Below are 112,658 nucleotides of genomic sequence, written 5' to 3' on the forward strand. Positions count from 1 at the left end.
ACTGCAACGAATCGACCACATGACTGAGTTATCCCTTTGGCGCTCGATCGCCCGGCTCAAACACTATGTCCGGCCCATCCTCCCCCGGCTGATCCTGGGATTCTTCAGCGCCCTCGGCGCCAGCCTGGTGGCACTGGCCATTCCCCAGGTCTTGCGCGGCCTGGTGGACACCATCCATACCGGCGGCCGCCCCTCGGAAGTCTGGGGCCCCGCCGTCGTCATTGCGGTGCTGGGCGTGGCCGAGGCCGGGCTGGTGTACCTGCGGCGCGTGTTCGCGATCGCGCCCGCCACGGACGTGGAGATGGGCATGCGCACCAGCTTCTACCGGCACGTGCAGCATCTGCCGGCCGCCTTCCATGACCGCTGGGGCTCGGGCCAGCTGCTTTCCCGCTCCATGGCCGACCTGGGACTGATCCGGCGTTGGCTGGCGTTCGGCTCCCTCATGCTGGTGGTCTCCTTCGTGACGGTGGTCGCGGGGCTGGCGCTGATGTTCGCGCTGAACCAGTTGCTGGGACTGATCTTCCTGGCCGCCGCCGTGCCCCTCGTCTGGCAGGGGTTCCGGTTCCGTACCGCATTCGGCGCTTCCTCCCGGCTGAGCCAGGACCAGGCGGGCGACCTCGCCACCACCGTGGAGGAATCGGTGCACGGGATCCGGGTGCTCAAGGCCTTCGGCCGCGGCAAGTACGCGCTGGAGAACTTCCACGGCCAGGCCGAAGAACTGCGCCAGACCGAACTGGCCAAGGCCCGCACGCTGTCCAAGTTCCTCGCCACCGTCGTGTCGCTGCCCGATCTGGTGCTGGGCGCCGCGTTGGTCATCGGCATCATGCAGGTCTCCGGCGGGCACATGACCGTCGGCGACCTGGTCGCCTTCTTTGCCACCGCCGCCGTGGTGGCCGGTCCGGTGGAAGCGATCGGTTCCCTGATGGGCATGACGCTGACGGCGAAGACCGCACTGGACCGGCACTTCGACGTGATGGATACGAAGAACACCATCATCGACCCGGACGTTCCCGCACCGGCCGGCCCCGTGCGCGGGGAACTGCGCCTGTCCAACGTAGTCTTCCGCTATCCCGACGCCGCCGCGGACGCGGCCCCGGTCCTCGACGGCGTGGACCTGCACGTGCGCGCGGGTGAAACCCTGGCGCTGGTAGGGGTCACCGGCTCGGGCAAGAGCACCCTGCTGCAGCTGATCCCGCGGCTTTATGAGGTCACCTCCGGCGCCGTGTTACTGGACGGTACGGATATCCGTCATCTCCCGCTGGCCGAGCTGCGCGCCCGCGTGTCGGTGGCCTTTGAGGACTCCACGCTGTTCTCCACCTCGGTCCGCGACAACGTGCTCCTCGGTGCCCGCCCGGGCCGCGAAGATCCCGAAATCCTCCTCTCCCGGGCGCTCGAGGTGGCGCAGGCCGGGTTCGCCTACGACCTGCCGCAGGGCGTGGACACGCGGATCGGCGAGGAAGGACTGAGCCTGTCCGGCGGGCAGCGGCAGCGGATCGCGCTGGCCAGGGCCATCGCCGCGCAGCCGGCCGTGCTGGTGCTGGACGACCCGCTCTCGGCCCTGGACGTGCGGACCGAAGAAGCGGTAACGCAGCGGCTGCGGGAAGAACTGCGCGGCACCACCACCGTGATCGTGGCCCACCGGCCCTCCACCGTGGCGCTGGCCGACCGGGTGGCGCTGCTGCAGGACGGACGGATTACTGCGGTCGGCAGCCACTCGGAGCTGCTGCGCAGCAGCACACACTACCGGTACGTGATCGCCTCGCTGGCGGCCGAGCCCACCGTCGAAGACGTCCTGGATGCAAAGGAAGCCCGATGAGTTCCATGACCGGAGTCGCCGGCGAAGACAACATCAACCTGGACCAAACCGACCGCAGAGCCGTCAGGCGGCGCTCCCTGCGACTGCTGGGCGAACTGGTGTCTCCGCACAAGCGGCTGTTCGCGCTCTCCATCGTGCTGGTGGTGGCGAGCAACGCCGCCCGAGCCGCCGGTCCGGTACTGGTGGCCTTCGGCATCAACAATGCGCTGCCGGCCTTCACCGGCGGCAACACCATGCCCCTGGTGCTGGTCGGCGCCGCCTACGCCGCCGTCGCGATTGCCGGCGGATCCCTGCTGGCGGCCTACATCTACGTCACCGCCCGGCTCAGCCAGGCCATGCTGCTGGCCCTGCGGGTCCGGGTCTTCCGGCACACCCAACGGTTGAGCCTGGAGTTTCACGAAACCTACACCTCCGGCCGGATCATCTCCCGGCAGACGTCGGACCTGGAGGCGCTGCGGGAACTGCTGGACAACGGCGTCACCCAGCTGACCTCCGGCGTGATGTTCATGCTCTTCACCGCCATCAGCATCGCCGGACTGGACTGGAAGAGCGGGCTGATCATCCTGGTCGCTGCCATACCCATCGCCTTCGTCACCCGGTGGTACCAAAAGGGCTCCGAGCTGGCCAACCGCGCCTCCCGGGTGGTGTCGGCCCGGCTGATCGTGCACTTTGTGGAAACCATGACCGGCATCCGGGCCGTCAAGGCCTTCCGCCGCGAGCACGACAACTCCGAACGCTACAACAAGCTGGCCGCCGACTACCGCGGCGCGACCCTGCGGAACATCAAGTACTTCGGCGTGCTCCAGCCGGTGCTGAACGGCGTCGGCAACCTGACCGTGGCCGTGGTGCTGTTGATCGGCGGCTTCCGGGTACTTGACGGCGATCTTGCCATCGGCACCCTGATCGCGGTGCTGCTGGCCACCAAACAGGTCTTCCGCCCCACAGAACAGATCGCCATGTTCTACAGCTCCTTCCAGTCCGCGGCCTCCGCGCTGGAGAAGGTCTCCGGGCTGCTGGAAGAAGAGCCCACTATCGTCCCCCCGGACCGCCCGGTCCCGCTCAAGGACGCCCGCGGGGCAATCCGGTTCAGCGATGCCGTCTTCGGCTACGGCGACGGGCGGGTGGTGCTGCCCATGCTGAACCTGGACATTCCCGCCGGCCAGACCGTCGCCGTCGTCGGGCAAACCGGGGCCGGCAAGTCCACCGTGGCCAAACTGATCGCCCGCTTCTATGACCTGACCTCCGGGTCGCTCACCCTGGACGGGATCGAGCTGCGGCAGCTGTCCAACAAAGACCTGCGCCGCGCCGTCGTGATGGTCACGCAGGAAGCGTTCCTGTTCAGCGGCAGCGTCGCGGAGAACATCGCCCTGGGCAACCCGGAGGCCAGCCGTGCGCAGATCGAGGACGCCGCCCGCGACGTCGGCGCCCACGACTTCATCCTGTCTCTGCCCGAGGGCTACGACACCGACGTGAACAAGCGCGGCGGCCGCGTCTCGGCCGGCCAGCGGCAGCTCATCTCCTTCGCGCGCGCGTTCCTGGCCGACCCGGCGGTGCTGATCCTGGACGAAGCCACCGCGTCGCTGGACATACCCAGCGAGCGCCAGGTCCAGGAGGGGCTGCAGACGCTGCTGGGCAACCGCACGGCACTGATCATCGCGCACCGGCTTTCCACCGTCGAGATCGCCGACAGGGTGCTGGTCATCCACGAGGGCCGGGTGGTCGAGGACGGCTCGCCGGCGGAACTGATCGCCGGCAACGGCCGCTTCGCCCAACTGCATGCGGCGTGGAGGGACTCGCTGGTCTGACCGAGGCCTAGCCGGGCCGCGTCCGGTCTGACCGAGGCCTGCCCGGGCCCTCGCCGATTTCTCCTTTGGGGGCTGTCTCCGCTATCCTTGAACAGTTGCTTTCGCGGCCGTCACGACGACGGCGGGGGCGACGGTATCGGGGTGTGGCGCAGCTTGGTAGCGCGCGTCGTTCGGGACGACGAGGTCGCAGGTTCAAATCCTGTCACCCCGACCAATCACCGGGAACTCCCGCTGCTCTTCGGAGCGGCGGGAGTTCTTGCTTTTCCGCTCCCGGAACCGGTTTGTACCGGACGAAAGTTGTGAACCCGGCCCAAAAGCGGGAAGTATGGACCCATGGGGTCTCTGCAGCGCTCGGCGCTCATCGTAGGGGCCGGAATCGGCGGGCTCGCCACTGCGCGGGCCTTGCAACGAACCGGCTGGAAAGTCCACGTGGTCGAACGTGCCGGAACGCTGCAGCAGCTGGGCACCGGGCTGACGATCTGGGCCAACGGGACGCGCGCCCTGCAGCGGCTCGGCGTGCTGGACGCCTTTGAAGAGGCCTCCCTCCCGGTCGGCGGCAGCTCGCACGACCAGTTCGGCAACGTGCTGTCCACGTTCAGCAGCGACGACCTCCGGCAGCGCTACGGCCACCCGCTGCGTTCCATCCACCGCTCGGACCTCACCACGCTGCTGAACGACTCGCTCTACGTCAACACGGTGCATCTGGGTTTGCAGGCGGTGAAGTTCCGGCGCGATCAGCACGGCGGGACGGTCACGCTGAACAACGGCGGCTCCCTGCACGCGGACCTGGTGGTCGGCGCCGACGGCCTGCGCTCGCTGGTCCGCCACGACCTAATCGGCGACGGCGCCCCGCGGGCCTCCGGCATCACCGCCATGCGCGCGGTCTGCCCGATCGGCGACCTCGATCCGGGCTGGCTGCCCTGGGGCGAGTCCTGGGGCAACGGGGAGGTCTTCGGCATGATCCCGCTGCCGGGCGGCCTCATTTACTGGTACGCCACCATGCCCAACCACGTGCTGGCGCAGGACGACGAGGTCCTCTGGCGCACCCTGGCCCTGCAGCGCTTCGAGGGCTGGCACCCGGCCGTCCGGGCGGTCATCGGCGCCACCAAGAGCCAGGACATCATGGCGCACGAACTGTTCGACCGGAAACCTGCCGCCGTCTGGTCCGGCAGCCACGCCACCCTCGTGGGCGACGCCGCGCACCCCATGCTGCCGTTCCTCGGCCAAGGCGCAAGCCAGGCCCTCGAGGACGCGGTCGCGCTGGCCGGCGCGCTGAACGCCGACTGGAACATCACCACGGCCCTGCGCAACTACGAACGGGCGCGGGGCCCGCGCACCGCCAAGGTGGTCGAGCGCTCGCGCAAGATGGCAGCCATGGCACGGCAGCAGAAGCCGTGGAAGCAGAAGCTCCAGCGGACGGTGATGAGCAAGGCGCCGCAGGCCCTGGTCTTCAAGCAGTTGGACGACGTCGTCGGTCGCGTCGACAAGTGACCCGGGGGCCCCGCGGCACCCTCTCCCATTGACTCTGCCCGCGCCCCGTATTGGAATGGAAGATAACTCCGTCAGCAGGGGTGCCGATGTTCCTCGCAGAGTTCGCGCAGTTGGCCGTCGCCACGGCCGTGCTGGCTGCCGTGGTTTTCCTGACCTCCTACGCGGTGGAACGCGGCCTGCGCCGCCGCCCCGATCCGGACACCGCGTTCTGGTACTGCTTCTCCGGGCTGTGCTGCGCCTTGGCCGTGGTGCTCGCCGCCGCGGCCGTCTTCCCGTCCGCCGTGCCGCTCTGGCTGCTGCTCGCTGCCGGCTGCGCCGCGCCCGCCGTCTGGCGGATCAGCCGTACGGCCGCCGCCGCCATCCGCTACCAGGACAGCCGGGACTGGCATGAAGCCGCGGCCCGGCACGACGGCCTCCGGTCCCGCTGGCTGGCCTATGAACTGGATCCGGCGCTGGCCATCGATTACCCGGACATGTCGGACGTCTCACGCCCGGCCACCGCTGCCATGCTCCGCGCCCTGAAACGTGCGGACGCGCTGCGTTCCCTAGGTCCGGCCGACGACGGCGGTGCCGGCGGCTATCCCGCGGCCGTCGCCGAAGCCGCGGCCCGGCTGGCGGACGCCGAGCTCGCGGCCGGACCCTCTGGGCGCGGCCGGGAGCACCCGGCACGGCCCCGCGCCGCTGCGGATCAGGCGAATGTCCGGCCGGTGAGCCGTTCGTAGGCTTCGACGTAACGCGCCCTCGTCTTCTGCACGATGTCCTCCGGCAGGGCCGGCGGCGGAGCGTCCGAGTTCTTGTCCCAGCCGGAGGCGGGCGACGTCAGCCAGTCGCGCACGAACTGCTTGTCGAACGACGGCTGCGCCCGGCCCGGCTCGTAGGTGTCCGCGTCCCAGAACCGCGAGGAGTCGGGAGTCAGCACCTCGTCGCCCAGCGTGATCTCCCCCGTCGTGGGATCGACGCCAAACTCAACCTTGGTGTCCGCCAGGATGATTCCCCGCTCCCGGGCGATAGCTTCGGCGCGCGTATAGATCTGCAGCGTCTTATCGCGCAGCCGGGCCGCGGTCTCCGCGCCGACGGTCTGGACCACGGCGTCGTAGGTGATGTTCTCGTCGTGCTCGCCCACCTCGGCCTTGGCCGAGGGGGTGAAGATGGCGGGCTCCAGCCGGGAGCCGTCCACCAGGCCTGCCGGCAGCGGCAACCCGCACACGGTCCGGGATTGCCGGTATTCGGCGAGGCCCGACCCTGTCAGGTAGCCGCGGGCGATGCACTCCACCGGGTACATGTCCAGTTTCTTGCAGACCATCGCCCGGCCGGCCACCGCGTCGGGCACCTCCGTGGACACCACGTGGTGGGCCACCGGGTTGTCCCCCTGGGCGAGCTGTTCGAACCACCACAGGCTCAGCTGGGTGAGGATCCGTCCCTTGTCCGGGATCTCGCTGGACAGCACGTGGTCGTAGGCGCTGATCCGGTCGCTCGCCACCACCAGCACGGTGTCGTTGCGCCGGTCCAACAGGCCTTCGGCGGCAATGTCGTCGCTGGCCGTCTCCACCTGCTGCGAAGCGGCCGGAACGTACAGGTCGCGGACCTTGCCGGAGTAGACGTGCTTCCAGCCGGGCAGTTCGAGTACTTCGGGGGCAAATGCCATGGTTGACGTCCTCAGTCTCTCTGTGCGCCGGCCCGGGAGTTCGTGCCGGACGCGGGCACCTTGATCTTGCCTTCGGCCGCCAGCAGGGCAATGTCGCTGCGGTACTGCGCCCCCTCCAGGCTGATGGCGTCGATGCCTTCGTAGGCACGTTCGCGGGCTTCCACCAGGTCTTCACCCAGCGCGACGACGGCGAGCACCCGGCCGCCGGCGCTGACCACCTTGCCGTTCCCGTCCAGGGCGGTCCCGGCGTGGATCACGTGCACGTCGGTCAAGGCATTGGCCTTCTTCAGGCCGCGGATCCGGTCCCCGGTGCGCGGAGTTCCCGGGTAATTCTCCGCGGCCAGCACCACCGTGACGGCGGACCGCCTGGACCAGACCAGCTGTTCACTGTCATCCAGTTCCCCCTTGGCGGCCGCCAGCAGCAGCCCGCCCAGCGGTGTGCGCAGCCGGGCCAGTACCGCCTGGGTTTCCGGGTCCCCGAAGCGGGCGTTGAATTCGATCACCCGCACGCCGCGGCCGGTCACGGCCAGCCCGCAGAAGAGCACGCCCACGAACGGGGTGCCGCGGTGGGCCATCTCGCGGATGGTCGGCAGCGCGACGCGGTCCATGACTTCGTCCACGAAACCGGGCGGCAGCCAGGCCAGCGGCGTATAGGCGCCCATGCCGCCGGTGTTCGGGCCCTCGTCGCCGTCGAAAATCCGCTTGAAATCCTGCGCCGGTACCAGAGGGATGGCGCGTTCGCCGTCGGAAATCACAAACAGGGAGACTTCCGGGCCGTCGAGGAATTCCTCGATGACCACGGAACCGCCGGCGTCGAAGCAGGCCTGGGCATGTGCCAGGGCGGCGTCGCGGTCTTCGGTCACCACCACGCCCTTGCCGGCCGCCAGCCCGTCGTCCTTGACCACGTAGGGAGCCCCGAACGAATCCAGGGCCTCGGCCGCTTCGGCGGCGTTGGTGGCCACGTGAGCCATGGCGGTGGGCACGTTCGCCGCGGCCATGACCTGCTTGGCGAAGGCCTTGGAGCCTTCGAGCCTGGCCGCTTCCTTGCTGGGGCCGAACACCGGGATCCCCGCCGCGCGCAACGGGTCGGCCACGCCGGCGGCCAGCGGGGCCTCCGGGCCCACCACCACCAGGTCGGACTCCAGCCGCCGGGCCAGCTCGGTCACCGCCGCCGGGTCGCCCGCATCCACCTGGTGCGTGGGCACGATCTGCGCGATGCCGGCGTTGCCGGGGGCGGCATGCACCTCGGTGACAAAGGGATCGGCCAGCAGGGAACGGATTATTGCGTGCTCGCGGCCGCCGGGGCCGATCACAAGTACCTTCACAAGGAACTAGCCTACTGGTCGCGGGGCGGAGCCTCGAAGTTGTTGCACCGGCCCCTAAACTGGGTCCATGCCCGAGACATTCAAAGCCGCGGACGCCGTGGAACTGGCCGTCGTCGAACGCAACGGTTTCATCGAGTCCCGCCATCTGGGCTCCGCGGTGGTCATGGCCGCCGACGGCACCGTGGTGACCGAACTCGGCGACATCAGCGCACCGATCTTCCCGCGCTCAACGCTCAAGCCGTTCCAGGCCCTGGCCGCCATGCAGTCCGGCGTCCCGCTGCGCGGCGACCAGGTGGCCCTGGCCTGCGCCAGCCATGTGGGGTCGCTCGAGCACATGGACGTGGTGGAGGGCATGCTCAAGGCCGCCGGCCTGACCGACGCCGATCTTCGCTGCCCGCCGGCCTGGCCGCAGGACGAGCAGGCGCGCGGCTGGCTGGTCCGCACCGAACGCGGCCAGCAGCGGCTGTCCTTCAACTGCTCGGGCAAGCACGCCGCCTTCCTCTGGGCCTGCGTGGAGAACGGCTGGAACACCCAGACCTACCTGGAACCGAACCACCCCCTCCAGTGCCGCGTGATGGAGGTCCTCGAGGAGTACGCCGAAGAAAAGATCGAGCACATCGCCGTCGACGGCTGCGGCGCCCCGGCACCCGCGCTGTCGTTGACCGGCCTGGCCCGGGCCGTGGGGAAGCTGGCGAAGGCTCCGGCGGACAAGAACGCCGATGCCCGCGCCGCCACCATCGCCACCGCCATGCTGGACTACCCGTGGGCGGTGCACGGCTGGGGCCAGGAAAACACCGTGGTGATGGAGCAGCTGGGGGTCCTTGCCAAGTCCGGCGCCGAGGGCGTGATGGTGATGGCCACCCCCAATGGCGTCTCGGTGGCGGTGAAAATCCTGGACGGCAGCGGCCGCGCCGGTTCCCTGATCGCGCTGACCCTGCTGGCCGCCTGCGGCGCCGTCGACGTGGAGAAGGTGGGCCCGGTGCTGGAGGACGTGGTCAAGCCCGTCCTCGGCGGCGGCCAGCCGGTCGGCAGGCTGCGGCTGGCGCCGCCCATGGTCGCGCTGCTGGACTGAGCCCCGGAAGGACCTGAATCGATGGGAGTACGACGCCGGATCCCGGCTCGGGAGGGCGACGCCGCCGTGGGTGCGTGGCGCGGCGGGGCCACGGACCGTCAGACCACTGCCACGGCGGTACGGTACGCGTTGGAGGAACTGGCCGAGCGTGCGCCCGGCAACAGCGTGGAGGTGCGGGTGCCGCCGTTCGGCGTCGCCCAGTGCATCGAGGGCCCCAAGCACACCCGGGGCACACCGCCGAACGTGGTGGAAACCGACCCCGCCACCTGGCTTGCCCTGGTGACGGGGGCGCTCGGGTGGGACACCGCCGTCGCCGAGGGCAGGGTCGCTGCCTCCGGGCTGCGGGCCGAACTGGCGGACAGGCTGCCGCTCTTCGCCCGGTAGGCTGGAACGTATGACTTCTGAGCAAGAACCGGCTCGCGACCGCAGACCCATCGAGCCGGAGCGCCGCGACGTCACCGTTCGCCGGGCGCCGAAGTATGCGCCCTTCATCGCCGTCTGGGCCGTGCTGGGCGTCGTGCTGGCCGCCGTGTCCGCCTACACCGGGCCGGAGAACGCGGAGTTCACCCGCGGCACCGTTTTTGCCTTCCTGGCCGTGCTGTTCGGCTTGGCCGGCATCCTGGTGGGATCGTTGCTGTTCCTGCTCATCGACCGGGCCAGCGTCAAACGCGCGAAGCACCTGACGGCAGTTGCCGAACCCGGGCAGGAAGACTCCGCGGACCCGGCTGCGGATCCGGGCCCCGCCGACGTCCCGGAGACGCCCCGCGATCGGGACGGGAGCACCCCCGTCACCCGCGAACGGGACCGCGAAACCGGGGCCGGAACCGAGGGCGCAACCGGGGGCGAAACCGGGGGCGGAACCGAAGGCGAACGCCAGGCGTAACCTGCCGGCGGGCCCCCGTAATCCCCGTCACCCCGGTGCGGCCGCGCGCCGGGCGCATGAGAGAATGGGCGGGTGGCACGCGGTGACGGAAAACTCTCCCATGAACTTCTTCCCGGCGAAAAGGGACCTCAGGACGCCTGTGGCGTTTTCGGCGTCTGGGCACCCGGCGAAGAAGTAGCAAAACTTACCTACTACGGCCTGTACGCCCTGCAGCACCGCGGACAGGAGTCCGCCGGTATTGCCACCAGCGACGGCAAACGCATCAATGTCTACAAGGACATGGGCCTGGTGTCCCAGGTCTTCGACGAGACCACCCTCAACACGCTGAGCGGGCACATCGCCGTCGGCCATTGCCGCTACTCCACCACCGGCGGCTCCACGTGGGCAAATGCGCAACCGACGCTGGGCGCCACCGCCACCGGCACCGTCGCGCTGGCCCACAACGGCAACCTGACCAACTCCGCGGAGCTGTACGAGAAGGTGCTGGAGAAGTTCGGCAAGCCCGACCGCGGCGAGCTGGCCCAGGGCAACACCACGGACACCGCGCTGGTCACCGCGCTCATGGCCGGCGAGGAGGGCCAGACCCTCGAGGAACGCTCGCTGGAGCTGCTGCCCAAGCTGCGCGGCGCCTTCTGCTTCACCTTCATGGACGAAGGCACGCTGTACGCCGCCCGCGACCCGGCCGGGGTGCGCCCGCTGGTGCTGGGCCGGCTGGAGCGCGGCTGGGTGGTCGCCTCCGAGACCGCTGCGCTGGACATCGTGGGCGCATCCTTCGTCCGCGAAGTCGAACCGGGCGAATTCATCGCCATCGACGAGAACGGCCTGCGCTCCCAGCGCTTCGCCGAGAAAAAGCCTGCCGGCTGCGTCTTCGAATACGTCTACCTGGCCCGCCCGGACACGTCCATCAACGGCCGCAGCATCCACGCTGCCCGCGTGGAGATGGGCCGGAAGCTGGCCAAGGAACACCCGGCCGAGGCCGACCTGGTGATTCCGACGCCGGAATCCGGGACCCCGGCCGCCATTGGCTATGCCGAGGCGTCGGGCATCCCCTACGGCCAGGGACTGGTCAAGAACGCCTACGTGGGCCGGACCTTCATCCAGCCCAGCCAGACCATCCGCAAGCTCGGCATCCGGTTGAAGCTGAACCCGCTGCGGTCGGTGGTGCAGGGCAAACGGCTCGTGGTGATTGACGATTCGATCGTCCGCGGCAACACCCAGCGTGCCCTGGTCCGGATGCTCCGTGAAGCCGGTGCGGCCGAGGTGCATGTGCGCATCTCCTCTCCGCCCATCAAGTGGCCGTGCTTCTACGGCATCGACTTCGCCAGCCGGGCCGAGCTCATCGCGAACGGCATCGGCGTCGAAGATGTCAGGGCGTCGCTCGGCGCCGACAGCCTGGGCTACATCTCCGAAGAGGGCATGATCGAGGCGACCGAACAGCCGCGCGAGCGGCTGTGCACCGCGTGCTTCACGGGCGAGTACCCGATCGAACTGCCCACCGCCGACCGCCTGGGCAAGAACCTGCTGGAACGCGGCGAGGCGGACCAGGAACACGGCTCGTGCGACCCCGGGCCGGATTCGGACCTGGAGAAGCTCCTGACCGCCGACGACAAGAAAGAGCGAGTATGACCTCCCCCGAACAGGGCCAGATCACCTACGCCAGCGCCGGCGTCGACGTAGAGGCCGGCGACAAGGCCGTCGAGCTGATGAAGGGGGCCATCAAGGCCACTCACAACGCCAACGTCATCGGCGGGGTCGGCGGTTTCGCCGGCCTGTACGACGTTTCGGCACTGCTGAAGTACCGCAAGCCCCTGCTGGCCACCTCCACCGACGGAGTGGGCACCAAGGTCGCCATCGCCCAGGCCATGGACATCCACGACACCATCGGCTTCGACCTGGTCGGCATGGTGGTGGACGACATCGTGGTGGTCGGGGCGGAACCGCTGTTCATGACCGACTACATCGCCTGCGGCAAGGTGGTCCCGGAGCGGATCGCCGACATCGTGCGCGGCATCGCCGCCGCCTGCGAGGTGGCCGGCACCGCGCTGGTGGGCGGGGAGACCGCCGAGCACCCCGGCCTGCTGGGCGAACACGAATACGACGTTGCCGGCGCCGCCACCGGCCTGGTCGAGGCCGACGACCTGCTGGGCCCGGAACGGGTCAAGGACGGGGACGTCGTCATCGGCATGGCCTCCTCGGGCCTCCATTCCAACGGGTATTCCCTGGTCCGCCGGGTGATCAACCATGCCGGCTGGGCGCTGGACCGCCAGGTCAGCGAATTCGGCAGGACACTGGGCGAGGAACTCCTGGAGCCCACCCGCGTCTACGCGGCGGACTGCCTGGATCTGGCACGCTACCAAGCAGCCGGCGTCCACGGCTTCAGCCATGTCACCGGCGGCGGCCTGGCTGCGAACCTCGCGCGCGTGCTGCCGCAGGGACTCATGGCCACCGTGGACCGTTCCACCTGGGAGCTGCCGGCCATTTTCAAGCTCATCGGCGAACTGGGCAACGTCCCGCAGGCGGACCTGGAACGGACGCTGAACCTCGGCGTCGGCATGGTTGCCATTGTGGACCGCGCCGGTGCCGATGCCGCCCTGCAGCGCCTGAATGAGCGCGGCGTGCCAGCCTGGGTGATGGGCCAGGTCGGTCCCGCCGACCCGTCCCTGGGCGGCATCGATTATGTCCAGGGCGCCAAGGGCGTCGACGGCGGTGCCGTCCACCTGGTGAACTCCTACGCCTAGGCCCGCCCGGACACCGGACCGCCCCCGCACCGCGAACGCGACGGTGCGGGGGCGGTTTTGTCCGGCATACCGGCCGTCCGGTCAGGGTGGCACACTGGACGGATGGGTGCGTACGTGGTGGTGGCGTTCGTCAGGCCGGTGAGCGCCGGCTACACGTTCCCGCGCAGCCGGTGGCCGCTGCACATCACGCTGGCCCGCTTCGATACCCGGGGGCCGGCCGAGGCCGTGGGTTGGCGCGTCGGCCGGGCTCTCGCCGGACGACCGGGGTTTGACGTGCGTATCGGCGCCGACGACTTTTTCGGCCGGAACGGTTCCGTCCCCGTCTCGCTGGTACAGCCGGAACCACGGTTGCAGTTGCTGCACGAAGGCGTGCTGGACGCACTCGGCGAGGATTCCCATGTGCTGAGTCCGCACCATACCCGCCGGCATTTCCGGCCGCACGTCAGCCATCAGGCGGAAGGCCGCCTCCACGCCGGCGACACCGTCCATGTGGGCCAGGCGGCCCTGGTGGACATGCGTCCTGACGGAGACCCGAGGCATCGCCGGGTGATCGAGGTGTGGCCCCTGGCGGACGCCCCGGAACCACAGCAGTCCGGCACCTGAGTTCGGGAGTCCGGGCAGGCACTTCCGCGCACGCCAGGCGCCCCTGCTGCAGGCACTTCCGCGCAGGCCATGCGCCCCCGCTGGAGACCCCGAGAGGGTGCAGGAGGGTGAGGCTGGTGCGTGATCCCGTCCGGGAAGAAACGACCGAAGCCGGCTAACCTACGTTGCGGCTGCCGTGGTCTTCGTCGTCGTCGTACTGATCTGCGTACTTGTCCACGTAGTCCGAGTAGTCCGGCTCATATGGCTCCTCGGAAAACGTGTCGGAGTTATGGCGTTTCGCAGCGCCGAGTTCGCGCTGGAGTGCAGTCAGGTCAGTGGCCGGGCTGAAATACTTCATGTCCCGGGCCTGCCTGGTTGCTTTTGCCTTCTGACGGCCGCGCCCCATGGCGTGACCCCCTTTGTACGTCGATCCGGAAGTGGTCGCACGACTGGCGCACGAGGTCCCGGAATAATTGATCAATTCTGTCGTACCTATAGGGTACATGGTTTTCACGACCGCTCGTGGCAGGCGAACCGTGGCCGCGAGGGGGGCCTCCCGGCCCCCGAAAGGACTAAATCGTGCAGCAACGCGGGAATGTTGGCTAAAGTCATCGTGGACCGGTTCTCCCGTTCTCCCGGAAGACAACACGCACGGAAGGCAAGTTTCCCCATGAGCGAACAGGACAAGCGGCCTGACGACGACGGGAGGCCTCCGCTGGAGCGCCCCGAGAGCCTCGAGGTACCCGGCCCCAGCCTGCACGTCAGCGCGGATGAGGTGGAGCTGGCCGAGCCAACCCTGGGGCAGGCGAGCATCAGCGAGGATGCCGCGGCCGAGGCCGACCTGGCCAAAGCTGCCGCCGAAGCCGAAGAGGTGGAGAAGGAAGCCGATGCCGCCGGCCAACTGGTGGGCGGCACCCGGGAGGACCGCGCCGTCAAGGCCCGCGGCACCGCACCCGCGGGGGCGCCCGCCGGCGACCAGGGCCCGGCGGGCGACGCCCCGGCAGGCGACCGGACAGCGGAGGAAGCCTCGAAGCCCGACTCGCCTCACCCCGCCCGCGGGGCCACCGCCGTCACGGGCACACCGGAAACCTCGAAGCCCGACGCGGCCCGCAACCCCGCCCCCGGGGCCGGTGCCGCGACCGGGGCGCCGGCATCGCCGGCTGCAGCCGTCCCGCCGTCGGCCTGGGAGCCCGCGCCGCCCGGCACCGACGGCTCCGCGCCGGAGAAAAAGTGGTACTCCACCGCCGCCGACGGCCTGCGCCGCGGCGGCGCCAGTGACGAAGCGTCCGGCGGTCCCGCCGCGGGCCCGGCCCGGAAAATGGACTGGAAGCCGCTGGTCATCATCGGCGCGGTCGTCATTGTGGCCATCGTGATTATCGCCATGATCGTGTCTAGCCTGACCAGCGGCTCCCCTGCCGGCGGGGCGGCCAGTCCGGCGTCGTCGCAGACCGCCGCAGAGACGCCCAACGGGGACGGCGTCGTCGCGGAGAACGTCTCGCCGTTCGATTTCCAGCAGGGCCAGTGCTTCACCGACTTCGAGGCCGTCATGCGTGAAGCAACCGTCGTCACCTGCGACACGCCGCACGAGGCGCAACTGGTGGGCACCTTCTCCTACGGGGACGACGAAGAATTCCCGGGCGCCGACGAACTGAACATCAAGGCCCAGGAGGTCTGCACGGCCGTTGCCCTCAACGACTCCGCGGCCGACCAGCCGGATCTCAGGGACTCCTACGGCATGCCGTCGAAGGAGACGTGGGCGCAGGGCGACCGCCGGATCGACTGCTTCAAGATCGCCGAGGAGGGCCAGGAGATCACCGGGTCGCTGGTCGACCTGTAACCCGGCACGGAACAGTCCGGCGGTCCCGCCGTGGCGGGGCCGCCGTGGCGGGGCCGCCGTGGCGGGGCCGCCGTGGCGGGGCCGCCGTGGCGGGGCCGCAGGACTTCTTCCGCGACCCGGCCGGGCCGCTCAGGTCAGCCGCCCCGGACCGCCCCCACCTTCGACTGCACGATCAGCCCGCCGGCCCCGCCGTCGACGTCGAGCTCCGGCACATCCACCAGCACGGTGTCGCCGTCGCTGATCGCGCCCGCGAGCAGGCCGCGGGCCAGCTTGTCGCCGATCTCGCGCTGGACCAGCCGGCGCAGCGGCCGGGCGCCGTAGGCGGGATCGAAGCCGGTCAGGGCCAGCCACTCGCGGGCGGCGTCCGTGACCTTGAGGGTCAGCCGGCGTTCGGCCAGCCGCGCAGCCAGCGCCGCCACCTGCAGATCCACGATCCGGGAGAGTTCTTCGATGCTCAGCGGGTCGAAGATGATCACGTCGTCCAGCCGGTTGAGGAACTCCGGCTTGAAGCTGGCGTTCACCACGTTCAGGACCGCTTCGCGCTTCGTGTCTGCGTCCATGGTCTGGTCCACGAGGAACTGCGAGCCGAGGTTTGAGGTCAGCACCAGGATCACGTTGCGGAAGTCCACGGTGCGGCCCTGCCCGTCGGTGAGGCGTCCGTCGTCGAGCACCTGCAGGAGGATGTCGAAGGCCTCGGGATGGGCCTTCTCCACCTCGTCCAGCAGCACGACGGAGTAGGGACGGCGGCGGACGGCCTCGGTCAACTGGCCGCCTTCTTCGTAGCCCACGTACCCCGGAGGGGCGCCGACCAGGCGCGACACGGAGTGCTTTTCCGAGTACTCGCTCATGTCGATCCGGACCATGGCCCGTTCGTCGTCGAACAAGAAGTCCGCCAGCGCCTTGGCCAGCTCGGTCTTGCCGACGCCGGTGGGACCCAGGAAGAGGAACGAGCCGGTGGGCCGGTCCGGGTCGCTGATGCCCGCCCGGGCGCGCCGTACCGCGTCCGCGACCGAGGCAACCGCCTTGGACTGGCCGATCAGCCGTGAGCCGATGTGCTCCTCCATCTGCAGCAGCTTCTGGCTTTCGCCCTGCAGCATGCGGCCGGCCGGGATGCCGGTCCACGCGGAGATGACCTCGGCGATGTCGTCGGCGGTCACCTCCTCGGAGACCATCTGGTCCCGCCCCGCGCCGCCCTGTTCCTCGGCGGCCTGCGCCTGGGCCAGCTCCTTTTCCAGCGTCGGGATTTCCCCGTACAGGATCCGGGATGCCTCGGCCAGATCGCCCTCGCGCTGGGACTTGTCGGCCTGCGAGCGCAGCTCGTCCAGCTTGGCCTTCAGGTCGCCCACGCGGTTCAGCCCGGCCTTCTCCGCCTCCCACCGGGTGTTCAAAGCCGCCAGCTGCTCCTTCTTGTCTGCCATGTCGGCACGCAGCGCTTCCAGCCGTTCCCGCGAGGCCGCGTCGGTCTCGTTGGCCAGCGCCAGTTCTTCCATGGTGAGCCGGTCGACGGCGCGGCGCAGCTGGTCGATCTCCTCGGGCGCCGAATCGATCTCCATCCGCAGCCGGGAGGCGGCCTCGTCCACCAGGTCGATGGCCTTGTCCGGCAGCTGCCGGCCCGAGATGTAGCGGTTGGACAGCGTCGCGGCGGCCACCAGCGCGGAGTCCCCGATCGATACCTTGTGGTGCGCCTCGTAACGCTCCTTGAGTCCGCGCAGGATGCCGATGGTGTCCTCGACGCTCGGCTCCCCCACGTAGACCTGCTGGAAGCGCCGCTCCAGCGCCGGATCCTTCTCGATGTTCTCGCGGTACTCGTCCAGCGTGGTGGCGCCGATCAGCCGCAGTTCGCCGCGGGCGAGCATCGGCTTGAGCATGTTGCCGGCGTCCATCGAGCCTTCGGAGGCCCCCGCGCCGACGACGGTATGCAACTCGTCGATGAAGGTGACGATCTGCCCGTCCGAGCTCTTGATCTCTTCCAGCACGGCCTTCAGCCGTTCCTCGAACTCGCCCCGGTACTTGGCGCCGGCCACCATCGCCGCGAGGTCCAGCGACATCAGCGTCTTGCCGCGCAGCGATTCAGGCACGTCGCCGGCCACCATCCGCTGGGCCAGGCCCTCCACCACGGCGGTCTTGCCGACCCCGGGTTCGCCGATCAGCACGGGATTGTTCTTGGTGCGGCGCGAGAGCACCTGGACCACGCGGCGGATTTCCGCATCCCGGCCGATCACCGGGTCCAGCTTCCCGGCGCGGGCGATGGCGGTCAGGTCGGTGCCGAACTTCTCCAGCGCCTGAAACGTGTTCTCCGGATCGGCGGTGGTGACCTTCCGGTCTCCGCGCAGGCCGGGCAGGGCGGCGAAGAGTGCTTCGTGGGAGGCACCGGCGTCGCGCAGGATCTTCCCGACGGCGGCGTTGTCCGCCGCGAGGCCCAGCAGCAGAAATTCCGTGGACACGTAGGTGTCCCCCCACTTTTCCGACTCCTGCCGGGCGATCTGGACCGCTTGGAGCAGGCCCCGGGAGTACTGCGCCTGCGCCACGGAGGATCCCGACGACGACGGCAGGGCCTTGATCGCGGTGCTCGCCTGAACACTCACCGAGTCCGGATCGGCCCCGGCGGACTTCAGCACGGCTACGGCCACGCCGTCGCGCTGGTCCATCAGGGCCTTGAGCAGGTGGGCGGGCTCGATCTGCGGATTGCCCGCCGTCGAGGCGTTCATCGCCGCGGCCGACAGCGCTTCCTGGCTTTTGGTGGTGAATTTAGCGTCCAACGCATCTCTCCGTTCGCTCCGGAATGGATCTGGCCAGCCCCGTTAGTGCCGGCCCTGAAACTAAGTTGAGTGTAGTCCACTCAACTTTGAATGTAAAGTTATCCACAGGCTGCGGAGCGCGGCTCACCGCCTTCCGGAGCTCTGCTCCCCCGCCACCGAAGCGTCCTTGCCCGCCTCCATCTTGTCGCCCCGGCGCCCCTGCCCGGAAGGGCGTCCGGCGAATAGGCTGTAGCGGGGACGTGCAGGAGGCGGACGGAGGTGGCCCTGACGGAAACCATGTTGGAAACTGCCCGGCTGCTGCTGAACCAGCCGACGCCGGAGGACATCAGTGCCATGTTCCGGATCCTCTCCGACCGGCGCACCACGCGGTTCAATCCTTCCGACGCGCTCATCTGGAACGAGGAAGCCGAGGGCCTGTTCCAGCGCTGGGAAAGGCAGTGGGAGGACCACGGCGTGGGCTACTTCGCCGTCCGCCTGCCCGGCCGCGAAGACGCCATCGGCTTTGCCGGCGTCAAGCACGTGGCGCTGTCCGGCCGCCCGGTGCTGAATCTCTACTACCGTTTCGACCCCGCCGTGTGGCACCGCGGTTACGGGCGCGAGGCGGTGGCCGCCGTCGTCGCCCATGTCAACGAGTTTTTGGAACTGCCGCCGATCCTGGCGCTGGTCCATCCGGCCAACACCGCGTCCCGGCGCATCGTCACGTCGCTGGGGTTCGAACGGAACGAGGCCGCGGCGGTCAGCGGCCCGGACGGCTACCAGGACGCCTATGTGCTGAACTGGGACCGGCAGCTATAACATCCGGTCAAGGAGTCCCAGTGGAGATCATTCGCGCAGCCGCGCTCAAGGAACAGCGGTGGCGGAACGGCGGCGGCGTCACCAGGGAACTGGCGGCCGGTGACCTCGGCACGGACGGGCTCCCCGGTTGGCGGTTAAGCCTGGCGGACATCAGCTCGGACGGCAGCTTCTCCGAATATCCGGGCGTGGACCGAATATTCACCGTTGTGGACGGTGACGTCGCCTTCCTGACCGTGGACGGCAGCCAGCACCGGATGGAACGCTACCGCCCGTTCCGGTTCGACGGCGGGAGCAGCGCGGACTGCAGCCTGCCCACCGGGCCGTGCCGCGCGCTGAACGTCATGACCCGCCGCGGGGCCTGGGGCGCCGGCCTGCTGATCGTCGAGCTCTCGAAGAAACAGCCGCTGCGGCTGTCGGACGGGCAGTACCTGGTGCTGCTGCAGGGCCAGGCACAGGCGACGGCTGGCGACACCGCCCAGCCGCTGCATCCCTACGACGCCGTGGTCGGCTCGGTCGCGGCCGAGGTCAGCGGCCGCGGGTTCGCGGCACTGGTGTCGGTCTATCCCGCCGGGGACTGAGGCGGCCGGGCCCTGAGGGCGGCCGGGCCTTGAGGGCGGCCGGGCCTCCGGAGCCGGCTCCTTATTGCGCCGGTTCCCTACTGCGCGGCGGCGTCCTCGACCTTGACCGCGGAGACCTCGAACTCCAGCATCACGCGGTCCGACACGAGCATGCCGCCCGAGTCCAGGGCCGTGTTCCATTTGACCCCGAACTCCTGCCGGTCAATGCGCCGGGAGCCCTCAAAGCCCGCCCGGAGCTGCCCGCCCGGGTCCCGCTCCACGCCGATGAAGTCGATCGGAACCGCAACCTGCTTGGTGATGCCGCGGATGGTCAGGTCGCCGTTCACAATGAAGTTTGCGCTTTCCACCTGATCGATGCGGGTGCTGACGAACGTAATCTCCGGATAGTTCGGCGCATCGAAGAAGTCGTTCGTGCGCAGATGCTCGTCGCGTTGCGGGCTGCGGGTATCAATGCTGGCGACCTTGATCGTGACCTTGACGGACGAGTTGGCCGGGTTGTCCGCGTCGGCCTGGATGATGCCTTCCACGTCGTTGAACGCGCCCCGGACTTTGGTCACCATGGCATGGCGGGTGGAAAATCCGATCCGGGTATGGGCCGGGTCGAACCGCCACTCCCCGGACAGATCAGGAGATAGTTCGGACATGGCAGCGCTCCTCCTCTGGCACAGGCACTGCCTTCCCCAAAGCCAGATGGATGCGCCCGGCCGTCTCCTTCAGCCGCATGCGGCTCGTGTGGTAATTCCAACACATAATGGGACGCAGTGCACCACCTGGGCGCCTGAATTCCGGGGCCGCCCCGGCGACCCGCAGCGGCATCCGACCGGCGGAATCCGCGCCCTATCCCAGCCTGTCAGCGGTCAATAGACTGATGCCATGACCACCGCGAACGAGATGCCTTCATCGACGACACAGCTGCCTGTGGCCGATTGCTGGAAATTGTTCCGCAGCGCTGACTTCGGCCGGCTCGGAGTCGTCGTCGATTCCCACCCGGAGATCTTTCCGGTCAATTACGTTGTGGATCACGGCAGCATCGTGTTCCGCTCCGCCCCGGGAACCAAGCTCGACGCCGCCCTCGCCGGCGAAGTGGTTTTGGAGGTGGACGGCTTCGATCCGGCCACCGGCGTCGCCTGGAGCGCCGTCGCGCGCGGCAGCGCCCAGCGGATGAGCAGCATTGAGGACGTCCTGGAATCGGCAATGCTGCCGCTGTTCCCCTGGCAGTCGGGCGAAAAGAACCATTTCGTCCGCATCGTTCCCACGGTGGTCACCGGACGGCGTTTTGTGGTGCCGGCATCGGCCCGCCGCACGCCGGGGCTCAGCGACAGCCGCCGGCTGCAGATCGAGTAGCCGCCCGCATGGCCGGCCGGCCGCACCGACGGGTCAGCGCCAGGTGACGGGTCCCGGCTGATAGCCGGGAATGTAGCCCGGGAACGCCCGGTCGGTGGGCACGATCTGTTTGCCCAGCGGCGTCAGGGACACCGGAATCATCTTGAGGTTGGCGATCGCCAGCGGGATGCCGATGATGGTGATCGCCTGCGCCACCGCCGTCAGCACATGCCCGATCGCGATCCAGATGCCGGCGACCAGCAGCCAAATGATGTTTCCCAGCGTGGACATAAAGTAGGTGCGCCCGCCGCGGTCCACCACCATGCGGCCGAACGGCCACAGCGCGTAGCCCGCGATGCGGAACGACGCAATGCCGAACGGGATCGTCACGATCAGCAGGCAGCAGACGATGCCGGCCAGGAAGTAGCCCAGCGCCAGCCAGATGCCGCCGAACAGGAGCCAGATGACGTTCAGGAGTGCCTTCATCCCACCATTCTGGCCACGGACGCGCTCGGCCGCCATACGGGACGTCCCTGAGTGTCCCCCGATCTGCCGTTGGGGCGCGGGTCGTCGGTGGAGCATCGCAGCGCGGCCCCCGGCACGACGAAACTTCCCTGTCGAAAATTAAAGGCCGCAGGGCGGCCCCTTCCGTACGGAGGGGCCGCCCTGCGGCCTTCGGCTCTGCGCCCGGCCTAGCTGGTCCGGCGCTTTTCCTGCGAAGCCGGCGCCGTGGCGCGGCGCGGGCCGCGGCGGGCCGGACGCTCGGAAGCCGGAGTCTCCGACCGGAAGACCGGGCGGGTGCCGCCGGCCGTAGAGCGCTGCGGACCGCCGGCGGTGCGCGGCGCGCCGCCCGACCGGGCCGGGCCGCCGGAACGCGCCGGCCCCGCACTGCGGCCGCCTGCCGCGGTGCCCGACTGGCCGCGGCGCCCGGCGGTATCCGCCCCGGCGGCGCTGCGGTGGCTGCCGTGGCTGCGGGCCGCAACGTCCCGGCCGGCCTGGCCGCGGTTTTCGCCGCGGGCCGGCTGGCGCTGGCCGCTCTCCGGACCGCCGGCGCGTGCGGCGCCGGAGGCCTGGCGGGCTTCACCGGAGCGGGTCCGTCCGCCGCGGCCGCCAGACCGCATGGCCCGCTTGCGCTGGGCGTTGGCGCCGGTGGAAGTGCCGCCGCCGTGCTGCGGCAGGTTCGCTGCCTGCTGCTGGGCCCGCAACTGCGGATCGACCGGTGCGGCCACCTCGCCCACCAGTTTCACCAGCAGGTCCGAGGACGCGGTGACGCTTTCGAAGGCTACGTCCACGCCGGCCGCCTTCATCAGCTTGCCGACTTCCAGCCGTTGTTCCGGCAGCGCCAGGGTCACGACGGTGCCGTCGGAACCGGCGCGGGCGGTACGGCCGGAACGGTGCAGGTACGCCTTGTGTTCGGTGGGCGGATCCACGTGGATCACCAGTTCCACCTCGTCCACGTGCACGCCGCGGGCGGCCACGTCCGTGGCGACCAGCACGCGCACATGGCCGGAGGAGAACTCGGCGAGGTTGCGGTCGCGGGCGTTCTGCGACAGGTTGCCGTGCAGGTCCACCGCCGGGATGCCGGCGGCGGTGAGGGCCTTGGCCAGCTTCCGGGCGTGGTGCTTGGTGCGGGTGAACAGCACGCGGCGCCCGGCTCCGGCGGCCAGCCGGTTGAGCACCTGCTTCTTTTCGGAGGCATCGCGGGTTACGAGCACATGGTGTTCCATGGTGGTGACCGCGGCCTGCGGGTCGTCCACGGAGTGAGTCAGCGGGCTGGACAGGTAACGCTGCACCAGCTTGTCAACGCCGTTGTCCAGGGTCGCGGAGAACAGCATGCGCTGCCCGCCGGCCGGGGTGGTGTCCAGCAGCTTCTTCACCACGGGCAGGAAGCCCAGGTCGGCCATGTGGTCGGCCTCGTCCAGGACGGTGATTTCCACCGATTCCAGCGTGATGATCTTCTGCTTCATCAGGTCTTCGAGCCGGCCCGGGCAGGCAATCACGATGTCGACGCCGGCGCGCAGCGCCTTTTCCTGGCGTTGCTGCGAGACGCCGCCGTAGATCACCGTGGTGTTCAGGCCCAGCTCCGACGCCAGCGGCTCAATGGTGGCATTGAGCTGGGTGGCCAGCTCACGGGTCGGCGCCAAGACCAGGCCCAGCGGGCGTCCGGGTTTGCGGAAATGGGCGGCCTCGCGCTCGGCCAGCCTGGCGACCAGCGGCAGCGCGAACGCGAGCGTCTTGCCGGAGCCGGTGCGGCCGCGGCCCAGCACGTCCCGGCCGGCCAGCGTATCGGGCAGCGTCTCGGTCTGGATGGGGAACGGGGCGTCGATGCCATCGGCAGCGAGCTTCGAAGCAAGGGCCTTGGGCACGCCAAGGGCAACAAAAGTAGTCATAAGAAAGTGAGAATGTCTTCCGGTCAGTGTCCCCGCGGCAGGTTAGCCCAGGGTCGCCGAAGAAAAATCAGACAGTGCCAACCGCCCGGACCTGTCCGGTCACGTCGTTAGACGGAAAGCGGCGGCGCAATTGAAAGCGTTCATCGACGCAGGGAAACGCGTCAAAGTGCGCCTCCGAGTAGCACCAGTCTAGCAGCACGTCCGGGCCGCCCGCGCACGGGCGATACTCTGGTGGGGATGACCAGCGACTCCCCCACCCCTGATTTTCCCGCGAACGACGACGGTGCGCGCCTCGCGCAGCCCACCCACCTCGCCCGTCCGGTCAGCTTTGTGCGCCGCGGATCCCGGCTGCAGGGCCGCCGCCAGCAGGCCTGGGACGAATACGGCCCCAGGTTCGCCGTGGACCTCCCGCGCCACGGCGGCGACACCACCGTGGACCCGGACTATGTCTTCGACGCGGCGGCAGCCTTCGGACGCGAGGCACCCCTGATGGTGGAGATCGGATCCGGCCTCGGGGAGGCCGTCTGCCATGCGGCGGAGCAGCACCCGGAGTGGAACTTCCTGGCCCTGGAGGTCTACCGGCCGGGGCTGGCGCAGACCCTGCTGCGGATCGGCCAGCACGGCCTGTCCAACGTGCGGGTGGCGCAGGTCAACGCGCCTGACGCCCTCGCGAGCATGCTGCCCGAGTCCTCGGTCGCCGAGCTCTGGGTGTTCTTTCCCGACCCGTGGCACAAGACCCGCCACCACAAGCGGCGGCTGGTGCAGGAGAGCTTCGCGGACCTCGCCGCCCGCGTCCTGCAGCCGGGCGGAATTTGGCGCCTGGCCACCGACTGGTCCGACTACGCGATCCAGATGCGCCGGGTGGCCGACGCCTCGCCGGACTTTCGCAACCTGCATGCCGGCGAGCGCACCGGCAAGGACAGCCCGCTGACCCAGGTCTGGGAAAGCGGCGTGGAAGGCGTGGTGGGCGGCGCCCCGGTGCGCGAAGGCAAGATCCCGGTCAGTACCGGAAATGCCAGCACCGGTGAAGGCATGGATGAGCACGGCGGCTGGGCGCCCCGCTTCGACGGCCGGACCATGACCAGCTTCGAGCAGAAGGCCCACGACGCCGGGCGGATGATCTTCGACCTGGCCTACCGCCGGAACTGATCCCCGCCTGAGCTAAACCGCACTGGACCCCGCGGGCTCAGTCCGTAACCACTGCCGCCAGCGTTGTGTCCGCCCCGTTGCGCAGCTCCACCTGGACAATCTCGTCGGTGGCCATGGCGCAGGCTGCGGTGAGCGTGGCGCGGCCCGCCGGCGTCGCCTGCCAAGAGGCCACCTGGTAGGTGTAGCCGGTGTCTCCTGTCACCCAGAGGGTGAGTAGTCCGTCCCGCGGCAGCTGCTCCCCCGCTACCTGCATCTCGGTGCCCCACGCCTTGTGCACCAGCGCCAGCTCCAGCTGCAGGCCGCCGTCGGCGGTCATCACATAACTCTCCGTCGCCGGCGGCTGCTGCTGCTGGGTCAGCAACGGCCCGATGGCCGCCCCGGCGACCAGGCACACGCCCGCCACCGCCGCCACCAACCCGGCCCACCGCCGTCGCTCCTTCCGCCGCCGGCGGGCGAGTTCGTCCACCAGTTCCCGGGTGCGTTCCTCGACTTCGTGTTGCGGCGGTGCCGCCAGCTCCAAGGCGGCGTCGCGTGGCAGCGCGTCCAGCAGATCGGGCAGCGTTTCCAGCTCCGCGGCCTCCCGGCGGCACGCGGGGCAGGAGGCCAGGTGTTCTTCGAAGTCCGCCCGTTCGCGGCGGTCCAGTCCGCCCAGCACATAGAGGCCGAGCAGTTGGTGCTGTTCCTCGTTGGCATTCACTGCTGCCCCACCCCCATCTCGTCCAGTACGGCACGCAGGGCCTTGGCCGCGTAGAACGCCCGCGACTTCACCGTGCCCAGCGGAATGCCCAGCGACCGGGCGGCTTCGGACGACGTGAGCCGCTGGTAGTGCAGGGCGAGGATGATGTTGCGGTGCTCGGGGCTGATGCGTGCCAGCGCTTCCTCCATGACCACGCGGAGCAGGAGCCGCTCCAGCTGGTCTTCTTCGCTGGCCGGCTCGTCCTCGCCCAGGCCGGTCTCGCCCGGCCGCCGGGTGCGGCGCCGGTAGCCGTCGATAATGACATGCCGGGCGGTTTGGTAGAGGTAGCCGCGCATGTTGTCGGTTTCCGGGCCGCGCTTCCACACCCGCAGGATCGTCTCCTGCACCACGTCCTCCACCTGGTCCGCGTCGGAGGTCGCCGCGCGCACGAACCGGCGCAGCGCCGTGGCGTGGTCGCGGTAGAGGCGGGCCACGGCCTCGTCGTCCAATGCCACGGCCGCCTCCTTCCTCCCGGCAGCCCCGGCCGCCCCGCCGGCGGCGGACGTCCCAGTGCAGCGTCCCACGCGGCGTCCTACCGGGTACGACGACGGCGGCGGCGTTCCGGTTCATCCAGCCCGCGGGATCCACTCCGCCCGACGTTGAACCATTGTGGGTGCGGCCGGCGTCTTTGCCAATAGCGGGCCGCGCGCCCCGCGGCACGACGTTCCGGGCACCGCCCGGGAGACCGCAAAAGGAACCCCATGAAAATCACGCAGACAGCCGCGGCAGCCCTGCTGGCCGCCGCCATGATGGGCCTCGCCGGGTGCGGAGGAGGCTCGGGTACGGAAACGCCTGCCGGCCCGGAGGCACCGCCGGCAGGCGAGGCGCCGACGACGGGCGCCCCCGGAATGACCACGCCGGCGGCGCCGGAGACAGACGGCGGGGAGACCGGCGGCGCGCAGGCATCCGGCGCCGCCTCTACCCTCACGACGGCCGAATCCGACCTGGGCGAAATCGTGGTGGACGGCGAAGGCATGACCGTTTACTACTTCACCAAGGATGTCCCGGACTCAGGCGAGAGCGCCTGCACGGGCGACTGCCTGGCCGCGTGGCCGCCCGTGCTGGCCGAGGAAGAGCCGGAACTCGACGGGGTCACCGCGGAGGTGGGCCTCATCGACACCCCGGACGGGCAACAGCAGGTGACGCTGAACGGCATGCCCATCTACTACTGGGCGCAGGACAAGGCCCCGGGAGACACGACCGGACAGGGCGTGAACGACGTCTGGTTTGTGGTCGCCCCCGACGGCGAAATGATCAAGTAGCTCCACGCCGCCATCCTGCCCGCAGCCGCCTGCCCGGGGCCGGCAGCTGCGGGCGTCCGATCACAGGCGCCGGCCGGACGGGTCAGCGCTGCGGCCGCCAGACCATCAGCGCCTGGCTGCGCGGACGCGGCCGCTGGCCGCGGGCCAGCGTCACCACGTCGCCGGCGAGGCCGGCGGCGAACACCCGGCTGGAGTCGGTGCCCCGGCGCTGCCGTGCCATCAGTTCCTCGGAGAGGTCCCGGACCTGGGCCTTGAGCGCGGCGACCTCGTTTTCCAGCTGGAGGATGCGCTTGATCCCTTCCAGCGAGACGCCCTCCTGGGACAGCCTCTGGACCTCACGCAGGGTGTTCACGTCCTTCTGCGAATAGCGGCGCTGCCTGCCCCGCTGGCGCGACGGAGAGACCAGGCCGAGACGGTCGTACTGGCGCAGCGTCTGCGGGTGCATGTCCGCCAGTTCGGCCGCCACCGAAATCACGAAGATCGGCGCGTTCATATCGATGCTCATGGTGCTCTCCCTCCTGCGCTTCGCGCGTTTCCCCTCCGGACTGTCCCGACCTGTCGTAACTTCCCGCTACAGCCTGGCCTTGGCGGCAAGATTCCCGCGCGGGTCGGACCCGGCAGTCGCCGCCGCGAAGGCGTTAACCGCGTCTTCGGCCTCTTTCCCAAGGTTCTGCGGGACCACCACGTCGATGGTCACGAGCAGGTCGCCGGTGTTCTTCGAGGTCTTCACCCCGCGTCCCTTCACGCGGAGCGTTCGGCCGGAGGGTGTTCCTGCCGGCACCTTGACCTTGACGAATTCACCCGTCAGGGTCGGCACGTCGATCTGCGCGCCCAGCGCGGCCTCCGGGAACGTGACCGGGACGTGGATCCGGATGTTGTCGCCGTCGCGCTGGAAGAACGGGTGGGGCTTGACGTTGACGGTCACCATCAGGTCGCCCGCGCCGGCGGGGCCGGCCTGGCCCTTGCCGCGGACGCGGACCTTCTGGCCGTCTTTAATCCCGGCCGGGATCCGCACGTCGATCACTTCGCCGCTGGGTTCGCGCAGCCCGATGGTGGTGCCGTTGATGGAACCGGCGAAGGAAATGCTGGTGGTTGCGGTGCGGTCGGCGCCCCTGCGCGGGGGCTGCTGCTGCGGGAAACCGCCGAAACCGCCGAACAGATCGGCGAACTCCGGCGGCACGGTGCCCGCGGAGCCGGGGCGGGTGCGGGTGCCTTGGCCGAACAGGTTGCCGAAGATGTCCTCGAAGCCGCCCGCGCCCGGCCCGCCGGCGCTGCCGGGACCGCCGGCGCTGAAGCGCGCGCCGCTGCCCATGGCGCGGATCGCGTCGTACTGCTCGCGCTCCCCCGGGTCCGAGAGGACCGAGTAGGCCTCGGAGATGTCCTTGAACTTCTTTTCCGAACCCTCATCCCCCCGGTTGGTATCCGGATGGTGGGTCCGCGCGAGCTTGCGGTACGCCTTCTTGATGTCCGCGTCGGATGCGTCCTTGGAGACACCGAGGATCTTGTAGAAGTCCTTCTCGACCCAGTCCTGGCTAGCCATGCAGGCGCCTCCTTTCAGTTGTCACAAAGTCTATGGGCACCGGCGCCCCCGGACGGTGACGGGTTGGCCTCCGAGCGTCCGAAGGCCAACCCGTCATCAGGGGCTGGGCGCCGTGGCGCCCGCTGCCGGTGTCATTCTGCCGGTACGGCTACCACTACCTGGGCGGCGCGCAGTACCCGGTCGCCGGCCCTGTAGCCCAGGCGCAGGACCTGGCTGACGGTGTCCAGCTCCACCTCGGCGTCGGGCTGCTGCATCAAGGCCTCGTGGATGTTCGGGTCGAATTCGACGCCGGTCTCCTCGATGCGGGCCAGACCGTAGGTCTTGAGCACACCGTCCAGCTTGGTGGCAATGGCCGCGAACGGTCCGTCCGCGAGATCGCCGTGCTGGCGCGCCGCGTCGATGTCGTCCAAGACGGGCAGCAGCGAGTTCAGCACGCCGATGACGGCCATCTCGCCGGCCACGGCGCGGTCGCGTTCCACCCGCTTGCGGTAGTTCACGTACTCCGCCTGCAGCCGGAGCAGGTCGTTCTTCAACTCCTCGGCCTCCTGCGACGTGCTCCCCTGGGCAACAGATTCCCCGGCCGGGACCTCGGCCCCGTTCAGGATCTGCTCCGCCTGGGCCAGCGCGTCGGCGTCGGCGCCCTGGCCGGCCGCGGGGGTTTCTCCCGCGGCCTGCCCGGCGTTCCCGGCTGCTCCCGAAGCGCCGCGGACCTGTCCGGTTTCCGGATCGATCTTGCGGTTGTCGCGGAAGTTCACCGGCTCGCTCTGGTGTTCTTCTTCGTTACCTTTTTCCGCCATGGTTACTTCTTCTCGTCTTCGTCGACCACTTCGGCGTCCACGATGTCCTCGTCGGCCGCACCGGAGCCGGCATCGGAGGCACCGTCGCCGGCGGCCGCACCGTCACCGGCCGCGCCGGAGGCCTGCGCCTGCGAGTAGATGGCCTCGCCCAGCTTGGTCTGGGATGCCTGCAGCTTCTCGAACGCGGCCTTGACCTCGTCGTCGTTGTCCTGCTTTTCCAGTGCGGACTTCAGGGCGTCGACGTCGGCCTTGACCTCGGTCTTGACCTCTTCGGGCAGCTTGTCGTCGTTGTCGGCGAGCAGCTTGTCCACCGAGTAGGCCAACTGCTCGGCCGAGTTGCGGACGTCGGCGGCCTCGCGGCGCTTCTTGTCCTCGGCGGCGTGCTCTTCGGCCTCCCGCACCATGCGGTCGATGTCATCCTTGGACAGCGCGGTGCCGCCGGTGATGGTCATCGACTGCTCGGCGCCGGTGCCCTTGTCCTTGGCGGACACGTGCACAATGCCGTTGGCGTCGATGTCGAAGGTGACCTCGACCTGTGGCACGCCCCGCGGCGCCGGCGCGATGCCGGTCAGCTCGAAGGTGCCCAGCGGCTTGTTGTCGCGGGTGAATTCGCGCTCGCCCTGGAAGACCTGGATGGCCACGGAGGGCTGGTTGTCATCCGCGGTGGTGAACGTCTCGGACCGCTTGGTCGGGATCGCGGTGTTGCGCTCGATCAGCTTGGTCATCACGCCGCCCTTGGTCTCAATGCCCAGCGACAGCGGGGTGACGTCGATCAGCAGGACGTCCTTGCGCTCGCCCTTCAGGACGCCGGCCTGCAGGGCGGCGCCAACGGCCACGACCTCGTCGGGGTTCACGCCCTTGTTCGGCTCCTTGCCGCCGGCCATTTCCTTGACCAGTTCGACGACGGCGGGCATGCGGGTGGAGCCGCCGACCAGCACGATGTGGTCGATGTCGGAGACCTTGATGCCGGCTTCCGTGATCACGTCGTGGAACGGCTTCTTGGTGCGCTCGAGCAGGTCCGCGGTCAGGTCCTGGAACTTGGCCCGGCTCAGGTGCTCGTCCAGGTGCACCGGTCCCTCCGGGGTGACGGAGAGGTACTGCAGGGAGATGTTGGTGGAGGAGGCCGAGGACAGTTCCTTCTTCGCCTGCTCCGCCGCTTCCTTCAGGCGCTGCAGGGCGATCTTGTCCTTCGACAGGTCGGCGCCCTTGGACTTGGCCTGCTGCAGCAGGAAGTCGACCACCCGCTGGTCCCAGTCGTCGCCGCCGAGACGGTTGTCGCCGGAGGTGGCGCGGACCTGGATGGTGGAGAATTCGTCCTCGTCCTTGCCGACTTCCAGCAGGGACACGTCGAACGTGCCGCCGCCGAGGTCGAAGACCAGGATCAGTTCGTCTTCCTTGCCCTTGTCGAGGCCGTAGGCCAGGGCCGCCGCGGTGGGCTCGTTGACGATGCGCAGCACGTTCAGGCCGGCAATTTCGCCGGCTTCCTTGGTGGACTGGCGCTCGGCGTCGTTGAAGTACGCCGGCACGGTGATCACCGCGTCGGTGACCTTCTCGCCCAGGTAGGACTCGGCGTCGTGCTTGAGCTTCTGCAGGATGCGGGCGGAGATTTCCTGGGCGGTGTAGTTCTTGCCGTCGATCTCCACCTTCCAGTCGGTGCCCATGTGGCGCTTGACCGAGGCGATGGTGCGCTCGATGTTGTTGACGGCCTGGCGCTTGGCGATCTCGCCGACCAGCACCTCGCCCGACTTGGAGAACGCGACGACGGACGGCGTGGTGCGGCCGCCCTCGGCGTTGGCGATGACGGTGGGTTCGCCACCCTCCAGAACTGAAACAACGGAGTTGGTGGTTCCGAGGTCGATACCTACTGCACGAGACATACGCGTGTCCTTCCTTTGCGGCCGCCGCAACGGCCTGGATTACTGTGGGCGGCCCGACCCCCGGAGTATCCGGGTGGCGCCGCGGTGGGCGGCAGCCGATGTGAGCCTTCTGCACTCAAGTTTACTCGGACGACAGGCTTTGTCAATCAAGTTGAGCGCATCAGACTCAACTTCTGCTCCGCCGGGTCCCGTGGGAGGCCCCGCCGGGACAACTTGGCCGGCCACCAGATCTTCGGTCCGAGGTCGTAGGAAAGCGCCGGGATCAGCAGCGACCGCACCAGGACCGTGTCCAGCAGGACCCCGAACGCCACGATGAACGCCAGCTGGACCAGGAACAGGATCGGGATCACCGCGAGCGCGGCGAAGGTCGCCGCCAGCACCACGCCGGCCGAGGTGATGACGCCGCCGGTGGAGCCCAGCCCCCGCAGGATGCCGGGCCGGGTGCCCAGCCGCAGGGATTCCTCGCGCACCCGGGTCATCAGGAAGATGTTGTAGTCGATGCCCAGCGCCACCAGGAACACGAAGCCGAACAGCGGCACCGATGCATCCGCCCCCGGGAAGCCGAAGACATGGTTGAACACCAGCGCCGAGACCCCCAGGGCGGCGAGGTAGGACAGCGCCACGGACAGCACCAGCAGCACCGGGGCCAGGACCGAGCGCAGCAGCAGGATCAGGATGAGCAGGATGACGCCCAGCACCATCGGGGTGATCTTCAGCAGGTCGGCCTGCGCCGTCAGATTGGTATCCAGCGCCACCGCGGTGACGCCGCCGACCAGCGCGCCCGGATCGGCGCCGTCCAGCGCCCCGCGCAGGTCGGCGACGGTGCCCTCGGCGGCTTCGGAGTCCGGCACGTCCCGGAGCGTGGCATTGATCAGCACCCGGCCGTCCAGTTCCACCACCGCGTCGCCGCGGGTGTAAAACTCCGCGGACGCCACGCCCTCCTGGTTGCGGACCACATCCAGCACCTCGTCCCGTGCCGCGGCATCGGCGACGACGACGGCGGGGCTGCCGGTACCGGCGTCGAAGTGCCGGCCCAAGGCCTCCTGCCCGTCGGCGGAATCCGTCTGCACCATCACCAGCTCCGACTGCGGCACGCCGTGCGCCTGCAGTTGCAGCACGCCCAGCGCCCCGGCCACCAGGACCAGCACCGAAGCCAGCCACGTCACCCGCGGCCTGCGGGCAACCAGCCGGGCCACCTGCAGCCAGAGCCCGCGCAGGCCCTCGGTCCCGGCCACGGGGCGGTCGGGCCGCGCGCGGTGCAGGTGGTGGCCGGGACGGGGGACGATCGGCCAGAAGGCGGCGCGGCAGCACGGCGGGCAGGAAGGTCAGCGCGGCCAGCACGGCGAACACGATGCCGACCGCGGCGATCGGCCCGAGGCTGCGGTTGGAGTTAAGGTCCGAGAACAGCAGGCAGAGCAGGGCCAGGATCACCGTGGCGCCGGAGGCTGCGATCGGCTCGACGGACCCCCGGTAGGCGGTTTTCATTGCCGCCCATTTCGACTCCTGCCCGCCCAGTGCCTCGCGGTAGCGGGCCGTGAGCAGCAGGGCGTAGTCGGTGGCGGCGCCGATTACCAGGATGAACAGGATCCCCTGGCTCTGCCCGCTGAGCCGGATCCAGCCTTGCAGGGCGAACCAGTACACCACGAGGATGGCCGCATAGAGGGCGAACACGGAGGTGAGCAAAACCAGGAACGGCAGCAGGACCGCGCGGTAGACCAGCAGCAGGATGACAAACACGGCGCCCAGCGCCACGGCCAGCAGGAGCCCGTCGATCCCGCCGAAGGCCTCCACCAGGTCGGCGATGAATCCGGCCGGTCCGGTCACATAGCCGGTGGCGGAAGCCGGGAGTTCGGCCGCCAGCACGGCGCGCAGGCCGGCGACCGCCTCGCCGGTATCCAGGTCCTCGGGCACCGGGACGATGAACTGCACCGCTTCGAAGTCATCGGACGGAATCGGGCCGACCACCCCGGCGGCGCCACCTCCCGCAGGCCCGATGGCCTCCGACAGCTGTTCGGCCAGCGGGGCATACTCCGCCAGTTGCTGCGGCTGGAGCGGGTCGTCGAATTCGACCACGACGATGGCGGGGACCGCATCGGCATCCAGGAACTGCTCCTGCCATTCGCCCGCGGCGGTGGATTCGGCGCCGGCCGGAAGGAATCCCGCCTGGTCGTTGGTGGAGACCTCGGAGAGCTTGCCGAAGGTCGGTCCGCCCAGGCCCGCGGCGGCGAGCCAGGCAACCACAACCAGGGCGGGCAGGAGCATTCTGAGCCAACGGGCCATGGGAACCGGACCTCTGTCAGTCGACGGACTAAAACAAGCTCCACTATAGAGTAGTTCCAGCGTGGAGATAAGTCTCGGGTGAACTATCCTTGGAGAGGCTGCCGGAGGGAGGAACGTGGCGCACAGTGAAGAGCGGCTGCTGCTGTTGCTGCAGCAGTTCGTCGTGGAGAGCGAACGCTACATCGAAGCGGTCAGCCAGCGGGACGCCCTGCACCGCACCGACCTCAACGCCCTGGCCGCGATGGTCCGGGCCGCCGACGACGGCCGCACGGTGACGCCGGGCAGCCTGCGGAACGAGCTGCACCTCAGCTCGCCGGCGACCACCGCGCTGGTGGACCGGCTGGACCGCTCCGGCCACGTGAAGCGGACCCGCAGCGACACCGACCGCCGCAAGGTGCACCTGGAGCTGACGGACCTGGCCCGCGCCACCGGCGGCGCCATGTTCGCGCCGCTGGCCCGCAACATCGGCCGGGTGCTCTCCGACTATCCGGCGGAAGACCGGCAGCGGCTCGCGGCGTTCCTGGCGGACATCATCGCCGCCACCGAAACGGCCTGCGCCGAAGTCTCGTCGGCCGAGGTCACGTCGGCCGACAAATAGCGCAACATTCCGGCACGGCAGCCGCCTGGCCGCGGGGGCGCGGAGTAGTCTCCCACTATGAAGGACGAGGTCTACTCCCACGGACACCACAAAAGCGTGGTCAAAGCCCATGCCATCCGGACCGCCGAGGACTGCGCGGCCTACCTGCTGCCGGAGCTTAAGCCGGGGATGATGCTGCTGGACGTGGGCTGCGGCCCGGGCAGCATCACCGTTGACCTGGCCGAGCGGGTGGCCCCGGGACAGGTGACCGGATTGGACCGGTCCGACGATGTCCTGACCCAGGCGGCCGAACTCGCCGCCCTGCGCGGAATCGAGAACGCCACCTTCGTCGCGGGCAACATCTATGACCTCGAGTTTGATGACGACACCTTCGACGTCGTGCACGCCCACCAGGTCCTCCAGCACCTGACCGACCCGGTGGCCGCGCTCTACGAGATGCGGCGGGTGGTCAAGCCGGGCGGCATCGTGGCCGTCCGGGACGCCGACTTCCACGGCATGAGCTGGTACCCGGAACTGCCCGAACTCGACGACTGGATGGAGACCTACCAGCAGCTGGCCCGCGGCAACCGCGCCGAACCGGACGCCGGCCGGCACCTCATCGCCTGGGCGCAGGCGGCCGGTTTCCACGACATCACTCCGTCGTCGTCCAACTGGCTGTACGCCACCGAGGAGCAGCGCCGCTGGCAGGGCGAAGTCTGGTCGGAGCGGGTCCTGCATTCCGGCTACGCGGAACAGTCGCTGGAGCGGGGACTGATCGACCGGGCCGGGCTGGAACGGATAGCCCGGGGATGGCTGACGTGGGCCGCTGCCCCGGATGCGTGGTTCCTGATTCCCAACGGCGAGATCCTGGCCCGCAAACCCTGATCCCGCCGGCGGGACGGAAGGACTGATATGCCCGGGCACTACGACGTGATCATCGCCGGCGGCGGCCACAACGGCTTGGTGGCGGCCGCCTACCTTGCCCGCGCCGGGCGGAGCGTCCTCGTGCTCGAACGCGAAGACCAGGTCGGCGGCGCCGCGGTTTCGGCGGAAGTCTTTCCCGGCACCGGGGCCCGCATCTCGCGCTATTCCTACCTGGTCAGCCTGCTGCCGCGTCGCATCATCGAGGATTTGCGGCTGGACCTGCGGCTGCTGCGCCGGCGCTTCTCGTCCTACACTCCCCTGCCCGGGACCGCGGCGGGCCTGCTGGTGGACAACCAGGACCCGGACGCCACCCGCTCCTCCTTCGCCGCGGTGGGCGCGGCCACCGACTTCGAGCCCTTCACCGGGTTCTATCAGCGCACCGGCCGGTTGGCGCGCGCCCTCTGGCCCTCCGTCACCGAACCGCTGCCCCGCCGCTCCGAGGCGCGCAGCAGGGTCGGCGACGACGAGGCCTGGCACGACTTCATCGACCGGCCGATCGGCGAGGTCCTCGAGCGCAGTTTCGGCTCGGATCTGGTCCGCGGGGTGGTGCTCACCGACGCCCTGATCAGCACCTTTGCCGGCGCCCACGACGCCTCGCTGCAGCAGAACAAATGCTTCCTCTACCACGTGATCGGCGGCGGGACCGGTGACTGGGACGTGCCCGAAGGCGGCATGGGTGCGGTCAGCGCGGCGCTGGAAAAGGCGGCCCGCAGCGCCGGCGCGGAGCTGCGGACCCGGGCGCGGGTCACCTCCGTCTCTCCCGAGGGAGAGGTGACGTACGACGACGGCGGCGCGGGCGGCGTCGTCGTCTCGGCGGAACGCGTGCTCGCCAACGTCTCCCCCGCCGTCCTCAACGGGCTGCTCGCCGCCGCCGGCGCCGGGCCGGCCACCCGGCCGGAAGCGGCGCCGGAAGGCGCGCAGGCGAAGGTGAACCTGCTGCTGTCCCGGCTGCCGAAGCTGCGCGATGGCCTGGTGGCGCCGGAGGCGGCGTTCGGCGGCACCTTCCACATCAACGAGTTGTACTCGCAGCTGGAAGGGGCCGCAGCCGAAGCGGCCGCGGGCCGGGTGCCGGATCCGCTGCCCGCCGAGATCTACTGCCACTCCTTGACCGACCCCTCCATTCTCTCGCCGGAACTGCAGGCAGCCGGAGCCCACACGCTCACCGTGTTCACGCTGCAGACCCCGCACCGGCTGATCACCGAGGAGAACAACGACGCGATGCGGCAGCGGCTGCAGGACGCCGTGCTCGCCTCGCTCAATTCCGTGCTCGCCGAGCCGATCGAGGACTGCATCCTGCGCGATCAACGCGGAGAGCCGTGCATCGAAACCAAGACCACCCTGGACCTCCAGCGGGAGCTGAACCTGACCGGCGGCAGCATCTTCCACGGTCCCCTGGACTGGCCGTTCGCCGAAGACGACGAACCGCTCGACACCCCGGCGCGGCGCTGGGGCGTGGGCACGGCGCACGAGCGGATCCTGCTCTGCGGGGCCGGCGCGCGGCGCGGCGGCGGGGTCAGCGGCCTGGGCGGCCACAACGCGGCCATGGCCGTGCTCGAGTCCCGCTGACCGAAACCTGCCGGTCCGCACCGTAGGATCATCTGGTGCAAATCTCCTTATGGCTGGCGCTGCTCGGCGCCACCCTGGTTATCAGCTTCACCCCCGGCGCCGGCGCCATCAACACCATGAGCAACTCGCTCAACGCCGGCTTCCGCCGTTCCATCTGGGGGATCTTGGGCCAGCAGGCCGCCCTGGTCATCCACGTGGTGATCGTGGCGCTGGGCCTGGGCCTGCTGGTATCCAATTCGCCGATGCTGTTCGCCGCCATCAAGTACGCCGGCGCGGTGTACCTCATCTACCTGGGCCTGCGGCAGTTCTTCGCCAAGCCGACGGGCAGCGCGGAAATCGAAGAGTCGCGGCGCAACGAGCCCGCCTTCTCCATGTTCCGGCGCGGACTCTGGGTCAACCTGCTCAACCCGAAGGCGATCGTCTTCTTCCTGGCCTTCATGCCCGGCTTCATCCGGCTGGACCAGCCCCAGCTGCAGCAGTACCTGGTCCTGATCGCCACCGTGGTGGTGGTGGACATCCTCGTGATGTGGTTCTTCTTCGCTGCCGCGGCCCGGTCCTTCCAGCGCTTCACGCGGACCACGCGCGGGCTGATGATGATGAACCGGGTCTTCGGCACGCTGTTCATCGCCGTCGGCCTCATGCTGGCGTTCCTGTAGCCCGGTTCTCATAGACTCAAGGACATGTACCGCATCATCGCCGCCAGCACCGGCTGCCCCTGCCGCCGCGGCCCCGTCCGGGGGCATCCCCCGGTCCGGGCCGCCGCCGCGACCGGATGCGGGGAAATCCGTGCGCACTAAGCCCGTACTGATCGCCGTCGACGGGCGCTCGGGGGCCGGCAAGACCACGCTGGCCGTGGAACTGGCAGCGATGCTGCGGGTCCACCGCACGGTATCGCTGTTCCACCTGGAGGACATCTACCCCGGCTGGCACGGCCTGGCCGGCGGGCAGCAGCGGTACCTGGAAACCGTGCTGCGGCCCCTGGCCGCCGGGGACAGCGCGCACTGGACCGCCTGGGACTGGGAAGCAAACGGCGACGGCGCCTCCCGCACCACGGAGCCGGCCGACGTGGTGGTGTTCGAGGGCGTCGGTGCCGCCCATGCCGCTGCCCGCGGGCTCCTCGACGCCGTGATCTGGCTGCAGGCGCCCTCCGCCGACCGGCGCACCCGCGCCCTGTCCCGGGACGGCGATACGTATGAACCGTTCTGGGACGTCTGGGCGGAGCAGGAAGAGGCCTGGCTGGCCGGCGACGACGTCGCGGCGGCCGCCGACGTCGTCGTCGAATCCGGTCCCTCCGGCACCGATCCGGCGCAGGTGCTCCACGCGCTGGCCTCGGTGCCCGCCCTCGAACACGCCTTGGCCCCGGAGCGTGCCGCCCGCGAGGGCGTCCGCTTGGTCGCCGAACGCCTGGCCGCCTATCCGGACGCCGAAGAAATCTACCGGCGCCTGTACGCCGGCTCCCGCCGCAGCGTCTGGCTGGACAGTTCAAATACCCGTGAATCCGCCGACCGGAACCGGATCAGCGTCCTGGCCGACGATGGCGGAGCCTTCGGCGCCTGGGCCGAACACCGCAACGGCACCACCGTGGTCGGCCAGGGCAACGCCACCGCCCGGATCCGTGGCGGTTTCTTCCGCTGGCTGGACACCGTGTGGGGACGCCGCACCGTCACCCTGCCGGCCGGGGTCCCCGGGAACTTCGCCCTGGGCTGGCTGGGCTACCTGGGCTACGGGCTCAAGCGCGAGACCGGGGGCTCGGACGCCGGTGCCGAGGTGCGGGACGGGGCGCCGGATGCCGCTCTGCTGTTCGCCGGCCGGGCCGTCGTACTCGACCACGGGCGGCAGTGCACGTGGCTCCTCGCGTTGGCCGGCCCGTCCGCGGGGGACGACGCCGACGCTTGGCTCGCCGCTACCGGTGCGGTGGTCAGCGGACTGTCCCCGGCCGCCGGCCCCGCCCCGGCTCCGGCCGCGCCGCCACAGGCGCCGGAATTCCGTTCCCGCGACACGCGCGAGGCCTATCTGGCCAAAATCCGGGAAGCGCAGGCGGAAATCACCGAGGGAAACACCTACGAGGTCTGCCTGACCACGGAGCTGCAGGCGACTGCGGCGGAACCGCTGGATCCGCTGGACACCTACCTGGCCCTGCGCAGCCGCAACCCCGCGCCCTTTGCCAGCCTCCTGCGGTTCGGGCGGCTCACCGTGGCCAGCACGTCGCCCGAGCGGTTCCTGGGCCTCGACGCCCGTGGCCGGCTGCGGGCCGAACCGATCAAGGGCACGCGCCGCCGCCTCCAGGATCCCGACGCCGATGCCGCCGTCGTAGAGGAACTCGCCGGCAGCGCCAAGGACCGCGCCGAGAACATCATGATCGTGGACCTGCTGCGCAACGACCTGAGCCACTTTGCCGTGCCGGGCTCGCTGCAGGTCAGCCGGCTGTGCGCCATAGAGTCCTACGCGACGGTGCACCAGATGGTGTCCACGATCGACGCGCAGCTGTTGCCCGGGGCGGTGCGGGCGGAGGCCGTGGCCGCTGCTTTTCCCGCCGGATCGATGACGGGCGCCCCGAAGATCAGCACCATGGACATCCTGGATCGGCTGGAGACCGGACCGCGCGGCGTCTACTCGGGTGCCGTGGGCTACTTTTCGCTGGACGGGGCCGCGGACCTGTCCGTGGTGATCCGCACCCTCGTGATGGACGGCAACCGGTTGAGCCTGGGCGTTGGCGGCGCGATCACGGCCGATTCCGTGCCCGAAGACGAATGGGACGAGGTCCGCGCCAAGGCCTACGGGGTGCTCTCGGCGCTCGGGGCAACGTTTCCGGAGTAACGCAGTCCACCGCGGCGCACCCGCGGCCGGACTTCAAGCGGCAGATCCTGGCGGCGTTCATGGAGGGCAACAAGCACCGCCCCGAGCGGGGCCCGGTTACTGCAGCGTGGCCGTCAGCCTGGCCACGTTGTCCACGTAGCGCTGCCAGCGGGGCCGCTGCCTCCACTCCTCGAGCGTGAGCTCCCGGGAAATGACCCGATAGCTGTCCTGGATCTCCGAGACCTGCTCAACGATGTGGTCCCCGAGCATCATGACGGAGACCTCCATGTTCAGGGAGAAGGAGCGCATGTCCATGTTGCTGGAGCCGATGACCGCGACCTCATCGTCCACGGTGAAGTGCTTGGCGTGCAGCACCAGCGGCTTCGGGTAGCGGTAGATCCGCACGCCGGCCTCCAGCAGCGCCTGATAGTAGGACTGCTGGGCGTGATGGACCAGCAACTGGTCGCCGCGTTCGGATACGAACAATTCGACCTCGACGCCGCGCTGGGCCGCCGTCGTAATGGCATAGAGCAGCGAGTCATCTGGCACGAAGTACGGGCTGCAGATGGACAGCCGCTCCACCGCCGCGTAGATGAGCGTGTTGAACAAGCGCAGGTTGTTCTCGGTTGCGAAGCCGGGGCCGCTGGGCAGGGCCTGGCAGGTCATGGGGCCGGGCTCGCGGAAGGGGGCCGGGGTGAACAGCTCGCCTTCGAGCGTGTCGTCGGTTTCGCTGGACCAGTCGGTGGCGAACACCACGTTCAGCGCCGTGACGATGGGCCCTTCGTAGCGCGCCATCAGTTCCACCCATTTGCGGCCGATCTTATGGCTGGACGTGCGGCGGTAGCCGGGCTCGATCAGGTTCTGCGACCCGGTGAACGCCACCCGGCCGTCCACCACCAGGATCTTGCGGTGGTTGCGCAGGTCGATCCGGCGCCACTGGCCCCGGACCGGCAGCACGGGCAGCATGCGGCGCCAGTCGATGTCGGTGGTCTCCAGCCAGCGGCGGAACTTGCGGTAGCCGGCGACGCGGAGGGTGCCGATGTGGTCGAACAGCAGGCGCACGCGGACACCCCGGGCGGCGGCTTCTTCCAGGGCGGTGAAGAGCTTGCCGGTGGTTTCGTCGCGGCTCATGATGTAGAACTCGATGTTCACGAACTCACGCGCCTCGCGCACGGCCTCGGTCATCGCGGCAATGGACTCGTCGTAACCCGGATACAGCTCCACGTGGTTGCTGTCCACCATGGGGAAGGCGCCGAGCCGCCGGTTCAACTCTGCAGCCGAATGCACCCAGGCCGGGGCTTCCTGCTCGCTGGTCGGCTCCTTGAGGTTGCGGGTGGCGGCCCACACCCGGCCGTTGATCTCCGACTGCTTGGCGATCCGGCGCTCCGAGAGGCGGTACCGGCCGAACATGAAGAAGAGCAGCAGCCCGATCAGCGGGATGAAGAAGATGGCCAACAGCCAGGCCATGGCGGTATTGGGGCGGCGGTTCCCGGGAATCACGCCCAGGGCGATGACGCGGATGGCCATATCCACGACGCCCAGAATCACGACGGCCCACTCGGGGAATGTGCCCAGCCCCGCAAACGACCACAGCACGCGGCTGTTCCTCCCCTCCCGCCGTGTGCCGGCGCAATCCTCCCAGCCTACCCGGCGTTTGGGGGCGGACTCACTAAGCTGGAGCCATGACAGTTCTGGTGTTTTTGGACCCTGCCCACGAGGCGGGACGTGTCGCAGATGCCTCCCGGCCCCAGCTGATGGCCACCGATCTCGGGGCCACCCGCGGAGACGGCATCTTCGAGTCCCTGCTGGCGGTCAACGGGGTCCCGCGCAAGCTGCGGGCGCACCTGGACCGGCTTGCCGGCTCCGCCCGGGCCATGGACCTGCAGCTTCCCTCCCCGGACGCCTGGGAGCGTGCCATCGCGACGGCAATCGCCGAGCACCCGCCGGCCGAGGAGCTGGTAATCAAGCTGCTGGTGACCCGCGGCGTGGAAGGTGCACCCACACCCACGGCCTGGGTTCAGGCCTCGCTGCCGCCGGCGGCAGGGCGGCGCCAGCGCACCGACGGCATTTCCGTGCTGCTGCTCGACCGCGGGTACGACAGCTCGCTGGCCGAACGCGCCCCGTGGCTGCTCATGGGGGCCAAGACTCTCTCCTACGCGGTCAACATGGCGGCGCTGCGTTATGCGCACAAGAACGGCGCCGACGACGCCATCTTCACGTCCAGCGACGGCCGCGTGCTGGAAGGGCCCACGTCCACGGTACTGATGGCGCGGGTGCGCGACGGCGTGAAGACGCTGGTGACGCCGCTGCTGGAGAGCGGCATCCTGCCGGGCACGTCCCAGTCGGTGCTGTTCAAGGCGGCAGAAGCCGCCGGGTGGCAGCTGGGCTACGGCCCGCTGGAGCCGCACGACCTCTACGAAGCCGACGCCGTCTGGCTGGTTTCGAGCATCCGCCTGCTTGCCCCGGTCAAGAGCATCGACGGTAAGGAAATCCCCGTCTCCCCCGATCTGACCCAGGAACTGACGGCGCTGCTGGCCCAGGGCAGCCAGGAGGAGTAACCGGTGAGGAAACATCGCGCCTGACGCTGCCCCGACCGAGTCTTCCGAGGAGCCACCGCCCATGATCATGAAGCTTGAATGCGTCTGCATGCCGACCCTCGACGTTGAGGCCTCCGTCAGGTTCTATGCCGGACTCGGGATGCGGGAGTCCTGGCGGATCAACCGCAAGACGCCGGCAGGACTGGCATGGACCCTGGTGGGCATGCGTTTTCCGGACGGGAACAGTTCCGAACTCGTCCTCAGCGACAACCCCGACAACCGGCGCCTCGAGGTCGAAGTCTTCGTGGGCGATGTCCGGCGCGCCTACGAGGAGCTGTCTTCCAACGGCGGAGTGGAATGGATCGAGGCGCCCTTCGCCACCGAGTCGGGGCATGTGGCCGTGATGCGTGCGCCCGACGGCAACGTCTTCGTCCTGGTCGGTTCGTAGGACGCCGTCCTGCCGTCGGACTGATGAAAAATGCCCCTCGGCCTGGACGCCTTCCGGGATCGATACCCGCTTCGACCACCGCGTTGGTGCAGTGTTAGGGTCGATTGGACCGAAAGATCAGCATGCTGTCGTTCCGTCCGGGGCGGCAGCCCTGAGAAGGAGGACAATGAAGGCTCTGACGTGGCAAGGGAAGCGCTCGGTCAGCGTGGAGGAGGTCCCGGATCCGCGGATCCAGGAGCCCACGGACGCGATCGTGAGGATCACCTCGACCGGCATCTGCGGCTCCGACCTGCACCTCTACGAGGTGCTCACTCCGTTCATGGACAAGGGCGACATCATCGGACATGAGCCCATGGGGATCGTGGAGGAGGTCGGCTCGGCCGTCACGCACATCAAGGCCGGGGACCGGGTGGTCATCCCGTTCAACGTCTCCTGCGGCCACTGCTTCATGTGCCAAAAGGGCCTGCAGTCCCAGTGCGAGACCACCCAGGTCCGCGAGTACAACAACAATGCCCAGTTCCTGGGCTACTCGCGGCTTTACGGCTCGGTGCCCGGCGGACAGGCCGAGTACCTGCGGGTGCCGCACGCGGACTACGGACCCATCAAGGTGCCCCACGCCGGTGAGGACGAGCGCTACCTGTACCTCTCCGATGTGGTGCCCACCGCGTGGCAGGCCGTGCAGTACGCGGCTCCACCGGAGGGCGGTTCCCTGGCCGTGCTCGGCCTTGGTCCCATCGGCCAGATGTCCGCCCGGATCGGCCGGCACCTCGGCTACCGGGTGCTCGCGGTGGACCCCGTGGCGGAGCGGCGGGCAATGGCGGAGCGCCACGGCATCGAGACGCTGGACCTGCACGGCGACGTCGCGGACGACCTGCGGGAGCGCACGGACGGCCGCGGGCCGGACTCGGTGGTGGACGCCGTGGGCATGGAGGCGCACGGCTCGCCCGTGGCCGGCGCGGTCCACCAGGCGGTGGGGCTGCTGCCGTCCGCCGTGGGCCGCAAGGCGATGGAGGCGGCAGGGGTGGACAGGCTCGACGCGCTCTACACCGCCATCGACGCCGTCCGGCGCGGCGGCACGATCTCGATCAGCGGCGTGTACGGCGGGATGAAGGACCCCCTGCCGATGCTGACCATGTTCGACAAGCAACTCCAGTTGCGGATGGGCCAGTGCAACGTGAAGCGGTGGATCGACGATCTGCTGCCGCTGGTCGACCACCCGTCGGACCCGCTGGGCGTGCTCGACCTGGCGACCCACCAGGTTCCGTTGGAGCAGGCGCCGGAGATGTACGAGAAGTTCCAGAAGAAGGAGGACGGCTGCATCAAGGTGGTGCTCAAGCCGTAGTCCTAAACGGATCGGCGGACCCCGGCTGTCATGGGTCGCCGGGGTCCGCCGTACCGGTTCAAACGAAGATAAAGTTCCAGGTCCCGGCGGCCACGGCGGCGGCGGCGGCCGCGCCGGCGACGACCGCGCCGCCCAGCAACACCCACACATCCACCATGCTGTAGGTGGATTCGCGCGCCCAGGTCCGGGGCCCGGCGCCGAAGCCGCGGGCCTCCATCGCGACGGCCAGCCGGGTGGCCCGGCGGATGGCCTGCACGATCAGGCCGAACGCCTGGCCCGCGAACGCGCCCGCCTTGGCCAGCGGCCGGTTCTCCGCCCCGACACCGCGGGCGCGGCGCGCCAGACCGAGGGTGCGCCATTCCTCCACCAGCAGCCCCACCAGCCGCATGGCGGCCAGCGCTCCCAGCACGAACCGGTGGGGAAGCTTCAGCTTCTGCGCCAAGGCGTCCGCCAGGTCCGTCGGGTCGGTCGTCAGGAGCAGGAAAATGCCCGGCAGCGCAACGGCAAGCGACCGCAGTCCGATCGCAACGCCGCCGGCCACCGAGTCCTCGGTGAAGATCAGCGGACCGAACCGGAACAGCACGGCCCCGGTCTTCTCGGCCAGCAAGGCGGTTGCCCAGGCCCCGACGGCAGCCGCCGCAAGCAGCGGCCAGCCGCGCTTCAGCAGCAGCCATGGGCTGACACCCAGCACGGGCATCAGCAACAGTTCGGCGGCCAGCACCACGGAGGCGCTGACCCAGTCCACACTGAGCATGACCACCACGGTGACCAGGGCGGCGGCGGCCAGCTTCGATACCGGGTTGGCGCGGCTGAACGGGGAGGCGGCCAGCCGCGGGTTCATCAGGTCCATGCTCATGCTGCCCTCCCAAGCGGCTGGGCCGGGCGGACGCCGCCGTCCGCCACCCGGATGACGGCGCCGCCGAGCGCGGCGGTGAAGTCGTCGTCGTGCGTCACCGAGACCACGCTCCGGCCCTCGGCCACCAGCTCGGCCAGCAGCGTGACCAGTTCGGCCCAGGTGTTGGCGTCCTGTCCGAAGGTCGGCTCGTCCAGCATCAGGATGTCCGGGCCGGTGGCCAACATGGTGGCTACCGACAGCCTGCGTTTCTCGCCGCCCGAGAGGGTGAACGGGTTGGCCTGCAGCAGGCGGGTCAGCCGGAGCCGCTCGGCGATCGTGTCCACGCGCTGCCGGACGGTCGCCTCGGGCAGTTTGGCCACGCGGCGGGGACCGAATTCCAGTTCGTCGAGCACCGTGCCGGTGAGGAACTGGTGTTCGGGTTCCTGGAAGACGCTGCCGATCCGGGTCACCAACTGCGCGGACTTCCACTTCGCCGGGGACAAGGCGGCACCGCGCTGCAAGGCCGGCGTCGCCGAGAGATCCCCTCCCGCGGGTGCCAGCAGGCCGGCGAGGGTGAGGGCCAAGGTGGATTTGCCGGCACCGTTCGCGCCGGTGACGCTGAGCGCCTGCCCGGCCAACAGGTCCAGGTCCACCTCGCGCAGCACCGGCGCGGCTTTCCGGTTCCGCGACACGTCCAGTGCGGCCGCCCGCAGCAACGGCCCGCCCGGCGCGGGCGCCGCGGGCAGCTCCAGCCGCGGGGTATGACCGGGAACCCAGACGCCGGCCTCGATCAGCCGGGCGCGGGTGGCGCCCTCGGCGAGCACCGTGCCCGGCGGCCCGTCGGCCAGCACGCCGCCGCCGGCCGCGAGCACGATCACGCGGTCCACGACGTCCGCCCAGACCGCCACCCGGTGCTCGACCACCACCAGGGTGGCGCCGGTGCGGTCCAGCACCCGGGCCACGGCGTCCCGTACTTCCCGCACCCCGGCGGGGTCCAGGTTTGCGGTCGGCTCATCCAGCAGCAGCAGCCCCGGCCGCATGGCCAGGACGGAGGCCAGCGCCAGCCGCTGTTTTTGGCCGCCGGAGAGCGCCGACGTGGGATGGTCCAGCGGGACGGCCAGGCCGACGTCGGCCAGGGATTCGCGGACCCGGTCCCAGATCTGCCCGCGCGGCAGCGACAGGTTCTCCGCCCCGAAGGCCACCTCGTCACCCACCCGGGCCAGCACCAGCTGGCTCTCCGGATCCTGCAGCACGAGGCCGGCCCGGCCGCGGGCCTCGGAGGGGCGCACCCCCGCCACGCTCAACCGGCCGGTCTCCTCGCCTTCGCCCTCGTCGCCGAGGACGCCGGCCATGGCGTGCAGCAGCGTGGACTTGCCGGCCCCGGAGGCGCCCAGCAGCAGTACCCGTTCGCCCGGGGCGATGCTGAAACTGGCCGCGCGCACCGCCGGATCCTTGCGGCCGGCATGCCGCCAGCCCCACCCCTCGGCGAGGACCGGCACCGGGCCGGGCGCCGCCGTCGTACTCTGCGCTCCCATCAAACGGCTCAGGCGTCTGCCGTGCGTCCCGCGGCGAAGGAGGACAGCGCACCCGTCTTCGCCAGGCCCATGACCGCCAGCCATGGCAGCAGCCCGGCAATCACGACGCCGGACAAGGCGGCGAAGCCCACGTACGCCAGCTGCCACTCGGCGGCCCAGAGCATGTTGTAGAGGATGTTCTCGCTGATGGACAGCGCCAGGCCTGCGCCCAGGCCGGCCAGCAGCGCCACGCCCAGGTTGAACCTGCGGTACAGGAAGAGCAGGAAGACGACTTCGGCACCCAGGCCCTGGATCAGGCCGGAGACCAGGACGGTCATCCCGAAGCTCGTGCCCAGCAGCGCGGAGACAACCGCGGCCAGCATCTCGCAGTAGATGGCGGCGCCGGGCTTGCGGATGATCAGCCCGCCCAGCACGCCCGCCATCAGCCAGCCGCCGGTGTACAGCCCGGCGGAAGGCGGGAAGGCTATGGTCAGGCCCTCGATCAGCGGCCAGCCCGCCGACCAGGCCCAGAAGATGACGCCGACGGCCACGGCGACCACCGAGGCCACGACGATGTCCACTACCCGCCAGCCGTAACGCTGCTTCCGGGCAGGAGTGGGTGTGGCGGGTGCATTCGAAACGGTACTCATTGGAATCCTCCTGGTTGCAGGAGGGGAGGGCGGCCACGCGGCGCGCCCCGAGAACTCGACTCCCTTCGCCGGTACTAACCGGAGCAGGTTCGAGGGTCTGCGGTCTATCCGCACTCTCAGCGTCCCTCCCGGTCTCGGTGTGCACCGGCCGGTCGGACGCTCCCCTGTCGTCACTAGATGCTGTCTGGCAGCACGCACCAGTCTACACTCGCCCGCGGCGGCGCGGCATTCGGGGCGCAGACCCGGGGAAAATGCACGACGGCACACGGCCCGGGCGGGTGCCGGGCAGTAGGCTGGGAACCGGAACAGCAGTTGAGACGGGGCTGCGGCCCCGGAAGGGAGCGGGCATGAGTGTTGTGTTGAGGCTCTTGGGCACACTGGTGAGTATCGGCGCGGGCCTGGCAGCCAGCCAGTTGCTGGGGCTTGTTTGGAAGATGGTCACCGGAAAAGATGCGCCGAAGAGCGACGATGACCTGGAGAACAGCCTGCGGGCGGCGGTAGCCTTCGCCGTGGTGTCCGGCACCGTGGCGCGCGTGATCCAGGTGCTGACCAAGCGCGCCACCGCCAAGGCGGTCATCCGCTACGACAAGACCCGGGAAATGGTCTAAGCGGTCCCTCGAGGATTCCGATGGGGGACGGGCCGCGGGCCCGTCCCCCATCGCGTTCTGTTACCGGCCGCCGGCACCCGCCCAAGGCACGCGCCCCCGTTGGTCGGCAGGTTACCGCCCCTTGGTCGGCAGGTTACGGAGCGTCCGCGGGGCCGGCGCCGCCCCGGTCGGTCCGCCCGGGAACGGCCCCCGCCCCCGCGGTGCGCCGTTCCCCCGGCTTCCCGGCGTCCTGCCCGCCGGCGGCAGCACGGCTGCCGCCGTCGGCACCGGGACCGGCCAGCGGTGCGTCATCTGAGGACGCCGCGGCGTCTTCCCGTGCCGCCGCCTCCACCACCGCGTCGAGGTCGTCCACGCTGAGGATTTCCTTGCGCAGGTGTTTGGTGCGGTAGCCGGCCCGGCCCACCATGTGGGCGGAAACCGGCACGGTCAGCAACTGGAACAGCCAGGCTATGAGGAGCACGGGCACCGCCACCCAGCTGCGCAGCTGCAATCCCAGTCCAGTCAGCAGCAACAGCAGGCCGAAGACCTGGGGCTTCGTGGCCGCATGCATCCGCGAGAGCAGATCGGGAAACCGCAGCAGGCCGATGGCCGCGGCCAGGGACATCCCCGCGCCGGCGATCAGGCAGACGGCGGTCGCGATGTCGAGTATCAAGTCAGTGTTCACGGGGCCGCCCGTCCGTCACGAAACGAGCCACGGCGACCGAGCCGATGAAGCCGACAACGCTAATGACGACGACCAGCGTCAGGTTGTTCATGTGGCCGCCGGCGGCCATGTCCACGATGAGTCCGGCGCAGACGATCGCCAGCAGCACGTCTATGGCCAGCAGCCGGTCCAGCAGCGACGGCCCGCGGGCCAGCCGGATCAGCGACAGTACAGCGGCCCCGGCCAGCACTGCGCTCACGACGATTTGCGCGACCGGAATGACGTCCCCGTTCACACTGCACCTCCCCTGCCGGTACCTTCGGCCTTGACCATCGCCAGTTCTTCCTTCGTGCCCATCGTCCGGATCAGGCCGGCCTCGATTCGCCGCACCTGGGCGCGAAAACGCTCGGCGGCCTCCTCGGTGTCAACGTCGATCACGTGCAGGTAAAGCGTGGACGTCGAGCGGTCCACGTCCACCACAAAGCTGCCGGGGATCAGCGAAATGGCATGCCCGGTGGCAGTCACCAGCAGATCCGAGTGGCTTCGCAGCCGGACCGCCACCACCGCGTTGCGCAGCGTCGGGCCGCGGGTCAGTGCCAGCCACAGGACTTCGACGCTTGCGACCGCGACCTGCCACACGAAGGTGGCGGCGAAAATTCCCGCGGCCAGCGGATTGAAGCGCCCGCTGAGTTCGACCGGCGGCAGGTAGAACAGGTTCACGATGAGCAGCGCGATCAGCAGGCCGAAGATCAGGTTGCCCGGGCTGAAATCCTGCCAGAGGGAGCCCCAAAGGATGACCAGCCAGGCCAGCAGCGGCAGCTCGACCCAGATGGAGATGCGCGGTTTCCTCATTGGCCCACCTCCTGCATTGCGCCCTCACCCAGGACGGCCTCGACGTACGGGGTGCGCTGCAGCATCTCCCGCGCCGCCTGGTCGCTGAGCTCGAACAGGGGCCCGGCGAACACGGTCAGGGCAACGCCCATCGCCACCAGCCCGACCGTCGGCCAGACCATGGGCAGCGGCAGCAGCTGGACGACGCCGCGGCCGGTGAACCGCCCGTGCGGTTTGTTTTCCACGTGGCGGGTGGTCCGCAGTGCGGACCCGTCGGGTTTGGTAGCCACCAGGACCGGGTCCGGGTGCTCGGCGTCTTCGGGGCGGCGCCAGAACACGCGGTTCCAGACCCGTGCCATGGCCAGCAGGGTCAGCAGCGACGTGACCATGCTGCCCGCCACGAGCACCCAGGCGACCGGGGTGCCCAGTTCCACGCCGCCCTGCACCAGGCCGATCTTGCCCAGGAAGCCGGAGAACGGCGGGATGCCGGCCAGGTTCATGGCCGGGACGAAGAACAGGATGGCCAGCAGCGGCGACAGCTTGGCCAGGCCGCCCAGCCGGTCCATGTTCGTGGTTCCGCCGCGTCGTTCGATCAGCCCGGCCACCAGGAACAGGCTGGTCTGCACCGTAATATGGTGCGCCACATAATAGACCGCCGCGCCGAGCCCCACCACCGAGGACATCGCCAGGCCAAACACCATGTAGCCGATGTGGCTGACCAGGGTGAAAGAGAGCATGCGCTTGATGTCGATCTGGGCCACGGCCCCGAGGATGCCCACCACCATGGTCAGCACCGCCACGATCATCAGGAACGTGTTCAGCCGGTCGCCGGGGAACAGCAGTGTCTCCGTGCGGATCATGGCGTAGACGCCCACCTTGGTGAGCAGGCCGGCGAACACCGCGGTAACCGGCGCCGGCGCCGTCGGATAGGAGTCGGGGAGCCAGAAGGACAACGGGAATACCGCCGCCTTGATGCCGAAGGCCACCAGCAGCATCAGGTGCAGCGTCATCTGGGTGGCCGGATCCAACTGGCCGAGCTTGATCGCCAGGTCGGCCATGTTAATGGTCCCGGTGGCGGCGTAGATCATCGCGATGGAGACCAAAAACAGCACCGAGGAAATGACGCTGACAACGACGTACGTCACGCCGGCGCGGATCCGGGGGCTGGTGCCACCCAGCGTCATCAGCACGTAACTGGCCGTGAGCAGCATTTCAAAGCCGACGTACAGGTTGAAGAGGTCGCCGGTCAGGAACGCGTTGGAAACGCCCGCCACCAGGATCAGGTAGGTCGGGTGGAAGATCGAGACCGGGCCTTCTTCGTCGCCGTCGGTCATGCCCTGGCCGGAGGCGTACAGCAGCACCGCCAGGCTAACGGCCGAGGAGACCACCAGCATCAGGGCGGACAGCTCGTCCACCACCAGGGTGATGCCAAAGGGGGGAAGCCAGCCGCCGAGGTTCACCGCCTGCGCGCCGTTGGCCCAGGCCGAGGCCAGCATCACGGCTTCCAGTGCCAGCGTCACCGTCAGCGTGATGGCGCCGGTCCTGCGCTGCGCGTTGGGGTGGCGGATCAGCACGAACGCCAGGGCAGCACCCAACAGCGGCAGGACTACTGCCAGCGGCGCGATGGTGGCGGCGTTCACTGCTTTCTCTCCATCCGTGACCTGGTGGTGGCTGGCGTTTCCTCGGCTTCGTCGGGCGGGACGAACTCGGTGGTCTCGGCCGGGATTTCCGCGTCGTCCTCGGCGTCGAAGGTGGGCTGGTTGGCCACGCGGCGGTCCTCGATGTCGTCCTGCACCTCGTCCTGCCGCCCCAGCACCCAGGAGCGGTAAATGATGGCCAGCATGAAAGCGGTGACGGCGAAGGAAATCACGATGGAGGTCAGGATCAACGCCTGTGGCAGCGGATCGCTGTAGGCGTCGGCGGGGATGTCGCTGCCGAAAATGGGGGCAAGGCCCGCCGGGCCGCCGGTGCTGAGCAGCAGCAGGTTGGCGCCGTTGGTGATGAGCATGAGGCCGAGCATGACCCGGGTCAGGCTGCGTTCGAGGATCAGGTAGACGCCCACGGCGAACAGCACGCCCATCACCAGCAGCAGCGTCAGGTTCACGGTCACCGGGACACCTCCTCCTCGATCGTTGCGGGCACTTGCAGTTCGGCGGTCTTGCGGCGGCCGTGGGTCCGTTCCTCCGTGCGTTCGTCGATCTCGGCGCCGAAACTGCGCAGCACGTCCAGCACCAGGCCCACCACCACCAGGTAGACCCCGATGTCGAAGATCGTCGACGTGACGAACTTGTGGTCGCCGAAGACCGGGAGGCTGAATTCAAGGATCGCGCTCTGGAAGACCTGGCCGCCCAGGAAGAGCGGGACGACGGCGGTCAGCGCCGCGGCGCCAAGCCCCAGGCCCAGCAGCAGGCCGGCGCTGATGGGCGTGGCTTCGGCCAGTTCGATCCGTCCGCCGGCCAGATAGCGGACGGTCAGCGCGATGCCGGCCAGCAGGCCGCCGGCGAACCCGCCGCCGGGGAGGTTGTGGCCGGTCAACAGCAGGTAGACGGAGAAGATCATCACCGAGTGGAACAGGAGGCGGGTGATCACCTCGAAGATGATGGAGCGGCGTTCCGGCGCCAGGGTGCGGCCGGCCACCAGCCAGGCGTCGCGCGGGACGACGGCGAACTTGCGGGCCGTCGCCAGGGCCGCCGCCTCGCGGTCCGAGTGCGCCACGGTCTCGTAACCGCGCCCCACGGATCCGCTGGCGACGGCGTCCACGGGCTCCGGACGCTTCTCCCCGCGGCTCCGGATGAAGATCAAGCTGGCCACGCCGGTAGCTGCCAGGGCCAGCACGGAAATCTCGCCGAACGTGTCCCAGGCCCGGATGTCCACCAAAATGACGTTGACGATGTTCTTGCCGCCGCCGCCCTCATAGGCCAGCTGCGGCAGGGCCAGGGACACCGGATCGGCCGTGCGTGCCGCCATCGCCGTCATCGCGATCACTATCATCGTGAGGCCGAAAGCGGCGCCGATGATGGCGCGCAGCAGTTTGAAGCGCCCCGGCGTGCGCAGCCACAGTCGCGCCGGCAGGGACCGAAGTGCCAGCACGATAGCCACCAGGGAGACTGTTTCAACCAGCATCTGGGTCAGCGCCAGATCCGGCGCCCCCTGCATGGCGAAGATAAAGGCCAAACCATAGCCGGCCACCGAGACCATCAGCACCGCCATGAAGCGCTTGTTCGCGCGGATGGCACCCAGCGCTCCTGCCGCCACGATCAGCCCCGCGATGGCCTGCGCCGGGGTATCGAACCACACCACGCTCTCGGGCAGCGGAGCGTCCATCAGGACGATGGCGCTCAACGGAGTCACGATCGCCACGATCAGGATCACGCACAGGTAAAAGACCAGCGAGCCCCGCTGGGTCCGGCCCGTGACCCAGATGGCCACCTCGTCCAGCACGCCGATGATGCCGCGGTAGATCCGGTCCGCGTCCGGGATGAAGCGGATCCTGGCCTGGAAGGCCGCTATCGGAGTGCGCAGCAGGAACAGGGCGACACCGGCGGCGATGGTGACGGCGGTCAGCCCGAGAGCCGGCGTCACCCCGTGCCACAGCGCCAGGTGCGTGGCCGCGGTGTCCAGGGTGAAGAGACCGGCGTAGGGGGCGACGGCGGCTTCCACCGGGGCGGGCCAGAGCCCGAACACCACGGTGGCCACGGCGAGCACGGCGGGAGCCGCCAGGAAGGCCCACGGAATGGGCTTGAACTCGATGGCCGCGCGGCCGGGTTTGGCCGCGAACCCGCCCCAGACGAAGCGGGCGCTGTAGGCAAAGGTCAGGATGGATCCGGCCACCACGCCGGCCAGGAGCAGGCCCCCCACCCAGCCGGAGACTTCAGCCCGGTGGATGAAGGCTTCGTAGACCGACTCTTTGGCGACAAAGCCCAGCAGCGGCGGCAGGCCCGCCATCGACGCGGCACCGATGACGGCGACCACGAACAGTTTCGGGGCCTTGCGGTACAGGTGCGACAGTTCGCGGATGTCACGCGTTCCGGCCTGGTGGTCGATGATGCCCACCACCAGGAACAGGGTCGCCTTGAAGAAACCGTGGGCCAGCAACAGGCCCATTCCGGCCAGCGCGGCTTCCTGCGAACCGAGCCCGACCACCAGGGTCAGGAAGCCCAGTTGGCTGACCGTCCCGTAGGCGAGGATCAGCTTCAGGTCGTTCTGGCGCATGGCCTGCCAGCCGCCCACCAGCATGGTCAGCAGCCCGAGCCCCAGCACGACGCCGTGCCAGTAGTCGGTGCTGGAGAATCCGGGCGACAGCCGCGCCACCAGGTAGATGCCGGCCTTCACCATGGCGGCGGCATGGAGGTAGGCGCTGACCGGGGTCGGCGCCGCCATGGCCGCCGGGAGCCAGAAGTGGAAGGGAACCAACGCGGACTTGCTGATCGCGCCGATGAGTACCAGCAGGATGGCTATGTCGATGATCTGGCCGTGTGCCATCAGCGTTCCGGCTGCCGCGAGGATCTCGGAGATCCGGTAGGTGCCGGCGGTTTGGCCGATCATGAGCAGGCCAACCAGCATGGTCAGCCCGCCGAGAGTGGTAACCATCAGGGCCTGCAACGCGGACCGGCGCGCCGAGAGGCGGTGCCTGGCGTACCCGATCAGCAGGTAGGACAGGACGGTGGTGAGTTCCCAGAAAATGTAGAGCAGGATCAGGTCATCGGCGGTGACCAGGCCGAACATGGCGCCGCTGAAGGCCAGCAGTTGCGCACCGAAAGGACCGATGTCCGGATCGTCGGCCTTGAAGTAGCGGGCGCAGTAGAACAGCACCAGGGCGCCGACGCCCAGGATCAGGATGCACAGCACCGCCGCGAGGGTGTCCATCCGAAAGGCCAGTTCCAGCTGCAGGCCCGGGACCCAGGCGAAGACCTCCGACGGCGGGGCGTTCGGAGCGCCGTCCAGCGCCGCCTGGCTGGACCCGGTGTAGTTGTCGAACGTGGCGATCAGCCAGACGAATCCGGCGGCGGGAACCGCGGCGAGGATATAGAACGTTGACCGGCCGAGCTTCCGGAAAATTAAGGGCGCTATAAAGGCCACCGCAAAAAGCAGGGTGAGCACAATCAGCACGAGGATACTCCGGAACTTCCTTCGGGTTTGCCAAGGATTTAGACGGACAGGGCCAAGGTCCATTCTACCCATGGCATAGACGGCGCGGCGCCGCCGAGGGCCGCGGACAGCCGCCGGGAGGGCCGCGGACAGCGGCCGGGAAGGCCGCGGCGGGCTCGTGATCCCGCTGTTCGCCAAAGATTCACGCGGCTCCCGGCGCTGCTCAAAGTTCGCAGCAGGCGAAACGGATAGCATCGCGGTATGACTGAGTCGGCCGGCATTCCGGCAACCCACACGGCGGGCGGCGTGGCCGCGGAGCGGTTGAATAAAAAGCAAGTCATGGCCTGGGCCTCCTGGGACTGGGGCTCCGCCGCCTTCAACGCGGTCATGACAACTTTCGTGTTCACCGTCTATCTGACCAGCGATGCCTTCGGCGGCGAGGCCTTCGCGTCCGAAATCCTCGGCTACGGGCTGGCTATCGCCGGGCTGGCCATCGCCCTCCTGGCCCCGGTCACCGGGCAACGCTCCGACACCGGGGGCCGCCGCAGGCTGTGGCTCGGGCTCAACAGCGTCGCCGTCGCGGTACTGACCGGCCTGTGCTTCTTCGTCTTCCCCTCCCCCGGCTTCCTTTTCCTGGGCGTGGGACTCATCGCGCTGGCCAACATCTTCTTCGAGTTCGCGAACGTGAATTACTACGCGATGCTCACCCAGATCTCCACGCCGTCGACCATCGGCAAGGTCAGCGGCTTCGGCTGGGCCATGGGTTACGTCGGCGGGGTCGTGGCGCTGGCCCTGGTGCTGGTCGGGTTCGTGCTGCCCGAAACCGGCTGGTTCGGGGCGACGGCGGAGAACGGGCTGAACATCCGCCTGGTGGCGGTGTTCTGCGCCGTGTGGTTCATGGCCTTCGCGCTGCCGGTACTGTTCGCCGTCCCGGAGATCCCGCGCCAGCCTGCCGCCGCGTCGCTGAGCTTTTTTGCGTCCTACGGACTGCTCTTCCGCCGCATCAAGGCGATCTTCACCTCCAGCCCGCACACGATTTTCTTCCTGATCGCCAGCGCCATCTTCCGCGACGGGCTCGCGGCGGTGTTCACCTTTGGCGGGGTGATCGCCGCCGGCACCTTCGGCTTCTCGCTCAGCCAGGTAATCGTCTTCGCCATCGCCGGCAACGTCGTCGCAGCGGTCGGCGCCGTCGCGGGCGGGGTCCTGGACGACCGCATCGGCCCGAAGAACGTCATCGTGGGGGCGCTGGTCGGGCTGATCGTCGCCGCCGTCGCCATTTTCGCGCTGGGCCCGGGCAACCACGTGTTCCTGGGCAACGCCTGGACCGGCGACACCACGTTCTGGGTCTTCGGCCTGCTGCTGTGCCTGTTCGTGGGGCCGGCCCAGTCGTCGTCCCGGGCCTACCTGGCCCGGCTCGCGCCGCGCGGCGAGGAGGGCGAATTCTTCGGCCTCTACGCCACCACCGGGCGCGCAGTCAGCTTCCTGGCCCCGTCCCTGTTTGCGCTGTCCATCACCGTCTTCGGCGAACAGCGCCACGGCATCCTGGGCATCCTCGTCGTGCTGGTCGCCGGCTTGCTGGCGCTGCTGCCGGTCAAGACACCGGCACGGATCCAGCGCGCCAGTACGCCCCGCGCCTGAGGCGCCCGGCCAGGGTCAGCGTTCGATGACGGTGCGGTGGAAGTTCTGGTAGCTGCGCGAAGCCGTGGGGCCGCGCTGGCCCTGGTAGCGGTTGCCGTATACGCCCGAACCATACGGATGCTCCGCCGGCGAGGACAACCGGAAGAAGCACAGCTGGCCGATCTTGGAGCCCGGCCAGAGCATGATCGGCAGCGTCGCCATATTGGAGAGTTCCAGCGTCACGTGCCCGGAGAAACCGGGATCGATGAACCCTGCGGTCGAGTGGGTCAGCAGGCCAAGCCGCCCCAGCGAGGACTTGCCCTCCAGCCGGGCCGCGATGTCATGGGGCAGCGTCACGGTCTCGTACGTGGAGCCGAGCACGAATTCGCCGGGATGCAGGACGAACGGTTCCTCGGGGTCCACTTCCACCAGCCGGGTCAGCTCCGGCTGCTCCAACTCCGGGTCGATGTGGGCGTACTTATGGTTGTCGAACAGCCGGAAGAACCGGTCAAGCCGCACGTCCACGCTTGAGGGCTGGATCATGTCCGGCTGGAACGGATCCAGGACGATGCGTTGGGAGTCCAGTTCGGCACGTATATCGCGGTCGGAGATCAGCACCCTTCAAAAATACACGGGACCGGCGCTCTCCCCCGACGCATGACGCGGCCTCCGCCCGGGCACTTGCACCGGGCCTCTGGTCGGAACGGTGTCAGCGGTGCGACGATTGAACCAGGCGGGCCGCGGCTCTCTCGGTGGCGGCCACCGGGCCGCTGTCGGCGGGGGAACGAACGGCCTCCGCCGGCAGCTTAGAAGCCGCCGGTCAGGCCTTGCCGATTTCCGTGCGCACCGCGTACAGCTCCGGGAAGAAGGTGAGCTCCAGCGCCCGGCGAAGGAAGCCGGCGCCGGAGGATCCGCCGGTGCCCTGCTTCATCCCGATGGTCCGCTCCACCGTCTTCAGGTGCCGGAAGCGCCAGAGCTGGAAGTTGTCCTCCAGGTCCACCAGTTCTTCGCAGGCCTCGTAGACGTCCCAGTTCGCGCCGGCATTCTCGTAGACGGCCTTGAACGTCCCCACCAGTTCCTGGTTGAACTCGTGGGCCTCGGTCACGTCACGGTTTAGCAGCTCCGCCGGAACCGGGTAGCCGTGCCGGTGCAGGTAGGCCAGGAATTCGTCGTACACGCTGCTTTGTTCCAACAGCTCGCCCAGCATGGCCTGGGCGGCCGGATCGTCCGCAAAGACGGCCAGCATGCCCTTGTTCTTGTTGCCCAGCAGGAACTCCACGGCACGGTACTGGTAGGACTGGAAGCCCGACGCCGAACCCAAATCGCCCCGGAATTCGGCGTATTCGGAAGGCGTCAGCGTGGCCAGCACGGACCATTGCTCGGTCAGCGAGCGCTGGATGTGCTTAATCCGGGCGATGCCTTTCATGGCGAACCGCAAGTCGTCGTCGCGCAGCTTCTGCCGGACGGTGCGCAGCTCGTGCAGCACCAGCTTCAACCACAGCTCGGACGTCTGGTGCTGAATGATGAACAGCATCTCGTCGTGGTGCTCCGGGCGGCTGACCGGGTGCTGGGCGGAGAGCAACTGGCCCAGGGACAGGTAGGAGCCATAGCTCATCTTGTCCGAGAAATCAGTCTCGATGTCGTCCTCGAGACGTCGGGTGTTCTTGTCTACGGTCATGGCGGCTTCCGTCGGTCCTCCTGCCTCGTTGCAGGCCTGCTACCAGCCTACGGCCCCGGCGCCGCGAATGCTCCGCAGCCGCGCTGGGGTCCTCAGCCGCGGACCGAGGAGTCCCACCGCCACTTCCGGCCGCGGGTTTCGGGCGTCCTGCCGCTGGCGTGGAGCAGATCCTGCCAGGGATCGCCGGTGCGCCGTGCGGCCGGAAAGATGCGGTTCAGCACCCGTCTCAACACGGCTTCGTCAGGCCGGTAGCCGACCCCGTGGACGGCCAGTATGTCGAATCCGTGCAACACGGCTTCGGCGATGCCCATCGCCGCGAAACCGGAGGCGTCCGAGGTCCCGGCCGGATGGTAACCGCGGTGGGTGCGGGTGGCCGTGGCCGTCACCGCGTACAGCAGGCCCGCGGCGGCATCGAAACAACCGACGATGCCGGCCGTTCCCTTGGCAGGGTCGGGCCAGAACAGGATCTGCGGCCCGCCCGGGCGCCAAGGCGGCGGGTCCAGCAGCGCCACGTAGCCGTCCTGCGGCGGGTTCCGCCCCGACAGCTGCAGGGCGTAGAACGCGAAGTCGTCCATGATGTGGGCCACCGTCTCGCGGCAGCTCCACTCCAGCTCCAGCGCGGGGTCGTCCCAGGCATCGTCAGGGAGCTCCGCCAAGCGGTCGGCCAGGTCATCGGTGATGGTGCGGAAGTCTCCCGCCGTTGGGTCCATCCACTGATCCTGCCGCAGAGGAGCGGCAAGCGCCACCGTTCCCGGCGATGCTCAGCCCATGCGGCGCTCCCCGGCCTCCACCGGTGCCGCAATAATGTTGCCTTCCACCGGCATCGGGCAGGTGCCGAACGCGGTAAAGGCGCTGGGGAAGTTGGTGGCCCGGTTGAAATCGATCAGCACCGTGCCGTCGGGGCCGGGACGGCGGGTCACCACGGAACGCCAGCCGGCGGTGCTGTCTCCGTTGGTTTCGTCGTGGAAGTTCAGCGACAGGGCGCCCAGTTTCTCTTGCTCCGCCACCAAGGTATGGACCGTTCCGCCCAGTTCGAAGCTGACCGTGCCGACGGCGGTGGCGATGCCTCCCACCGCCGGGTTCGAGGTGGCTATCTGCAGCGCGAGGGGCTCCGGATACGCCTGGAACCGGCCGGCCACCACCAGGTCCGGGTTGTAATCGAAAACCGGGACCCCGTCGAAGTCCCGCCGCTTGAGCGAGTCGTTGTCCCGCGTCCGGATGGCGTACCGGTCGCCCCGGACGGCCAATTCGACGGCGACGCTGCCGCGGCGCACCCAGAGCAGCGACTCCTCGTTTCCCAGGGATGCCGTCAAGGTGCCGGTGGCCGGCTCCCCGCTGTCCGCCAGATACAGGCCGTCCTCGGCGCTCGCCGTCAACGAGGCGTGGCCGCCGCCGGATGCCGGCCCGTTGGCGCTCCACAGGCCGGTGATCTTTTCCAGCCGCGCGGGCTCGGCCGGCAGCCACTGCAGCGAGGTGAGCGTGAGCCAGCCGTGCTCCGCTGCCAGCGCCTGGTTCCGGTTGTCCCTGAACCGGAGCCAGCTTTCCCGCCGGCGGGTCTCGTCGCGTGGAGTGGTCATGCTCGCCGTCCCTCAAATCAATTGCCGGGCACTCCGGCAGTACGGGGCACAACGTGCCGCCCGCCGTGCGGTATTCCCCGGCCCGCAGTCCCTGACCTCCGCCGAACCATGGCGAATTCGCCTGCAGGAGAATACGCTCTATTTCACAAGGCTGCGTGGCACAAAGCGTAACGGAAGCCGGGCGGCCAGTGCGTCTACCAGAATGGGAGGCTCATGCCGATGCCCAAGGACGAAAACCGGCGGCGCCACCGGCGCGCGACAGCCCGCGTGGGGGTGGCGGTGACGCTGGCGCTGGGAGCCACGCTGCTGGCGGGCTGCAGCCCCGAGGATGGAACTCCCACCCTGACCTGGTACATCAACCCCGACGACGGGGGGCAGGCGACCATCGCGGAACTGTGCACCGATCAGGCGGACGGCGCGTACCGGATCGAGACGTCGCTGCTGCCCAATGACGCGGCCTCCCAGCGGGAGCAGCTTGCCCGGCGCCTTGCGGCCGGCGATTCGTCGTTGGACATCATGAGCCTGGACCCGCCGTTCATCCCCGAACTGGCCGAGCCCGGGTTCCTGGCGCCGGTCCCGGACGATGTTGCGGAGCGCACCACGCAGAACGTGGTGGAAGGCGCGCTCGCGGGGGCCACGTGGAAAGACGAGCTGGTCGCCGTCCCGTTCTGGGCCAACACCCAACTGCTGTGGTACCGGAAGTCGGTGGCCGAAGCCGCCGGCCTGGACATGACGCAGCCGGTCACGTGGCAGCAGCTGATGGATGCCGCGGCCGAGCAGGAGAAGTTCCTGGGCGTCCAGGGCCAGCGCGGCGAGTCCATGACCGTGTGGCTGAACGCGTTGGTCGAGTCGGCGGGCGGTCAGATCCTGGAGAACCCCGAGGCGGACGCCGATCAGATAGAGCTGGGGCTGGCCAGCGATCCCGGGACGGCTGCGGCGGAGGTCATCTCGACCATCGGCCGGGAGGGGCTGGGCGGCCCGGGGCTGCCGACCCAGGACGAGAACAACTCCATGATCCTGTTCCAGGGCGACGAGGGCTCGTTCATGGTCAACTGGCCGTTCGTCTGGCCGGCCACGAACACCGCCGCGGAAGAAGGCACGGTGGACCCCTCGCTGATCGAGGACATCGGCTGGACCCTGTACCCGCAGATGAACGAAACCGACCCCGCCGCTCCGCCGCTGGGCGGCATCAATCTGGGCGTCGGCGCCGCGAGCGAGCATCCCGACTTGGCCTACGCGGCCATCGAGTGCATCGTCACCCCGGAGAACCAGGCCGAGTACTTCATCACCAACGGCAACCCGCCTTCAAATACGGAGGCCTACGAGGATCCGCGGATCGAGGAGTCCTTCCCGATGGCGGACACCATCCGCGAGTCCCTGGAGTTGTCCGCGCCGCGGCCGCAGACCGTCTTCTACAACGAAGTTTCCACCAGCCTGCAGCAGAATTTCGCCCCGCCGTCGCAAGTGGATCCGGCCACGACGCCGCAGGAAACCTCAGACTTCATCGTCTCCGTTCTACGGGGGGAGAACCTGCTGTGAGCACCTCGATCGAAATTCCCAACCGGCCCGCCAGCGGGACCGGACGGGCCGGACGGCGGCGCGCGGTCCAGCAGTACAGCGACCGTGCCAAGGCCGAGCGGCGGCTGGGCTGGCTGCTGGCCGGTCCCGCCTTCGTCATCATGCTGGCCGTCACCGCCTACCCGATCCTGCAGGCCGTGTTCGACTCGCTCTTCAGCTACCGCCTCACCGCGCCGGACGAGCGCGAGTTCATCGGGCTGGCCAACTACGGCGTGATCCTCACGGACATCGTCTGGTGGCGGGACCTGGGCGTCACGCTGCTGATCACCGTGGTGACCGTCGTCGTCGAACTCGTCCTGGGCTTCGCGCTGGCCTTGGTCATGCACAAGGCGCTGAAGGCGGTGCGAGGCTGGCTGCGCACCGCGATCCTGGTCCCGTACGGCATCATCACCGTGGTGTCCGCGTTCGCCTGGTTCTACATGTTCGATATCAACTCCGGCTTCGTGAACTCATGGTTCGACTGGGTGCCCGGGATTGATCCCGACCTGAACTGGTTCGCCAACACCGGAACATCGCTGAGCGTGATCATGGCCAGCGAGATCTGGAAGACCACGCCGTTCATCTCGTTGCTGCTGCTCGCCGGCCTGGCTCAGGTACCCGACGAACTCACCGAGGCGGCGGAGGTCGACGGCGCCACCTGGTGGCAGCGGATGCGGCGCGTGATCCTGCCGAACATGAAGGCGGCGATCATGGTGGCCGTGCTGTTCCGCGCGCTGGATGCGTTCCGCATCTTCGACAACGTGTTCATCATGACCAACGGCGCGTTCGGCACCGAGGTGCTGTCGCTGCTGGCCTACCGGACCTCGATCGGGCGGCTGGAAATCGGGCTGGGTTCGGCGGTGTCCGTGCTGCTCTTCGTCTGCGTACTGCTGATCTGTTTTATCGCCGTCAAGCTGTTCAAAGTGGACCTCGCCGGCCAGAGAGGAGGCAAGTGATGAGAGCGTCGCGGACCAAGGAGCGGGTCATCTGGACCATCATCTCCGTGCTGGTGCTTATTTATGCGCTGTTCCCGGTGGCGTCCATCCTGGCCACCTCGTTCAAGCTGCCCAGCGAACTGACCTCCGGACAGTTCCTGCCCAACACCTGGACGGGTTCGAACTACGAGCAGATCCTGGTCGGCTCGGCGCAGGAGCTGTTCCTGAGCTCGCTGCGGAACTCGATCGGCATCGCGCTGATTGCGACCTTCATCGCCGTCGTGCTGGCCACCTTGTGCGCCTACGCCATCGCGCGGCTGGATTTTCCCGGCAAGAAGGTCATCCTGACCACCGCGCTGGCGGTGTCCATCTTCCCGGTGATCTCGATCGTCACGCCGCTGTTCAACATCTGGCGGAACATCGGCCTCTATGACACCTGGCCCGGGCTGATCATCCCCTACCTCTCGCTGACCCTGCCGATCTCCATCTGGACCCTGGCCGCGTTCTTCCGCCAGATCCCTTGGGAACTGGAACAGGCCGCACAGGTTGACGGGGCCACCACCTGGCAGGCGTTCCGCAAGGCCATCGTGCCGCTGGCCGCACCCGGTGTCTTTACGACGGCGATCATCGCCTTCTTCATCGCGTGGAACGACTTCGTCTACGGCATTTCGCTGACGTCCACCGAAGCGGCGCGGCCGGTTCCCGCGGCGCTGGCCTTTTTCACCGGCGCCTCCCAGTTCGAATCCCCCGTCGGCGCTATTTCCGCGGCGGCCATCATCGTCACCATTCCCATCGTGCTGCTGGTCCTGCTGTTCCAGCGCCAAATCGTCTCCGGCCTGACCCAAGGCGCCGTCAAGGGCTGAGCCCGCGGCAGGAAAGGAAATCCCATGGCATCGATCACGCTGCAGAACCTCGTCAAGGAGTACGGCGACGGTTTCGCCGCCGTCAACGACGTCAGCATCGACATCGCCGACGGCGAGTTCATCATTCTGGTGGGACCGTCCGGCTGCGGCAAGTCGACCCTCCTGCGCATGATCGTGGGGCTGGAGGACATCACCTCCGGCGACCTGTTGATCGACGGCGAGCGCGTCAACGAAAAGGCCCCCAGGGACCGGAACCTGGCCATGGTGTTCCAGAATTATGCCCTCTACCCGCACCTGACCGTGTTCGAGAACATCGCGTTCCCGCTGCGCCTGGCCAAGGGCAAGTTCACCGAGGACGATATCCGGAGGCGCGTCACCGACGCCGCGAAGACCTTGGAACTGACCGACCACCTGGAGCGCAAGCCGGGGAACCTGTCCGGCGGCCAGCGGCAGCGCGTGGCCATGGGCCGGGCGATCGTGCGCCAGGCCGATGCCTTCCTGTTCGACGAGCCGCTGTCCAACCTGGACGCGAAACTGCGGGGCCAGATGCGCTCCGAGATCTCGCAGATGCAACGGCGGCTGGGAGTCACCAGCGTCTACGTCACGCACGACCAGACCGAGGCGATGACCCTTGGCGACCGGGTGGCGGTGCTGAAAAAGGGCTTGCTGCAGCAGATCGCTTCCCCGCGGGAACTCTACGAGCAGCCCGTCAACCTGTTCGTGGCGGGCTTTATCGGATCGCCCTCCATGAATTTCCTGCCGGCCACCCTGGAGGGCAACGTCCTGAAGACGCCGATCGGCGACATCCCCGTGTCCGGTGACAGGGCCAGGGCGGCCGAAGGCAGGAAGGTGGTGCTCGCGGGTTTGCGGCCCGAGTTCTTTGAGGACGCCTCCCTGGTGGAAGAACACAAGAAGGACCGGGGATCCACGTTCATGGCCGAACTGACCCACACCGAGTGGCTGGGCAACGAGCAGTACGGCTACATCAACTTCGACCCGGACCCCGCCGTGCGGGAGCTGCTGAATTCGCTGGCCAGCGAGATGGACGCCGAGGAACTGCGGCCGCAGATCGTGGTCACGCTGGACGCCGCCAGCCGGATTCGCGGCGGGCGCTCCGCCGAACTGTGGCTGGACACCCGAAAGATGCATCTGTTCGACCCCGAGACCGGTGAAAACCTGACCCGTGATGCCTCGGCCGGCGCGGCGCTGACGGAGGAAGCCAACCGTGCCCGGGCAGAGGAAATCGCCGAAGCCCGCGAACGGGAAGCCTCCACGGCCGGCCAGCCGGCCTGAATTCCGGCCAGCCGCAGAACTGGGGTAAACTCGGTTTCGTTGTTGACCGGATCCGCCTGCACGGCGGATCCTGTGCGGGCGTAGCTCAATGGTAGAGCGCTAGCTTCCCAAGCTCGATACGCGGGTTCGATTCCCGTCGCCCGCTCCACACGCACTGCGCACCCCGGCCCCTCGGACCGGGGTGCCTTTGTTTGTCCCATCCCTGCGGGAAGCGGCCGTCCTACTCGTCGTCGTCCGCCACGAAGCCGGCACGGTCGATGGCCCGGTGGTAGTGCATGCCCGCGGCACCGCCCAGAAGCGATCCGGCGAGACTCGCCAGCAGCACCACGGCCAGCGCCACCAGGCCCGGCACCGCCAACTGCCCGATGGGGCGGTCGATCACCGGCGCCGGTCCCGTCAGCAGGCCGAGCCCGCCGGCGGACAGCCCGATCACGCCCGCGATGACCGCCATGACCAGGCCCCAAAGCCAGACCGCGAAGCCCTGCCGGACGCCATCGAAGCGCGCCATCCGTCCGGCCACGTAGCCGCCGGCAAAATAGGCGATCAGGATGCCGGCCGCCAGTGCCGCCCCCGCGATCATGGCGTCCGGCCCGTTGCCGGCGGAGATGTCGTCCAGCCTGCCGCGCACGTCGGCCTCGTTGGCGAGGCCGAAAACCGCGGCGGCACCGGCGGCGACCGCGGTGAGCAACACGATCAGGGCCGTGGCGGCCAGCCAGCCGAAGAACGCAGACCCCAGCCTCAGCCCGCCGTAGGCATTGTGCTGCCGCTGGTACAGCAAGTCCTCGTCGAGGGTTGGTTCGGGCCGGTAGGCGCTGGTGTCCCGGTAGCCCCGCTCGGTATACATCCCGTCATCCGGGCTCCCGCCGACGGCGTCCGGGTCCATGTCGTCCGCCGTGGGCCGGGGGCCGAACACGGCCGTCTCCGGAGGGTCGTTGCGGGTGCGGTCCTGGCCCGCCACCGGCATGGCCTCGGTCGGCGGGGGTTCGGCCTGCGCGGGCTCGGTCCCGCCGTCCCGCGGTTCGCGGGCGGCTGCCGGAACATCGTCGCCCGGCCGCACCCCGCCGTCCCGCCGGCTGCTGCCGATTTCCGAACTCATCACATGCCTCCTGCGTCGATCGCCCTCGCTGAAGCAGGTTGTTGCCCCCTGTGGGTACACCCTAGACCTGCCGCCGGCGGCGGGCCAGATCGGGAACCCTTTCGGGGGCGGCCGGGGCGGGGACTAAACTGGTAGGCGATGATGCGCAAAATGTTCAAGTCCAAGATCCACCGTGCCACGGTCACGCACGCGGATCTCCACTACGTCGGGTCCGTGACCGTGGACCTCGACCTGCTGGACGCCGCCGATATCCTTCCCGGCGAGCTGGTCTCCATCGTGGACGTCACGAACGGCGCCCGGCTGGAGACGTACACCATCGCCGGCGAACGCGGATCGGGCGTGCTGGGCATCAACGGTGCCGCCGCCCACCTGGTGCACGAAGGCGATCTCGTCATCCTGATTACCTATGCCGACATGACCGACGACGAGGCCAGGTCCTTCGTGCCGTCGGTGGTGCACGTGGACGCCGGCAACAGGATCGTGGACCTGGGCTCCGACCCGGCGGAGTCCGTGGACGACGGGCTGATGCGCCCGCCGTTCGCGGTCAAGTAACCGTCCCCGGCGGCGCTCAGCGCCGGTGGTACTGCCGGTGCAGCGCGCGGACCTCGTCCGCCAGTTCGCCGGACGGCCCGTCCACCAAGGTTCCCGGCGCCACCTGCTGAATCGGCAGCGCGGCCACCGGCGCCGGCCCGACGCCCCACTCCGCCAGCCACCGGCCCAGCTGTTCGGATGACACTGCGTAGACAATCCGTCCCAAGCCCACCCAGGCGTGCGCCGCCGAACACATCGGACAGTGCTCGCCCGAGGTGTAGACGGTTGCCGCCCTGCGTTCCCCGGGTGGAAGGTTCCTGGCTGCCCAACGGGCAATCTCGAACTCCGGGTGCCGGGTGTGGTCCCCGTCCTTGACCCGGTTGCGGTCCTCGAACACGACGTTGCCGCCCGCGTCGACCAGCACCGAACCGAACGGCTCGTCGCCGTCGTCCAACGCTTCACGGGCCAGTTCAACGCAGCGCCGCAGATGCCTGAGGTCCTCGGTTGCCAGTTCCATGGGCCGATTATGGCAGAACGCCCAGCCGCCGGCATGTAACGCAGCTGACACCGGTCCGGGGAACCGCGCCGACAGGTAACGGGCGCCCTCAGCAGGTAACGTAGGGCGGGTGGGAAATTCGACAGTGCTCAGGACCGTGGCCACGTGGCTGCTGTGCCTGATGCTTGCCGTGGCCGCTGCCGCCGTGACGATCATGCTGGTCAATGCGTTCGTGTTCAGCCCGCAGCACCAGGTGAAGGCGTACTTCACAGCGCTGGAAGACGGCGACGGCGGTGCGGCGCTCGGTCTGCTTCACGCAACCGTGCCGGATGCCAACGCCGCCATGCTCGACGGCGCCGCGCTCAAGGCCTCGGTGGAGGACATCGAAGACCTGGAAGTCGGCGATCCGGTGCCGGCGGGCGAGGACAAGGTGGACCTGCCCGTCCATTACACGGTTGGCGGGGCGCCGCACACCTCGACGTTCACGTTGGAAAAGACCGGCACGACGTGGTTCTTTTTCAACCAGTGGTCCTTCGTGCCCAGCACTCTTCCCACCATCAGCGTGGACGTGATCAACGAGAACGAGGCCTCACTGAACGGTACCCGGGTGGCGCTGCCGGAAGGCAGGAATTCCTTTGCGGTGTTCTATCCCGGCACCTTCGAGGCGCACTACGCGAGCGACTACTTCGCCGCCCCGGTCGTGGAATCCGTGCTGACCGGCCCGGAAAACGCGCCGGACGCCCAACTCTCGCTGGCGACGGCGGCCACCCCCAAGCTGGTTCAGGACCTAAGCGCCCAGGTCAACGCCTTCCTCGACTCGTGCGCGGAGCAGCGCGTGCTGCAGCCCTCCGGCTGCCCGTTCAGCGCCGCGATGGACCGCGTCCGGGACGACACCATCAACTGGTCGATCGTGAAGTACCCGGACGTCAAGGTAGAACCCTTCAAGGGCAGCTGGGTGCTGAGCCCGCTGACCGGCGTTGCCAAGCTGAACGTCGTGGAAATCGACTTGTTCACCGGCGCCTCCGTCGAGCGGGAGATCGAGCAGGAATTCGGCTTCACCGGCCGGCTGTCCGTCATCGACGGCAACGTGACCCTGACCCCCGTCGTGGATTACTGAGTCCGCTCCTAACCAGACGCCGGAGGCGGACAGGCTGTCCTGTCCGCCTCCGGCGTTGTCAGTCCTGCCGCGCGGCCGCCTAGTTCAGCCCGCGCAGGTCCAGGGTCATCTCGCCGGTTCCGGAGCCAATCACCACGGGGATGCCCCAGTCCTGCTGGTACAGGTGGCAGGCGGCATGGTCCGGGATCTCGCCGCCGGGTTCGCCGTCGCAGGCCGCCGCCCGTGCGGTGATGTGCAGGACGCCCTCCGCGACCTCGTCGGACAGCACCAGTTCGCGCACCAGCCCCACGGAGGTGCCGGCGCCGGAAACCAGCAGGTTTTCCGGCGAAGAAGAGATCTTCAGCTGCGTCGGGTCTCCCCAGCGGTCATCCAGCTTCTGGCCGGTGGGGGCCGCGAAGCGGACGGTCAGCGCCAGCGGCCCGGCCGAGACCTCGGTCTTGGGCCGCTGCGTCTGCGAGGCCCCCTCGTCCACCTTCAGGGCTTCCTTGGGGACGGGAAGCCGCACAAGCTGGTGCTTGTTCGCTTCCACCACCAGCAGCAGCGGCTCGCCTCCCCCTGCCACGGCAGAGGTGTCCAGCATGACGTCGGACGGCTCGGCCAGACCGCGCGCCAGGGTGGAGACGGTCCCGCTCACCGGGTCGTAACGGCGTACCGCCCCGTTGTAGGTATCCGCCACGGCCACCGAGCCGTCCGGCAGGACGGCCACGCCCAACGGATGCTGCAGCCGCGCCTCGGCTGCCTCCCCGTCGCGGAATCCGAAGTCGAAGAGACCGGTGCCGACGGCGGTGGAGACGTGCGCCCGCTGCTCGCCCTTGACCTCCACGAAGGAAATCTTGCGCAGGGCCGACGTCTCCGAGTCCGCGACCCAAATGCCTCCTGCCGCGTCCTCGGCCAGGCCCGACGACTGGGCGAACCAGGCCGCGGTGGCCTCGCCGTCCTGCAGGCCTTCCAGCCCGGTACCGGCAAGGATGGCGACGGCGCCGGAGGCCGGGTCGAAGGTGAAGATCTGGTGCACGCCGGCCATGGCGATCACCACCGCCTCCAACCGGGTCGACCACAGGACGTCCCACGGCGAGCTGAGCGAGACGGCGAGCGGATCGGCGGGAAGCTGCTCCCGGCCCGATGCGATGGCTTCCGCCAGTTCCTCCCCCAGCGCTTCCCCGGAAGCCGCTTCGTCCGCCACGGATCCGGGACCGGCTTCGGCGAGCCCCGGCGCGGTGCGCTGGGAGCCGGCATCGAGCAGCCGCTGCACGCCGCTGCCGGCGATCGTGGTCACCTCGCCGGTGGCCAGGGACAGGCCGCGGAGGCGGTGGTTCACGGAGTCGGCGACGACGACGTCGTAGCCCGCCTTCCCGCGGATTCCTTCCGGAAGCAAGGCCACGCCCTGGGGCTCGTTGAACTGCGCGGCATCGGCCGGCCCGTCCTGCCAGCCCTTCACGCCCGAACCGTAGGTCCTGAGCACGGTCGACAGGTCCGCGGCCAATTCCACCAGCCGGTGGTGGCCGGTGTCGCTGACCAGGAAGGACCCGCCGGCGGAACCGACACCGTCGGGCAGCGGAATGGCCTTGCCCGGGAAGCGCAGGTCGCCGGCGGTGGTTTCCGCGGGCACGTACGGCCCGTCGCCGCGGTGCAGCGTGCCCTTGGCTTCGTGTTCGGCCACCAGCTCTTCCACCAGCGACGCCAGGCCGCCCGAGTGGCCCTCTCCGGACAGGTGCGCCACGATGTAGCCCTCGGGGTCCACGACCACCAGCGTCGGCCACGCCCGGGCGGCGTAGGCCTGCCAGGTGTCCAGCTCCGGATCGTCGAGTACCGGGTGGTGGATTTCGTACCGCTCCACGGCCGCGGCCAGTGCCACGGGGTCGGCTTCGTGCTCGAACTTCGGGGAGTGCACCCCGACGGTGACCAGCACGTCCTTGTACTTTTCCTCCAACGGCCTCAGCTCGTCCAGCACGTGGAGGCAGTTGATGCAGCAGAAGGTCCAGAAGTCCAGCAGCACAATCTTGCCCCGCAGGTCTTCCAGCCCCAGCTGCTTGCCGCCGGTGTTCAGCCAGTTGCGCCCCACCAGGTCCGAGGCACGGACCCGGTAGTTGCTGCGGATGGTGTCGGCTGCCTCAGTCATCTGGTTTCTCCTTGTGTCCGGCCGGCGTCATCCGGTTCCGGAACGGGCGGCTGCCCGGTGGTGGTTGTCGGAAGTTCATGGTCGCCGGAGTCCGTGCCGGGCCCCGCGGCAGGCCTTGCTGCCCCCGGCGGGACCAGGCGTGCATCCTGCCGGGCCATCTTGGCAAACATATCGTTATAAGCCGCCAGTTCGGCGTCGTTATTCCTATCGGCCGAACGATCTTTACGCTTTGTTTCCCGCGCGTCGGACCGCGACCAGGCAATGGCCACTCCGACGGCGATGCAGAGGGTGGGTATTTCCCCGATGCCCCACATGATGGCCCCGCCCAGCTGCTGGTCGTCCATGGCCGGCAGTCCCCACTCGCGTCCCATGCTGCCGAACCAGGAGGCCTGGATCAGGGCCGTGGAGCTGGTCAGGGCAACGCCGAAGAATGCGTGGAAGGCCATCGTCGCGAACAGCAGCAATAGCCGCAACGGGTAGGGCGCGCGCCGCGGCAGCGGATCCTGGCCGATCATCGAGAGGATGAACAGGTAGCCGGTGAGCAGGAAGTGCAGGTTCATCAGCTCGTGCCCCACGTGCTCGCGCAGGGCGAAGCCGAACAGCGGCGAGTAGTAGAAGATGATGATCGAACCGGCGAAGTTCGCCGCCGCGAAGAGCGGATGGGTGATGACCGCGGAATACTTTGAATGCACCAGCCAGAGGATCCATTCGCGCAGGCCCTTGCTGCCGTCGCGGCGCGGCGGCAGCGCCTTCAGCGCCAGCGTGACCGGCGAGCCCAGGACGAGGAACAGCGGCACCACCATGGTCAGGGCCATGTGGTCCAGCATGTGCGCACTGAACAGCACCATCCCGTAGACTGCCGGCGCCCCCGACGTGACATAGGTGAGCGCCAGCAGGCCGACGATCCAGCTGATGGTCCGGGCCACCGGCCAGCCGTCGCCGCGCCGGCGCAGCCTGGCGGCCGCGACCAGGTAGGCGATGCCGGTGACCAGGGCGAACGTCACCCACAGCCAGTCCCACCGCCAGACGGTCAGCCAGCTGCTCCCGACCAGTTCCGGCGGCAGTTCGTAACCGGTCAGGATGCGCGCCGGGGACGCGTCCGGCGGCAGTTCCTCGGGCGTCGGCGGCGCCGTGCGGGCCAGGGCCGTCGCCACGCCGAAGACCGCCGCCATGATGAGGAGTTCGACGGTGATGAGCTGCCACAGGACGCGCTTGCCGGACTTCGTTGCGAGTTCGGGGATGATCCACTGCCGGTGCATGAAGCCGATGGCCCCCAGCAGCAGCGTGGCGAGGGCCTTGATCACCACGAGCACCCCGTAGGGGGTGGAAAGCTGGTCCAGCGAGGTGATCCGAATGGACGCGTTGATGATGCCGGAGAAGAACACCAGGCCGAAGCTGATCAGTGCCAGCGATGAGTAGCGACGCAGCACCTGCCCGGTGATGTCCCTGGTGCCCAGTGTCCCGGAAATGACCGCGAGGACGATGATTCCGCCCACCCAGAGGCAGGCACCCAGCAGGTGCAGCCCGATCGAGTTGACGGCCCCGTAGTGATCGTCGCCGCCGGCCGAGTGCCCGATCAGGGCCATCGGCAGCAGCCCGCCGATGGTGGCCAGCGCCAAGGTGGCGGCCAGCCCCGGGAGGGAGCGGAGGCCGAAGATCAGCGTGGCCACGACGGCGGCCACTATGGTGATGGCGAGCCAGGCCTGGCCGGTCCCGATGTCCGTCATGAAGCCGATGAATCCGGCGGTGTAGTTGGCGTCCCCGCTCACGGGCAGCCCGGCGACGTCGGAGAAACTGAAGACCAGCACGGCCATGGCCGCCAGCGTCCAGACGACGGCGGCGACCGCGGCCAGCCGCAGCGCGGCCGTGAAGGCGGGATGCTCGGGGCCCTGGTCGCCGTTGCCCGGCCTGCGGCCGGGACGCAACTGCCGGGGAAGGATGCCGACGGCGAAGAGCAGCGCTGCGATGACGGCTGCCAAAGCCGTGTTGTTGGCGGCCTTGGCCACTGGCAGCGCCCATCGGGTCAAGGCGCCGGGGTCGGAGAGCTGGCGGGTGGCGGCCGCCCCGGAGTACAGCAGGGCTGCCGCCAGCGCCAGGACCAGGACGACCGCACCGGCCAGGAGCCATCCCCTGCCGATCCCGTCGGCGGTGATTGCCGCAGGACGCCGGTCAGCCGCAGGGGTCAGCCGCTCAGCCACGACCGCCAGCGCCTCCGCCCCGCTTGCTCATCACGAAGGCGGCCAGTCCGGCCAGGATAGCCAGCGTGCCGGCGCCCAGCGCGAGGAACAGTCCGGCGCCGCCGGCACCGTCCTCTTTCCCGGCAGCCTCGGCGGTGCCGCCGGCCGCGGCTGTGGATGCCGGGGCCGAGGCCGTGCCGCCGGCCGCAAGGGAGAATTTTGTGGTTCCTTCGATCGGATGGCCGTCGCTGGAGACGACCCGCCAGCCCAGCTGGTAGTCGCCGTCGGGCATCCCGTCCTGCAGGGGAATGGTGACCTCACGGCCGCCGAGCACGGGTGCTCCGGCGGCCCAGTCGGTGCCGGCGCTGTCCAGGACCTGGGTGGTGGTGCCGATATCCATCACATTCGCGCTGAATTCCAGCACGATGCTCTCGGGCTGGACGTCGAGGACGGCGCCGTTTTCCGGGGTGGATCCGATCAGTTCGTCGTGGGCCGCGGCCGGGCGCGCCAGCGTCAGCGCCGCCGAAAGCCACAGCAGCATGGCGGCCAAGGCGGCCGCGAGCAGTCGGCGCAGGGCCGCCTGCCGGGCGAGGCGTCGGGCGTCGTCACGGCGCTGCCTGGCTGCCGAAGACCCGGAGGCGGCAACGCGGACGGGTGCAGGGGTGTTCATCAGGGGGTTCATCACGTTCTTTCGTCGGGGGATGCGCGGATGGCGCCGGTCAGAAAGCGTGATGCAGGGGCGGCCCCCGGTGCCGCAGCGAAAGCAGCGGCACTCCAAGCGCGGCGAGGGTACGGACAGTCCGTGCCCCGGGGCTGGCCAGCCTGGCCCGCGGTACCGGATGCCAGCCGTACAGCCGGCGCGGGATTGCCAACAGCACCGTTCCGGCCAGGGCCGCTGCAGCTTGCTCGCCGCGGCGCAGCAGCAGGACCGTTGCAACGGCAGCGGCAAGGTGGGCTGCCAGCATCGCCGGATCCTCGGCCCCGGCCGGCGGGGCCGGTGCGGCCGCCACCCAGTCGCCGGGAGGCAGCGCCGGGCCGTGGCCGGCATGGGCTCCCGCGCCGGGGGTCATTCCCGCCGGGGCGCCGTGGCCCGCCCGGAAAAGCAGGTGGTAGATGGCCTGGCTGCCCCCCACCGCGGCCAGCAGGCGCGGCCAGGACAATGACTTGCCGGCCAGGCCCACGCAGACCAGCCCGGAGAGGGCGAGGGACAGGGACCAGACGGCCAGGGCGGGCGCATGTCCCCCGCCGGCCAGATGCGACAACGCGGCGGCGGAGGTGGCCACGGCAGCGCCGAGCCAGCCGCGCAGCAGCCGCGCTTCCCGCTGGACCATGCCGAGTCCTCCGTCCCGATGCTTCCGGGCGTGCCTGTGGCGCACGCCCCGCCCGGCTATTTTACCGCCGGTAGAAGTTAAGGCGTTAAAGAGCAGGACCGCCACCGGTTGCCGGTGACGGTCCTGCGGAAGCCTGGTGGGAAAACTACTTCTTGGCGACAGCAGCCTTCAGCTTGGAACCAGCGGTCAGCTTCACGCTGTGGCCGGCCGGAATCTGGATGGATTCGCCGGTCTGCGGGTTGCGGCCGGTGCGGGCCGCGCGGTCGGTGCGCTCGACGGCGAGCCAGCCCGGGATGGTGATCTTCTCGCCCTTGGCGACGGAGGTCGCGAAGATGTCGAACACGGCGTCCAGGACACCGTTCACTGCGGTCTGGCTGGTGCCGGCCTTCTCTGCAACAGCTGCAACAAGTTCACTGCGATTGATAGCCAATTTTTGTCCTCCTGGACTGCTTCGGTTTGGTCAGAGCCTCCGCAGGCTGCGGAAAAGCTACTGAGCGAAAACTTACCAGCTTGGCCGCCCCGATCCGGCAAAATCCGCGGAATCTGGCGGAATTTTTAGCGAAATACCCCGATTTCGGGCCGATTCAGCCCCGCGGGGTCCGCTTTTTGCGCCGAGAGCATATGATGGGCCGTTTCCGCGCGCCGCGGCTGCCCCGGTTTCGTGTGGCACGGCTGGCGCGACACGATCACCGCTTCAGCGTGGGAGCTACGGCGATGGACTGTTCCAGCGGTCGATCACGGCCCTCGTTCTCCCCGCTGCCTGCCGGAGCGCTCCGGGCATGGCAAAGGCGGCGGCCCTGCTGGACCGCCGCCTTGATGCAGCTTCACCGGGAAGCCGGCCGGATTTCTACCAGCTGGACTTCTTGATGCCCGGCAGTTCGCCGTTGTGCGCCATGGTACGGAAACGCACGCGCGAGATTCCGAACTTCTGGAGCGTGCCGCGGGGGCGGCCATCGATCTGGTCGCGGTTGCGGACGCGGACCGGGGACGCGTTGCGGGGCAGCTTCTGCAGGCCCAGGCGGGCCTCTTCGCGGGCCTCGTCGGTCGCGTTGGCGTCGACCAGGGTCTTCTTCAGCTCGGCACGCTTCGCGGCGTAACGCTCGACAACGACCTTGCGCTGCTCGTTGCGAGCAATCTTGGACTTCTTGGCCATGTTTAGCGCTCCTCTCGGAATTCGACGTGCTTGCGGATGACCGGGTCGTACTTCTTCAGGACAATGCGGTCCGGGTCGTTACGACGGTTCTTCCGGGTCACGTAGGTGAAGCCGGTGCCGGCGGTGGACTTCAGCTTGATGATGGGACGTACGTCCTTGTCCTTGGCCATTAAAGCTTCACACCCTTCGCGAGGAGCTCGGCGACGACAGCGTCGATGCCGCGGACGTCAATGGTCTTGATGCCGCGGGCCGAAACCTGCAGCGTCACGTTGCGGCGCAGGGACGGAACCCAGTAGCGCTTCTTCTGAATGTTCGGATCGAACCGGCGCTTGTTGCGGCGGTGCGAGTGCGAAATGCTGTGGCCAAAGCCGGGCTCGGCTCCGGTCACCTGGCAGTGTGCTGCCATGATCTCTCCTCCAGTTGTAGTAAATATTGACGGACTTGACGCAGAAACGTAAGTAAAGCGCCTGCGAATCTGCGTGTAAGAGCGCCCGCCACCAGTTGTGACACCGTTATTACTGCGACTTTCCGGAGGTGAACCTGGCGGGGTGAGATCCAGCCGAAGTGCCTCGCCGCGGGGAAGACGGTGAAGTCAGGTGCAATAAGCCGCTTGCCTCCCGGGGGAGGCGCGGCCTATCCGCGACCCTCAATTCTAGGTAAACACGGACGCCACACAACGTTGCCATCCCCCCGCCTGGGCAAGGGGGTGCCAAGTTGCGTGACTTAACGCCTTTCCATCTTAGGGGCAGCGGCGGTTTGGATCAAACCAACGGCCGGTCCCCGACGGCGACAGCGAACCGCGGCTCCGGGAGCAAGGCTCAGCTGTTCAGCCGCGGTTCGCGCAGCACCCAGCTGTTGGGCTCCAACTGCTGCACGATTTTCTTGCCGATGCGTTCCAGGTCCTGCACATCCCGGCGGTCCAGTCCGTCGAAAACCGCCTGCCGCACGGTTTCGACGTGCCCCGGCGCAAGGGCCACGATCGCGTCCATCCCCGCATCCGTGAGCAACGCCATGGTCACCCGGGCGTCATCGGCGCACTGCGCCCGGGTCACCCAGCCGCGGCCCTGAAGCTTCTTGACCACGTGCGAGAGCCGGGACAGCGAAGAATAGGTGCGGGAGGCCAGCTCGCTCATGGGCAGCGACCGGTCCGGAGCCTCGGACAACATGGCCAGCACGTTGTAGTCGAAGAGCGTCAGCTTGCCCTCCCGGTACAGCGGGGCGTCGAGGTTGCCCGGCAACAGGGTGGACACCGCCAGCAAGGCCAGCCAGGCCTGGCGTTCTTCGGGGTCGAGCCAGCGTGCAGAAGTCATGCCTCTATTCTGCCATAAAACTTGAGGCTTCAACTGTTAGGGCCGGCGGGCCGGCACTTCCGCTTCTGCCCGTACGGCACTAGACCCGTCCGGTGGTGTGGAGCCCCGTGAGTTGCGGGTACTTCGCGGTGAGCGAGTCCCCCGAGGACGTGCCGCGCAGCCGGCGTCCCATCCACGGGCCCAGGTGCTCCCGGGCCCACCGGACATTGGCGGCCATCGCGCGCCGGCGGGTCAGCGCCGCCAGGTCCGGCAGCGCCGGCAGGTCGATGATGTCCTCGGCCTGCAGCACTTCCAACACCTTCTTGGCCATCAGCGTGTGCCCGGCCGTGGACATGTGCAGGCGGTCGTCGTCCCAGTAACGCCAGTCGCGGAACTCGCGCATCCGCCAGTAGTCAACGATTTTCGCCCCGTGCAGGTCGGCGATCTCGCGCACCCACTCGTTGTAGATGGCGGTGCGGCCGCGGGTCTTGCTGAAGACCGCCGAGGCCACCGTGTCAAAGCCGGTGAACAGCACGACGTCGGCACCGGTGGCGGCCAGCTTGGCCACGCCGGCTTCGTACCCTGCCATCAGCGCGTCGATGTCCACCCGCGGGCGCAGGAGATCGTTGCCGCCGGCATAGAGGGTGACCAGGGTCGGTTGGAGCGCTACGGCGGCGTCGATCTGGTCGTTCAGTACCTGGGTGATCTTTTTGCCGCGGATGGCAAGGTTGGCATAGCCCCAGCCGGCATCGGCGAGCATCAGCTGCTCGGCTACCCGGTCGGCCCAGCCGCGTACACCATTGGGCAGGCTGGGATCCTTGTCTCCCACCCCCTCGGTGAACGAATCCCCCAAGGCCACAAAACGCTGCGCGAAAGTCACCGGACCAGATTAACAAAGAAACCGTTCCGGCAGCGGCCCGGCGCGGCGCTACGCGACGCTGCGCGGTGCGTACATGATGACGGCGACCCCGGCGAGCGCGAGGCCGGCGCCGATGAAATCCCAGCGGTCCGGCTGGAAACCGTCCAGCAGCATGCCCCAGGCCAGTGATCCGGCGATGAACACTCCGCCGTACGCGGCCAGCACCCGGCCGAAGTTCGCATCCGGCTGCTGGGCGGCGATGAAACCGTACAGGCCCAGGGCCATCACTCCCAAGCCGGCGAACCACCAGTCCCGGCCTTCGCGCACCGCCTGCCAGACCAGCCAGGCGCCGCCGATCTCCGCGACGGCGGCGAGGACAAACAGGATGGCGGATTTGGCGATCGTCATCCATCCAGTATCCCAAGCCGACGGCTCGGCGCCCGCCGCCTCAGCCGCCGGTCAGTTCCCGGACGGCTTCTTCGAAGACCTCGTGGTGCCGTTCGACGTCGGCGCTGGTGGTTTGCGGGCACATCAGGGCCATGTTGTGGAACGGGGTGAGCAGGATGCCGCGGTTGGCCAGGTACAGGTGCAGGAAGTCCTCCAACCCGCCGTCGTGGCTGGCCGCCGACTCCGTGCCGTTGCGGGGCGCCGGGTTGGCGAAGCGGTATTCGGCCCGCGCACCCAACCGGGACACCGACCACGGCAGCGAATACGTATCGATCACCCGCTGCACGCCGGTGGCGAACTCCGTGGCACGCGCGGTCATCGCGGCGAAGGCCTGGTCCGTCAGCACGTGTTCGAGCGTGGCCCGCATGGCCGCGACGGACAGCGGGTTTCCGGCCAGGGTGCCGCCCACGCCGCCCATGTCCACCAGGTCCAAATCGGCCCGGCCCAGTGCCCGTTCGGCCAGTTCCGCGCTGAGCCCGTAGGCGCCGCAGGGGATGCCGCCGCCGATGGATTTGCCGATCACCACCACGTCCGGCTCGAGCCCCCACGCCGCGGTCGCCCCGCCGGGGCCGGCGGAGAAGGTGTGCGTCTCGTCGATAATCAGCAGCGTGCCGTGCCGGCGGGTCAGTTCCCGCACGCCGTCCAGGTAGCCCGGCTCCGGCAGCACGATGCCGATGTTGGTCAGTGCCGGTTCCATCAGCACAGCTGCCACGTCTCCGTAGGCCAGCTGGCGCTCCAGGGCGGCAAGATCGTTGAACTCGGCGACCCTGCTGGTCTCCGTAACGTCCACCGGTGCCCCGACATTGCCCGGGCGGTTCATGCCCTCGCCGTCGGGTCCGGCCACGATCAGCGATTCGTCCACCGACCCGTGGTAGCAGTACGGGTTGAACAGGATCTTGCTCCGGCCGGTCAGGGCCCGGACCAGCCGGATGGCCCACCGGTTGGCATCGGTGGCGGTGAGCGAGAAGCTCCAGCGCTCCACGCCGAACCGGCGGGCCAGCTCCGCCCCCACCCACTCGGCGTCCGCGGTGGGCAGCATGGTGGCCAGTCCCCCGTCGTCGGCGGCACGCCGGATCATCGCCTCGACGGTGGGCTGCGGGGAGTGGCCGGCCATCGCGCCGGTGTCGCCCAGCGCGAAGTCCACGTATTCGAGTCCGTCCACGTCCCACACCCGGCAGCCGCGGGCCCGGGCGAGGTAGAGGGGGAAGCTGCCCGCCCTCTTGTTCATCCATGTCATCGGGACTTTCCCGAAGAGGTGGGACGCGCCGTCGTACAGTGCCTTGGACTGGGGATGCTTGGCCTCGAAGTCCTGCAGTTCGCGCGCGAACAGCACCGCCAGCCGGTTCCGGTCGATCATGAAGGGCTCCTAGTCAGCGAGTCGGGCGGGTCAGCGTGCCGCCAGCATCTTGGCGCGGCGGTGTGCGAGGATCTGCCCGCCGATCACGATCAGCAGCGCGATGATGAACATCGCCGAGCCGATCACGTTCGCCTGGGCGGGGATGCCGCGGGTGGCGGCCACGTAGATGAACTTCGGGAAGGTATCCACGTTGCCGGAGTTGAAGTTGGTGATGATGAAGTCGTCGAAGCTGATCGCGAAGCTCAGCAGGGCCGCCGCCACGATCCCCGGCAGCAGCAGCGGGAAGGTGACCCGCCAGAACGCCTGCATCGGGGAGGCATAGAGGTCGGCCGCCGCCTCCTCCAGCTTCGGGTCGAGGCTGGCGACCCGGGCCTTCACGGTGACCACGACGAAGGAAATGCAGAAGACGGTGTGGGCGATGATGATGGTGCCCTTGCCCAGCTCCGCGCCCACGTTCAGAAACTGCGCCAGCAACGAGGCGCCGAGGACTACTTCCGGGGTGGCCAGCGGAAGGAATATCAGCATGTTGGCGGTGGAATTGAACCGGAACCGGTAGCGGACCAGCCCGATGGCGATGGCCGTGCCCAGGAGGACGGCGATCACCGTGGCAACCGCGCCTATTTGGAGGCTGTTGCCCAGCGCCTGGCAGACTGCCGGGGCGCCGCACGGGTTGGTCCAGTTGTCCCACGTGAAGGCGCGCCAGGTGAGGTTGGTGCGCCCGGCGTCGTTGAAGGAGAACACGAAGACGTAGGCGATGGGGACCAGCAGGAAGACGAACGCCAGGCCGCCGAACACAGGGACCAGCCAGCGGCCGAAGGAGTTTTTCACGTCAGAGCCCCCTACAGCAGTTCTTTGGTGCCGAAACGGCGCACGTAGATGAAGACCAGGGCGAGGATGGCCAGCATCAGCACAAAGGACAGTGCCGAAGCGCCCGGATAGTCGACGATGCGGAAGAACCGGGAGTCGACGACCTGGCCGATCATGGTCGTGTTCTGGTTGTTGCCCAGCAGGGAGGCGTTGATGTAGTCCCCGGCAGCCGGAATGAAGGTCAGCAGCGTTCCGGCCATCACCCCGGGCATCGACAGCGGCAGCGTGACGGTCCTGAAGGTGGTGAAACCGTTCGCGTAGAGGTCGTTGCCGGCCTCGATCAGCCGGGTGTCCAGCCGCTCGAGGTTCGCGTAGATGGGCAGGGTCATGAAGGGCAGGAAGTTATAGGTCAGGCCGCAGACCACGGCGAAGGCGGTGGCCGTGAGCCGCCCGTCCTCCGGAAGCAAGGCGAACGCCCTGAGCACGGAGACCACCGGGCCCTCGTCGGCGAGGATCTGTTTCCAGGCCTGCGTGCGCAGGATGAAGCTGGTGAAGAACGGCGCGATGATCAGCACCAGCAGGATGCCCCGCAGCAGGCCGCGCCCGCGCAGCCTGACCGCGATCAGGTAGGCCATGGGATAGCCGATCAGCAGCGCCGCGGCGGTGGCGACCAGCGCGAACCCGAAGGAACGCAGCAACTCCGGCCAGTAGCTGCCCAGCACCCGCACGTAGTTGTTGAACTCCAGCGCCGGCACGAACTGGCCGATGTCGGCCCCCGGCGGCTTCGTGTAGAGCGAGGTCGCGAGCAGCGAGAACACCGGGAGCACAAAGAACAGCAGCAGGAAGAAGAAGCCGGGCAGGATCAGCCAATAGCCCATCCGCCCCCGGCGGCGTTCCTCCTTAAGCTCGCCGCTGCCGCGTCCCTGATCCGGCGCCGATGACGTGTCTGCGGTGGCCAGCGCACTCATCAGACACCGTCCTCGGGCGCCCCGTACTGCGGTTCCTCGTCGCCGTCGAGGCCGAAGGCGTGTTCCGTGTCCCAGCTGAGCACGACGGCGTCGCCCGGCTGGGCCAGCTGCTGGCCGTGGTTTTGGCTGAAGACGCCCACCGTGCCGATCCCGGCAACCTCTACCAGGTACTCGGTACTGACCCCGGTGAACGAGGTGTCGAGCACGGTGCCGCGCAGGACGTTGGCGGCTTCGGCCGGCGCATCGTCCGGCCACATCATCTTCAGCTTCTCCGGACGGATCCCGATCAGCGCCTTGCCCCGGTGCACGGTCGCGCGCTCCTTCAGCACGGCCAGCCGGTTGCCGTTGGCATTGACGACGACGGCGTCGCCCCGGTCCTCGATGATCTCCCCGGCGACCAGGTTGGATTTGCCCAGGAAGTTGGCCACGAACACGGTGCGCGGCAGTTCATACAGCTCGCGGGGAGCACCCATCTGCTCCACCTTGCCGGCGTTCATGACGGCCACGGTGTCCGCCATGGTCATGGCTTCTTCCTGGTCGTGGGTGACGTGGACAAAGGTCAGTCCGACCTCGGTCTGGATCTTCTTCAGTTCCACCTGCATTTGCCGGCGCAGCTTCATGTCCAGCGCGCCCAGCGGTTCGTCCAGCAACAGCACCGCCGGCTGGTTGACGATGGCCCGCGCCAGCGCCACGCGCTGCTGCTGACCGCCGGAGAGCTGGGCCGGCCGCCGTGCGCCCAGGTGCGACAGCTCCACCAGCGCCAGTGCCTTCTTCGCCTGCTCCTGGGCGTCGCGGACCTTGCGCCGGCGCAGCCCGAACGCCACGTTGTCCAGCACGCTCATGTGCGGAAACAGGGCGTAGTTCTGGAACACGGTGTTGACCGGCCGCTGGTGCGGGCTGGCCTTGCTGATGTCCTTGCCGCCGATGCTGATGCTGCCGGACGTGGGCTGTTCCAGCCCGGCTACCATCCGCAGGGTGGTGGTCTTGCCGCAGCCGGAGGGGCCGAGCAGGGCAAAGAACTGGCCCGCCGGAATGGTCAGGTCCAGGTCATCGACGGCCACGAAATCGCCGAACCGCTTGGTCACGGACGACAGCACCAGATCCGCGCCGCTGTCTTCGCCGACGGCGTGGGCGTGCTCTGTCCTCAGTGGTGCCTGGGTCATCAGTTGCCGATCGCCTGCTGGAAACGGTTGCCGAAGTCGGTTTCCTCGTCGGCCTCCAGGCTGCGGAAGACCTTGACCTTGGCCAGGTCTTCGTCCGTCGGGAAGATCAGCGGGTTGTCGACCAGTTCCGGGTCGATCTTCTCCATGGCTTCCTTGGCTCCCTGCACCGGGCAGATGTAGTTCACGTAGGCCGCTACGGTCGCCGCGTTTTCCGGATCGTAGTAGAAGTCCATCAGCGTTTCCGCGTTCTTCTTGTGCGGCGAGCCGATGGGCACCAGCAGGTTGTCCGACCACAGGGTTCCGCCGGCCTCGGGGAGCGCGAATTGCCACTTGTCGCCCTCCTCGAAGTTCAGCTGCGTGATGTCGCCGGACCAGCAGATCACCGCCAGCGCGTCGCCGGAGATCAGGTCTTCCTTGTAGGAGTTGCCCTTGACCTGACGGATCTGGCCGTCGGCGATCTGCTTTTGCAGGACCTCCAGGGCGGCGTCGTATTCGCTCGTGCCCCAGTCACCGGAAATGTCCACGCCGTTGTCCAGCATGAGCAGGCCCATGGTGTCGCGCATCTCGTCGAGCACTTCCACGCGTCCCTTGAGCTCGGGCTTCCACAAATCGGATACCGTCCGCAGCCCGCCCGGGACCGCTTCCTTGTTCCAGGCAATGCCCGCGTATCCGGACTGCCAGGTCAGGGAGTTCTTCCGGTCCGGGTCGAAGTCCACGTTCTTCAGGGTCTCCAACAGGTTGGCCGCGTTCGGGATGTTCGCGTGGTCCAGTTCCTGGGTGTAGCCGAGCCGGATCAGTCGTGCCGCCATCCAGTCGGTGAGCGTGATGATGTCCTGTCCAATGTCCTGCCCGGCGGCGAGCTGGCCCTGGACCTTTCCGAAGTACGTGTCGTTTCCGTCGATGTCCTCGGAATAGTTGGCCTGGATCCCGGTTTTCTTGGTGAAGGCCTCCAGCGACGGGTAGGTCTGGCTGGAGTCGTCGTAGTCCAGGTACAGGGTCCAGTTGGCCCAGTTGACTTCCTTTTCCTGGTCCGACAGGTCTTCCGCCGGGGACAGCGCACCGGCCGAGCCGGTGTTCGACGAGCCGCCCGTGCCGCCCGTGCCACACGCAGCGAGCAGGCCGGCCAAAGTCAGTCCGCCGGCGCCCATCAGGACGTTCCGGCGGGACATTTGCGCAGCGATCAGGCGTCGCAGGCGTGGGTCTTCAGGTAGTCGTTTCGGCATCTGGTGCTCCTGTTGACGGATCGGGCCTCGCTGGTGCGTCGATACTTGCAGACCGCAGAGACCCCGACAATAGTTTCAGTTGTAAATTTTTGGTTACACGACGAAATCCGAAGCATGCCCCGCTGCCTGCACGTGGATTGTCCCCTCCCGGAGGGCGCATCCGCGAAGTATGCACCCGGCGGACGGAAGGGCCGCACGCGAAAGCTGAAGTGAGCTGCTTCACAAACAGATAGTAGCCTCTAGTTCTGCGTATATCGATAGCCTCCGCGGCGAATCTTTTCGGATTCAGCACTTGCGCTCTCATCACACAACGGATTCAATAGTCAGCAATCCCTGCCGGTGGCGGGTATTCGCTTAGGAGGTGGATACGCTTGACCTTGCTGCCCAGTGCCGGCCACGGCCTCATCGGCAACGGCCACAGCCCTGCGGTTGACGAGGTCTCCAAGGCCATCATCGAGCAACTGCAGGAAGACGGCCGGCGCTCCTACGCCGCCATCGGCAAGGCGGTCGGGCTCTCCGAAGCAGCCGTCAGGCAGCGGGTGCAGAAGCTGATCGACTCCGGCGTCGTGCAGATCGTCGCGGTCACCGACCCGCTGCAGCTGGGGTTTGCCCGGCAGGCCATGCTGGGCATCAAGACAGCTGCCGACCTGCTGGAAGTGTCGGACAAGATCGCCGAACTGGACCAGGTGCACTACTGCCTGGTCACCGCGGGCTCGTTCGACATTCTGGCCGAAATCATTTGCGAAAACGACCAGGATTTGTTGCGGCTGGTCAACCGGATCCGCGGCATTCCCGGTGTCCTGAGCACCGAAACATTCATGTATCTCTCTCTGCGCAAGCAGGAATACAACTGGGGAACCCGATGACACAGACATCAGCATCGCCAAGCACCAGCCTCCCGGGCCAAGGCACGCCCGCCGGCACCACGACCGACGCCCCGATGCGCCGGACCTACACCACTCCGATGGGAACGGACCGCCAGCAGGCGGCCCGCGACCACCTGTGGATGCACATGGCCCGACACTCACCACTGGTTGCCGGCGGCAACGTACCGGTGATAACCCGCGGCGAGGGCCACCTCATCTACGACGACCAGGGCCGCGAATACATCGACGGCCTGGCCGGGCTCTTCGTGGTCCAGGTGGGCCACGGCCGCGAGGAACTCGCGCAGGCGGCCGCCCGCCAGGCCAAGGAACTGGCCTTCATGCCGCTGTGGTCCTATGCCCACCCGGCGGCCATCGAACTGGCCGAACGCCTGGCGCACCACGCCCCGGGCGACCTGAACCGGGTCTTCTTCACCACCGGCGGTGGCGAAGCCGTGGAATCCGCGTGGAAGCTGGCCAAGCAGTACTTCAAGCTGAAGGGCAAGCCCAACAAGACCAAGGTGATCTCCCGCGCCGTCGCCTATCACGGCACCCCGCAGGGAGCGCTTTCGATCACCGGCATCCCGGACATGAAGGCACCCTTCGAACCGCTGGTGCCCGGCGCCTTCCGTGTCCCCAACACAAACCAGTACCGCGCGCCGGCGGGCCTGGAAGATCCGAAGGCCTTCGGCCGCTGGGCCGCGGACCGGATCGGCGAAGCCATCGAGTTCGAAGGCCCGGACACCGTGGCCGCGGTGTTCCTGGAACCGGTGCAGAATTCCGGCGGCTGTTTCCCGCCGCCGCCCGGGTACTTCGAGCGGGTGAGGGAAATCTGCGACGAGTACGACGTTCTGCTGGTTTCCGACGAGGTCATCTGCGCGTTCGGCCGGATCGGTTCCATGTTCGCCTCCACCGACTTCGACTACGTGCCGGACATGATCACCTGCGCCAAGGGCATGACCAGCGGCTACTCGCCGATCGGCGCGATGATCGCCTCGGACCGCCTGTTCGAACCGTTCAAGCATGGCGACACGACGTTCTACCACGGCTACACCTTCGGCGGGCACCCGGTCTCGGCCGCCGTTGCCATGGCCAACCTGGACATCTTCGAACGCGAGGGCCTGAACAACCACGTCAAGGAGAACGCCCCGGCCTTCCGCAAGACGCTGGAAAAGCTGCTGGACCTGCCGATCGTCGGCGATGTCCGCGGCGAGGGCTATTTCTACGGGATCGAACTTGTCAAGGACAAGGCCACCAAGGAGACGTTCAACGACGAAGAGTCGGAGCACCTGCTGCGCGGCTACCTGTCCAACGCGCTGTTCGACGCCGGCTTGTACTGCCGGGCGGACGACCGTGGAGACCCCGTAGTCCAGCTCGCTCCGCCGCTGACCATCGGACAGCGCGAATTCGACCAGATCGAGCAGATCCTGCGCTCCGTCCTCACGGAGGGCATGAACCACCTCTGACCGGCAGCAGGAATCCCGGGGAGGGGGCCTTCCCGGAAACGGCAGGGCGGTGGGTGGCGGGGCCACCCACCGCCCTCATTCGGCTTCGCCGCGGACCTGCCGCAGCCACTGACGCCGCGCGGCCAGGCAAGGCTCGATGTCGGCCACGCTTTCAAGCGCCACCGTCTGCGCCTCGAGCCCGGCCGCCTCGATGATGATGCCGTAACGCCCACGCTCGGCACCGGCCCACCATTTGCCGCCGTCCTGCCAGAGCGCGAATTCCACCCGTTCACCGTCGACGGCGATGCCCACCATGCGCGGTTCCTGGCGGTCCAACTCGTCCAGCTGCCGCAGGTAGGCGTCCTTGTCCTCCACCACGGCGCGGGCGCCCAGCCGCATGGTTCGAATCCTCTGGTTTACCTCGTGGGCCGTGGTCAGGACCTGCGCATACGGCGAACCAAGCCCCGGGTCGCCATGCAGCAGCCCGTGCGGGCCGCCGTCGAAAATCCATTCGCCGACCATGACGCCGCCGTCCCACCCGCGCAGGCCGAAACACGGCAACTCCGGAAAAGTCTCCCGAATGCGCTGCTCCCCTTCGGCCACGATGGCCCAAAATTCGTCCTGGTCCCGCTGTCCCTCAACGCCCATGGAGCAAGTATGGCAGCGGCCTGCCCGGTTTCGCCCGGGAATTTTAGCCGCGGGCGCCGTGGCCCCAGCGGGCGCGTGCACCACGCCCGTGTCCCCGGCCGGCGATGCCGCCGCCAGGAGGGACAGGCGGGTGCCGGCGCCCTACAGTTCGGCTTTGCCGGCCCGCCAGTAGCCCATGAACGCCACCTGTTTGCGGTCCACTCCCACGTCCCGGACCAGGTAACGGCGCAGCCCGCGGATGACCGCCGCCTCCCCCGCAATCCAGGCGTAGAACGGCCGGGTGGAACCGGCGGTGGTTTCCCACAGGATCACCTGGTCAATGTCCACTTCTTCGGGGTCCTCCCCCGTCGCCGGCGTCAGGCCGGCTCCGGGCACAACGACGGCGGCGCGCACCGCTTCGTCCAGCAGTTCGCCGTGCGGGCGGGCGCCCCGCGCCAGCCAGGAGATCTGCACGTCCGCCGCAGACCGGATGTCCTGGAAGTCCGCTGGGTCGGGGACCTCGAGCACGGCGTGGCCCGTCATGTGCTTCGGGAGGCTCTCCAGGATGGACGCGATGGCGGGAACGGCGGTTTCGTCGCCGGCGAGCAGCACGTGCGAAGCCAGCCCGGGCCGCCACTCAATGCCGCCGTAGCTCTTCGCCGTCGCGCAGTTGGCCGCCGCGGCGTTCGGGCCGATGATGGTGACCTCGTCGCCGGGGACGGCGGCGGCCGCCCAGCACGACGCCGGACCGCCGTTTCCGTCGGCGTCGAAATGCAGCACGAAGTCCACGTCCAGTTCGGGCCCCCGCCCGCCTTCCGCCGGCCGGAAGGCGCGGACGGTGTAGGTGCGCATGGAGCCGCGTCGGGCCGGGTCCATGGCCAGCCACTGCTGGTACCAGCCGCCGCCCAGTTCCACGGCGGTGTCCGTGTCGGCCGCCATGGTTTCCTGGTTGCCCGGCGTCACGGGAGGGGCCGGGCGCGCGGGCCCGCCGAATGCCGGCAGCGGCAGCGGACGCCCGTCGGCGCCGGTGGACGGGATCATCACCTTGATCCGCAGATCCAGCGTCGGCCCGTCCACGCCGAAACGGCGGAGCGACTCCCCGCAAAAGGTGACCCGCCGGTAGCTCGGCGAGATGTCCTCGACCCGGGCGACGGCTACGCCGAAGGCCAGCACCGGCACTACGGCGGATGTTTCAGTTGCTACGGCGGTCATCGTGCTCCGTTCTCCATGTCCGTTCCTTCGGCTGCGCGCCGGGTTTTCCTTCCGGCGCCGCCGGGCCCCTGTGCGGGCGGTTGTCGGCGCCGGCCGGCCTCGCTCACGCCGCGGGTTCTTCGTGCTTGAGGTCCGTCGTGGACAGGACCGGGTCGGCGTCGTCTTCGGCCGGGGCGGGCGCCGCGCAGTGGTGGCGGCCGACCGGAACCACCATCGGCGTTCCGGACACCGGGTCCGGGATCACCCGCGATTCCAGTCCGAACACCGTCTGCACCAGCTCCTCGGTGACCACCTGCGCGGGGGCGCCCTCGGCCACCACCCGGCCATCCTTCATCGCCACGAGCTGGTCGGCGTAGCGGGCGGCCAGGTTCAGGTCGTGCAGCACGATGGCCACGGAGGTGCCGCGGCGCCGGTTCAGGTCGGTGATCAGATCCAGCACCTCCACCTGGTGGGCCACGTCCAGGAACGTGGTCGGCTCATCCAGCAGCAGCACGTCGGTCTCCTGGGCCAGCGCCATCGCGATCCACACCCGCTGGCGCTGGCCGCCGGAGAGTTCGTCCACGTTCCGGTCGCCAAGTTCCAGGGTGTCGGTGGCCGCCAAGGCCGCGCTGACGGCGTCGTCGTCCTCCCGGGTCCACTGCCGGAACCAGCCCTGGTGCGGATACCGGCCGCGGCCCACCAGCTCCGCGACGGTGATTCCGTCGGGGGCCGCCGGGCTTTGCGGCAGCAGGCCCAGCACCTTCGCCACGTCGCGGGTGGACTGCCGGTGGATGTCCTTGCCGTCCAGCAGCACGGACCCGGCACCCGGCTTGAGCAGCCGCGCCAGCCCGCGCAGCAGCGTCGACTTGCCGCAGGCGTTCGCCCCGACGATGATCGTCACCTTGCCTTCCGGCAGCCGGACGGTGAGGTCCTGCACCACGGTGCGCTGGTCGTATGCCAGCGTCAGGTTGCGGGATTCGAGCGTGCGCACTTAGCCTCCTTGGCCTCGGCGGTTGGTGGTGACCAGCAGCCAGAGCAGGAACGGCGCGCCCAGCGCTCCGGTCACCACCCCGACCGGCAGCGAGGCGCCGTCGGTCAGATACATCGGGATGAGGTTGGCCGCGGCGAAGTCGGCGGCCAGCACGATCAGGGCGCCCACCAGCGCGGCCGCCGGCAGCGATGCCGCACCGCCCAGCAACCGGCGGGCAATCGGCCCGGACAGGAACGCGATGAACGCGACCGGACCTGCCGCCGCAGTGGCCACGGCGGCCAGCAGCACCCCCACCGTCATCAGGCTCAGCCGGGCCGGGGCCACCCGGACACCCAGCGCGGCAGCGGCGTCGTCGCCCATTTCCAGGCCGTGCAGGCTGCGCGCCAACAGTGCCACGGCCACGAACAGCACGGCCAGCCCGGCCACCAGGACCGTGGCCCGGTCCCAATTGCTGGAGTTCAGCGACCCGTTGAGCCAGACCAGCGCGCCCTGGGCTGTGCGGATATCCGTGCGGGTCAGCAGGTAGCTGACCAGCGCCTGCATCACCGCGGCGAAGCCGATGCCCACCAGGATCAGCCGCGAGCCGGCCGCCCCGGACACCGTGCTGGAGCGGTACGCAATCGCGTAGATTCCCCCCGCCACCACCAGCGCCCCGGCCATGGCGGCGGCGGAGACCGCGGCGCCGGCCGCGCCGAACACGACGATCGCGGTCACGGCGGAGGCGCTGGCCCCGTAGCTGATGCCGATGATGTCCGGGCTGGCCAGCGGGTTCCGCAGCATGGTCTGGAAAATGCTGCCGGCCAGGCCGAACGCGAGCCCGACCAGCACGCCAATCACGGCCCGCGGCAGTTTGTGCTCCATCACGATGAAGCTGGCCCCGGGGATTTGTTCGCCCGCCAGCAGCCGGAAGAAGTCCGGAATGGTCACGGTGTAGCTGCCCAGCAGGACGTTGACAAAAAACAGGACGACGACGATGCCAGCCAGGGCGGCGATGAGCGCCGCGCGCCGCCGGCTGCGTCGTCCGGCCCTGACGGAAGCCACGGCTCGCTGGCCGCCGCCTCCGCGGGTGCGGGGTAAATCTTCGAGTGCACCGTCCATATACCCTGCCCTCGACGATAAACCCTGCACTGGCCGGTCCGAAGCCTGGGGCATGGCGGCCTCGGGCATGGCGGCCTGGGGCATGGCTGCCTGGGGCGTGGCGGCCTCGGCAGCCTGCTGCGCCAATTCCGGGCGCTTTCCGCGCGGGGTGTCCACCTTGCTCACAGCCCGGCCGCCTTCCGCCGCCGGACCAGCCAGATGAACACGGGCGCGCCGATCACTGCGGTGGTGATGCCGGCTTCGATCTCGCCGGGCGGCGCAAGGAAGCGGCCGGCCACGTCGGCGCCGACCAGCAGCACGGGGGCCAGCACCATGGAGTAGGGCAGGATCCAGCGGTAGTCGGGTCCGGTCAGGGCGCGGACCATGTGCGGGATGATCAGGCCCACGAAGGCGATCGGGCCGGCGATGGCGGTCGCCGCGCCGCACAGGATCACGACGCCGAGCGCCGTGATGGCACGGGACAGGCCCACCTTTTGGCCCAGGCCCCGGGCCACGTCGTCGCCCAGCGACAAGTTGTTCAGGATCCTCCCGGTGAACAGCGTGACCACCAGTCCGACGGCGATGAACGGGGCCACCTGGCCGATCAGGTCCCAGCCGCGGCCGGCCACCGATCCCACCTGCCAGTAGCGGAACCCCTCCAGCGTGTCCTGGTTGGTCACCAGCACCGAGTACATCAGCGAGCTCAGCCCCGCGGACAGGGCGGCGCCGGCCAGCGCCAGCTTGATCGGGGTGGCGCCTTCCCGTCCCATGCTGGCCACCCCGTAGACCAGCACGGCAGCGAGCGCGGCGCCGGCGAACGCGAACCAGACGTAGCCGGAAAGTTGCGTCACGCCGAACAGGAAGATGCCCGCCACGACCGCGAGCGCGGCCCCGGCGTTCACGCCCAGGATGCCGGGATCGCCCAGCGGGTTGCGCGCCACGCCCTGCATGGCGGCGCCGGCGACGCCCAAGGCCGCTCCCACCAGCAGCCCGGTGACGGTCCGCGGGATGCGCGAGTGGACCACGGCGTGGTCTCCGTTGGCGGGGTCGAAGGCAGCGAAGGCCTGGATGAACGTCTCCACGCCGATGGGGCGCGCCCCGAGGGCCAGCGAGGCACAGCAGATCAGCGCCAGCACCACCAGGGCGGCCGGGATACCCACCAGCACCCTGCGCGGCAGCCGTGCCGCACCGGAAGCAGTGGAGGACGGCCTGCCGGTCCCGTTGGCGCCGCCCGAAGCGCGGCCAAGCCGAGGCCCGGGCCCCGGATGGGAAGGCGCCGTCGCCGCCGGATCAGCTGGCATGCGCATACCCCCTCGGGCCGGAAAAAGCGACTCAAGTAAGGCTAACCTATGTTCTCCGCGATTAAGAACCGCTTTCCTGCCCTAATTGCTGCCGGACCCGCACGCAGGCCGCGCGCCCGGACAGCGCGCGGCACCCGCCCGCATCACCCGCCCGCACACCCGTCGCCCGGCCGTCCCGTTCAGGGCGGGCTGCCGGGCATAATCGAGCCATGACGCATCCGATTGTCCTGCTGCACGGCTGGGCCTGCTCCGCCGGCTATTGGAAACCGCTGGCCGCCCGGCTCTCCGCCGGCGGCCGCGACGTCGCGGCCCCGGATCTTCCCGGCTACGGCAGCGGTCCGCCCGCCGGCTTCGACTGGACCGTGGAGAACGTCGCCGCGGCCCTGGTCGACCGCTTCGGCGGCGGGCCGGTGCACTGGGTCGGGCACTCCCTCGGCGGCAACATCGCCGCCACCATCGCGGCACGCTTTCCGCGGACGACGGCGTCGCTCACCGTGGTGGGGATGGTGCCGGTGCCGCCGTCGGCGGCAACCGTCGACAAGCTCAGCCGCCTGTTCGGCGGGGAATCTTCCGATCCGGCAGCGTACCTGGCCGCCGGCGAGGAGCTGATTCGCGCGTGGTTTAGCGGCGGCAACGAGCCGCAGGGCGCGGACCGCGTAACATTCCGGGCCCCCTTCAGGCGGCACCCCGACGTCGTGCGCCGCAGCCTGCCCGCGGGGCTGGCCGGGGCCGCACCCGAGGTCGCGGCACTGGTGGCCGCTCCCGCCCTCGTGGTGACCGGCACCCGCGATCCCACCCGGCCGCCTGCCGCGGTCGCGGACTTCCTGGCCCGGCACCCGCACTGGCACCACGTGGCCGTGCAGGACGCCGGGCACATGGTGCACTGGGAGCAGCCCGGCGCCTGCGCCGACGCGGTCCTGCGGCACGCGGAGTCCGCCGAGCGCGGCGCCTGACCCCGGCCGCGCGGGGCCCGGCCCTTCATCGAGGGCGCTAGGGCTGCTTGGCCGGATGCGTCTCCCGCTGGATGACCGGCATGATCTCGGTGGCCAGGAGTTCGATGGACCGGGCGGTGTCCGCGAACGGCAGCCCGCCAAGGCCCACCTGGGCCATGTAGCGGTCATGACCGAACAGTTGGTACTGCTCCATGATCTTGTCGATCACTTCCTGCGGGCTCCCGGCGAGCAGGCCGCCGCCCGGGCCGGCCCACGCTTCGAAGGTCTCGCGCGGGAAGTGTCCGGCCGGCCGCGGCATGTTCTGCTCGAAGTATGCGCGGTAGTACGGGTAGAACGTGTCGCGCGCCTGCTGCGAGGTCGGAGCCACGAAGAAGTGGCCGCCCGTTCCCACCGGCAGCGTGGCCGGGTCGTGCCCGTGCGCCGCGGCGGACTCACGGTAGTACTCAATGTGCCGGACGAAGTGCTGCGGACCGGAGAGCAGTGCCAGGTACAGCGGCAGCCCCAGGCGTCCGGCCCGCTCGAAGGAAGAAGGCGTGCCGCCCACGCCGACCCAGACCGGAAGCCTCTCTTGCAGCGGCCGCGGCGACACGTCCATGCCCCGGATGCTGTGATGGTAGGTGCCGTTCCAGGTCAGGTTCTCCTGTCCGCGGGCGGCCAGCAGCAACTGAAGCTTCTCTTCGAACAGTCCGTCATAGTCGGCCGTGTCGTACCCGAACAGCGGGTAGGACTCGGTGAAGGCGCCGCGGCCGGCAATGACCTCGGCGCGTCCGCCGGAGAGCAGATCCAGCGTGGCGAACTGCTCGAAGAGGCGCACCGGGTCCTGGGTGGACAGCACGGTCACCGCCGTGGCCAGACGCAGGTTGGTGGTCTCGCGGGCGATGGCAGCCAGGACGATTTCCGGCGCCGAAATGGCGAAGTCCTTGCGGTGGTGCTCGCCCAGCCCGAGGAACGAGATGCCCGCCTGGTCGGCAATCTTGGCCAGCTGGACCAGTTCCTCCAGGCGCTGGCGGGGCGACAGCGACTCCCCGCCCGGGCCGCGCGTTAATTCGCCGAAGGTAAAAATGCCGAAGTCCATGGTGCTCCCGGGGTTGCGTGCAATAACTAATTAGTTGAAGCTTCAGCTATTCGCAGTTATTCCCGTTCTCAAAATCCTCCCTCGGCAAAAGCGCTACCGGGCAGTAACATGAGGGGACAGCACAGGGCCTGGCGCCCGCAGGCCCGCGTCGAAGGGGACTGCCATGAGCGCCGAGACCGACCAGACAACTGCCGCCCGCACAGCCGCTGCCGGAACGAAGGCCGGGAACGCCGGCACGGCGCCCGACGCAGGACCATTGCCGGCCGAAGCAGGGACAGCCGGACCGGCCGAGACCGGCGAGCGCGAGGCGAGGGAACTCGCCGAGGCAGCCCGCGAAACCGAATGGAACCGGCCGAGTTTCGCCAAGGGCCTGTACATGGGCCGCTTCGACCTGGACCTGATCCATCCACATCCGCTGCCGGCTCCGTCCGAGCGCGAGGCCGGCGAAGCGTTTTTGGCGACGCTGGCGGAGTTCGCCCGGACCATGGACGGGGCGCGGATCGAGCGTGAGGCGAGAATCCCCGACGAGTACCTGGCCGGTCTGGCCGGGATCGGAGCGTTCGGCATCAAGATCCCGGTCGAATACGGCGGCCTCGGACTGTCGTTGCTGTACTACGGCCGCGCCCTGATGCTGCTGGGTTCCGTGCACCCCTCGCTCGGCGCGCTGCTCTCGGCCCACCAGTCCATTGGCGTGCCCGAGCCGGTGAAAGTCTTCGGCACCGAGGAGCAAAAGCGCGAATACCTGCCCCGCTGCGCGGCCGGCGCCGTGACGGCGTTCCTGCTGACCGAGCCCGACGTCGGCTCCGACCCTGCCCGCCTGGGCACCACCGCGACCCTCACCGAGGACGGCAACGCGTACCTGCTCAACGGCAGCAAGCTGTGGACCACGAACGGCGTGATCGCGGAACTGGTAGTGGTGATGGCCAAGGTGCCGGAGCATGACGGCCAGCGCGGCGGCATCTCCGCTTTCGTGGTGGAAGCGGATTCCCCCGGGATCACGGTGGAAAACCGCAACGCCTTCATGGGCCTGAGGGGCATCGAAAACGGCGTGACCCGGTTCGACAACGTCCGCGTCCCCGCAGCCAACCGCCTGGGCCGTGAAGGCCAGGGCCTGAAGATCGCCCTGACCACGCTGAATACCGGGCGCCTGTCCATTCCCGCGCTCTGCGCCGCGAACGGCAAGTGGTCCCTGAAGATCGCCCGCGAATGGTCCAATGCGCGGGTCCAGTGGGGCAAACCCGTGGGCAAGCACGAAGCGGTCGGCAAGAAGATCGCCTTCATCGCCGCGGGCTCCTTCGCTCTCGACGCGGTTTTTGAGCTGTCTGCCGGGCTCGCGGATGCCGGCATGAAGGACATCCGGATTGAAGCGGCGCTGGCCAAGCTGTGGTCCAGCGAATCCGCCTTCAGGATTGCCGACGAACTGGTCCAGATCCGCGGTGGCCGGGGTTACGAGACCGCCGCGTCTCTGGCTGCCCGCGGCGAGCGCGCCGTTCCGGCGGAACAAGCGTTCCGCGACATGCGGATCAACCGGATCTTCGAAGGCTCTACCGAAATCATGCACCTGCTGATTGCCCGCGAGGCCGTCGACGCCCACCTGGCCGCGGCCGGCGACCTGGCCTCGCCCGACGCAGACGCCCGGGCCAAGGCGAAGGCGGCCCTGAGCGCCAGCGGCTTCTACGCCAGCTGGCTTCCCCGGCTGCTCGCCGGCCGCGGCATGAACCCGCGGTCGTACAGCGAGTTCGGCCTGCTGGCCCGGCACCTGCGGTTCATCGAACGGTCCTCCCGCCGGCTGGCCCGGCAGACGTTCCTCGGGATGGGCCGGTGGCAGGCCGGGTTGGAAAAGCGGCAGGCCTTTTTGGGCAGGATCGTGGATATCGGCGCCGAACTCTTTGCCATGGCCGCCTGCTGCAGCCACGCCGAAATGCTGCGCAGCCGGGACGCCGCCCAGGGCAGGTCGGCCTACCAGCTGGCCGACGCCTTCTGCCTGCAGGCCCGGCAACGGATCGGCCACCTCTTCGATGACCTCTGGCGCAATTCCGACGCCAGCGACGGCCGGCTGGCCTCGCACGTGCTCGCGGGCGACTACACCTGGCTGGAAACCGGCGTGCTGGACCCGTCCGAGGGCACCGGACCGTGGATTTCCGGGCGCCCGGGCGGCGCCTCCGCCAAGGAAAACCTGCACCGCTCCTACCGCTGATTCCCCGTCTGGGGTCAGAGCAAGGGCCACACCCGGCGCTCCCTGTCGAAAACGTCCCAGGCCCGCGGCACCAGGCCCAGCGACACCTCGCACATCCGCCGCAGCTGCTGCATGCTCCCTGGGCGGAACTCCTCGGTCCCGGAGTCGCTGAACGGATCCGGGTACCGGACCCCCTGGGCGGATGCCCACTGAAGCCCGTGCGAATGTCCGCTGCAGAACTGCCAGACATACATCAACGACGGCGGCAGGTCCCCCTCCCGCAGGTCCTTCAGGATCGAAGTCTGCGTACGGTTCTTGGTGGCGTAGCCCCAGGAACCGTCGGCCTTGGCGGCGAAAATCGGCGGCAGCTGCAGCGACTCGGCGGCCTCGTTGACCGCGCCGCGGAGCCCGTCGAAGTAATCCATGGCCCGGGCATGCCGGTCCGGCCGCAGGTCGCCTAGATACGCATCCCAGAACGACGCGGCGTTGAAGACGTCGCGGGCAATGAGAACCAGGCCGCGCCGCGCCCGCTCCGTGCCTTCTTCCGGCTGGAGTGCCCACAGCACCGTGGAGGTGCATTCGATGACCGTCCGCACCAGCGAGTACGGCGAGTGCGTGTGCACCCGGTACGACGTTGTTCCGTGCTCCCCCGGTTCCTCGAACAGCAGCCGGCGCAGCGCCAGCACATTGTCCGTCGCCGCGGCCAAGGACTGGTTCAGCAGGCTGCTCACGCTGTGGACGGCGGCGAATCGATCGTCCAGCAGCGCCAGCGCGGACCCCTGCTCGACGGCGGCCCCGTCCCGCAGCAGCCATGGCTCAAGGTCGCGCAGCATCTGCAGGACGGCCAGGGCCGCGCGGCTCTCCGGATCCGCTCCGAAGACCGAGCGCACCGGGCCGCAGGAGGCACCGCCGTCGTCCATTGGGCCATGGTAGCGCCGCCCACCGCCGGGCCGCCCGCGGCACCGGCCCTCCAAGCTTGCGCGGTGGGCCGCCTGCGGCACCGGCCTTCCTAACCAGTGCGGCCGGAACGGCGTGCGCGGCCGGAACGGGCAGCAATCAGCAGCCCGGCGCCCGTCAGCGCGATGCCCACCAGCGTTTGCGGACCGACCGCGCTCCCCGCGGAGGGCCAGAAGAGATCCAATACCAGCGCACCCACCAGTTGCCCGCCGATCACCGTCAGGGTGGTCAGCAGCACGCCGGTGCTGGCCACCGCGACGGTGCCGGCGGCCAGGATCAGGGTTCCGAGCGGCCCGCCCAGGTACAACCACCAGTCGCCGGTGATCAGGTCGGTTCGCCCGGTCATCAGCGCCTGGGCCGCCCAGACCGCCAGCAACGCGGCCGTCCCTACCCCGAAGTTCAGCAGCGTGGAAATCACCGGGCTGCCGTGTGCCGCGCCCACCTGGCCGAGAACGCCTTGCTGCACGCTCTGCATCAACCCGGCCGCCAGCGGGATGAGCATGAACAGTACGAGCAGCCCCGTTGTCCTTGACGCTCCCAGGTGGGCGCTGGCGGCAATGAGCGAGGCTAGGAAAGCCAGCGCCGCGCCGGCGAACCTGGCACCGCTGACCGCGATTTTCCGTCCGGCCCCGATCCCCCACCGGTCCATCAGGAGGCCGGACGCCATTTGGCCGGACACAATGGCGATGGTGAACAGCGACAACCCGATCGGCCCGACGGTGGCCGCCTGGGCGAACACGTAGAAGGCGCCGACCAACCCGGCCCCCAGGTACCAGCGCGGATAGGCCCGCTGCCGCAGGATCCGGGGAACGGCACGCAGCTTGCCCCGCACCGACGGGTGCACCAGTGTGAAGAGCAGAACGGCCGCCAGCCCGGTACCGAAACTGACCAGGGCTGCTCCCACCTGGTCCCCCAGCTCGATGCCCAACTGGCTGTTGAGGCGGCTCTGCATGGCCAGTCCGACCCCTGCCAACAACGCCAGGAACAACGCGAGCGGCGCGGACATCCGGATGCCTTGGCGGTGCGCCACGTTCTGCCCGCCGGGCGGGGAGGCACCGCCACCGGGGTCTCGGGGAGAATCTGCGGGCCGGTCGGTGTGCACGTGCCGATGCTATCCCGGACGGCCAGGGAACCGCCGCACCGGACCACTTGACCTTGCCGCTGCGTCAAGCTCCATAGTGGTTGTCATGGGAACAGCACCGCAGGTTGGAGGGGGCGAATACTCGATCCAGGAGGTCGCCAAGGCGGCGGGAACAACCAGCAGGACCCTCCGGCATTACCAGGACATTGGCCTGCTTGAGCCCAGCCGCATCGGCCACAACGGCTACCGCTATTACGACGACGGAGCCCTCCTGCGGTTGCAGCGCATTTTGCTGCTGCGGGAGCTCGGGTTGGGGCTGCCGGAGATCGGCAAGGTGTTCGAGGGCACCCGGGACGCGTCGGCGGCCCTGCGGGGCCACCTGGAACTTCTCCTGCAGGAGCGCGACCGGCTGGAGCGGCAGATCGCCTCCGTCAAGACCACCATCGACAAGACGGAAAGGGGCGAGGATCTCGTGGCCAGTGAAATGTTCGACGGATTCGACCACACGCAGTACAAGCAGGAGGTCGAAGAGCGCTGGGGCAAGGATGCGTATGCCAAGGGCGACAAGTGGTGGCGCGGGATGTCCGACGCGGAGCGGAAGGCCTGGACGGAACGGTCCCGCCAGCTGATGGCCGACTGGGTCGCGGCCAGCCAGGCCGGGGTAGCCGCCGACAGCGCGGAGGCTCAGGCCCTGGCGCAGCGCCAGTTCGACTGGCTTTCCAGTGCCAACGGCGGCCAGCAGGTGTCCTACGGTTACTTCACCGGTCTGGGCGAGATGTACGTGGCCGACCCGCGGTTCGGCGCCAACTACGGCGGCGAGGCCGGCGCGTCTTTCGTGCGGGATGCCATGAAGGCCTACGCCGAGAGGCATTTGGCTTAGTGCCGGCCCCTGTCAGCCCAGGCTTGCGGTCGTCTTCCGGCACGCCTCGACGAAGGGCCTGAGCAGCGCCTGGAACTGCCCTTCGGGCGACCCGGGTTCTTCGGGGTGCCACTGGACCGCCAGCAGCCAGCCTTCATCGGGGCGGGCGAGTTCCAGGGCTTCCACCACGCCGTCGGCCGCAGTGGCCACGACGCGGAGCCGGTCACCCAACCGGCGCACGGCCTGGTGATGGCCGGACTGGACCGCGACTTCGCCGCTGCCGAGCGCCGCCGCCAGCAGGCTGCCGGGGGCAATCCGCACCGGATGGCTGGCCATGGGCGGCTGCGGCCGATGTATCTTGTGGAACGACTCCGGGCCCAGATCCTCAAAGAGGGTGCCGGCGAAGGCGACGTTGATCAACTGGAGTCCGCGGCAGATGCCGAGGACCGGCCGGCCGTTGGCAATAGCCCCCTTGACCAGGTCGATCTCGGTCTCGTCGGCGGCCGTGTCCACGCCGTGGACGGTTTTTTCGTCGGTGTCGCCGCCGTAGCGGGCCGGGTCCACGTCCCCGCCGCCCAGGATGACCACGCCGTCATAGTCGAGCGCGCTGAAGACGTGGCCCGACGCGGAATTCACGACGACGGGATCCGCGCCGGCGGCTTCCAGGCCTGCGGCCGCGTGCCGGGCCAGAGAGGCCAGGACGTCAGAGAACCAGGCGGGATGCGACGCGGCGTCCCGGGCGTAGCTGACGGCAATGCGGGGACGGCCGTCGTCATCCACCCCGCGGGACATGCTGCTAAGCGGGGTAGAGCGGGTTGTGGCCGGCGGTGACACGTTCGGATTCGCGCACCGGACCCGGTGCGGTGCCGTCCCCGAAGGGGCTGCCGCCGAGGGCCTCGCGGCCGTGATCGGTCAGCCAGCCGGAGAGCTCGGGGCCCTGCGGGACGATCCGGGTGGGATTGATGTCCTCGTGCACGATGTAATAGTGCTGCTTGATCTGCACGAAGTCGGTGGTGTCGCCGAAACCCGGGGTCTGGAAGAGGTCACGGGCGTAGCCCCATAGCGCGGGCATCTCGGTCAGCTTGTTCCGGTTGCACTTGAAGTGGCCGTGGTAGACGGCGTCGAAGCGGGCCAGCGTGGTGAAGAGGCGGACGTCGGCTTCGGTGATGGTGTCGCCCATCAGGTAGCGCCGGCTGGTGAGGCGCTCCTCGAGCCAATCCATAGCGGCCCAGAGCCGGTCGTAGGCGGCGTTGTAGGCTTCCTGCGAGCCGGCGAAACCGCAGCGGTAGACGCCATTGTTAACCTCGGTGTAGATGCGCTTGATGACCGGCTGCATTTCGTCGAGCTTGTCGGCCGGCAGCAGGTCCGGCGCGCCCTCGCGGTGGTGCTCCTTCCACTCGGTGGAGAAGTCCAGGGTCATCTGCGGGTAATCATTGGTGACGACGGCGCCGCTCGCCTCGTCCACGATGGCCGGCACGGTGATGCCGCGGGGGTAGTCCGGGAAGCGCTTGAAGTAATTCTCCTGCAGGCGCTCGGTGCCCAAAACCGGGTCCCGGCCGCCGGGGTCCAGGTCAAAGGTCCAGGAACGGGCATCGTGGGTGGGGCCGGGCAGGCCGAGCGAAATGGCGTCCTCAAGCCCGAGCAGGCGCCGGACGATGATGGCGCGATTGGCCCAGGGGCAGGCGCGGGCGGCGACCAGGCGGTAGCGGCCGGCCTCAACCGGCCAGGCTTTGGCGCCGTCGCCGAGGCCGCCGTTCGGGTTGCCGATGGTGCCGCCGGTCGGCCCGTCCGAGGCACGCACGGCATCGGGATCGGCCACGATCCGGTCCTCGATGTAGTTCGTGTCCCGGTCGAACTCTTCGCCGCTGTGGACGTAGGCGCCCTTGGTGCTGAACTCCGCCGTGTCGCTGCTCTGGCTCATGCCTCCACCATATCGGCCGGTCGGCCACCGCTGGCAAGGGTTCGCTGCCGGCCTAGCCTGCGCCGGGCCGGTCGGGTCAGCCGCGCATCCGGTGCAGCAGCAGGGCCACGTGCAGCGACGTCCGCGACTCGGCGTCCTCGAGCGGGACGCCGAGCTGCTCCTGCAGGCGCGCCAGCCTCGCATAAAGCGTGGGGCGGCTGAGGTAACCGTCGCGCGCGAGCCGGGCCTTGTTGCCACCGGCCTCCAGGTACCGCTGCAGCAGGTCCAGGGCGTCGCGGTCGTGGGCGACGGCGGCGAGTTCGGCGTCGGCGAAGGCGGCCACGCGCGGATCGTCGCGCAGCAGGGAGAGCACGCCGCGCAACCGGACGTCCGAAGACCGGTAGAACCGTTTGCCGGTGCCGAGCCCGGCCGCGGCCTCGGCCACATGTGCCGCTTCGTCCATCCCCGCGGCAGCGGCCAGCAGCTCCTGCCGGCCGCGGCCAACCCCCACGGTCCAGTCGGGGCTGGTCTGCTCGGTCAACTGGCCGCACAGCCGTTCCAGCACGGGGTCTTCCAGCTGCCTGGCCGGCACCGAGACCAGCAGCCCGATGGAGCCGGCCTGCAGGCTGGCTGCCAGCACCGACACCCGGGCGGCCGCGGCCACACTGTTCAGCAAGTCCAGCAGCGCCCGCTCCCGCCGCTGCAGTTCGATCGGTTCTTCGGCGGCAGGCCGCGCCAGCTGGAACACCACCGGCAGGTAGACCGGAGCGGACGCCAGCCCCAGGGCCGCAGCCCGGGCCAGGGCCTCGGCCTCTTCCAGTGCGCCGGGCCGGCGGAGTTCGTGCAGCAGGCCGGAGCGGGCCTGGTGGGCAAGTTCGCGCTGGTCCCGTTCCGCCATGCGGTTGATGGTCAGGGCCTGGCCGGCCCGTTCCAGCACCATGGCGGCGTCGGCGTCGGCGGTTTCGGCAGTCCCGTCCGCCCGCCCGCCGGCCAACGGTTCGCCCGCCACCGGCACCACGAGGCGGCCCCAGCGCTGGCCGCGCAGTCCCACCGGCGCCTGCAGCCAGCCTGCCGAGCCGGCACGGGCCGTCTCCTCGCGATAGTGCACCAGGCGCGAGCGTTCGGCCCAGCCGTCGAGCAGTTCCGAAGCAGGCATGCCGGCCGGGGCGAAAGCGAGCACCAGATGGGCCACGTCTTCCAGCACCACGGGAGCATTGATCAGTTCGGCGGCCCGGGCCACAATCTCCTCCGGCGGGGCGTTCTCCAGGCTGAGCATGGTGAAAACCTCGTGCACCTGGCGCGATCGCTCCAGCTGCGCCAGCTGTCCGGCCACCAGCATGCGGTGCACCACCTCGGTGACCTCCACAAACCGGATGCGGCGGGTCACCAGGATGACCGGCAGGCCGGCGGTGCGGCCGGCCTCGCGCAGTGCGGCGGCGGCCCGGGGCCTCTGGGCGGTGATTTCGACGATGACGGCGGCGGCCCCTGCCGCTGCCAGCTCGGCGAGGTAGCGGGTGGCTTCGGCGGCGGAGTCCTCGAACGCCAGGCCGGTGGTCAGGACCAGCTCGCCGCCCTCCAGGAGGCCGGCAAGGCTCCGCAACTCGGCCACGTGGACCCAGCGGACGGGCGAGGCCAAGGCGTCGGCGCCCGAGAGGACCTCGGGTTCGCCGGCCCGCACCACCTCGAGGTCGAGTACGTCCCGCACGCTCAGCTGCATTGACACAGTGTAAGCCCCAACGCGTATCTTCCGACAGAGTGTCAGTGGCACGGGCGGACGGGGCACCCGAGGATAGGGGAAGACCCATCGCACGTGTCCCCGTTCACCTCCTGGCCGGGGGCCAAGTGCGGGCAACAACTCGAAACAAGGAGAACCATGCAGACCATCCAGCACTGGATCCAGGGGACCTACATGGCCCCGCAGCCCGACAGCCGACTCGGCGACGTGAGCAACCCGGCCACCGGCAAAGTCTCCGCCCGCGTCGCCCTCGCCAGCACCGCCGTCGTCGATCAAGCGGTGCAGGCGGCGGCGGCAGCGTTCCCGGCCTGGCGCGACACGTCGCTGGCCCGCCGCATGCAGATCCTGTTCAACTTCCGCGAGCTGCTGAACGCGCGCAAGGGCGAACTGGCCGCCATCATCACCGCCGAACACGGCAAGGTGCTGGACGACGCGCTCGGCGAGGTGTCGCGCGGGCAGGAGGTTGTGGAATTCGCCTGCGGCATCCCGCACCTGCTGAAGGGCGGCTACACCGAGAACGCCTCCACCAAAGTGGACGTGCACTCGATCCGGCAGCCGGTGGGGCCGGCCGCAATCATCTCCCCCTTCAACTTCCCCGCGATGGTACCCATGTGGTTCTTCCCGGTGGCGATCGCCAGCGGCAACACCGTGGTCCTGAAGCCCAGCGAAAAGGACCCCACGGCCGCCAACTGGATGGCCGAGCTGTGGAAGGAAGCCGGGCTGCCCGACGGCGTCTTCAACGTGGTGCACGGCGACAAGGAAGCCGTGGACGCCCTGCTGGAGCACCCCGAGATCAAGTCCGTTTCCTTCGTCGGATCGACGCCGATCGCCCGCTACGTGTATGAGCGCGGCACGGCCTCCGGCAAGCGAGTGCAGGCGCTGGGCGGGGCCAAGAACCACATGCTGGTGCTCCCCGATGCCGACCTGGACCTGGCCGCCGATGCCGCGGTCAACGCCGGCTACGGCGCGGCCGGAGAGCGCTGCATGGCGATCTCCGCGGTGGTGGCAGTGGAATCCGTCGCGGACGAACTGGTGGCCAAGATCGCCGAGCGGACCGCAAAGCTGCGCGTGGGCGACGGCCTGCGCGGCACGGACATGGGCCCCCTGATCACGGCGGCTCACCGGGACAAGGTGGCCGGCTACATCACGGCAGGCGTTGAAGCAGGCGCCGAACTGGTGTTGGACGGGCGCAGCGTGGAGCCGGATGCGGAGGGCGACGGCTTCTTCCTGGCCCCGACGCTGTTCGACCGGGTGACGCCGGAGATGTCCATCTACACGGATGAGATCTTTGGACCGGTCCTGTCGGTGGTGCGGGTGCCGGGCTACGACGAAGGGCTGGCGCTGATCAACGAGAATCAGTACGGCAACGGCACGGCGATTTTCACCAACGACGGCGGTGCCGCCCGCCGCTTCGAGAACGAGGTGCAGGTGGGTATGGTGGGGATCAATGTGCCGATCCCGGTGCCCATGGCGTACTACTCGTTCGGCGGCTGGAAGAACTCGCTGTTCGGTGACAGCCATGCGCATGGTTCCGAGGGCGTGCACTTCTTCACCCGCGGCAAGGTTGTGACCTCGCGCTGGCTGGACCCGAGCCACGGCGGCATCAACCTCGGCTTCCCGCAGAACATCTAAAGGAGAGAGCCATGACCACCACCACAGGCACACCGTTGAGTTCGGCGGAACTGGAAGCCGGCCGCCGCGCCTATCAGCTGGACCGGCAGCATGTGTTCCATTCCTGGTCCGCCCAGGAACAGATCACCCCCATGGTTGTCACCCGGGCGGAGGGGTCCTGGGTCTGGGACGGCGAGGGCAACCGGCTGCTGGACTTCTCCTCGCAGCTGGTCAACACCAATATCGGCCACCAGCATCCCAAGGTGGTCGCGGCCATCCAGGAGCAGGCCGGGCTGCTGTGCACCGTGGCACCCCAGCATGCAAACGCCGCCCGGTCCGAGGCCGCGCGCCTGATCGCCGAGCTGACCCCCGGGGACCTGAACCGGGTCTTCTTCACGAACGGCGGCGCGGACGCCGTGGAGCACGCGGTCCGGATGGCCCGGCTCCACACCGGCCGCTACAAGGTGCTTTCCGCCTACCGCTCCTACCACGGCGGGACGGCGCTGGCGGTCAACATCACCGGCGACCCGCGGCGGGTGGCGAACGACTACGGCAACGCCGGCACGGTCCACTTCCACGCACCCTTCCTGTACCGCAGCCAGTTCCACTCCGCCGACGAGGCGCAGGAATGCCAGCGCGCGCTGGAACACCTGGAAACCACGATCCAGTTGGAGGGAGCGGCCAACATCGCCGCCATCGTGCTGGAATCGATCCCGGGCACCGCGGGCATTATGGTGCCCCCGCCCGGCTACCTCAAGGGTGTCCGCGAGCTGGCGACCAAATACGGGATCGTGTTCATCGCCGACGAGGTGATGGCCGGGTTCGGCCGTGCCGGCAAGTGGTTCGCCATCGACCACGCCGGCGTGGTGCCGGACCTGCTCACCTTCGCCAAGGGCGTGAACTCGGGCTACGTGCCGCTGGGCGGCGTGGCGATCTCCGAGGAGATCTACGCGACCTTCGCCCAACGCGCCTACCCCGGCGGGCTGACCTATTCCGGGCATCCGCTGGCCTGCGCCGCGGCGGTGGCCACGATCAACGCGATGCGGGACGAGAAGATGGTCGAGCATGCGGCGGAGCTGGGCACCACGGTGTTCGGCCCGGGGCTTGCCGAGCTGGCGGCCAAGCACCCGTCGGTCGGCGAGGTCCGCGGCGTCGGGGCCTTCTGGGCGCTGGAACTGGTGCGCGATCGGGCCACGCGCGAGCCGCTGGCGCCGTACGGTTCCTCCAGCCCGGAGATGAACGAGCTGATCGCGGCCTGCAAGTCCCGCGGGCTGCTGCCGTTCGCCAACTTCAACCGGATCCATGTGGTGCCGCCGCTGAACATCAGTGCGGAGGATGCACGCACCGGCCTGGCCATCCTGGACGAGGTGCTGGAGCTGGCGGACACGCACGCGGCGGGCTGAGCGGGCGCGGCGGGCGCGCCCGAACCGGGAGCGTTCGCCGCGGGCCTGGCGCGCGCGGGCGAGCCGGTGCTAGGCGCGTTCGCCGCGGGCCTGCGGTCCGCTCCCGGCATCCTGCGGATACGTTCCGCGACCGCTGTCTTGGTAGGTTGTTCACTTACCGCATGAAGCTACCGCAGGAGAGCCAGGAGCATGGGCATGCATTGGGATCGGTTGGATGAGCAACTGCGCCCGCAGGTGGAAGCCAGCACGGCGCAGTACGAGCGGGTTCGCCCGGCGTTGGAAACGGTCACCTCGCAGCTGCAGTCGGACATCCGCAACATCTTTCGCACCGCCGAACTCACGCCGCTGTTCGTCACGGCCCGGACCAAGAGCGTGGAGTCTTTCCGCGACAAGGCGTCGCGGATGCTCCAGCCGGCCGAACCCGGCGGCGCCCCGGCGCTGGAATTCCCTGATCCGCTGCGCGAAATCCAGGATCTGGTGGGCGTGCGGGTGATCGTCAGCCTGCCGCACCAGATCCGGCAGGCCGCCGCGTTGATCAAGCGCCAGCGCAGCGACTTCGACTGCCGTGCCGACCGGGAGAAGGATATCGGCTCGATCGAGTCAGGCACCTATGGGTACGCCAGCCGACACCTGATCCTGCGCACGCTGCAGAACAACGCGGTGAAGGCGTACCAGCAGGCCCTGGGCGAACCTGCCCGCGCCACCGGCAGCTACCTCTTCGAAGTACAAATCCGTACGATCCTTTCGCACGCCTGGTCGGAATTGGAGCACGATATCCGCTTCAAGTCCGCTGACCCGCGTGCCTGGAGCCCCTATTTCGACCGCCAGTTCACGGCCACGGCCGCCATGCTGGAAGCGGTCGAGTCGGCCTTCGCCGAACTCCACGATCGCTACGAAACCGTCACCGGCTACTGGGACGAAGAGGGCGAAGGCGCCGCGCCGCTGACCCCCCGCCGGGTCCGCGAGGTCTGGCAGACCCTGCTGCCGCATGTGGACCGCAAGTCCGACGACGACTGGGGCTGGGCGGCGGAGCTGCTGGCGGCGCACGGCCTGAAAACCACGACCGAGCTGGCGGCCCTGCTGAATCCGGAAACCATCACGGATGTCCGCGCCGCCCTGGAACACCGCTACTCCCCCGGACCGGACCGCCTGCTGGACGATCTGCTGCTGTGGCGCTTCGGCCGCCGCCACATCGAGCTCACCGCCGGCGAGGACGAGCACCGGCGCGAGTCGCTGCAGCGCCGGTTCCGGCAGCTGGAGACCTACCGCCAGGGCATGTAGGCGGCCGCCCGACAGGTCGCTTGCCCGTTCACCCGGCCGGCGCTGCGGGGCTCAGGCGGCCGGCGCTGCGGGGCTCACGCGGCCGGCGCTGTGGGGCTCACCGGGGTGAAGGCGAAGCGGTCCCGTCCAACCAGCAGCCCGATGGCCGCCTGCGCCACGGCAATCAGGCACAGCAGCGCCAGGGAGGTTTCCCAAGCCCCGGTGGCGGCGAAGAGCCCGCCGAAAATCGGCGGACCGGCGGCGGCCAACAGGTAGCCGATCGACTGGGCCATCCCGGAGAGGGCGCCGGCTTCGCGGTGGGTGCGGGTGCGCAAGCCGAAGAGCGAGAGCGCGGTGACCAGGGAACTGCCGCAGCCGAAGCCCGCCACCAGCACCCAGAACAGCATGACCTGCGGCATCAGCATCATGCCCAGGCCGCCTGCCACCACCAGCAGGGGCGGCAGCGAGGCGGCCAGGCGCTGGGTCGGCCCGCGCAGGGCAACGGGGGTCAGCAGGCTGGATACCACGCCGATCAGCTGGAACAACATGAGGTCCCAGCCGGAGGCCAGGTCCCCGCGGCCGTGAAAACGTTCCAGGGTGGGCAGCCACGTGATGAGAATGTAGAAGGTCATCGACTGCAAGCCCATGTACACCGTCACATGCCAGGCGAGGCCGGACTTCCACACCGAACCGCGCACCAGCGCCGGGGCCGCGGCGGCGGCACGGGCCCGCTCTTCGGCCGCGGTGCCGCCGCGCAGGCGGGGAAGCCACAGCAGCACGGCCGGCACCGCCAGCACCACGAACGCCGCCAGGGCGAAGCGCCAGCCGGCCGGTCCGCCGCCCACCGGAAGGAGCGCCAGCGGCACCGCCAGGCCGGCGCCGAGGGAGGCGCAGCCGCCCAGCACCGCCGAATAGGCGCCGGTCAGCGAGGCCATCCGTTCCGGGAAGTCCCGCTTGAGCAGCGCGGGCAGCATCACGTTGCAGACGGCGATGGCCGCACCGACCAGGAAGGTGCCGATCCACAAATTCGCGATGGCGCCCGGAACCGGCCGCAGGAACGTCCCGGCCACCAACAGCATCAGGGCCCCGAAAACCGTGCGCTCGACGCCGAACTTCTCGCTCAACCCGTGCGCCAGCGGGGACACCGCGCCGAAGGCCAGCAGCGGGATCGCGGCGAGCACGCCCAGGGCGGTGGTGCCCAGTCCCGTGTCCGCGCCGATCTGGTCCAGCAGCGGGCCCACGCTGGTCAGCACCGGGCGCAGGTTGGCTGCCACCAGCAGGATGCCGGCGACCAGCAGCCCGGCGGACAACGACTGGCTGGTCCCGCGGGTCTTCACCGCCCCACCCCTTCCGCGTTAGGCAATCTCCGGAAACCTTATGCGACGGGACAGGCAAAGGGGCACCCTTGGCACTGCTCACGCTGCGCGGAGCGTGGCCCCTCGCCGTCGTCCTGGGGATCGGCGGCCGCGGGCTATTTGGCGGCTGCGGCGTCAGCCGCGTCAGCGGCCTCGGCGAGCATGGGCAGGAAGGTATCCAGCGCCCACGGCAGGCTCAGCGGCGACGCGGCGGAAATGGACAGGGTCAGCGTATTGTCCGAGTCCGCCACCAGCGCGCCGTCCTTAATCGCCGGGATCTGGCCCAGCAGCGGGTCCTTGGTGATTTGCCGGGCGGTCTTGTCGTCCGGCACCCAGGTCACGAACACATCGGATTCCAGTTCGTTGGCCTTCTCGGCCGACCAGGGAATGAAGAACTCGTCGGAGCCGGCGGTGGCCTCGGTGACAACATCCGCCTGGACCATGCCGATGCTGGTGAGGAACTTGGGCCGGTTGTCGTTGGCGGTGTAGACGTTCACGCCGTCGCCCTTGGCCGGTTCCAGGTTGCCGTAAATAAAGCTCTTGCCAGCCAGCTGCGGGTACTCCGCGGCCTTGGCCACGATCGTCTGCTCGGTGTCGGCCACCAGATCCTCGGCAGCCGCACTGCGCCCGAGCGCCTGACCGATCAGCCGGGTGGAGTCCTGCCAGTCCGTGCCGTAGGGAGTCTCCGGGTAAGCGACGACCGGGGCAATCTTGCTGAGCGTGTCGTAGTCCTCCTGGGTTAACCCGGAGTAGGCGGCAAGGATGACGTCCGGGGCCAGCTCGGCAATCTCGTCAAAGGCGATGCCGTCCGCCTCGGAATACAGGGTGGGCGCATTCTCGCTGCCGATCGCGGCGCCCAGCTCCTCCAGCTTGGCGTCCCGCCACGGGGTGGACCCGTTCTCGTTTCCGCCCCAGTCTTCCTTGGGCATGCCGACCGGAACCACGCCCAGCGCCAGCGACACATCGGAATTAACCCAGGACACGGTGGCCACGCGTTCGGGCTGCTCCTCGATCACCGTCTCGCCGAAGGCGTGTTCCACCGTCACCGGGAACTGGTCCGACGCCGCGGCCGACGGGCCGCCCTCGGAACCTCCGCCCGCGGGACCGGTGGAACAGGCGGTCAGGGACATCAGGACGACGGCGGCGGCGGCAGCCAATCCGCGCATGCGTGAAAGGGCCAACTCGGGCCTCCTCGGATCAAGGAACGGGAACAAAAGTAAGGGTAGCCTACGCTCACGCGGATTAAGCAACTACTTCGTTGCGTATTTCGACGCCGGAGCTCCCGGGCTGCCGGCAAGGGGACCGGCGCCGTCACGTACCGGGGAACCGGGCCAAAACCGTTGACAAAGGGACCCGGCCACTGTGTCATAAGTGAAACCCATTCATTTCCGGCATCCGCCGGGTCAGAGGAGCGGCCATGGCGGCGGACTGGATCTTTCACTCCGGCAGGATCTTCGATGGACGCCGCCTGCTGCCCGGAACCCCGGCGGTTGCTGTCACGGGCGGGGTAATCACCGCCATCGGAACGGACGCCGAAGCCCGGGCGGCGGCGGGACCCCAGGCCACCGTCGTGGACCTGCGCGGCCGACTGCTGGCGCCCGGCTTCACGGACGCCCACGTCCATGCCGTGATGGGTGGGATGGAACGGTTGGGCTGCGACCTGTCCCTGTGCGCCGGGGCCGACGAGGTGCTGGCCCGGATAGCCGCGTGCGCCTCCTCCACCGACGGGGGGTGGATCACCGGCGGCGGCTGGCACAAGGCGGATTTCCCGGGCGGCTATCCGACCCGGCAGGCGCTGGATGCGGTGGTCCCGGACCGCCCCGTCTATCTAGTCAACGCGGACCACCACAGTGCCTGGGTCAACAGCCGTGCGCTCGAGTTGGCCGGCATCGATGCCGCCACCCCCGACCCGACAGACGGCCTGCTGGAGCGCGACGCCTCCGGAAACCCGGCCGGGACCCTGCACGAAGGTGCCATGGACCTGGTCAACCGGGTCATCCCGCGGGCGACGGTCGAGGACATGCGGGCCGGCTTGCTGGAGGCCCAGCGCTACCTCCACTCGGTAGGCGTCACCGGATGGCAGGAAGCGATCCTGGGCGACTACGCCGGCTATCCGGAGGCCAGCGCCACGTACCGGGCCTTGTTGGATGAGGGCCTGCTGACCGGCCGCGCCGCCGGAGCCCTTTGGGTGCCGCGGAGCACCAGCCTGGCCACGGTCCCCGCCTTGGTCGCGGACTTCATCGCCCGCCGGGAGCAGAACGCGGCGGCCGGTTTCCGCACCACCAGCGCCAAGATCATGGTGGACGGGGTGCCGGAGAACCGGACCGCCGCCATGTTGGAGCCGTACCTGCAGCCCTGCGCCTGTGCCGGCGCTGCGGGACACGAAGGCGCTCCCGCCCCGGGCAACGCGGCGGACGGTCCGTCGGCGGGCCGCGGGCTGACCTATCTTCCCGAGGACGTTCTGGTGGCAGTGGTGACGGCGCTGGATGCCGCCGGATTCGACCTGCATCTGCATGTGATCGGCGACCGTGCCGTGCGGGAGGGACTGGACGCTGTGGAGCGTGCCCGGCGCGCGAACGGCCCCGGCGCCGGCCGGCACCACATGGCGCATCTGCAGATCATCCACCCGGCCGACGTCGCCCGTTTCGGCGAACTCGACGTCACCGCGAACCTGCAGGCGCTCTGGGCCTGCAACGATGCCCAGATGCGCGAGCTGACCGTGCCGCTGATCGGCGAGGAACGGGCCGGCTGGCAGTACCCGTTCGCCTCCCTGGCCGCCTCCGGCGCCCGGCTCGCGATGGGCTCGGACTGGCCGGTGTCCAGCCCGGATCCTTGGCAGGCCATCCACGTGGCGGTGAACCGCCGACACCCGGACGACGGCTCCGACGGGCCGCTGCTTCCGGGCGAGGCGCTGTCCCTGGAGGCCGCGCTGGCCGCCTATACCTCCGGCTCGGCGTGGCTGAACCGCCAGGACGACGCCGGCCGCATTCTTCCCGAAGCGCCGGCCGACCTGGCCGTGCTGACCCTCGACCCGTTCAGCCTGCCCCCGGAGGAACTGCATACCGTCGGCACCGATATGACCCTCGTGGCGGGCCAACCGGTCTTCGAACGGCAGGGGGCACCGGCATGAAAACGTTCTACGACCGAGCCGAAGAGCAGATCCCGGCCGCACGCCTCGACGCCGCCCTGGCCGGGGCGTCCCCGACGCCGTTCTGGCTGGATGATCCCTCGCGCCCCGCACCGCTGCCGTCCTTGCGCGGCACGGTAACGGCGGATCTGGCGGTGGTCGGCGGCGGCTACACGGGCTTGTGGACCGCGCTGCTGGCCAAGGAGCGCGACCCGGACCGCTCGGTGGTGCTCCTGGAGGGCAACCGCATCGGCTGGGCCGCGTCCGGCCGCAACGGCGGCTTCTGCGAGGCCAGCCTGACCCACGGGAGCGCGAACGGGCAAAGACACCTCCCCGGCGAAAACGAACTGCTGGACAAGCTGGGTTTGCAGAACCTGGACGAGATCGAAGAGACCCTGGTGCGGTACGGGATCGACGCCGGCTTTGAACGCACCGGCACCCTGTCCGTGGCCACCGAAGAGCACCACGTCGGCTGGCTTGCCGAGGAGGCCGCCGAGGACCCCGCGCTTGAGTTCCTGGACCAGGCCGCCGTCCAACAGCAGGTGGCCTCCCCCGCCTACCGGGCAGGGTTGCGGGACCGGCGGGGAACGGCGATGGTGCACCCCGCGAAACTCGCCTGGGGCCTGCGCGACGCCTGCCTGCGCGCCGGCGTCGAGATTTATGAACACACGCCGGCACGCTCCCTGTCCCGGCGGGCGGGGTCCATCCTGCTGCGTACCGACGCCGGCTCCGTGGCCGCCGGACGCGTCGCGCTGGCGACCAATGCCTTCCCATCGCTGCTGGCGCGCACCCGGCTGCATACCGTCCCGGTGTACGACTACGCGTTGATGACGGAACCGCTGACCGGCGGGCAACGGGAATCGCTGGGCTGGTCCGAGCGGTTCGGCATCGCCGACAACGACAACCGGTTCCATTACTACCGGCTGACCACCGACGCCGACGGGCAGGACCGGATGCTGTTCGGCGGCTACGACGCCGTCTACCACTACGGCAGGTCGCTCCGGCACGGCTACGACCACCGCCCGGAAACGTACCGCCGCCTCGCCGCCCACTTCGCCGCCACCTTCCCGCAACTGGCCGACGTGCGCTTCAGCCACGCCTGGGGCGGTGCCATCGATACCTGCAGCCGCTTCTTCTCCTTCTTCGACACCGCCTACGCGGGCCGGGTGGCCTATTGCGCCGGCTTTACCGGCCTGGGCGTGGGAGCGTCGCGCTTCGGCGCCAACGTGATGCTGGACCTGCTGTCGGGCCGGCCGACCGAACGGACGGAGCTGGAGCTGGTGCGGCGGAAGCCGCTGCCGTTCCCGCCCGAGCCGCTCGCCTGGCTCGGCATCAAACTCACCACCGCTGCCCTGATCCGCGCCGACCGCAACCGGGGACGACGCGGCCCCTGGTTGAAAGCCATGGACGCCGCCGGCATGGGCTTCGACTCGTAAAGGAGACAAGGATGCACCAGTACATCAACGGCGGACTTCGCGAGGGCCGCGGAGAACGCGCCACGCGCGTGAACCCGGCCACCGGCGAGGCCGCGGAGGCCATCGCCTATGCCTCCGGGGCCGACGTGGACGACGCCGTGGCGGCGGCCAAGACCGCCTTCCCGGCCTGGGCCGGCGCGACGCCCGCGGAACGTTCCGAGGCCCTGCTGAAGCTGGCGGCCGAACTGGACCGCAGGGCCGCGGAACTGGCGGCGGTGGAGACCGCGCAGACCGGCAAGAGCATCCGCCTGGCCACCGGATTCGACGTCCCCGGGACGGTCGACAACGCGGCGTTCTTCGCGGGCGCGGCGCGCCAGTTGCAGGGAGTGGCGGCCGGTGAATACGGCACCGGCGGCACCTCGATGATCCGGCGCGAGCCGATCGGCGTGGTGGGTTCCGTGGCGCCGTGGAACTACCCGCTGCAAATGGCCGCGTGGAAGATCCTCCCGGCGATCGCCGCCGGCAACACCATTGTGCTCAAGCCCTCCGAGCTCACACCGGGCACCAGCCTGATCTTCGCCGAAGCCGCCGCCGCGGCCGGAATACCGGACGGCGTGGTCAACATCGTCACCGGCACCGGCCGGGAAGCGGGCGAGGCCCTGGTGACCCACCCGGATGTGGCCATGACGTCCTTCACCGGCTCCACCGCCGTCGGACGCCGCATCATGGCGCTGGCCGCGGCTCGGGGGAACCGCGTGCACCTGGAGCTGGGCGGCAAGGCACCATTCGTGGTGTTCGACGACGCGGACCTGGAAGCCGCCGCGCACGGGGCGGTGGCCGGCTGCACCATCAACGGCGGCCAGGACTGCACCGCCGCCACCCGGGCGTACATCCAGCGGCCGCTGTTCGACGCTTTCACCGCACGGGTCGCCGAGCTGATGGAACTGGTGGTGGTGGGCGACCCGACCGACGACGCCACCGACATGGGCTCCCTGATCAGCCGCGCGCACCGGGACAAGGTGGCTGGCTTCGTGGACCGCGCGCGGGACGCGGGGGCGAAGATCCTGGCCGGCGGCGCGGCTCCCGGCGCCGACCTGGCGGACGGCGCCTACTACCGGCCCACGCTGGTCACCGGCATCGGGCAGGACGCGGAAATCGTCCGCGAGGAGGTCTTCGGTCCGGTGCTGACCGCGATTCCGTTCGACACCGACGGCGAGGGCCTCGCACTGGCCAATGACACCCAGTACGGGCTGGCCGCCTCCGCGTGGACCAGCAGCCTGGCCCGTTCGCTGCGCGCATCGGCCGAGATCCAGGCCGGCTGCGTCTGGATCAACGACCACATCCCGATCGTCTCCGAAATGCCGCACGGCGGGTACAAGGCATCCGGTTTCGGCAAGGACATGTCCGCCTATTCGCTGGAGGACTACACAAACATCAAACACGTGAGCATGGGCAGCGACCCGGCCGCGCACAAAGAATGGCAGGACACGGTGTTCCGTTACCGCGGCTGACCGGCACCCGGCGGCACGTCGTTGCGGAGGCACGTCGTGCTGCCGCTGCCCGGAGGAAGCCGGAACAGAAGCGCGGAGCTCACCTTAACGCGCGCCGGAACGTCTGCACGGGAGAGAATGAAAGCGGACGAAGGAGCGCCATGACCCGCGTGCACACCCTCATCGACACCCCGCTCGGGGAACTGACGGCCGTCGCCGAGGACGGGTCGCTGACCGCGCTCTACTTCCCGGGCCACAAGCGGCTGCCGGCTGCCGACACGTTCGGCGAGCGCACCGCCGTCGGCTGCGAAGCAGTCTTTGCAGCAGCCTCTGCGCAACTGGACGAGTACTTTGCCGGCGGGCGCCGGGAGTTCGACCTGCCCCTGGCGCCGAAGGGCGACCCCTTCAAGCTGAAGGTGTGGGCGCTGCTGCGGCACATCCCCTACGGCCAGACCCGCTCGTACGGCCAGCTCGCGGCCGAGCTGGGCGACCCGCATCTGGCCCAGGCCGTCGGCCATGCCAACGGCCAGAATTCGCTGTCGATCGTGGTGCCGTGCCACCGGGTGGTCGGAGCGGACGGATCACTGGTGGGTTATGCCGGAGGGCTGGAACGGAAACGCTTCCTGCTGGAGCTGGAAGAGCCGGCGGATAAGAAAGCGGGCAGGCTTTTCTGATGCCCGCCTCACGGAATGCGCCCGGCGAGCGTCTACAAGGTGTGCAGATGAAACCCTTCGAGCAACTGGTCAGCGACCACGGCCCCACGGTGCTGCGCGTCTGCCGGGTGGTGCTGGGCCCCGGGCCGGACGCCGAGGATGCCTGGTCAGAGACCTTCCTGTCCGCGCTCAGGGCCTATCCGGGGCTGCCGGCCGCCGCGAACCACGAGGCCTGGCTGGTCACCATCGCCCACCGCAAGGCCATCGACGTGGTCCGGCGGCGGGAGCGCGCTCCGGTGCCGGCAGGGTATCTGCCCGAGTCTCCGTCGACGTTGGGCATCCCCGGGAATGACGACGACGAACTGCACCAGGCCGTCGCTGCCCTGCCCCTGAGGCAGCGCGAAGCCGTCGCGCTGCATTACCTGGCCGGGTTGCCGTACGCCGAAGCCGCCGCACTGACCGGCTCCACCACCGGAGCCGTCCGCCGCGCGGCCGCCGACGGCATCGCCAAGCTGCGGGCAGCGTACCGCGGCGGCCGGGAGCAGGACGCGGGAGCGGCCGCACACCACGCGAGTGAAGGAGTTCTGCGATGACCGACGCACAATCGGCGGCCCGGGACGGCGTGCCCGGACCCGGGCTCGACGTGCTGACCCGCCTGGATCCGGCGCTGCTGGAGCGGCTGCACACCAGGCTGGAACATGAGGCCGCCGCCGATGGCGCCCTCGACCTGGCCTACGCTACCGCCGACACGCCGCTGGGGCAGCTGCTGCTGGCCGCCACGGAGGAAGGATTGGTCCGCGTGGCCTTCGAGGGCGAAAACCACGATGCCGTGCTGGCCGGCCTGGCAGCCAGCGTCAGCCCCCGGATCCTGCATGCTCCGGCCCGACTTCAGGCCGCCGCCCGGCAACTGGACGAGTACTTCGCGGGCCGGCGGCGCTCCTTCGACCTCCGGCTGGACCGCCGGCTGTCCAAGGGATTCCGGGCGGAAGTGCTCAGGCACTTGCCCGAGATCCCCTACGGCCGGACCGAAAGCTACGCGCAGGTGGCCGCCGCCGTCGGAAATCCCAAGGCGGTGCGCGCGGTGGGCAGCGCCTGCGCCACCAACCCGCTGCCCGTCGTCGTGCCCTGCCACCGCGTGCTGCGCTCGGACGGCGCCTTCGGCGGCTACCTCGGCGGGCCGGAGGCCAAGGCCTACCTGCTGGGACTGGAGGCAGCGGCGTGAGCACCCTGTTCGAGGACGCTCCGGCCGGCCCGCGCGAGATCGCGCCGGGCGCGGTGCATGTGCCCGGCTGGCTGACCGTGGAACAGCAGCGGGAACTGGTCCGGGCCTGCCGGGAGTTCGGCCGCGGACCGGTCCCCTACCGTGCCGCCAAGCTGCCGGGCGGCCACGAAATGAGCGTGCGGACGCTGTGCCTGGGCTG

General features: G+C 69.1%; 104 protein-coding genes, 2 tRNA genes, 2 pseudogenes and 1 riboswitch (1 of these 109 cut by a window edge). Of the genes and pseudogenes, 49 read left to right on the forward strand and 59 right to left on the reverse strand.

Features of this window, described 5'->3' with window-relative positions:
- Positions 1-19 precede the first annotated feature (19 nt).
- From AC5RWG_RS07650 to AC5RWG_RS07670, 5 genes are all read left to right on the forward strand, one after another.
- A complete protein-coding gene (locus tag AC5RWG_RS07650; RefSeq protein ID WP_494166707.1) occupies positions 20-1,816 on the forward strand; it encodes an ABC transporter ATP-binding protein in 1,797 nt (598 codons plus the stop codon).
- Positions 1,813-3,621 (forward strand): ABC transporter ATP-binding protein, encoded by a 1,809-nt coding sequence (locus AC5RWG_RS07655; protein WP_494166708.1) that lies wholly within the window; start codon positions 1,813-1,815, stop codon positions 3,619-3,621. The genes AC5RWG_RS07650 and AC5RWG_RS07655 overlap by 4 nt, the downstream gene beginning before the upstream one ends.
- Positions 3,622-3,758: 137 nt before the next feature.
- Positions 3,759-3,835: transfer RNA gene (locus AC5RWG_RS07660), tRNA-Pro, on the forward strand.
- 119 nt (positions 3,836-3,954) lie between these two features.
- Positions 3,955-5,112 carry an FAD-dependent oxidoreductase gene (locus AC5RWG_RS07665; protein ID WP_494000669.1) on the forward strand — a complete coding sequence of 386 codons (1,158 nt, stop codon included), beginning with the start codon at positions 3,955-3,957 and terminating at the stop codon, positions 5,110-5,112.
- A gap of 86 nt (positions 5,113-5,198) precedes the next feature.
- Complete coding sequence (locus AC5RWG_RS07670) at positions 5,199-5,834, forward strand: hypothetical protein (RefSeq protein ID WP_494166709.1); 636 nt, start codon at positions 5,199-5,201, stop codon at positions 5,832-5,834.
- Here the strand turns inward: AC5RWG_RS07670 and AC5RWG_RS07675 are convergent.
- Entirely contained in the window at positions 5,801-6,757 is a 957-nt protein-coding gene (locus AC5RWG_RS07675; protein ID WP_494166710.1) for a phosphoribosylaminoimidazolesuccinocarboxamide synthase, read from the reverse strand. The genes AC5RWG_RS07670 and AC5RWG_RS07675 overlap by 34 nt on opposite strands.
- Before the next feature lie 11 nt (positions 6,758-6,768).
- Positions 6,769-8,082, reverse strand: coding sequence for a phosphoribosylamine--glycine ligase (gene purD, locus AC5RWG_RS07680; RefSeq protein ID WP_494000672.1), 1,314 nt, complete (start codon positions 8,080-8,082; stop codon positions 6,769-6,771).
- Positions 8,083-8,149: 67 nt separating this feature from the next.
- Between purD and AC5RWG_RS07685 the strand changes: the two genes are divergently transcribed.
- From AC5RWG_RS07685 to AC5RWG_RS07710, 6 genes are all read left to right on the forward strand, one after another.
- The gene (locus AC5RWG_RS07685; protein ID WP_494166711.1) at positions 8,150-9,154 is read left to right on the forward strand and encodes an asparaginase; all 1,005 of its coding nucleotides are present in this window, start codon (positions 8,150-8,152) and stop codon (positions 9,152-9,154) included.
- Positions 9,155-9,175: 21 nt separating this feature from the next.
- A complete protein-coding gene (locus tag AC5RWG_RS07690) occupies positions 9,176-9,538 on the forward strand; it encodes a sterol carrier family protein (RefSeq protein ID WP_494129084.1) in 363 nt (120 codons plus the stop codon).
- A gap of 10 nt (positions 9,539-9,548) precedes the next feature.
- Entirely contained in the window at positions 9,549-10,037 is a 489-nt protein-coding gene (locus AC5RWG_RS07695) for a hypothetical protein (RefSeq protein ID WP_494166712.1), read from the forward strand.
- A gap of 72 nt (positions 10,038-10,109) precedes the next feature.
- Positions 10,110-11,663 (forward strand): amidophosphoribosyltransferase, encoded by a 1,554-nt coding sequence (purF, locus tag AC5RWG_RS07700; protein WP_494012867.1) that lies wholly within the window; start codon positions 10,110-10,112, stop codon positions 11,661-11,663.
- On the forward strand, positions 11,660-12,775 hold the full coding sequence (gene purM, locus AC5RWG_RS07705) for a phosphoribosylformylglycinamidine cyclo-ligase (protein ID WP_494166713.1): 1,116 nt from the start codon (positions 11,660-11,662) through the stop codon (positions 12,773-12,775). Before purF ends, purM begins: the two co-directional genes overlap by 4 nt.
- A gap of 102 nt (positions 12,776-12,877) precedes the next feature.
- Positions 12,878-13,378: a 2'-5' RNA ligase family protein gene (locus AC5RWG_RS07710; protein ID WP_494012869.1), complete on the forward strand. Its 501-nt coding sequence runs from the start codon at positions 12,878-12,880 to the stop codon at positions 13,376-13,378.
- A gap of 154 nt (positions 13,379-13,532) precedes the next feature.
- Here the strand turns inward: AC5RWG_RS07710 and AC5RWG_RS07715 are convergent, their stop codons facing one another.
- The gene (locus AC5RWG_RS07715; RefSeq protein ID WP_494000679.1) at positions 13,533-13,763 is read right to left on the reverse strand and encodes a DUF3073 domain-containing protein; all 231 of its coding nucleotides are present in this window, start codon (positions 13,761-13,763) and stop codon (positions 13,533-13,535) included.
- 264 nt (positions 13,764-14,027) lie between these two features.
- Between AC5RWG_RS07715 and AC5RWG_RS07720 the strand changes: the two genes are divergently transcribed.
- Positions 14,028-15,194 carry a septum formation family protein gene (locus tag AC5RWG_RS07720; RefSeq protein WP_494166714.1) on the forward strand — a complete coding sequence of 389 codons (1,167 nt, stop codon included), beginning with the start codon at positions 14,028-14,030 and terminating at the stop codon, positions 15,192-15,194.
- Positions 15,195-15,328: 134 nt separating this feature from the next.
- Here AC5RWG_RS07720 and clpB read toward each other — a convergent pair whose 3' ends face one another.
- Positions 15,329-17,953, reverse strand: coding sequence for an ATP-dependent chaperone ClpB (gene clpB, locus AC5RWG_RS07725; protein WP_494073997.1), 2,625 nt, complete (start codon positions 17,951-17,953; stop codon positions 15,329-15,331).
- Positions 17,954-18,211: 258 nt separating this feature from the next.
- On the opposite strand from clpB, the gene AC5RWG_RS07730 reads away from it, so the two are divergent.
- Positions 18,212-18,748, forward strand: a complete 537-nt coding sequence (locus AC5RWG_RS07730) for a GNAT family N-acetyltransferase (protein WP_494012872.1) — start codon at positions 18,212-18,214, stop codon at positions 18,746-18,748.
- Between the two features lie 20 nt (positions 18,749-18,768).
- Positions 18,769-19,326 carry a HutD/Ves family protein gene (locus AC5RWG_RS07735; RefSeq protein ID WP_494129104.1) on the forward strand — a complete coding sequence of 186 codons (558 nt, stop codon included), beginning with the start codon at positions 18,769-18,771 and terminating at the stop codon, positions 19,324-19,326.
- Between the two features lie 77 nt (positions 19,327-19,403).
- Here the strand turns inward: AC5RWG_RS07735 and AC5RWG_RS07740 are convergent, their stop codons facing one another.
- Positions 19,404-19,970: a YceI family protein gene (locus tag AC5RWG_RS07740; protein WP_494166715.1), complete on the reverse strand. Its 567-nt coding sequence runs from the start codon at positions 19,968-19,970 to the stop codon at positions 19,404-19,406.
- 229 nt (positions 19,971-20,199) lie between these two features.
- Between AC5RWG_RS07740 and AC5RWG_RS07745 the strand changes: the two genes are divergently transcribed.
- A complete protein-coding gene (locus AC5RWG_RS07745; RefSeq protein ID WP_494129103.1) occupies positions 20,200-20,670 on the forward strand; it encodes a pyridoxamine 5'-phosphate oxidase family protein in 471 nt (156 codons plus the stop codon).
- A gap of 33 nt (positions 20,671-20,703) precedes the next feature.
- On the opposite strand, the gene AC5RWG_RS07750 is transcribed toward AC5RWG_RS07745, so the two are convergent.
- Positions 20,704-21,135 carry a YccF domain-containing protein gene (locus tag AC5RWG_RS07750; RefSeq protein ID WP_494000686.1) on the reverse strand — a complete coding sequence of 144 codons (432 nt, stop codon included), beginning with the start codon at positions 21,133-21,135 and terminating at the stop codon, positions 20,704-20,706.
- Positions 21,136-21,341: 206 nt separating this feature from the next.
- Positions 21,342-23,039, reverse strand: a complete 1,698-nt coding sequence (locus tag AC5RWG_RS07755) for a DEAD/DEAH box helicase (RefSeq protein ID WP_494025320.1) — start codon at positions 23,037-23,039, stop codon at positions 21,342-21,344.
- 237 nt (positions 23,040-23,276) lie between these two features.
- Between AC5RWG_RS07755 and trmB the strand changes: the two genes are divergently transcribed.
- A complete protein-coding gene (gene trmB / locus AC5RWG_RS07760; protein ID WP_494128919.1) occupies positions 23,277-24,188 on the forward strand; it encodes a tRNA (guanosine(46)-N7)-methyltransferase TrmB in 912 nt (303 codons plus the stop codon).
- A 37-nt stretch (positions 24,189-24,225) separates the two neighbouring features.
- Here trmB and AC5RWG_RS07765 read toward each other — a convergent pair whose 3' ends face one another.
- A complete protein-coding gene (locus AC5RWG_RS07765) occupies positions 24,226-24,885 on the reverse strand; it encodes an anti-sigma factor family protein (RefSeq protein ID WP_494166716.1) in 660 nt (219 codons plus the stop codon).
- Positions 24,882-25,379: a sigma-70 family RNA polymerase sigma factor gene (locus AC5RWG_RS07770; protein WP_494000690.1), complete on the reverse strand. Its 498-nt coding sequence runs from the start codon at positions 25,377-25,379 to the stop codon at positions 24,882-24,884. Before AC5RWG_RS07770 ends, AC5RWG_RS07765 begins: the two co-directional genes overlap by 4 nt.
- Before the next feature lie 246 nt (positions 25,380-25,625).
- On the opposite strand from AC5RWG_RS07770, the gene AC5RWG_RS07775 reads away from it, so the two are divergent.
- Positions 25,626-26,186, forward strand: coding sequence for a COG4315 family predicted lipoprotein (locus AC5RWG_RS07775; RefSeq protein ID WP_494022350.1), 561 nt, complete (start codon positions 25,626-25,628; stop codon positions 26,184-26,186).
- Between the two features lie 82 nt (positions 26,187-26,268).
- On the opposite strand, the gene AC5RWG_RS07780 is transcribed toward AC5RWG_RS07775, so the two are convergent.
- The 5 genes and pseudogenes from AC5RWG_RS07780 to AC5RWG_RS07800 all read right to left on the reverse strand — a co-directional run bounded on the left by AC5RWG_RS07780 (position 26,269) and on the right by AC5RWG_RS07800 (position 32,680).
- The gene (locus AC5RWG_RS07780; protein WP_493978112.1) at positions 26,269-26,691 is read right to left on the reverse strand and encodes a heat shock protein transcriptional repressor HspR; all 423 of its coding nucleotides are present in this window, start codon (positions 26,689-26,691) and stop codon (positions 26,269-26,271) included.
- A 66-nt stretch (positions 26,692-26,757) separates the two neighbouring features.
- A complete protein-coding gene (locus tag AC5RWG_RS07785; protein ID WP_494000692.1) occupies positions 26,758-27,726 on the reverse strand; it encodes a DnaJ C-terminal domain-containing protein in 969 nt (322 codons plus the stop codon).
- A gap of 131 nt (positions 27,727-27,857) precedes the next feature.
- Positions 27,858-28,523 (reverse strand): nucleotide exchange factor GrpE, encoded by a 666-nt coding sequence (locus AC5RWG_RS07790; protein ID WP_494022349.1) that lies wholly within the window; start codon positions 28,521-28,523, stop codon positions 27,858-27,860.
- A 2-nt stretch (positions 28,524-28,525) separates the two neighbouring features.
- Positions 28,526-30,400: a molecular chaperone DnaK gene (gene dnaK / locus AC5RWG_RS07795; protein WP_494000694.1), complete on the reverse strand. Its 1,875-nt coding sequence runs from the start codon at positions 30,398-30,400 to the stop codon at positions 28,526-28,528.
- A 146-nt stretch (positions 30,401-30,546) separates the two neighbouring features.
- Positions 30,547-32,680 (reverse strand): annotated as a pseudogene (locus tag AC5RWG_RS07800) (MMPL family transporter).
- 115 nt (positions 32,681-32,795) lie between these two features.
- On the opposite strand from AC5RWG_RS07800, the gene AC5RWG_RS07805 reads away from it, so the two are divergent.
- From AC5RWG_RS07805 to pabB, 5 genes are all read left to right on the forward strand, one after another.
- Positions 32,796-33,278, forward strand: coding sequence for a MarR family winged helix-turn-helix transcriptional regulator (locus AC5RWG_RS07805; RefSeq protein WP_494166717.1), 483 nt, complete (start codon positions 32,796-32,798; stop codon positions 33,276-33,278).
- Between the two features lie 57 nt (positions 33,279-33,335).
- Entirely contained in the window at positions 33,336-34,142 is an 807-nt protein-coding gene (locus tag AC5RWG_RS07810) for a class I SAM-dependent methyltransferase (protein ID WP_494000697.1), read from the forward strand.
- A gap of 27 nt (positions 34,143-34,169) precedes the next feature.
- Positions 34,170-35,747, forward strand: coding sequence for a phytoene desaturase family protein (locus AC5RWG_RS07815; protein ID WP_494166718.1), 1,578 nt, complete (start codon positions 34,170-34,172; stop codon positions 35,745-35,747).
- A 35-nt stretch (positions 35,748-35,782) separates the two neighbouring features.
- Complete coding sequence (locus AC5RWG_RS07820) at positions 35,783-36,403, forward strand: LysE family transporter (protein ID WP_494000699.1); 621 nt, start codon at positions 35,783-35,785, stop codon at positions 36,401-36,403.
- 130 nt (positions 36,404-36,533) lie between these two features.
- Complete coding sequence (gene pabB / locus AC5RWG_RS07825; RefSeq protein ID WP_494166719.1) at positions 36,534-38,564, forward strand: aminodeoxychorismate synthase component I; 2,031 nt, start codon at positions 36,534-36,536, stop codon at positions 38,562-38,564.
- 96 nt (positions 38,565-38,660) lie between these two features.
- Here pabB and cls read toward each other — a convergent pair whose 3' ends face one another.
- Positions 38,661-40,139 carry a cardiolipin synthase gene (gene cls, locus AC5RWG_RS07830; protein ID WP_494073988.1) on the reverse strand — a complete coding sequence of 493 codons (1,479 nt, stop codon included), beginning with the start codon at positions 40,137-40,139 and terminating at the stop codon, positions 38,661-38,663.
- A gap of 86 nt (positions 40,140-40,225) precedes the next feature.
- Between cls and AC5RWG_RS07835 the strand changes: the two genes are divergently transcribed.
- The 3 genes from AC5RWG_RS07835 (at position 40,226) to AC5RWG_RS07845 (ending at position 42,870) form a co-directional block, all read left to right on the forward strand.
- A complete protein-coding gene (locus AC5RWG_RS07835) occupies positions 40,226-41,101 on the forward strand; it encodes an aminodeoxychorismate lyase (RefSeq protein WP_494000702.1) in 876 nt (291 codons plus the stop codon).
- A gap of 61 nt (positions 41,102-41,162) precedes the next feature.
- Entirely contained in the window at positions 41,163-41,528 is a 366-nt protein-coding gene (locus AC5RWG_RS07840; RefSeq protein WP_494128925.1) for a VOC family protein, read from the forward strand.
- A 166-nt stretch (positions 41,529-41,694) separates the two neighbouring features.
- Positions 41,695-42,870 (forward strand): zinc-dependent alcohol dehydrogenase, encoded by a 1,176-nt coding sequence (locus AC5RWG_RS07845; RefSeq protein WP_494025310.1) that lies wholly within the window; start codon positions 41,695-41,697, stop codon positions 42,868-42,870.
- 58 nt (positions 42,871-42,928) lie between these two features.
- Here the strand turns inward: AC5RWG_RS07845 and AC5RWG_RS07850 are convergent, their stop codons facing one another.
- Genes AC5RWG_RS07850 through AC5RWG_RS07860 form a run of 3 tightly spaced genes read right to left on the reverse strand, consistent with a single transcriptional unit; the run spans position 42,929 to position 45,869 of the window.
- On the reverse strand, positions 42,929-43,726 hold the full coding sequence (locus AC5RWG_RS07850) for an energy-coupling factor transporter transmembrane component T family protein (protein ID WP_494000705.1): 798 nt from the start codon (positions 43,724-43,726) through the stop codon (positions 42,929-42,931).
- Positions 43,723-45,240 carry an ABC transporter ATP-binding protein gene (locus AC5RWG_RS07855; RefSeq protein WP_494166720.1) on the reverse strand — a complete coding sequence of 506 codons (1,518 nt, stop codon included), beginning with the start codon at positions 45,238-45,240 and terminating at the stop codon, positions 43,723-43,725. The genes AC5RWG_RS07850 and AC5RWG_RS07855 overlap by 4 nt, the downstream gene beginning before the upstream one ends.
- An 8-nt stretch (positions 45,241-45,248) precedes the next feature.
- Positions 45,249-45,869 carry an ECF transporter S component gene (locus AC5RWG_RS07860; protein WP_494166721.1) on the reverse strand — a complete coding sequence of 207 codons (621 nt, stop codon included), beginning with the start codon at positions 45,867-45,869 and terminating at the stop codon, positions 45,249-45,251.
- 43 nt (positions 45,870-45,912) lie between these two features.
- A riboswitch (TPP riboswitch) is annotated at positions 45,913-46,045 on the reverse strand.
- A 171-nt stretch (positions 46,046-46,216) separates the two neighbouring features.
- On the opposite strand from AC5RWG_RS07860, the gene AC5RWG_RS07865 reads away from it, so the two are divergent.
- Positions 46,217-46,477, forward strand: coding sequence for a DUF4235 domain-containing protein (locus AC5RWG_RS07865; RefSeq protein ID WP_494000708.1), 261 nt, complete (start codon positions 46,217-46,219; stop codon positions 46,475-46,477).
- A gap of 286 nt (positions 46,478-46,763) precedes the next feature.
- Here the strand turns inward: AC5RWG_RS07865 and mnhG are convergent.
- The 6 genes and pseudogenes from mnhG to AC5RWG_RS07895 form a co-directional block, all read right to left on the reverse strand.
- Positions 46,764-47,141: pseudogene (gene mnhG / locus AC5RWG_RS07870) on the reverse strand (monovalent cation/H(+) antiporter subunit G); the annotation flags it as partial.
- On the reverse strand, positions 47,131-47,415 hold the full coding sequence (locus AC5RWG_RS07875; RefSeq protein WP_494000709.1) for an MrpF/PhaF family protein: 285 nt from the start codon (positions 47,413-47,415) through the stop codon (positions 47,131-47,133). The gene AC5RWG_RS07875 and the pseudogene mnhG, both read right to left, overlap by 11 nt.
- Positions 47,412-47,972 carry a Na+/H+ antiporter subunit E gene (locus AC5RWG_RS07880; RefSeq protein WP_494000710.1) on the reverse strand — a complete coding sequence of 187 codons (561 nt, stop codon included), beginning with the start codon at positions 47,970-47,972 and terminating at the stop codon, positions 47,412-47,414. The genes AC5RWG_RS07875 and AC5RWG_RS07880 overlap by 4 nt, the downstream gene beginning before the upstream one ends.
- Positions 47,969-49,591 (reverse strand): Na+/H+ antiporter subunit D, encoded by a 1,623-nt coding sequence (locus AC5RWG_RS07885; protein WP_494000711.1) that lies wholly within the window; start codon positions 49,589-49,591, stop codon positions 47,969-47,971. Before AC5RWG_RS07885 ends, AC5RWG_RS07880 begins: the two co-directional genes overlap by 4 nt.
- Positions 49,588-50,061 (reverse strand): Na(+)/H(+) antiporter subunit C, encoded by a 474-nt coding sequence (locus tag AC5RWG_RS07890; protein ID WP_493989594.1) that lies wholly within the window; start codon positions 50,059-50,061, stop codon positions 49,588-49,590. The genes AC5RWG_RS07885 and AC5RWG_RS07890 overlap by 4 nt, the downstream gene beginning before the upstream one ends.
- Complete coding sequence (locus tag AC5RWG_RS07895; protein ID WP_494166722.1) at positions 50,058-53,060, reverse strand: Na+/H+ antiporter subunit A; 3,003 nt, start codon at positions 53,058-53,060, stop codon at positions 50,058-50,060. The genes AC5RWG_RS07890 and AC5RWG_RS07895 overlap by 4 nt, the downstream gene beginning before the upstream one ends.
- Before the next feature lie 318 nt (positions 53,061-53,378).
- Here AC5RWG_RS07895 and AC5RWG_RS07900 point away from each other — a divergent pair, with 318 nt between their 5' ends.
- Positions 53,379-54,677 (forward strand): MFS transporter, encoded by a 1,299-nt coding sequence (locus tag AC5RWG_RS07900; RefSeq protein WP_494167107.1) that lies wholly within the window; start codon positions 53,379-53,381, stop codon positions 54,675-54,677.
- Positions 54,678-54,692: 15 nt separating this feature from the next.
- Here AC5RWG_RS07900 and dcd read toward each other — a convergent pair whose 3' ends face one another.
- The 4 genes from dcd to AC5RWG_RS07920 all read right to left on the reverse strand — a co-directional run bounded on the left by dcd (position 54,693) and on the right by AC5RWG_RS07920 (position 57,911).
- Positions 54,693-55,274, reverse strand: coding sequence for a dCTP deaminase (gene dcd / locus AC5RWG_RS07905; protein WP_494000714.1), 582 nt, complete (start codon positions 55,272-55,274; stop codon positions 54,693-54,695).
- 202 nt (positions 55,275-55,476) lie between these two features.
- On the reverse strand, positions 55,477-56,334 hold the full coding sequence (locus AC5RWG_RS07910; RefSeq protein ID WP_494166723.1) for a tryptophan 2,3-dioxygenase: 858 nt from the start codon (positions 56,332-56,334) through the stop codon (positions 55,477-55,479).
- Between the two features lie 92 nt (positions 56,335-56,426).
- Positions 56,427-57,044: a DinB family protein gene (locus AC5RWG_RS07915; protein ID WP_494166724.1), complete on the reverse strand. Its 618-nt coding sequence runs from the start codon at positions 57,042-57,044 to the stop codon at positions 56,427-56,429.
- 51 nt (positions 57,045-57,095) lie between these two features.
- On the reverse strand, positions 57,096-57,911 hold the full coding sequence (locus AC5RWG_RS07920; RefSeq protein ID WP_494166725.1) for a DUF1684 domain-containing protein: 816 nt from the start codon (positions 57,909-57,911) through the stop codon (positions 57,096-57,098).
- A gap of 219 nt (positions 57,912-58,130) precedes the next feature.
- Here AC5RWG_RS07920 and AC5RWG_RS07925 point away from each other — a divergent pair, with 219 nt between their 5' ends.
- The 5 genes from AC5RWG_RS07925 (at position 58,131) to AC5RWG_RS07945 (ending at position 62,707) form a co-directional block, all read left to right on the forward strand.
- Positions 58,131-59,450: an extracellular solute-binding protein gene (locus AC5RWG_RS07925; protein WP_494167108.1), complete on the forward strand. Its 1,320-nt coding sequence runs from the start codon at positions 58,131-58,133 to the stop codon at positions 59,448-59,450.
- Positions 59,447-60,424, forward strand: a complete 978-nt coding sequence (locus AC5RWG_RS07930) for a carbohydrate ABC transporter permease (protein ID WP_494166726.1) — start codon at positions 59,447-59,449, stop codon at positions 60,422-60,424. Before AC5RWG_RS07925 ends, AC5RWG_RS07930 begins: the two co-directional genes overlap by 4 nt.
- Positions 60,424-61,266 carry a carbohydrate ABC transporter permease gene (locus AC5RWG_RS07935; protein ID WP_494022333.1) on the forward strand — a complete coding sequence of 281 codons (843 nt, stop codon included), beginning with the start codon at positions 60,424-60,426 and terminating at the stop codon, positions 61,264-61,266. The genes AC5RWG_RS07930 and AC5RWG_RS07935 overlap by 1 nt, the downstream gene beginning before the upstream one ends.
- Positions 61,267-61,290: 24 nt before the next feature.
- Entirely contained in the window at positions 61,291-62,559 is a 1,269-nt protein-coding gene (locus AC5RWG_RS07940; RefSeq protein ID WP_494000720.1) for an ABC transporter ATP-binding protein, read from the forward strand.
- Between the two features lie 74 nt (positions 62,560-62,633).
- Positions 62,634-62,707, forward strand: a tRNA-Gly gene (locus AC5RWG_RS07945).
- Positions 62,708-62,779: 72 nt separating this feature from the next.
- Here the strand turns inward: AC5RWG_RS07945 and AC5RWG_RS07950 are convergent.
- Positions 62,780-63,655, reverse strand: a complete 876-nt coding sequence (locus AC5RWG_RS07950; RefSeq protein ID WP_494166727.1) for a hypothetical protein — start codon at positions 63,653-63,655, stop codon at positions 62,780-62,782.
- 138 nt (positions 63,656-63,793) lie between these two features.
- Here AC5RWG_RS07950 and panD point away from each other — a divergent pair, with 138 nt between their 5' ends.
- Positions 63,794-64,207 (forward strand): aspartate 1-decarboxylase, encoded by a 414-nt coding sequence (gene panD, locus AC5RWG_RS07955; protein WP_494000722.1) that lies wholly within the window; start codon positions 63,794-63,796, stop codon positions 64,205-64,207.
- A 16-nt stretch (positions 64,208-64,223) separates the two neighbouring features.
- Here the strand turns inward: panD and AC5RWG_RS07960 are convergent, their stop codons facing one another.
- Positions 64,224-64,703: a nucleoside deaminase gene (locus AC5RWG_RS07960; RefSeq protein WP_494000723.1), complete on the reverse strand. Its 480-nt coding sequence runs from the start codon at positions 64,701-64,703 to the stop codon at positions 64,224-64,226.
- Positions 64,704-64,812: 109 nt separating this feature from the next.
- On the opposite strand from AC5RWG_RS07960, the gene AC5RWG_RS07965 reads away from it, so the two are divergent.
- A complete protein-coding gene (locus AC5RWG_RS07965) occupies positions 64,813-65,799 on the forward strand; it encodes a hypothetical protein (RefSeq protein WP_494166728.1) in 987 nt (328 codons plus the stop codon).
- A 79-nt stretch (positions 65,800-65,878) separates the two neighbouring features.
- Here AC5RWG_RS07965 and AC5RWG_RS07970 read toward each other — a convergent pair whose 3' ends face one another.
- From AC5RWG_RS07970 to AC5RWG_RS08045, 16 genes are all read right to left on the reverse strand, one after another.
- Entirely contained in the window at positions 65,879-67,918 is a 2,040-nt protein-coding gene (locus tag AC5RWG_RS07970; RefSeq protein WP_494000725.1) for an NHL domain-containing thioredoxin family protein, read from the reverse strand.
- Positions 67,915-70,116, reverse strand: coding sequence for a bifunctional copper resistance protein CopD/cytochrome c oxidase assembly protein (locus AC5RWG_RS07975; protein WP_494073978.1), 2,202 nt, complete (start codon positions 70,114-70,116; stop codon positions 67,915-67,917). The genes AC5RWG_RS07970 and AC5RWG_RS07975 overlap by 4 nt, the downstream gene beginning before the upstream one ends.
- Positions 70,109-70,765 (reverse strand): copper resistance CopC family protein, encoded by a 657-nt coding sequence (locus AC5RWG_RS07980; protein ID WP_494073977.1) that lies wholly within the window; start codon positions 70,763-70,765, stop codon positions 70,109-70,111. Before AC5RWG_RS07980 ends, AC5RWG_RS07975 begins: the two co-directional genes overlap by 8 nt.
- A 49-nt stretch (positions 70,766-70,814) precedes the next feature.
- Positions 70,815-71,426, reverse strand: coding sequence for a hypothetical protein (locus AC5RWG_RS07985; RefSeq protein ID WP_494000728.1), 612 nt, complete (start codon positions 71,424-71,426; stop codon positions 70,815-70,817).
- Between the two features lie 145 nt (positions 71,427-71,571).
- Entirely contained in the window at positions 71,572-71,856 is a 285-nt protein-coding gene (locus tag AC5RWG_RS07990; protein WP_136785733.1) for an HU family DNA-binding protein, read from the reverse strand.
- Positions 71,857-72,273: 417 nt separating this feature from the next.
- On the reverse strand, positions 72,274-72,579 hold the full coding sequence (gene rpsN, locus AC5RWG_RS07995; RefSeq protein ID WP_127512988.1) for a 30S ribosomal protein S14: 306 nt from the start codon (positions 72,577-72,579) through the stop codon (positions 72,274-72,276).
- A gap of 2 nt (positions 72,580-72,581) precedes the next feature.
- Entirely contained in the window at positions 72,582-72,749 is a 168-nt protein-coding gene (gene rpmG, locus AC5RWG_RS08000) for a 50S ribosomal protein L33 (protein ID WP_127512989.1), read from the reverse strand.
- Complete coding sequence (gene rpmB, locus AC5RWG_RS08005) at positions 72,749-72,985, reverse strand: 50S ribosomal protein L28 (RefSeq protein WP_136785732.1); 237 nt, start codon at positions 72,983-72,985, stop codon at positions 72,749-72,751. Before rpmB ends, rpmG begins: the two co-directional genes overlap by 1 nt.
- A gap of 412 nt (positions 72,986-73,397) precedes the next feature.
- Positions 73,398-73,889 carry a MarR family winged helix-turn-helix transcriptional regulator gene (locus tag AC5RWG_RS08010; RefSeq protein WP_494012910.1) on the reverse strand — a complete coding sequence of 164 codons (492 nt, stop codon included), beginning with the start codon at positions 73,887-73,889 and terminating at the stop codon, positions 73,398-73,400.
- A 79-nt stretch (positions 73,890-73,968) separates the two neighbouring features.
- Positions 73,969-74,748 (reverse strand): SGNH/GDSL hydrolase family protein, encoded by a 780-nt coding sequence (locus tag AC5RWG_RS08015; protein ID WP_494000730.1) that lies wholly within the window; start codon positions 74,746-74,748, stop codon positions 73,969-73,971.
- Positions 74,749-74,796: 48 nt separating this feature from the next.
- On the reverse strand, positions 74,797-75,135 hold the full coding sequence (locus tag AC5RWG_RS08020; RefSeq protein ID WP_494000731.1) for a YnfA family protein: 339 nt from the start codon (positions 75,133-75,135) through the stop codon (positions 74,797-74,799).
- Positions 75,136-75,175: 40 nt separating this feature from the next.
- A complete protein-coding gene (locus AC5RWG_RS08025) occupies positions 75,176-76,531 on the reverse strand; it encodes a transaminase (RefSeq protein ID WP_494000732.1) in 1,356 nt (451 codons plus the stop codon).
- Between the two features lie 30 nt (positions 76,532-76,561).
- Positions 76,562-77,359 (reverse strand): ABC transporter permease, encoded by a 798-nt coding sequence (locus tag AC5RWG_RS08030; RefSeq protein WP_494000733.1) that lies wholly within the window; start codon positions 77,357-77,359, stop codon positions 76,562-76,564.
- Positions 77,360-77,370: 11 nt separating this feature from the next.
- Positions 77,371-78,306 (reverse strand): ABC transporter permease, encoded by a 936-nt coding sequence (locus AC5RWG_RS08035; protein WP_494000734.1) that lies wholly within the window; start codon positions 78,304-78,306, stop codon positions 77,371-77,373.
- Positions 78,306-79,469 (reverse strand): ABC transporter ATP-binding protein, encoded by a 1,164-nt coding sequence (locus tag AC5RWG_RS08040; RefSeq protein ID WP_494000735.1) that lies wholly within the window; start codon positions 79,467-79,469, stop codon positions 78,306-78,308. Before AC5RWG_RS08040 ends, AC5RWG_RS08035 begins: the two co-directional genes overlap by 1 nt.
- On the reverse strand, positions 79,469-80,692 hold the full coding sequence (locus AC5RWG_RS08045; protein WP_494000736.1) for an ABC transporter substrate-binding protein: 1,224 nt from the start codon (positions 80,690-80,692) through the stop codon (positions 79,469-79,471). Before AC5RWG_RS08045 ends, AC5RWG_RS08040 begins: the two co-directional genes overlap by 1 nt.
- A gap of 371 nt (positions 80,693-81,063) precedes the next feature.
- Between AC5RWG_RS08045 and AC5RWG_RS08050 the strand changes: the two genes are divergently transcribed.
- Positions 81,064-81,558, forward strand: coding sequence for an Lrp/AsnC family transcriptional regulator (locus AC5RWG_RS08050; protein WP_494000737.1), 495 nt, complete (start codon positions 81,064-81,066; stop codon positions 81,556-81,558).
- A gap of 74 nt (positions 81,559-81,632) precedes the next feature.
- A complete protein-coding gene (locus AC5RWG_RS08055; protein WP_494001304.1) occupies positions 81,633-83,021 on the forward strand; it encodes an aspartate aminotransferase family protein in 1,389 nt (462 codons plus the stop codon).
- Between the two features lie 75 nt (positions 83,022-83,096).
- Here the strand turns inward: AC5RWG_RS08055 and AC5RWG_RS08060 are convergent, their stop codons facing one another.
- The 5 genes from AC5RWG_RS08060 to AC5RWG_RS08080 form a co-directional block, all read right to left on the reverse strand.
- On the reverse strand, positions 83,097-83,648 hold the full coding sequence (locus AC5RWG_RS08060; protein ID WP_494012911.1) for a hypothetical protein: 552 nt from the start codon (positions 83,646-83,648) through the stop codon (positions 83,097-83,099).
- Positions 83,649-83,789: 141 nt separating this feature from the next.
- The gene (locus AC5RWG_RS08065; protein WP_494012912.1) at positions 83,790-84,839 is read right to left on the reverse strand and encodes a siderophore-interacting protein; all 1,050 of its coding nucleotides are present in this window, start codon (positions 84,837-84,839) and stop codon (positions 83,790-83,792) included.
- Positions 84,840-84,942: 103 nt separating this feature from the next.
- A complete protein-coding gene (locus AC5RWG_RS08070; protein WP_494012913.1) occupies positions 84,943-85,809 on the reverse strand; it encodes an ABC transporter ATP-binding protein in 867 nt (288 codons plus the stop codon).
- A complete protein-coding gene (locus AC5RWG_RS08075; RefSeq protein ID WP_494013011.1) occupies positions 85,810-86,907 on the reverse strand; it encodes a FecCD family ABC transporter permease in 1,098 nt (365 codons plus the stop codon).
- 161 nt (positions 86,908-87,068) lie between these two features.
- On the reverse strand, positions 87,069-88,187 hold the full coding sequence (locus AC5RWG_RS08080; protein ID WP_494012914.1) for a FecCD family ABC transporter permease: 1,119 nt from the start codon (positions 88,185-88,187) through the stop codon (positions 87,069-87,071).
- A 209-nt stretch (positions 88,188-88,396) separates the two neighbouring features.
- Here AC5RWG_RS08080 and AC5RWG_RS08085 point away from each other — a divergent pair, with 209 nt between their 5' ends.
- Complete coding sequence (locus tag AC5RWG_RS08085; RefSeq protein ID WP_494012915.1) at positions 88,397-89,140, forward strand: alpha/beta fold hydrolase; 744 nt, start codon at positions 88,397-88,399, stop codon at positions 89,138-89,140.
- A 37-nt stretch (positions 89,141-89,177) separates the two neighbouring features.
- Here AC5RWG_RS08085 and AC5RWG_RS08090 read toward each other — a convergent pair whose 3' ends face one another.
- Entirely contained in the window at positions 89,178-90,215 is a 1,038-nt protein-coding gene (locus tag AC5RWG_RS08090; protein WP_494012916.1) for an LLM class flavin-dependent oxidoreductase, read from the reverse strand.
- Between the two features lie 163 nt (positions 90,216-90,378).
- Here AC5RWG_RS08090 and AC5RWG_RS08095 point away from each other — a divergent pair, with 163 nt between their 5' ends.
- A complete protein-coding gene (locus AC5RWG_RS08095; protein WP_494012917.1) occupies positions 90,379-92,412 on the forward strand; it encodes an acyl-CoA dehydrogenase family protein in 2,034 nt (677 codons plus the stop codon).
- Positions 92,413-92,426: 14 nt separating this feature from the next.
- On the opposite strand, the gene AC5RWG_RS08100 is transcribed toward AC5RWG_RS08095, so the two are convergent.
- Both AC5RWG_RS08100 and AC5RWG_RS08105 read right to left on the reverse strand, forming a co-directional pair.
- The gene (locus AC5RWG_RS08100) at positions 92,427-93,311 is read right to left on the reverse strand and encodes a hypothetical protein (RefSeq protein ID WP_494012918.1); all 885 of its coding nucleotides are present in this window, start codon (positions 93,309-93,311) and stop codon (positions 92,427-92,429) included.
- Positions 93,312-93,400: 89 nt separating this feature from the next.
- A complete protein-coding gene (locus AC5RWG_RS08105; RefSeq protein WP_494012919.1) occupies positions 93,401-94,450 on the reverse strand; it encodes a DMT family transporter in 1,050 nt (349 codons plus the stop codon).
- Between the two features lie 85 nt (positions 94,451-94,535).
- Between AC5RWG_RS08105 and AC5RWG_RS08110 the strand changes: the two genes are divergently transcribed.
- Positions 94,536-95,309 (forward strand): MerR family transcriptional regulator, encoded by a 774-nt coding sequence (locus AC5RWG_RS08110; protein WP_494012920.1) that lies wholly within the window; start codon positions 94,536-94,538, stop codon positions 95,307-95,309.
- A gap of 12 nt (positions 95,310-95,321) precedes the next feature.
- Here AC5RWG_RS08110 and AC5RWG_RS08115 read toward each other — a convergent pair whose 3' ends face one another.
- The 3 genes from AC5RWG_RS08115 to AC5RWG_RS08125 form a co-directional block, all read right to left on the reverse strand.
- On the reverse strand, positions 95,322-96,080 hold the full coding sequence (locus tag AC5RWG_RS08115) for a gamma-glutamyl-gamma-aminobutyrate hydrolase family protein (RefSeq protein WP_494012921.1): 759 nt from the start codon (positions 96,078-96,080) through the stop codon (positions 95,322-95,324).
- A gap of 4 nt (positions 96,081-96,084) precedes the next feature.
- A complete protein-coding gene (locus AC5RWG_RS08120; RefSeq protein WP_494012922.1) occupies positions 96,085-97,209 on the reverse strand; it encodes a glutathione S-transferase family protein in 1,125 nt (374 codons plus the stop codon).
- 76 nt (positions 97,210-97,285) lie between these two features.
- Complete coding sequence (locus AC5RWG_RS08125; RefSeq protein WP_494157065.1) at positions 97,286-98,905, reverse strand: PucR family transcriptional regulator; 1,620 nt, start codon at positions 98,903-98,905, stop codon at positions 97,286-97,288.
- A 156-nt stretch (positions 98,906-99,061) separates the two neighbouring features.
- Here AC5RWG_RS08125 and AC5RWG_RS08130 point away from each other — a divergent pair, with 156 nt between their 5' ends.
- From AC5RWG_RS08130 to AC5RWG_RS08140, 3 genes are all read left to right on the forward strand, one after another.
- Positions 99,062-100,555: a CoA-acylating methylmalonate-semialdehyde dehydrogenase gene (locus tag AC5RWG_RS08130; RefSeq protein ID WP_494166729.1), complete on the forward strand. Its 1,494-nt coding sequence runs from the start codon at positions 99,062-99,064 to the stop codon at positions 100,553-100,555.
- Between the two features lie 11 nt (positions 100,556-100,566).
- Positions 100,567-101,937, forward strand: coding sequence for an aspartate aminotransferase family protein (locus AC5RWG_RS08135; RefSeq protein WP_494166730.1), 1,371 nt, complete (start codon positions 100,567-100,569; stop codon positions 101,935-101,937).
- Positions 101,938-102,126: 189 nt separating this feature from the next.
- The gene (locus AC5RWG_RS08140; protein WP_494012926.1) at positions 102,127-103,218 is read left to right on the forward strand and encodes a GTP pyrophosphokinase; all 1,092 of its coding nucleotides are present in this window, start codon (positions 102,127-102,129) and stop codon (positions 103,216-103,218) included.
- A 74-nt stretch (positions 103,219-103,292) separates the two neighbouring features.
- On the opposite strand, the gene AC5RWG_RS08145 is transcribed toward AC5RWG_RS08140, so the two are convergent.
- Positions 103,293-104,534, reverse strand: coding sequence for an MFS transporter (locus AC5RWG_RS08145; RefSeq protein ID WP_494166731.1), 1,242 nt, complete (start codon positions 104,532-104,534; stop codon positions 103,293-103,295).
- A 134-nt stretch (positions 104,535-104,668) separates the two neighbouring features.
- Positions 104,669-105,718 (reverse strand): iron-siderophore ABC transporter substrate-binding protein, encoded by a 1,050-nt coding sequence (locus tag AC5RWG_RS08150; RefSeq protein WP_494050086.1) that lies wholly within the window; start codon positions 105,716-105,718, stop codon positions 104,669-104,671.
- 251 nt (positions 105,719-105,969) lie between these two features.
- Between AC5RWG_RS08150 and AC5RWG_RS08155 the strand changes: the two genes are divergently transcribed.
- The 7 genes from AC5RWG_RS08155 to AC5RWG_RS08185 all read left to right on the forward strand — a co-directional run.
- Positions 105,970-107,682, forward strand: coding sequence for an amidohydrolase (locus AC5RWG_RS08155; RefSeq protein ID WP_494166732.1), 1,713 nt, complete (start codon positions 105,970-105,972; stop codon positions 107,680-107,682).
- Entirely contained in the window at positions 107,679-109,115 is a 1,437-nt protein-coding gene (locus tag AC5RWG_RS08160) for an NAD(P)/FAD-dependent oxidoreductase (RefSeq protein WP_494166733.1), read from the forward strand. Before AC5RWG_RS08155 ends, AC5RWG_RS08160 begins: the two co-directional genes overlap by 4 nt.
- Before the next feature lie 11 nt (positions 109,116-109,126).
- Positions 109,127-110,605, forward strand: a complete 1,479-nt coding sequence (locus tag AC5RWG_RS08165; protein WP_494166734.1) for a gamma-aminobutyraldehyde dehydrogenase — start codon at positions 109,127-109,129, stop codon at positions 110,603-110,605.
- Positions 110,606-110,745: 140 nt separating this feature from the next.
- Positions 110,746-111,258: a methylated-DNA--[protein]-cysteine S-methyltransferase gene (locus AC5RWG_RS08170; protein ID WP_494166735.1), complete on the forward strand. Its 513-nt coding sequence runs from the start codon at positions 110,746-110,748 to the stop codon at positions 111,256-111,258.
- Between the two features lie 47 nt (positions 111,259-111,305).
- Positions 111,306-111,830, forward strand: coding sequence for an RNA polymerase sigma factor (locus tag AC5RWG_RS08175; RefSeq protein ID WP_494022303.1), 525 nt, complete (start codon positions 111,306-111,308; stop codon positions 111,828-111,830).
- Positions 111,827-112,459 carry a methylated-DNA--[protein]-cysteine S-methyltransferase gene (locus AC5RWG_RS08180; RefSeq protein WP_494166736.1) on the forward strand — a complete coding sequence of 211 codons (633 nt, stop codon included), beginning with the start codon at positions 111,827-111,829 and terminating at the stop codon, positions 112,457-112,459. Before AC5RWG_RS08175 ends, AC5RWG_RS08180 begins: the two co-directional genes overlap by 4 nt.
- A protein-coding gene (locus tag AC5RWG_RS08185) for an alpha-ketoglutarate-dependent dioxygenase AlkB family protein (RefSeq protein WP_494166737.1) crosses the window boundary here: on the forward strand, positions 112,456-112,658 show its beginning. Its footprint extends 463 nt past the window's final position; the window shows 203 of its 666 coding nt (coding positions 1-203); it begins with the start codon at positions 112,456-112,458; its stop codon lies beyond the right edge, outside the window. Before AC5RWG_RS08180 ends, AC5RWG_RS08185 begins: the two co-directional genes overlap by 4 nt.

The organism is Arthrobacter sp. Y3221160, from assembly GCF_059092585.1.

Bases quoted from the DNA above. Each gene is read 5' to 3' on its own strand.
- AC5RWG_RS07755 (WP_494025320.1), bottom strand. From the start codon at position 23,039: ATGACTACTTTTGTTGCCCTTGGCGTGCCCAAGGCCCTTGCTTCGAAG.
- AC5RWG_RS08010 (WP_494012910.1), bottom strand. From the start codon at position 73,889: ATGACTTCTGCACGCTGGCTCGACCCCGAAGAACGCCAGGCCTGGCTG.
- AC5RWG_RS07850 (WP_494000705.1), bottom strand. From the start codon at position 43,726: ATGAGCATGGACCTGATGAACCCGCGGCTGGCCGCCTCCCCGTTCAGC.
- rpmG (WP_127512989.1), bottom strand. From the start codon at position 72,749: ATGGCCAAGGACAAGGACGTACGTCCCATCATCAAGCTGAAGTCCACC.
- AC5RWG_RS08020 (WP_494000731.1), bottom strand. From the start codon at position 75,135: ATGACGATCGCCAAATCCGCCATCCTGTTTGTCCTCGCCGCCGTCGCG.
- AC5RWG_RS08090 (WP_494012916.1), bottom strand. From the start codon at position 90,215: ATGGACTTCGGCATTTTTACCTTCGGCGAATTAACGCGCGGCCCGGGC.
- AC5RWG_RS07665 (WP_494000669.1), top strand. From the start codon at position 3,955: ATGGGGTCTCTGCAGCGCTCGGCGCTCATCGTAGGGGCCGGAATCGGC.
- AC5RWG_RS07785 (WP_494000692.1), bottom strand. From the start codon at position 27,726: ATGGCTAGCCAGGACTGGGTCGAGAAGGACTTCTACAAGATCCTCGGT.
- AC5RWG_RS07835 (WP_494000702.1), top strand. From the start codon at position 40,226: ATGACAGTTCTGGTGTTTTTGGACCCTGCCCACGAGGCGGGACGTGTC.
- AC5RWG_RS07900 (WP_494167107.1), top strand. From the start codon at position 53,379: ATGGCCTGGGCCTCCTGGGACTGGGGCTCCGCCGCCTTCAACGCGGTC.
- AC5RWG_RS07910 (WP_494166723.1), bottom strand. From the start codon at position 56,334: ATGACCGTAGACAAGAACACCCGACGTCTCGAGGACGACATCGAGACT.
- AC5RWG_RS08135 (WP_494166730.1), top strand. From the start codon at position 100,567: ATGACCACCACCACAGGCACACCGTTGAGTTCGGCGGAACTGGAAGCC.
- AC5RWG_RS07865 (WP_494000708.1), top strand. From the start codon at position 46,217: ATGAGTGTTGTGTTGAGGCTCTTGGGCACACTGGTGAGTATCGGCGCG.
- AC5RWG_RS08165 (WP_494166734.1), top strand. From the start codon at position 109,127: ATGCACCAGTACATCAACGGCGGACTTCGCGAGGGCCGCGGAGAACGC.
- AC5RWG_RS07915 (WP_494166724.1), bottom strand. From the start codon at position 57,044: ATGGACCCAACGGCGGGAGACTTCCGCACCATCACCGATGACCTGGCC.
- AC5RWG_RS07880 (WP_494000710.1), bottom strand. From the start codon at position 47,972: ATGAGGAAACCGCGCATCTCCATCTGGGTCGAGCTGCCGCTGCTGGCC.
- rpsN (WP_127512988.1), bottom strand. From the start codon at position 72,579: ATGGCCAAGAAGTCCAAGATTGCTCGCAACGAGCAGCGCAAGGTCGTT.
- AC5RWG_RS08155 (WP_494166732.1), top strand. From the start codon at position 105,970: ATGGCGGCGGACTGGATCTTTCACTCCGGCAGGATCTTCGATGGACGC.
- AC5RWG_RS08150 (WP_494050086.1), bottom strand. From the start codon at position 105,718: ATGCGCGGATTGGCTGCCGCCGCCGCCGTCGTCCTGATGTCCCTGACC.
- AC5RWG_RS07710 (WP_494012869.1), top strand. From the start codon at position 12,878: ATGGGTGCGTACGTGGTGGTGGCGTTCGTCAGGCCGGTGAGCGCCGGC.
- AC5RWG_RS07720 (WP_494166714.1), top strand. From the start codon at position 14,028: ATGAGCGAACAGGACAAGCGGCCTGACGACGACGGGAGGCCTCCGCTG.
- AC5RWG_RS08160 (WP_494166733.1), top strand. From the start codon at position 107,679: ATGAAAACGTTCTACGACCGAGCCGAAGAGCAGATCCCGGCCGCACGC.
- AC5RWG_RS07715 (WP_494000679.1), bottom strand. From the start codon at position 13,763: ATGGGGCGCGGCCGTCAGAAGGCAAAAGCAACCAGGCAGGCCCGGGAC.
- AC5RWG_RS07815 (WP_494166718.1), top strand. From the start codon at position 34,170: ATGCCCGGGCACTACGACGTGATCATCGCCGGCGGCGGCCACAACGGC.
- panD (WP_494000722.1), top strand. From the start codon at position 63,794: ATGATGCGCAAAATGTTCAAGTCCAAGATCCACCGTGCCACGGTCACG.
- AC5RWG_RS08035 (WP_494000734.1), bottom strand. From the start codon at position 78,306: ATGAGTGCGCTGGCCACCGCAGACACGTCATCGGCGCCGGATCAGGGA.
- AC5RWG_RS07925 (WP_494167108.1), top strand. From the start codon at position 58,131: ATGCCCAAGGACGAAAACCGGCGGCGCCACCGGCGCGCGACAGCCCGC.
- AC5RWG_RS07740 (WP_494166715.1), bottom strand. From the start codon at position 19,970: ATGTCCGAACTATCTCCTGATCTGTCCGGGGAGTGGCGGTTCGACCCG.
- AC5RWG_RS07980 (WP_494073977.1), bottom strand. From the start codon at position 70,765: ATGAACACCCCTGCACCCGTCCGCGTTGCCGCCTCCGGGTCTTCGGCA.
- AC5RWG_RS07695 (WP_494166712.1), top strand. From the start codon at position 9,549: ATGACTTCTGAGCAAGAACCGGCTCGCGACCGCAGACCCATCGAGCCG.
- AC5RWG_RS08055 (WP_494001304.1), top strand. From the start codon at position 81,633: ATGCGCCGGACCTACACCACTCCGATGGGAACGGACCGCCAGCAGGCG.
- AC5RWG_RS07860 (WP_494166721.1), bottom strand. From the start codon at position 45,869: ATGAGTACCGTTTCGAATGCACCCGCCACACCCACTCCTGCCCGGAAG.
- AC5RWG_RS08175 (WP_494022303.1), top strand. From the start codon at position 111,306: ATGAAACCCTTCGAGCAACTGGTCAGCGACCACGGCCCCACGGTGCTG.
- AC5RWG_RS07685 (WP_494166711.1), top strand. From the start codon at position 8,150: ATGCCCGAGACATTCAAAGCCGCGGACGCCGTGGAACTGGCCGTCGTC.
- AC5RWG_RS07960 (WP_494000723.1), bottom strand. From the start codon at position 64,703: ATGGAACTGGCAACCGAGGACCTCAGGCATCTGCGGCGCTGCGTTGAA.
- AC5RWG_RS08025 (WP_494000732.1), bottom strand. From the start codon at position 76,531: ATGATCGACCGGAACCGGCTGGCGGTGCTGTTCGCGCGCGAACTGCAG.
- AC5RWG_RS07670 (WP_494166709.1), top strand. From the start codon at position 5,199: ATGTTCCTCGCAGAGTTCGCGCAGTTGGCCGTCGCCACGGCCGTGCTG.
- purM (WP_494166713.1), top strand. From the start codon at position 11,660: ATGACCTCCCCCGAACAGGGCCAGATCACCTACGCCAGCGCCGGCGTC.
- AC5RWG_RS08040 (WP_494000735.1), bottom strand. From the start codon at position 79,469: ATGACCCAGGCACCACTGAGGACAGAGCACGCCCACGCCGTCGGCGAA.
- trmB (WP_494128919.1), top strand. From the start codon at position 23,277: ATGACCAGCGACTCCCCCACCCCTGATTTTCCCGCGAACGACGACGGT.
- AC5RWG_RS08080 (WP_494012914.1), bottom strand. From the start codon at position 88,187: ATGCCAGCTGATCCGGCGGCGACGGCGCCTTCCCATCCGGGGCCCGGG.
- AC5RWG_RS07935 (WP_494022333.1), top strand. From the start codon at position 60,424: ATGAGAGCGTCGCGGACCAAGGAGCGGGTCATCTGGACCATCATCTCC.
- AC5RWG_RS07790 (WP_494022349.1), bottom strand. From the start codon at position 28,523: ATGGCGGAAAAAGGTAACGAAGAAGAACACCAGAGCGAGCCGGTGAAC.
- AC5RWG_RS08065 (WP_494012912.1), bottom strand. From the start codon at position 84,839: ATGACCGCCGTAGCAACTGAAACATCCGCCGTAGTGCCGGTGCTGGCC.
- AC5RWG_RS08045 (WP_494000736.1), bottom strand. From the start codon at position 80,692: ATGCCGAAACGACTACCTGAAGACCCACGCCTGCGACGCCTGATCGCT.
- AC5RWG_RS07985 (WP_494000728.1), bottom strand. From the start codon at position 71,426: ATGGTCCAGCGGGAAGCGCGGCTGCTGCGCGGCTGGCTCGGCGCTGCC.
- AC5RWG_RS07970 (WP_494000725.1), bottom strand. From the start codon at position 67,918: ATGACTGAGGCAGCCGACACCATCCGCAGCAACTACCGGGTCCGTGCC.
- AC5RWG_RS07675 (WP_494166710.1), bottom strand. From the start codon at position 6,757: ATGGCATTTGCCCCCGAAGTACTCGAACTGCCCGGCTGGAAGCACGTC.
- AC5RWG_RS07940 (WP_494000720.1), top strand. From the start codon at position 61,291: ATGGCATCGATCACGCTGCAGAACCTCGTCAAGGAGTACGGCGACGGT.
- AC5RWG_RS07690 (WP_494129084.1), top strand. From the start codon at position 9,176: ATGGGAGTACGACGCCGGATCCCGGCTCGGGAGGGCGACGCCGCCGTG.
- AC5RWG_RS07775 (WP_494022350.1), top strand. From the start codon at position 25,626: ATGAAAATCACGCAGACAGCCGCGGCAGCCCTGCTGGCCGCCGCCATG.
- AC5RWG_RS08120 (WP_494012922.1), bottom strand. From the start codon at position 97,209: ATGAGCCAGAGCAGCGACACGGCGGAGTTCAGCACCAAGGGCGCCTAC.
- AC5RWG_RS07650 (WP_494166707.1), top strand. From the start codon at position 20: ATGACTGAGTTATCCCTTTGGCGCTCGATCGCCCGGCTCAAACACTAT.
- AC5RWG_RS07950 (WP_494166727.1), bottom strand. From the start codon at position 63,655: ATGAGTTCGGAAATCGGCAGCAGCCGGCGGGACGGCGGGGTGCGGCCG.
- dnaK (WP_494000694.1), bottom strand. From the start codon at position 30,400: ATGTCTCGTGCAGTAGGTATCGACCTCGGAACCACCAACTCCGTTGTT.
- AC5RWG_RS08125 (WP_494157065.1), bottom strand. From the start codon at position 98,905: ATGCAGCTGAGCGTGCGGGACGTACTCGACCTCGAGGTGGTGCGGGCC.
- AC5RWG_RS08085 (WP_494012915.1), top strand. From the start codon at position 88,397: ATGACGCATCCGATTGTCCTGCTGCACGGCTGGGCCTGCTCCGCCGGC.
- AC5RWG_RS08060 (WP_494012911.1), bottom strand. From the start codon at position 83,648: ATGGGCGTTGAGGGACAGCGGGACCAGGACGAATTTTGGGCCATCGTG.
- AC5RWG_RS07840 (WP_494128925.1), top strand. From the start codon at position 41,163: ATGATCATGAAGCTTGAATGCGTCTGCATGCCGACCCTCGACGTTGAG.
- AC5RWG_RS07780 (WP_493978112.1), bottom strand. From the start codon at position 26,691: ATGAGCATCGATATGAACGCGCCGATCTTCGTGATTTCGGTGGCGGCC.
- AC5RWG_RS07855 (WP_494166720.1), bottom strand. From the start codon at position 45,240: ATGGGAGCGCAGAGTACGACGGCGGCGCCCGGCCCGGTGCCGGTCCTC.
- AC5RWG_RS07810 (WP_494000697.1), top strand. From the start codon at position 33,336: ATGAAGGACGAGGTCTACTCCCACGGACACCACAAAAGCGTGGTCAAA.
- AC5RWG_RS07920 (WP_494166725.1), bottom strand. From the start codon at position 57,911: ATGACCACTCCACGCGACGAGACCCGCCGGCGGGAAAGCTGGCTCCGG.
- AC5RWG_RS08115 (WP_494012921.1), bottom strand. From the start codon at position 96,080: ATGTCCCGCGGGGTGGATGACGACGGCCGTCCCCGCATTGCCGTCAGC.
- AC5RWG_RS07745 (WP_494129103.1), top strand. From the start codon at position 20,200: ATGACCACCGCGAACGAGATGCCTTCATCGACGACACAGCTGCCTGTG.
- AC5RWG_RS08140 (WP_494012926.1), top strand. From the start codon at position 102,127: ATGGGCATGCATTGGGATCGGTTGGATGAGCAACTGCGCCCGCAGGTG.
- AC5RWG_RS08095 (WP_494012917.1), top strand. From the start codon at position 90,379: ATGAGCGCCGAGACCGACCAGACAACTGCCGCCCGCACAGCCGCTGCC.
- AC5RWG_RS08180 (WP_494166736.1), top strand. From the start codon at position 111,827: ATGACCGACGCACAATCGGCGGCCCGGGACGGCGTGCCCGGACCCGGG.
- AC5RWG_RS07845 (WP_494025310.1), top strand. From the start codon at position 41,695: ATGAAGGCTCTGACGTGGCAAGGGAAGCGCTCGGTCAGCGTGGAGGAG.
- AC5RWG_RS07655 (WP_494166708.1), top strand. From the start codon at position 1,813: ATGAGTTCCATGACCGGAGTCGCCGGCGAAGACAACATCAACCTGGAC.
- AC5RWG_RS08170 (WP_494166735.1), top strand. From the start codon at position 110,746: ATGACCCGCGTGCACACCCTCATCGACACCCCGCTCGGGGAACTGACG.
- AC5RWG_RS08130 (WP_494166729.1), top strand. From the start codon at position 99,062: ATGCAGACCATCCAGCACTGGATCCAGGGGACCTACATGGCCCCGCAG.
- AC5RWG_RS08110 (WP_494012920.1), top strand. From the start codon at position 94,536: ATGGGAACAGCACCGCAGGTTGGAGGGGGCGAATACTCGATCCAGGAG.
- rpmB (WP_136785732.1), bottom strand. From the start codon at position 72,985: ATGGCAGCACACTGCCAGGTGACCGGAGCCGAGCCCGGCTTTGGCCAC.
- AC5RWG_RS07750 (WP_494000686.1), bottom strand. From the start codon at position 21,135: ATGAAGGCACTCCTGAACGTCATCTGGCTCCTGTTCGGCGGCATCTGG.
- AC5RWG_RS08100 (WP_494012918.1), bottom strand. From the start codon at position 93,311: ATGGACGACGGCGGTGCCTCCTGCGGCCCGGTGCGCTCGGTCTTCGGA.
- AC5RWG_RS08075 (WP_494013011.1), bottom strand. From the start codon at position 86,907: ATGGACGGTGCACTCGAAGATTTACCCCGCACCCGCGGAGGCGGCGGC.